This window comes from Mycobacterium scrofulaceum (assembly GCF_001667885.1).
Classification (GTDB): Bacteria; Actinomycetota; Actinomycetes; order Mycobacteriales; family Mycobacteriaceae; genus Mycobacterium; species Mycobacterium scrofulaceum_C.
In genome coordinates, this window is sequence record NZ_LZJW01000147.1 from 1 (window position 1) to 115343 (window position 115343).

Sequence of the window (115343 nt, forward strand, 5' to 3'; positions counted from 1 at the left end):
CCGGCGACGCAGACGATCAGCACCACCAGCGCGGTGTGCGGCGGTGCTGCCAGCGCGGCCTCCCCGGTCGGGCTGGCCCCCGCGCCGCCCCCGGTTGCGCAGGTTCCCCCGGTCGCGCAGGTTCCGGCTGCCGCGCCCGTCGCGCAGGTTCCGGCAACCGCGCCCGTCGCGCAGGCGCCGGCTACTCCGCCGTTCGGGCAGGCGCCCGCCGTGGCTCCGCTGCGGCAGACGTCGGCGACCGCTCCGACGGGCCTGCCGGTACAGGCGCCCCTGCCCAGCCGCCAGCCCACGCCAAACCTGTTGGCGCTGGTTCCCGGCCTGCCGCCATTGCCCAATTTCTCGTTTCTGCAGCACTAGGGCGGCGCCGCGGCTGCCGTGGAGCCGACTGAGCGGATCGGCGGCCGGACTCGTATTGTGAGGCCATGCTGATTGCGGGGGTGCTGTGCATGTGCGCGGCGGTGGCTTCGGCCGGGTTCGGAACGTGGTCGCTGGCGCGCGGCCAGGACGTCGATCCGACCGCGTTGGCGCTGCGGTCGATCGCCCCGGCGCAACTGGCGGCGGCGATCATGCTGGCGGCCGGCGGGGTGGTCGCGCTGGCAGCACCGCCGCACACCGCGCTGGTGGTGCTGATCGTCTGCGTCGCCGGCGCCTTCGGAACGCTGGCCGCTGGGTCGTGGCAGAGCGCGCGCTTCGCGCTGCAGCGGCAAGCAGCGGCTCCGGCCTGCACCGGTACTTGCGCCGGCTGCACGCAGTCCTGCCACTGAGCTGGCGCGGGGTAAGCCCCCGGTGTGGGGGAGGGCGCTAATTGCGGCTGAGGTCGATCGGATGGGTCGCCAGCAACGACAGCGGCAGCGGCTGGCGGCGCAGCACCTGCCCCCACAAGTCCGATCTCGCCCCGACAAGAACGTCAGATGGCAACGCCGACAAGACAATCCAGTCGTCCCGTTCGATCTCGCCTTCCAGCTGACCGATCGTCCAACCGGAGTAGCCGGCGAAGATCCGCACCCCCTCCACGACGGGCGCGATCGTGTCGGGGTCGGCATCGAGATCGACCATTACGACCCGGCCGGCGACGTGCCGCAGCCCGGCCACGCCCTGGGGGTCGGCGCCCACCCTCAGCGTCGCCAGGCATAGGGCCGCATCACGCTTCACCGGGCCGCCGATGAACATCGTCTTCGGCTTGGCCGCCAATTTGGTCCACTGCGGCAGCACGTTGTACACCGCCGTTTCGCTGGCGCGATTGAGGACGACCCCCAAGGTTCCGCCGTCGTTGTGCTCGACGATGTAGATGACGCTGCGCCGGAACGTCGGCTCGAAAAGATCGGTGTTGGCAAGCAACAACGTACCCGCGCGTACCCGCTGCGCGGCCGGCGCGACATAGTCCTCTGGATCCTCGGGCGGCGGCACCACACCATCATCGCATCCAGCACTTGCCGCCCGGGGGAATCAAGCGCGGGACGCAAATATTTGTACTGTTGGTAAGTCGGCAAGGGCCGTGACGAGCTTGCTAGCCCCAATCGTGGAAGTCGGTTTTGTGATCCAATCCCGGATGCACTCAAGCGCACCCGTCGAAATCTGGCGGTCGGTGCGCAGTTTGCCGGACTTCTGGCGGCTGCTGCAGGTGCGCATGGCGAGTCAATTCGGTGACGGGCTGTTCCAGGCGGGCCTGGCTGGAGCGTTGTTGTTCAATCCAGACCGCGCCGCCGATCCGATGGCCATCGCGCGGGCGTTCACCGTGCTGTTCCTGCCTTATTCGCTGCTGGGTCCCTTCGCCGGCGCGCTGATGGACCGTTGGGACCGCCGGCTGGTGATCGTCGGCGCCAACGCCGGACGCCTCGTCCTGATCGCCGCAATCGGCACAATCCTGGCGGTCAGAGCCGGCGACCTGCCGCTGCTGCTGGGCGCGCTGTTCGCCAACGGCTTGGCCCGATTCGTCGGCTCCGGGCTGTCGGCGTCATTGCCGCACGTGGTCCCGCGCGAACAGGTCGTGACGATGAATGCCGTGGCCAACGCGTCAGGCGCCATCGCCGCTTTCTTCGGCGCCAACTTCATGCTGCTGCCCCGATTCGTGTTCGGCGCCGGGGACAGGGGCGCCTCGGCGATCATCTTCCTTACCGGTGTCCCCGTGGCGACCGCCTTGCTGCTGACCTTGCGATTCGGCTCCCGCGTGCTGGGCCCGGACGACACCAAGCGGGCAATCCACGGACCGGTTTTCTACGCCGTGATCACTGGCTGGTTGCACGGGGCACGCACGGTAGCGCAGCGGCCCACGGTCGCGGCCACCCTGTCCGGCTTGGCCGCCCACCGCATGGTGATCGGCATCAATTCGCTGTTGGTTCTGCTGCTGGTCCATCACATGCGAGACCCGCAGGCCGGGGGATTGGGCACCGCTCTGGTGTTTTTCGGTGCCGCCGGCCTCGGGGCGTTCCTGGCCAACCTGCTGACGCCGCCGGCGGTTCGGCGCTGGGGTCGTTATGCCACGGTGAACGGTGCGCTCGCGGCCTCGGCGCTCATCGAGGTTGCCGGCGCGGGGTTGCTGCTGCCGGTGATGGCGGTGTGCGGCTTCTTCCTCGGCGTGACCGGACAGATGGTCAAGCTGTGCGCCGACTCTGCGATGCAGATGGACGTCGATGACGCCCTGCGCGGACACGTCTTCGCGGTGCAGGATGCGCTGTTCTGGGTCGCGTTCATCGCCTCCATCACGGTGGCGGCGGCGCTGATTCCCGTCGACGGGCACGCACCCGCCTTCGCCCTCTTCGGCTCCGGGCTCTACGTGGCAGGCCTGGCCATGCATAGTTTCCTCGGCCGGCGCGCCGATCAGGCGAATAATCGTTCCCCGGCCGGGGCGACCGACGAGCGGAGGCAATGATGGCGGGTCCCGAATCGATCGTGGCTGACCTTCGTGCCGAGAGCGACGACCTTGACGCCTTGGTCGCGCCGCTGCCGGCCGAACGCTGGGCCGACCCGACGCCGGCGGCGGGCTGGTCCATCGCCCACCAGATCGGCCATCTGTTGTGGACGGACCGGGTCGCGCTGACGTCGGTCACCGACGAGGCCGGGTTCGCCGAAGCGCTCAAGGCCGCGGCAGCCGACCCGGCCGGCTTCGTCGACGCGGGTGCCGAGGAATTGGCCCTTATCCCGCCGGCCGAACTGCTCGCCGACTGGCGGGCCACCCGCGGCCGGTTGCACGAGCAGCTCCTGATGGTGCCCGCCGGGCGCAAACTTCCCTGGTTCGGGCCGCCGATGAGTGCGGCCTCGATGGCTACCGCGCGGCTGATGGAGACGTGGGCGCACGGGCTGGACGTTGCCGATGCGTTCGGGGTCAAACGGCCCGCCACCGACCGGCTGCGGTCGATTGCTCACCTGGGAGTGCGCACCCGCGACTACGCCTTCTCCGTCAACAACCTGCCAGCCCCGGCCGAGCCGTTCCTGGTCGAGCTGCGCGGACCCGGCGGCGACACCTGGACCTGGGGACCGTCTGACGCGACGCAGCGGGTCACCGGTTCTGCCGAAGATTTCTGCTACTTGGTCACGCAGCGCCGCCCGCTCGGCGCCCTCGACATCACCGCGGACGGTCCCGACGCGCAGCGTTGGCTGGAGATCGCACAAGCCTTCGCGGGTCCGCCCGGCGCCGGTCGATGAGCGCGCGGGCGCGCGAAGAGAGCCGGCGCCCATCCCACCCACGCGCCGGTCGATGAGCGCGCGGGCGCGCGACGAGAGCCGGCGCCCGTCCGACCCAAGCGCCGGTCGATGAGCGCGCGGGTGCGATTTAGTGCAGCGGGCCGCCGTAACTCGCGCGGTTCTCGGCCTCGGCCTCTTCGCGCAGCGCCGAGATCGCGAGATTCAGCCGGTCGGCGAGCTCCCCGTGGGCGTATCCGGTCATCACGCCGGGGTGCAGAGTCAGCTTGAGCAGCCGGCCGTCAGCATTGGCCACCGCGTAGATATCACCGAGATCGACGCTGTACGTGACGGCCTCGGCCTGCGCAACGAGGGCTTCCCACTTGTCGGCCGCCTCACTCAATTCCCGAAGAACTGATTCGACGAGGTCCTTGTCGCTGAGATTCGCGCGACCGCCCGAATCCGACACGATCACAGTATGTCGACCCCTCCAACCAGCGTCAATTCAAAACTGCGAGGTCGCCGAGGCACGTCAACGGGCGGTGTTATGCGCCCGGTTGCTGGGCGGCGAGCTTCTGATACCAGGCGAGGTGATAGTTCGCCGAAACCGAGTCTCCGCTCGCGATGCCTTCCGTTGCTGCCATCAACAGACACTTGAGCAACAGGGCGGGGTTCACGGCCGGGTATTGAATCATCAGCTGGTAGCGCGCCGTATCGAGGTGCACCCGCAGCACGTCGACCTCCTGATCGATGATGACCGCCTCCGCGGCAGCGGCGTCCGCCAGCCTTTGCACGATGCGGGGGAGTCCGTCGAACCGGCGCGTGGTCTGGCTCAGCACATTGCGCAAGTCCTCGATGGCGGGCAGTTCGCGCGCTTCCAACGACGATCTCGTGGTGCTGAAGTCCGCCGAGCGGCGCAGCGAATCACCGGGAGCGTAGGTCACCACGCGCGCGGCGTCGCCGACCAACGCGGAGACCCGGCCGGTGCGACGTTCGGGCTCCAATAGCCGCACACCCGCCGGAAGGTTGATCCCCGCCGGTATCCAGCCATGGGCCAAATCGGTTACCAACACCGTCGTGCCGTCCGGTAGGTCGCCCACCGCCCAATTCAGCCGCGGCTCCTGGCGGACCACGAACTCGAGGAGGCGATTCAGCCTGTCGATATCGAAACCCGTTGCAGTAGAGCTTTTTTCGGGAACCCGGCCGGGAGCCGCCTGCGTGGGCCGGGGTTCATCGTGCGCGACCACGGGCTCCTCTTCGACCGCGTGGTGGCGACCACTGTCCGCCACCTCCTCGCCGACCGGTTCGGGTTCGGTGATCGCGGGAATGACCTGCGTCTCCTCGATCGAGGCCGCCGCAGCGGCGGGTTCCGGCTCCCGGGCCGGCAATACCTCGTCCGGCGCCCGTCCCGGTCCTTCCACCTCCACGTGGTGTCGACCGTCGGCTGCGGGCTCCCATTCCGCCGCCGACGTGGCTGCGGCGGGCTGGTCCAGGACGGGCTCGCTGAACGCGGGAATGACCTGCGTCTCCTCCGTCGAGCCGGGCGCTGCTTCGTCCTCAAAACGCTGGCTGCCCGGCTCGTCGAGGGATGGTAGGGGCTCCCAGTCTGCCGCGGGCGTGCGCTCGACCGGCTGATCGACGACCGGCTCGACTTCGGTGATCGCGGGAATGATCTGCGTCTCCTCGATCGCAGTCACCGCGGCGTCGGTGACCGGGGCCCACTCCGGCTCACCCTGGTCCGTTGCCGGCTCCTGGGCCTCCACCAGCTGGCGCCCGTCGGCACTGTCGGGCGGCGATTCGACGACGTGTTCCACCCCAGCCAGGCTCGGGATGACCTGCGTCTCCTCCGTATCCGGCGCTTCTGGGGCGGCGGTGACCTCCGCAGCAACCTCCGGTGCGGGCGTTTCATAGTGCGGTCCGTCGGGGTGCGGCACCGTGGGAGCGGGCTTGTGGACCCGCCAGCGCGGCGTACGCGTCGTCCTGGTGGGCGCTTCGGAGGGTCTGGCGCCGCTGAACGCAGGAATGATCCGGGTCTGCTCCATGTCCGCTGACGGCGGTTGGGCGGGCTGCCTGCGGGGAGATCCGGCGCTCACGCCGCTCTTCGCGGCATGCAGCTGGCGCATCGTCGACTCGACTCGCCGCACGGCGCGGCCCCGCGCTTCGTCAATGACGCGAGCTTCTTCCGCCTGGCGGGGCAGATCAGCCAAGCCGGCGCGCTTGATGATCTTGAGCTGCTCGTTCGCGCCATCGGCGATACGTTGCAGGTCGGCTTTGAGATACTCTGCGACCGAGGCATTTTCGGCGGTAATCGTCGACAGCTCCGCAGGCCAAAGCCCACCGATCACCCACGGGGTGCAATCGATGGGAGAGCTGAAAGCCGGCATCGCCAGTGATTCCCGGGTAGCTCTCCGGAGGCGCTGACGCGCTGTCATCCGACCGAAGATCGCCACCGGTTAAGCGTACCGGTGTCTGACGAATCGCTTATTCGGTGAGTGAATTGTGCAGGTGTGACGGCCTGGGTAGCGTGAGGACATGGCTGAATCTGCGCTGCAGCAGCAACTCGATGAAGTGCGTGCCTTGCTCGCCCGCGCACGAGAGTTGTTCGGCCCCAACCCCGTAGAGCCGCCCACCGATATCGCTCCAGATCCCGAGGCGGCCAAGACGTGGCTGCTGTAGGGCCTCTGAGTCCGCTAGATCGCCCTGTTGCGGCGACGCAGCTTGTGTGCCAGTAGCTTCTCGATCGCCGCGTCGAGGTCTCGCGGGGTCGGAACCTCGGCTGACGGCGTGTGTCCGGCCGCCACGATTTCGTCGCGGATCTCCAGCAACGCCTTGAGGCACGAGACGTCGGCGGTCAGCAGAATGCCCCGTGCCAGCGTCTCGGCGTCGGTCTCCATCGCCTCTTCGCTCAGCGCAACGCTGTGCATGTAGCCGCCGCGGCAGGAGCGGACGAGGATGTGCCCACTCGGATGAACGGTGTCAAAAGCGGGATTCGCGTCCGTCATCGACCGCGGTCAGCGATGCCGCCGAAGTTGCGGGCCGCATCGTGCTCGTGCTGTTCCCACATCGTCGCCGATGCCGTCAGTTTGTCCGCCAGCTCGGCGTGGTCCGCGGCTTGTTGCTCGTAACACTGGCGCCTGAGCTCGAGCAGTTCCCGTCCGGCGTCACGCAGTTCACCGAAGATCGGCCCGAGCGAATCCAGGCTCTCCTGGATCGCCTCGTGCGACGAAGGAACCGTCCGCAGGTAGTCCGAGGTCTCCTGGTGGCGTGCAGCGGCTTGACGCAAGTGCGCGGGCACCACGTGGATCGAATCAGCCATCCGCTGCCTCCTGTTCACGGCCGCCGGCCAGACCGGCGAGATCATTATTGTCAGGTGGCCGACGAGGTCGCCGGCCGCGTAGGTGTCGGTGTATCGGGTCTCGTCGGCGGGGTCACGGCTGCGGCCGGTGCCGGCGGATGCTCCCAGCCTAGAAAGCTTGGCCCGGTCACGGTGGCGATGTCTTGAATTTGGCCATCGAGAAGGGCCTTGCCCGGACCGAGGGCGAGCGCGTGGCGGTCGACGAAGATCCCGATGTCCGCCGGGCTCACCTGCGCCGGCTCGATCGGGCTGGTGACGGCGGAGCCGGGCGGCGGGATCGTTATTCCCTGCTGTTGGAACGCATCTGGGATCGCCGCTCCGCTCACTGCGGCTTTGATCGCCGCCGCGAATTGGGGGTTGGCGGCCGTCACCGTCTCGCCGTCGGGCAGGCTCACCGTGGTGGGACCGGCCGGCGCCGACGCGTCCTCGGGTGCGGCCGCATCCCGACCGTCATCTTCGTCTTCGTCGCCCGGCTGATCCGACTTGGGATCCGTGTTCGGATCCGGCTGCTCGGCGGAGTCCAGCACGTCCTCGTCATCGAGGCCTCCCGGCCCCGGATCGGTCCTGTCCTCGCCGCCGATGCCGGGAAGTGGCAACCCGCTCGGTGTCGAGCCGAAACTCGGTAGCCCCGGAGAGAAGCTGGGCATCGTCGGCAGCGCAGGAGCCATGGGCGAAGCCGGAGCGGTCGCAGCCTCCGACGCGCCCATACCCGATAGGTCATCGGTCGGCAGACCGGGGTCGTCGGCCAGCAACGAATCCAGCAGCGGATCCCAATCCGAGTCCTCGGACGGCACTGCCGTTTCCGCGTCGGTGCCAACCGCGCGGGCCGAGGTGCGCTCGTCGGGACTCTTGGATGCGTCGTACAGTGACGTCCATGCGGCCATGAGTGCCGACTTCGACGTGTCGTCGAGGCGCGCGTTGAGGACCACGGTGCGAATGTCCCGGAGCTTGCCGATCAGGAAGCGCTGAAAGTCGCGGGCTCCGGCCGGGGTGTCGAGGTCCGACCGCGTTCGGACCGCCGCTTCGGTGTCTTGCTGCAACCTGGTCAGCGCCTGGCTGCCTTCGACCGCATTGAGATGGGCGTTCAGGATGGCCGTGATCACTTGCATGTCCAGCTGAGAGCTCGCCGAATTCTGGTGGGCGAGGGCAGCTTCGGCGTGAGCGATGGCTTCCGCCGCCTCGCCCCGTTCTCGATCCGGTGGAGCCGCGAGTTGTTGACGGATCTTGCCCGCGATCGCCTGGAGTTGCTCGGGGCGTGTCGTCGGGGTGATCACGGCAGCCAGCTCGCTGGGCGACAGGCCCGCCTGCCACGCGTTCGGATCACCGGTGCGGTCTCGGACGTCTTTCACCGCGGCAAGAAGCTCCTCGTGCGCCGACATCGGCTAGGCGACCGCCGTCGCAGCCGCGCCGATTCCGTGCGGGATGCGTTGCGATCTCTCCATGCTCGACGACCGTACCCAGGCGTGTCGTCCTCGACAATTCACCCTGCCGCGGGGTTGTGGATGGCATAGCGAGCGCTCCTTGCTAACCGCTGTCAGCGGTGTACTGGTCCCGAAGTGATTCCAGCACAGCCTTTTTCGCTCGGCTGAGTTCGCGGGCATCCTCGACGACGGAGGTGATCTCGCGTTGTTTGGCCAGCAGGAAACGCTGGAACTCGCGAGCGCCCATGGGTGTATCGACTGCGAGGTTCGCCTGGTGCACGGTGGCGTGGTCGAGTTGCTCGGCGATGGCATCCAGTCGTCGGGCGCCTTCGCGCATCGCGGCATGCGCGCTCGAGAGCACGTCCGCCAGCACCCGGTCGGCGTCGGCTACCGTGCCGTGCCGGCCGGCGAGCGCCGACTGCCGCGCCTGTATAGCGGCCACCGAAGGTCCGCCTTGTTCCGTCATCGGCTCACCCTGTTCGTCATAGCGGTCGGCGAATAGCGACGTTGGGACCAAGCGGGCTGATCCGCACCGAGGCACCCGAGTAGGGTGCTTCGACTACCAGATTGTTGCCGATGGCCAGCTGTACGTGTCCGGCGTGCGGGAAGACGAGGTCACCCGGCCGGACCTGCGAGCGAGGCACCGGGATCCCGTCGTTGATCTGTTGATAAGTGGTGCGGTCCAAGTGAATTCCCGCCTGTGCATAGCTCCACTGGACCAGCCCCGAGCAATCGAACTGGTCGGGCCCCGTGGCGCCCCACACATAAGGACGACCCAGGCGCGACAGCGCGGCGCGCACCGCGATGGCGGCCCGGCCGGTCAAACCCGCTCCGCCGGCGCGGCGGCGCCACAGTTGGTAGCGCACGGCCCGCATTTCGGCGAGGCGTCGGCGGGCCCGAAGTCGGGCCGATACGACGTGGGCGTGCTGCGCGCGTAATCGCGCCGCACGGCGACGCATCGCTTCGCGCTGGGCCATCGGGGTCGCCGGAATAGAGGCGGGCTCGGCGCGGGCCGCGTCGAGGACGTTTCCGGTCAGCTCGCGAGCCTGGACACGGTCCCGGTCGGCGCCGGCGATCACGCCCGCCACGGCGGCGTCCGTGGCCGCGGCTGCCGCGAGCCGTTGCCGACTGTGCTCCGCGGCGAGCCGGTAACCACCGCGCGCCAACCCTTCGCTCGGCCCGGCCGCGCGCCGCAACACGTTGCGGTAGTGCGCGGTGCCCGCATCGAGCGACGGCTGCTGCATGGCGCCGGCGAACATGTCATGAGCGCGGCTCAACAACTCGATTTCGCTTTGGTTCACTGCGCCCCCTGCCCGTGTTCGCCCGACTCGACGGCGTCGACGAAGGCGCGCACGCGGGGGAGCGCCCCCGGTGGGATAACCCCCCGGTTACGGATGTCCCACATCTCGTCGACGTCGACACCGACCAGCGTGGCGATGATGGCCTCGGGCAACGCCGACTGCGCGCACGCCCTGTCGAACCGGGCGCTCAGACTGGTCGGCATCCGCTTCAGCAGGGCGGTCCGCGTCGCCTCGAGGGCTTGCAGGTGCTCCATCAGCCGGCCCGTGGAGTCCGCGCCCGCATTGACCGCGACCCGCCAGGAGCCGGCGGCCAGCATCTCTGCCTTCACGCACTGAGCGATCACAGACAGAATATACGTCTCATATTCGTTTGATGTTGTCGCCGGGAGACGATCGATGACCGATTTGAGCGCTTCGAGCTGAGCTTCGGCATATCCTTCCAGCACTTCTGTGTCGCTGTGACGGTCCACGACGACGGGTCCACTGCGCCGGGCGGGGACGGCAGAGGGGGGCTGGGCGGCCATCAACCGGGCCAGTTCCGCCTCGGGATCGGCCGCCACCAGCAGCCGAGAATAGGTGCCCGGCGGCAAGCCGAGCCCGTTCTCGACCTTCTGAACTGTACTTTTGTGCGGTTTGCGGGCGCCACGTTCCAGGAAGCTGAGGCCCATGATGCTGACACCCGTCGCTGCGGCGAGGTCGGCTAGGGACCAGTCACGTGACTCTCGCAACGCACGGATAGCCGCGCCGGCCGATTCACGGCTCACCGCACGCTCCGGCCATAGGCCGGATACTACACAGCGGGCACCGTATCGCTATGTATATACGTTGTTGTCTCGTTTCTCTTGCGTGAGCGCCCCTTATCTGTATACGCTTTTGTCTACGTTTCACGCTCGACAAGGAGACCGACATGGGACACCCCTGCGCTGCCAACCCGGAACTGTGGTTCGGCTATCCCGACGACGATGGTGGCGACGGCGCGGCGAAGGCCCGCGCGTACGAGCGGTCGGCCGTCGAGGCGCGCATCCAGTGCCTGCGCCGCTGCCCGTTGGCGCAGCAGCGCCGGTGCGCCCAACACGCCATCGCGCACCGCGAGGAGTACGGCGTCTGGGCCGGGGTCAAACTCCCCGGGGGCCAGTACCGCAAGCGCGAACAGTTGGCCCAGGCCCACGATGTCCTGCGGCGCATCGCGTCCGGAGAGATCAACTCCCGACAGCTGCCGGAGAACGCGGCTCTGCTCGCCAATCACGAGCACGAGTCGGTTGCGGTGGCCGCGGTGGTGCTGCATCTGCACATCGCCAAGGTGGGGCCTCGCTCGGCCGCCTGAAGTTCCGTCCTGCTCAGGCGCCGTTTGCTGGCGTGGCCAACGGGGTAGAGCTTCGGCACGACCGAGTCCGTCGACCCGAAGGCGGGATCCATGACGTTCGACCTGACCCCGACGGCAGCGCAGCACGACCTGGCCCGGCGGGCTCACGAGTTCGCCGAAGAAGTAATCCGACCCGTGGCGCTCCACTACGACCAACGGCAAGAGTTTCCGTGGCCGGTGTTGGAAGAGGCAGCGCAGCGCGGCTTCTACAGCCCGCTGTTCTACCGCGATCTGATCGGAGACCCGACCGGTCTGTCGTTGCCGATGTTCATGGAGGAACTGTTCTGGGGCTGCGCCGGGATCGGGCTGGCGATCGTGATGCCGGCGTTGGCGCTTTCGGCAATCGGGCAGGCGGCATCCCCGGAACAAATGCTGGAGTGGGCGCCCGAATGCTTCGGAACCCCAGGCGATCTCAAGCTCGCGGCGCTGGCGATCTCGGAGCCCGAGGGCGGCAGCGATGTGCGGAATCTGCGCACCCGCGCGCGCCGCGACGGTGACGACTGGATCATCGACGGACACAAGATGTGGATCGGCAACGGCGGAATCGCCGACGTCCACGTGGTCAACGCCGTCGTCGACGAGGAGCTCGGCCATCGCGGTCAGGCGCTGTTCGTGGTGCCCGGTGGCACGCCCGGGCTCAAGCTGGTTCGCAAGCTGGACAAACTGGGCTGCCGTGCGTCCCACACCGCCGAGTTGCTGTTCGAGGGCGTCCGCGTCCCCGGCGCCAATCTCCTTGGCGGAGAAGAGAAGTTGGAGCACAAACTCGCCAAGGCTCGCGAGGTCGTGGCGGGCGGCAAGCGGTCGGGCTCGGCCACTCTCGGCACCTTCGAACAGACCCGGCCGATGGTCGCCGCGCAGGCCATCGGCATCGCGCGCGCCGCGCTGGAATACGCGACGGCGTACGCCACCGAGCGCGAGGCATTCGGCGCGCCGATCATCGACAACCAGGGCATCGCCTTTCCGCTGGCGGAGCTGGCCACCCAGATCGATGCGGCGCGGTTGCTGACCTGGCGGGCGTCGTGGATGGCGGCCAACAACGTGCCCTTCGAACGCGGGGAAGGGTCGATGTCGAAAATGGCCGCCAGTGAGGTGGCCGTCAAGGCCACCGAACGCGCGATTCAGACCATGGGTGGCTGGGGCTACATCACCGATCACCCGGTGGAGAAGTGGTACCGGGATGCCAAGCTGTACACCATCTTTGAGGGCACCAGCGAGATCCAGCGGATGGTCATCGCCAATGCGCTGGGAGCCACCGTCGGCACGCCGCCTCTGCACGTGGTGCTTGAACCGTCCGGCGGACCGTTGAACCGCGTCTTCGGTCGAGGCACCCCGCTGCGCTCGCGAGCCGCCGACACCGCGTTGTCGATGCAGGACCGGGTGCCCGAGCCGGTCATGCGGCTGGCCATGCGGGTGCTCCGACCCCCACGTAAGTAACGGACGTGGGTACGGTCGGGGTGGACGATGAGCAATCTTGAGCCGGCGCCGATCGAAGTCGCCTGCGCTGCTGCACCGAGCGCGGGCACCGAGGTGCTGCGTCCCCGCGAGGTTCCGTTGGGCGGGCCCCGGGCGATGCGCGTACGACGCACGCTGCCACAACGCCAGCGCTCGCTGATCGGCGCCTGGTGCTTCATCGACCATTACGGTCCGGCCTCCGCGCGCATGGACGTCCCCCCGCATCCGCACACCGGACTACAAACCGTCAGCTGGTTGTTCAGTGGGGAAGTGGAGCACAACGACAGCGCCGGCGTGCACGCGGCCGTTCGCCCCGGCGAGTTGAATCTCATGACCGCCGGCGCCGGGATCTGCCACTCTGAGGTGTCGGTTCGATCGGGGGCGGCGTTGCACGGTGTCCAGCTCTGGGTGGCGCTGCCCGGTTCGGATCGCGACACCGGTCGCGCCTTCGCCCACTACGCGCCTGCACCGACCTCTTTGCCCGGCGCGACGGTGCGGGTATTCCTCGGAGAACTGGCCGGCAGCCGGTCCCCGGTGCATACCTTCACGCCGTTGCTGGGCGCCCAGGTCGATCTCGACGCCCTGACTCGCCTGGATCTCGATATCGATCCGGCCTTCGAGCACGGTGTGCTCTGCGATTCGGGTGCGGTCCGGGTCGAGGAAGCCGCTCTGACCGTCGCCGAGTTGGCGTACCTGAGGCCCGGCCGCTCGTCGTTGCGACTGCACAACGACGGGGACCGGCCCGCGCGGGTATTGCTGCTCGGCGGGACGCCGTTCACCGAAGAACTGGTCATGTGGTGGAACTTCGTGGGACGAAGCCACGACGACATCGTGGCTTACCGCCAACTCTGGGAGGCCGGCGACGACCGCTTCGGTGCCGTCCACGGCTACCGGGGTTCGCTTACCCGACTGCCCGCCCCGCCGTTGCCGACCACTCGGCTGCGGCCTCGACCGATACCGCAAGGAAAGGAAGGCAACAATGGCCACCGATAAGACCGGGGCAGAGACGACCGTGAACCTCGAGGAGGGCCGGTACACCATCGCCGTGGAAGGCAAACAAGTCGGCCTCGCCGACTTCGCCGATCGCGGCGACCAGCGCGTCTTCTACCACACCGAAATCGACCCGGCGTACGGCGGACGGGGGCTGGCGACGATCCTCGTCGAGGAGGCGCTGAATGAGGCGCGCGGCGAAGGCAAGCGCATCGTCCCGGTGTGCTCGATGATCGGCACCGTGCTCAAGAAGCACCCCGAATTCGATGACATCACCGATGCCGTGACGCCAGACATTCTGCGGTGGGTGCAGTCGTAGCGGTCACCGCGACGCAATGGCGTGGCAGCTCGGCGAATAGCGGTGCAGTCTCGTTTCTGGTCGCGGTCCGCTCGTCAGCCCTCGCCGGACATCGCTTAAGTAAGCCCTTGCTCCTCGCGCCAGCTTGACCAATACTTTTCCGAATCTGCACGGCGCAGCGCGCACAGCTCGTCACATGTGGCTTTCAGTGTCGAAGCGCCCGAGAGAAGCCTTTCGACGGCGCCGAGGTTTTCACGCACCCAGATTGCTTCATCCGGGGCAGGCAAATAGTGAATCAGTCGATCGTTGTCAATATATTGTTTGATCAGCGAAGGCCAGAACCAGTTTTCTGGTTGCGTTAGCTTGGACGGCGCGACCAAGATTTCTATTTGGCCCCGATCGTAGATCAGCGCAAATGTTAATGCGGGTCCAACTAACGTCAAAGAGGCACTCGGTGCGTCCTTCGCGACGTGTGAATCAGCGATCCGGTATTGCGGGTTTAAGTACAGGAAATCGAAGTACTTCAGAAAAAATTCGAAAAGGGCCTTCATCGACGACGCCGCAATCTGATGTCTCGAGTCAACAGGCTCGACACGTTAAGCACGTTACCGAGAACGGCCTAGAGGTCGTCCGGTTTCGGCCAGCCCCACTTCTTCGATGAATTGGACCTGCGTAGCGAGACCAACTCATCAGCTGTGCGGTCAGCGGTGGGCCGATCGGCGAAAAGCTGCTCTACGCGTTTCAAATTTACTGACAGCCAACTGGCTTGATCGGCGGGTGATGCGGCGCCAGTATCGTCGCCGCCCTCAAGGTACTGACGAATCAGGGAAGCCGCGAACCAATTGTCGCCGCCTCCCAGCAATGTGGGCACTGCCGCGAAGTATATCTGTCCACGATCGTTCACGACATCCCACCTGAGCAGCTCGCCGGAAAAGGAAATCGACGCATCGATGTCGGCGAGGCCCCGGGTGGTCGAATCCGTGATCCTATACTCAGGGTTGAGGTACAAGAATCCTGCGTATTGCAGAATGAACTCTAGCAGCGCTTTCATCACGGGCCTCCGGCCTTGGGGGGTACCAGGGTTGAACCGTCGATCGCTTCGTATCCGTGAGCACGTAGATAACTCAGCTCCGCAGCAGTGTAAGTATCGTCGAGAACCTGATCGATTGGCACTGATAGTTTAATCGTATCTCGATTCGCAATTGCAATATCGAGTACATGCTGGTTGGCGGCAAGTCGTTCAACGGGCGTGGCCGCGTTCCATGCATCCCCGATATCGAAGTAGCTGGCGCCACGTTGTTGCGCGAGCTCAATGTAGGAGGGGCCGCCCAACGGATTCTTATACGGCCCAAGGACCGTCTCGCCGCTTCCCGTCAAGTGCTGTTCAGACAGCGCTCGCAACTCCGGCGTCATGTAGTCAAGGGGGTTGTGCAGGGTGAATTCCGGATGGGCTGGATCGATCACCACGGGTGGTGGGTCGTGCGGTGCCACCGGCACATGCGGTTCCGCCGGAGGCCCGGCATCGGGCGGAAGCTCACCTCCGCCACCACCGCCGGGGTGCGTCGGAGCGTGCTCCACGACCGGCGCGGGACCGGAGTGGGTGCCCGGCACCGGTTCTCCGCTCACGCCGGTAGTTGAAGAACCCTGCGAGGTCAGGTCCGCGCTAGCACTTGCCGCGCGCTCCTCCGCACCGGTCAATGCGCGAGGAAAGACATTTTCGCCGGTCACGCCCTCAATCGCTTCGCGAGTGAAAAGTGTCTTGAGTCCCTGCCAGGCCACCTGACCGCCCGCCTTCAGCACATAGCCGCCGCCGACCGCAGTGGAGATAGCACTCCACAACGGCTCAGGGGTGGCTTCCACCTTCCCGGGATCGAGCGTGCGCATGCCGGTCAACTTGCCACCGCTGAAGGCGTAGGACGTGCCCATGGCCTGATCGAAGAATTCGCCCGCGCCGTCCTTGAGCTGGCCGTAGACCTGCACGGGCTGGCCATCCACGGTGTGGGTGAATATAAAACGCCCGTCGGGACCGACCGTTATGGATGCGGGTTCGACGTCCTTGTAGTCAGGGATCTTGCCCAGGTCGTCGAGCGCGTGAGCGAGGTCCGATTTCAGCTTCGGCAGCTTCGCGTTGGCGGCCTCGCCCTCAGGCGACCCCGGGCCGTGGGTATAGAGATCGGCCATTGCCTTGTTCAAGGCATCCTGCGCGGCACGCACCTTACCCATTTGATCGATCACCGCTTGGTCGGTGATCCGGCGGAGGTCGGCCAGCGCCTGTAGCTGGAGCTCGGTGGGCTTTGGCGAACCGTCGGCATCGACATCGCGGAGGGCAGCGGGATCGTATCCGTCGGTTCGCAAGTTGCCCAGCGCATTGTGTAAGCCGTCGGAGTAGCCGTTACGTATCCAATGAATTTGCGCCAGTGCGGCTTTGGTGTCATCGATGGCGTCCCGCTCACAATTACGGATGAGGACATCGAGGGTGTGCTTGTCCTCCGCGCTGAGGTGGCCGTTCTGCTCCATTTCGACGGCTTGGCCGATCAGTCCGTCGAGCGTTTGCAACTGCGCCTCGAGCGCCGCGATCTCCGCCTCTGAGGCCTTCTGCGCCTCAGCCAGGGAAGCTGCGATGTTTTCCAGGTCTACTCCGATCTTGGGCAACTGCAGCGACTGAACACCCAGCGACTTGGTCACCCGCTGCACTTCGACGGAGTCATTGATCGGATGGCCGCCATCCCGGCGGTTCCACGCCGCGTTGAAGCGGTTGCGGGCCTGCTCGAAGGCATGCTGGGCCTCAGAAGTGCATCGGCCGGCGCAGTGGAACACCTCCGCCAGCGAAGAGATCTGACCTGGGCTCCCGGCTTGCAGGCTTTTGTTGATCGCCCACGGATCACCACCGGCCTCGGCGATGAGCGCCGCGATGCTTATGTATCGGAGCTGCATCGCATCACCCGTAGCTGCGCAGCTCCACGCGCCGCGACGATCATTGCCACCCCTCCTGAGCTGGCAATTACGCTACTAATGCGCTCGCAGACGTCAATTCACCGCAGCGACGAGGCGTCCCCTGATGCTGCGACGGGGGCAATCTATGGAAAACACGAAGGTCACGGACTCCTCGAGCCCGTGACCTCAGCGCCGGCGGTTCGGTGAACCGCTCAAAATGTGGGCGAAGGGGGACTTGAACCCCCACGTCCCGAAGGACACTGGCACCTGAAGCCAGCGCGTCTGCCATTCCGCCACTCGCCCGGAAAAACAACCGATGGACCATACCACTCTAATGGCCGCGTTCCCCAACCCGCCTGGTCGGGCCCGGAAGCCTTCGGACACTGGGGGACAACGCGTCTGAGCAGGGCCGACGAAGTTCTCAGAGTTTCGACGGTGCCGCACCGTCGCGCTGTCCCGATAACATGCTGGGGTGAGGGACACTGGCCGAATCGTTTGCCGCGCGCCAGCGGCATGCCGCGGCAAGTGCACGCGAACGGCAGAGCATGAATAGCCAACGGGGGTTGGCCGCGCGGATCGAGCGCAAGCTCGAGGCCACAGTCGACAATGCCTTCGCCCGAGTCTTCGGCGGATCGATCGTCCCGCAGGAGGTGGAAGCGCTCCTGCGCCGCGAAGCCCGCGACGGAGTCCAGAAACTTCACGGCGATCGTCTTTTGGCCCCCAACGAATACATCATTACCCTCGGTAGGCACGACTTCGAGAAGGTGGGCGCCGACCCTGATCTCACGTCGGGCGCTTTCGCGAGGTACTTGGTCGACTACATCCGAGAACAGGGGTGGCAAACGTATGGTGATGTGGTCGTCCGGTTCGAGCAGTCGTCGGATTTGCGAACTGGGCAGTACCGCGCCCGTGGTGCTGTCAATCCCGATGTGCAGCCCCGCCCGACGGTCCACGATCCCGTCCCGCCACAATCAAATAGTGCGTTCGGCGCAGAACGAGGAGTAGCACCAATGACTGACGATTCGAGCTACCGCCCTTCGGGGCCTGGGCGGCCTGGCGACGAGTACTACGACGAGCGCTACGCGCGCCCGCAAGACGACGCGCGCGCCGGCGAACAGCCGCAGGGCGGGCCAGACCCGCGCGCCGGTTACCCGCCAGAGCAGGGCGGCTATCCGCCCCAACAGGGCTACCCGCCGCCGCGCCACCCCGAGCAGGGCGGCTATCCGGAGCAAGGCGGTTATCAAGGCCAGGGCGGTTACCCCGACCAGCGCGGCTACCAAGCCCCCGGCGGCTACCCCGACCAGCGCGGCTACCAAGATCAGGGCGGTTACCCCGACCAGCGCGGCTACCAAGCCCCCGGCGGCTACCCCGACCAGGGCCAGGGCGGCCCGCCGCCGCAGTACGAGCAGCGCCCTCCCGCGCCCGCCGGATACGGCGGCCAGGGCTACGACCAGGGCTACCGTCAGGGCGGCGGCTACGCCCCGCCGCCCGGTGGAGGCCAGCAGGGCTACGGGGGTTACGGCGATTACGGCCGCGGGCCCGCCCGCCAAGACGAGGGTTACGCTCCGCCCGAGCAACGGCCGGCCTACCCGGAGCAGGGCGCCGGATACGAGCAGGGCGGCGGCTACGAGCAGGCCGGATACGAGCAGGGCTACCAGCAGGGCGGCGGCTACGGCCGGCAGGAATACGGGGGCGACTACACGCAGTACGCCGAGAACGTGCCGGGCGGGGGATATCCCGGTCAGGCCGCGGGATACCCCGAGACCGCCCACCGCGACTACGACTATGGCCAACAAGCCGAGTATGCCCAGCCGAGCGAGTACGGCCAGCCCGCTGACTACGGGCAGCCCGCGGACTACGGGCAGGCGGCCGGCGGCTACGGCGGTTACGGCGCGGGCGGTTATGGCGCCGGCGGAACGACGGTCACCCTGCAGCTCGACGACGGCAGTGGCCGCACGTACCAGCTGCGTGAGGGCTCCAACATCGTCGGCCGCGGACAAGACGCTCAGTTCCGGTTGCCCGACACGGGGGTCTCACGACGTCACCTCGAGATCCGCTGGGACGGGCAGGTCGCACTGCTGTCGGACCTGAACTCGACCAACGGCACCACCGTCAACAACGCACCTGTGCAGGAGTGGCAGTTGGCCGACGGTGACGTGATCCGCCTGGGCCACTCGGAGATCATCGTCCGGATCCACTAAACGCGCTGGGCTCAACGCTGCCGTGCTTCGCCCCGCGTCGACCGCCGTCCAAGTATCGTGACGTTGCCGATGTGCTCGGAGTCACGGGCGCCAGGGGGGACGCTGGAGTGTGGGGCCAGGACGGAAAGGACGCCAGATGCAGGGACTCGTACTGCAGCTGACGCGCGCCGGATTTTTAATGTTGCTATGGGTATTCATCTGGTCCGTGCTGCGGATTTTGCGGACCGATATCTACGCGCCCACGGGTGCCGTCATGGTGCGCCGCGGCTTGGCGTTACGCAGCACCCTATTGCCCTCGCGGCAGCGCCGACACGCCGCGCGCTACCTGGTGGTCACCGAGGGCGCGTTGGCGGGGGCGCGCATCACACTCAGCGGGCAGCCGGTGTTGATCGGAAGGGCTGACGACTCGACGCTGGTCCTGACCGACGACTACGCCTCGACGCGGCATGCGCGCCTATCTCAGCGCGGTTCGGAATGGTACGTCGAGGATCTAGGATCGACCAACGGCACTTACCTTGACAGGGCGAAGGTGACGACTGCGGTACGAGTTCCGATAGGGACGCCGATTCGGATCGGCAAAACGGCGATCGAGTTGCGCCCGTGACGCTGGTCCTGCGATATGCCGCGCGCAGCGACCGCGGCCTGGTGCGCTCCAACAACGAAGACTCCGTGTACGCCGGTGCGCGGCTGCTCGCCCTTGCCGACGGCATGGGTGGCCACGCCGCCGGCGAGGTGGCCTCCCAGTTGGTGATCGCCGCACTGGCCCATCTCGACGACGACGAGCCCGGCGGCGACCTGTTGGCCAAGCTCGACGCCGCGGTGCGCTCCGGCAATGCTGCCATCGCGGCGCAGGTGGAGGCCGAGCCCGAGCTCGAGGGAATGGGCACCACGCTCACCGCAATCCTGTTCGCGGGCGACCGCATTGGTTTGGTCCACATCGGCGACTCGCGTGGCTATCTGCTGCGCGACGGTGAGCTGACGCAGATCACCAAGGACGACACGTTCGTCCAGACGCTGGTGGACGAAGGCCGGATCACCCGGGAAGAGGCACACAGCCACCCGCAGCGGTCGCTGATCATGCGCGCGCTGACCGGTCACGAGGTGGAACCCACGTTGACCATGCGCGAGGCGCGCGCGGGTGACCGTTACCTGCTCTGCTCCGATGGACTCAGCGACCCGGTCAGCGACGAGACCATCCTCGAGGCGCTGCAGATCCCTGACGTCGCCGAGGCCGCCTACCGCCTCATCGAGCTGGCGCTGCGCGGCGGCGGCCCGGACAACGTGACCGTGGTGGTTGCCGACGTCGTCGACTACGACTACGGCCAGACCCAGCCGATCCTGGCCGGTGCGGTCTCCGGGGACGACGACCAGATGACGTTGCCCAACACCTCGGCGGGCCGCGCCTCGGCGATCAGACCGCGCGAAGAGGCGGCCAAACGCGTTGCGCCGCAACCGGAAACGCCGAGCCGGCCGCGGTGGCCCCGGCGGCGGATGTTCTTCGTGGTGACGCTGGCGGTGCTCTTCGTCCTCTCCGGCCTGGCCATCGGATGGTGGGTCATTCAGCGCAACTATTACGTCACCGAGTACGACGGCAGGGTTTCGATCGTCCGCGGGATCCAGGGATCCTTGTTGGGCGTGCCGCTGCAACAGCCCTACTTGGTCGGCTGTCTGACCGCCCGCAACGAACTCTCCCTGATCAGCTACGGGCAATCCGATCACTCGAACTGTCAGCTGATGACGCTGCGTGACCTGCGCCGGCCGGGACAGGTCCAGGTCCAGACGGGGCTGCCCGGCGGCAGCCTGGATCAGGCTGAGTCACAGCTGCGACAATTGCTCGCCGAATACCTATTGCCCACCTGCCCGTCGCCGCGCGCCACGTCGCCGCCGGGGCAACCGGCCCCCGGGAGCGGCACCCCCGAATCAAGTGTCGCGACATCGCCAGCACCGACCACGCCACCAACCACCGCCCCTCCCGGCTCCAGCACCCCAGCCCCCAGCAGTGCCACAGGCGGCCCCGCGCCCTCGTCGCCGGCGGGCCCCACGACCACATCGCAGACGGTCACCGCGCTTCCAGCGCCTCCACTTCAACCGGGCATTGACTGCCGGACGGTGGCATGACGACGCAACTCCAGCCGCCCGTCGCGGTCACGCCTCCGCTGCCCACCCGTCGCAACGCCGAGCTGCTGCTGCTGTGCTTCGCCGCAGCGATCACCGTCGCCGCGTTGTTGATCGTCGAGGCAAACCAGGACCGTGTGTTGCGCTGGAACGTCATCAGCTACGGGCTGATATTCCTCCTCGTGTTCGGGTCGGCGCACCTTGCCATCCGGCGGTTCGCTCCTTATACCGATCCGCTGCTGTTGCCAATTGTGGCGCTGCTCAACGGACTTGGGCTGGTGATGATCCATCGGCTCGACCTGGTGAACAATCAGCTCAGCGGGCGTCATCATCCCAGCGCTACCCAGCAGATGATGTGGACCCTGGTCGGGGTGGTCACGTTCGCGCTCGTGGTCACCTTTTTGAAGGACCACCGGCAGCTCGCGCGGTACGGCTACATCTGCGGAATCACCGGCCTGGTGTTGTTGGTGATTCCCGCACTGCTGCCCGCGTCGCTGTCCGAACAGAATGGCGCAAAGATCTGGATTCGCTTCCCCGGCTTCTCAATTCAGCCCGCCGAATTCTCCAAGATCCTGCTGCTCATCTTCTTCTCCGCCGTGTTGATCGCCAAGCGGGGCCTATTCACCAGCGTCGGTAAGCATTTCATGGGCCTGACCCTGCCGCGACCACGCGACCTCGCGCCGCTGTTGGCCGCCTGGGTGATCTCGGTGGGCGTGATGGCCTTCGAGAAGGACCTCGGCACCTCACTGCTGCTTTACGCGTCGTTTCTGGTGGTGGTTTACCTTGCGACACAGCGATTCAGCTGGGTGGTGATCGGCCTCGTCCTGTTCGCGGTCGGCAGCGTCATCGCGTATTTCGTCTTCGCGCACGTCCGGGTCCGCGTGCAGATGTGGTGGGACCCGTTCTCCGATCCCGACGGCAGTGGCTACCAAATCGTGCAGTCGCTGTTCAGTTTTGCCACCGGCGGCATCTTCGGCACCGGGCTCGGCAACGGCCAACCCGATACCGTGCCGGCCGCGTCAACCGACTTCATCATCGCCGCGTTCGGTGAGGAGCTCGGCCTCGTCGGGCTCGCCAGCATCCTGATGCTCTATACCATCGTCATCGTCCGCGGCATGCGCACCGCCATCGCCACACGCGACAGCTTCGGCAAGCTGCTGGCCGCGGGATTGGCCTCGACCTTGGCCATCCAATTGTTCATCGTCGTCGGCGGTGTGACACAGCTGATTCCGCTGACCGGCCTGACCACACCGTGGATGTCCTACGGCGGATCGTCGCTGCTGGCGAACTACGTGCTGCTGGCCATCCTCGCCCGGATCTCGAACAGCGCCCGGCACCCGCTGCGGGGCCGTGAACGCAAGGATTCGCCGATCGCGGCCGCCAACACCGAGGTGATCGAGAAGGTATGAACACCTCTCTGCGCCGCATCTCGATCGCTGTCATGGCGTTGATCGTGCTGCTCCTGCTCAACGCGACGATGACGCAGGTGTTCGCCGCCGACTCGCTGCGCGCCGACCCGCGCAATCAACGCGTGCTGCTCGACGAGTACTCGCGTCAACGCGGCCAAATCGTCGCCGGCGGCCAACTGCTGGCCTATTCCGCGGCCACCGACAGCCGCTTCCGTTTCCTGCGCGTGTACCCCAACCCGTCGGTGTACGCGCCGGTCACCGGCTTCTACTCCCTGCGCTATTCGAGCACCGGCTTGGAGCGCGCCGAGGACCCGCTGCTCAACGGGTCCGACGAGCGGCTGTTCGGCCGCCGCCTGGCCGACTTCTTCACCGGACGCGATCCCCGCGGCGGGAACGTGGACACGACGATCCGGCCGCGCGTGCAGCAGGCCGGCTGGGACGCGATGCAGCAGGGCTGTGGCGGCCCGCCGTGCAAGGGCGCCGTCGTCGCCCTCGAGCCGTCCACGGGCAAGATCCTGGCGATGGTGTCGTCGCCGTCCTATGACCCCAATCTGCTGTCGTCGCATGATCCCGAGGTGCAGGCGCAGGCATGGCAGCGGCTTCGCGACGACCCCGACAATCCGATGACCAACCGCGCCATCTCGGAGACCTACCCGCCCGGGTCCACGTTCAAGGTGGTGACTACCGCAGCGGCACTGCAGGCCGGCGCGACCGACGCCGAGCAGTTGACCGCGGCGCCCTCGATCGCGCTACCCGACAGCACCGCGACGTTGGAGAACTACGGCGGCCAGCCTTGCGGCAGCGAGGCCACGGTGTCGCTGAAGCAGGCGTTCGCCCTGTCGTGCAACACCGCGTTCGTCCAGCTCGGTATGCATACCGGCGCCGACGCCTTGCGCAGCATGGCGCGCGCGTTCGGCCTGGACACCACCCCGAGCGTCATCCCGCTGCAGGTCGCCGAGTCAACCATCGGGATCATCCCGGACGCCGCCGCCCTGGGCATGTCCAGCATCGGCCAGAAGGACGTCGCGCTGACCCCGCTGCAGAACGCCGAGATCGCCGCGACCATCGCGAACGGCGGGGTACAGATGCAGCCCTACCTGATCGACAGCCTCAAGGGCCCAGATCTGGCCAACATCAGCACCACCGTTCCCTATCAGCAGCGCCGCGCGGTGTCGCCCCAGGTCGCCGCTAAGCTAACAGAGCTGATGGTCGGCGCCGAGAAGGTCGCACAGCAGAAAGGGGCCATTCCCGGCGTGCAGATCGCATCGAAGACTGGTACCGCAGAGCATGGCACCGATCCGCGTCATACGCCGCCGCACGCGTGGTACATCGCCTTCGCGCCCGCGCAGACGCCGAGAGTCGCCGTGGCAGTGTTGGTGGAGAATGGCGGCGACCGCCTGTCCGCGACGGGAGGTGCACTCGCCGCGCCCATCGGACGGGCTGTGATCCAAGCCGCGCTACAGGGAGGACCATGAGCCCGCGAGTTGGTGTGACGCTGTCTGGCAGATACCGCCTGCAGCGCCTGATCGCCACCGGCGGCATGGGCCAAGTGTGGGAGGCGGTGGACAGCCGGCTCGGCCGGCGGGTCGCGGTCAAGGTGCTCAAGCAGGAGTTCTCCCAGGATCCGGAGTTCATCGAGCGGTTCCGCGCCGAGGCGCGCACCACCGCGATGCTCAACCATCCCGGCATCGCCCAGGTCCACGACTACGGCGAAAGCCAACTGGATGGCGAGGGGCGCACCGCCTACCTGGTGATGGAGCTGGTCAACGGCGAGCCGCTGAACTCGGTGCTCAAGCGCACGGGCCGGCTGTCGTTGCGGCACGCGCTGGACATGCTCGAGCAGACTGGGCGCGCGCTGCAGGTGGCACACGCGGCGGGCCTGGTGCACCGCGACGTCAAGCCCGGCAACATCCTGATCACGCCGACGGGCCAGGTGAAGATCACCGACTTCGGCATCGCCAAGGCCGTCGACGCCGCGCCCGTCACGCAGACGGGGATGGTGATGGGCACCGCCCAATACATCGCCCCCGAGCAGGCACTGGGCCATGACGCGACCCCCGCCAGCGACGTGTATTCCCTCGGAGTCGTCGGCTACGAGGTCGTGTCGGGCAAGCGGCCGTTCACCGGTGACGGTGCGCTGACGGTGGCGATGAAACACATCAAGGAACCCCCGCCGCCGCTGCCCGCGGAGTTGCCGCCCAACGTGCGGGAACTGATCGAGATCACGCTGGTCAAGAACCCGGCGATGCGTTACCGCAGCGGCGGCCCGTTCGCGGATGCCGTGGCGGCGGTGCGGGCCGGACGGCGTCCGCCGCGACCCAGCCAATCCCCGCCGCCCGGACGGGCGTCGCCGGCGGCCATTCCGTCGAGCCCGACGACCAGGGCCGCAGCGGTGTCCAGCACCCGCGCCGCGGCGCCGCGCCGATCCCGGCCCGCCACCGGCGGCCATCGGCCACCCCCGGCCCGGCGCACCTTTTCGTCGGGCCAGCGGGCGTTGTTGTGGGCCGCCGGAGTGCTCGGGGCGCTGGCGATCATCATTGCGGTGCTCATCGTCATCAATTCCCGTGCCGATACCCAGCAGCAGCCGCCTCCACCGACGGTCACCGACACCGGGAGTCCGCCGGCGCCGCCGCCGACCAACACCCCGAGCGGTTCCGCGTCCGGCCCGTCGCTGCGGCTGAATTGGACGGATCGACCGACGATAGGGAATTCTGGACTGCAACGAGGGCCGGCCGAGCACGGGTGGGGTGAACCACTGACGCCCAGCGCGTCACCGGCCCGACACGAGATATCACGATGACCACCCCTCAGCACCTCTCTGACCGCTATGAACTGGGCGAAATCCTCGGCTTCGGGGGCATGTCCGAGGTTCACCTGGCCCGCGACGTCCGGTTACACCGCGATGTAGCGGTCAAAGTGCTGCGCGCCGACCTGGCCCGCGATCCCAGTTTTTATCTCCGGTTCCGTCGCGAGGCCCAGAACGCCGCCGCGCTCAACCACCCGTCCATCGTCGCGGTGTACGACACCGGCGAGGCGGAGACCCCGACGGGTCCGCTGCCCTACATCGTCATGGAGTACGTCGACGGCGTCACCCTGCGCGACATCGTGCACACCGACGGCCCGCTGCCCCCGCGCCGCGCGATCGAGATCATCGCCGACGCCTGCCAGGCGCTGAACTTCAGCCACCAGAACGGCATCATCCACCGCGACGTCAAGCCGGCCAACATCATGATCAGCAACACCAACGCGGTCAAGGTGATGGACTTCGGCATCGCGCGGGCGATCGCCGACAGCGGCAACAGCGTCACCCAGACCGCCGCCGTGATCGGGACGGCCCAGTACCTCTCGCCCGAGCAGGCCCGCGGCGACACCGTGGACGCCCGGTCCGACGTCTATTCGCTGGGCTGTGTGCTCTACGAAATCCTCACGGGCGAACCGCCTTTCACCGGGGACTCGCCCGTCGCGGTCGCCTACCAGCACGTGCGGGAGGACCCGATTCCGCCGTCGCAGCGGCACGAGGGCATCTCCGCCGACCTCGACGCGGTCGTGCTCAAGGCGTTGGCCAAGAACCCGGACAACCGCTACCAGACCGCGGCCGAGATGCGCGCCGACCTGGTGCGGGTGCACAACGGCGAACCCCCCGAGGCGCCCAAGGTGCTCACCGACGCCGACCGCAGCGGCCTGATCGCCTCCGGCGCAAACCAGCCCGGACCGCGCACCGATCCGCTGCCCCGGCAACCCCTTCGTCGCATCGACGACGGCGACGGCGGTGGGGTCGGCCGGTGGATCGTCGCGGTCGCCGCACTCGCGGTGCTGACGATCGTCGTCGTCATCGCCTTCAACACCTTCGGCGGCACCACCCGCGATGTCCAGGTGCCCGACATGCGTGGCCAAGTGTCCGCCGATGCGATTGCGGCGCTGCAGAATCGCGGCTTCAAGACGCGTACCCTGCAAAAGCCCGACTCGACGATCCCGCCCGACCACGTCATCAGCACCGATCCCGGCGCGAACGCATCGGTGAGCGCGGGCGATGAGATCACGATCAACGTGTCGACGGGTCCCGAGCAGCGCGAAGTGCCCGACGTCTCCTCGCTGAGTTACTCCGACGCGGTCAGCAAGCTCAAGGCCGCGGGATTCAGCAAATTCAAGCAGGCCAACTCGCCGTCGAGTCCCGAGTTGCTGGGCAAGGTGATCGGCACCAACCCGCCTGCCAACCAGACGTCCGCGATCACCAACGTGATCACGGTGATCGTCGGCTCCGGGCCCGAGACCAAGCAGGTGCCCGACGTCGCCGGCCAGACCGTCGACGTCGCGCAGAAGAACCTCACGGTCTACGGCTTCACCAAGGTCACCCAGGCGCAGGTGGACAGCACCCGCCCCGCGGGGGAGGTGATCGGTACGAATCCGCCTAAGGGCCAGACGGTTCCGGTGGATTCGGTGATCGAGTTGCAGGTATCCAAGGGCAACCAGTTCGTGATGCCCGACCTGAGCGGGATGTTCTGGACCGACGCCGAGCCGCGGTTACGGGCGCTGGGCTGGACGGGCGTGCTGGACAAGGGCGCCGACGTGGACGCGGGTGGCTCCCAGTCGCACCGGGTGGTGTATCAGAATCCGCCGGCCGGCACCGGCTGCAACCGGGACGGGATCATCACGCTGAAGTTCGGCCAGTAGCCGCCGGATCGGCCGGCAGGTACGGCTGCACCGCCGCCCGGACCTCGTTCTCGAGCCGGCGCACCAGCGTGTCATTGCGGGCCCATCCGCAGTAGGCCAGCCAGTTCGCGAGCATTCGATGTCCACCCTCGGTCAGGATCGACTCGGGATGGAACTGGACGCCGTGAATCGGCAACTCCCGGTGCCGCACGCCCATGATGACGCCGCCGCGGGTGCGGGCCGTTACCTCGAGCACCGGGGGAAGCGACTCTGGAAGGATGGTCAGCGAGTGGTAGCGGGTCGCCGTGAAGGGATCCGGAAGCCCTTGCAGCACACCGGCATTCGTGTGAAAGACGCTGCTGGTCTTGCCGTGCAGCAGCTCGGGGGCGCGGTCCACGGTCGCGCCGAAGGCGACCCCGATGGCTTGATGACCGAGGCAGACTCCGAGTAGCGGGGTGCGCTCGGCGGCGCACGCGCTCACCAGTCCGATGGACGCACCCGCGCGTTCCGGGGTGCCCGGGCCGGGGCTGAGCAGCACACCGTCGAATCGCTGAGCGATGGCGGGCTCGTCGGAGAGTCTGGCGTCGTCGTTGCGCCACACCTCGGCCTCGACGCCCAGCTGGCCCATGTATTGCACCAGGTTGAACACGAAGCTGTCGTAGTTGTCGACGACCAGGATCCGCACCGTGCCAGGTTACCGTCCGGCGGAAATCAGTAGCCGATGGTTCCCATCGGCTGCGCGAAATGCAGCCGATCCGGCTCGGTGTGGCCGACGATCTGCACGTCCGGCTTGACCTCTTCGCGGTAGCCGAGCCCGAATCGGACCACGTATTGGCGGTACAGGGTGACCAGGGGAGCGGCGGCCAGGGCGGCCTGCATGGCGGCCGCGTTGCCGATCGCGGTGATTGTGTAGGGCGGGCTGTAGGTCCGGCCGTTGAGCAGGAGCGTGTTGCCGACGCAGCGGGGCACCGAGGTGGCGATGATGCGCTGGTCCTGCATCTGAATCGCCTCCGCGCCGGCGCTCCACAACGCGTTGAGCACCGCCTCGATGTCCTGCTGGTGCACCACCAGGTCGTCGGGCGAGGCATCCCGCGGGAAACGGCCGTTGGCGTCGCGGGGCGCATCCTCCAGAGTCACGGTCAACCCCGGGCCATGCACCGGGTTCATGCCGGCGTCGGCGGCCAGTTCGGCGGAGCGTCGCAGCATCGCCGCCAAGGCCAGGTCCGAGGAGCGTCCGTGCGCGGCGTCGATCTTGCCGGATAGCTCGTCGCGTTGGGCGTTGAGATGATTGACCGATGCCTGGGCCTCTCGGACCAGGTCGACCAGCCGGGGCGCGTCACTGCGGCGGATCTCGGCGCCGCCGGACACCCCGTGCGTGGCGGCGAGGAGCAATCCCGCCAGCAAGCACACCAGCGGGACGCCGAAGCGCCAGGGTGACCGGCCCTCGTCGCTCATCTGCTCTCCAATTTCCTGGTCGGCGGCCCAGGTGAGTTAGTCTCGTAGCCAAGCTGTGCGTGCAGCTGCGGTCGTTATCGTTGCACCCCGTCCCGCTCACCGTCTTGTTGAGGTAATCATGCCCAAGTCCAAGGTCCGCAAGAAGAATGACTTCACGGTCAGCGCGGTCAGCCGCACGCCGGTCAAGGTGAAGGTCGGACCGTCGAGCGTGTGGTTCGTCGCCCTGTTCGTTGGTCTCATGTTGATCGGACTGATCTGGCTGATGGTGTTCCAGCTGGCGGCCGTCGGGAGCCAGGCACCGACCGCGCTGAACTGGATGGCGCAACTGGGGCCGTGGAACTACGCCATCGCGTTCGCTTTCATGATCACCGGCTTGTTGCTGACGATGCGCTGGCACTGAGCGAGCCTGGCAGCGGAATGAATTTATTTTCTGGTTGTCCCGTTACTGCGCCAGCAACATCGCAACCACCCAATCACACGCGTGTGATTTATCCCCACTGTTGATAGCGTCTGTGGATAACTCCATAGGCCGTGGTGGGAGGCCTTGAGTAGCGCATGCAGCAAACACAATGGGAGCCTCGCCTCGCGGGAATCGCTGGTTGTGGAGCCGCGGGCGTTCTGATGGCTATCGCCTCTGTGACCGTGGTCACAGACGTGCCGGGGCGCATTCTGACCGGGATTGCCGCGGCGGGTCTGCTCTTGTTTGCGGGCGCGACGTGGCGGGCGCGGCCCAAGCTGGCAATTACCGCAGACGGCTTGGCGCTCCGAGGATGGTTCCGGACGCAGTTATTACGGCCGACCGACATCAAGATCATCCGGATCACCGAGTTCCGCCGCTACGCACGCAAGGTGCGGCTGCTCGAGGTCGAAACGGCAGACGACGGCCTGGTGCTGTTCTCTCGGTGGGACCTCGGGACGGATCCGTTGGAGGTGCTCGACGCGCTGACGACCGCCGGCTACGCCGGCCGAAGCCCGCGTTGACCGGTCGAGGGAGCGGCCCGGTTTAGGAGATAGTGATCGACTCGATCACGACCGGCTCGGTGGGCCGGTCGTTGCTGTCAGTGGACGTCGTCGCGATCGCCTCGACCACGCGCTGCGACTCCGGGTCCGTCACTTCACCGAAGATGGTGTGCCGGCGGTTCAGGTGCGGAGTCTTGCCGACCGTGATGAAGAACTGCGAGCCGTTGGTGCCCGGGCCGGCGTTCGCCATGGCCAGCAGGTACGGCTTGTCGAATTGCAGTTCGGGGTGGAACTCGTCGGCGAACTTGTAGCCCGGGCCGCCGCGACCGGTTCCGGTCGGGTCGCCACCTTGGATCATGAAGCCCTGGATCACCCGGTGGAAGACCGCGCCATCGTAGAACGGACCGGAAGACCCGCCCGATGCGTTCTGGGTCGAGTACTCCTTGGTGCCCTGCGCCAGGCCAACGAAGTTGGCGACGGTCTTGGGCGCGTGGTTTCCGAACAGAGCGACTTTGATGTCGCCGCGGTTGGTGTGGAGCGTGGCGGTAGCGGTCTGAAAGGGGCTGTTGGTCACGGCATGAGAGTCTGCCACTCCGCGTGGAGATGCCCGCACCCGGTGTCACCCCGAGCCGAGCGGCGAACGAAAAGGCGGCGCGCGCACAACAGTTCCGCTGGTGTCCCTATGCTGGCAGTCTGTTCAGCACGCACAGAAAGGCGACAGATGAGGGCGAAGGCGGAATCCCGGCTGTCCCCGCGGGAGCGACTGGCTCGCGGGCTGACCTACTCGACGGTGGGCCCGGTGGACGTGGCGCGGGGAGTCGTCGGCCTGGGTGCCCAGTCGGCGCAGTCGACCGCGTCGCAGATTCGCCGCAAGTATCAAGAGGGGCGTCTGGCCAAGGAACTCGCCGCTGCCCAAGAGACCCTTGCGCAGGAACTGGCGGCCGCCCAGGAGGTTGTTTCGAACCTGCCTCAGGCGCTGCAGGACGCGCGGCGCGCGCAGCGCCGCACCAAACGTCCGCTGGTGTTCGCGGGGGCGGCCGTCGTGGTCCTCGCCGGCGGCGCCGTCGCGTTCAGCCTTGTCCGGCGCTCGGTGCGGGCGAAGCCTCAGGAGCCGCAGTCGCGGCCGCCCAGTGTCGACGTTCAGCCACGCCCCTGACGAACGACCGGCGCCTACCGCATCGCCTCGGCCCAGTCGGTGTGTCCTTCGAAGCCAAGCGTTTTCGCCATGTCGCGGTAGCGATCTCTGATTCGCGAGTAGGCCTTCCCCTCGCCTCGCGCCCGCGCCAGAAGGGCGCGCATCCGGTGCAGCCAAATTTCACGTATCGCCAGGCCCTGATCAGCCGGCGCGTTCGCCAACCGCTCGATTGCGGCCTCGGCATCGGCGATGTCACGGTCGCTTCCCCGGTCGAGCAACGTCTCCACCAGCACCCCAGTCGTCAGAATGCCCCAGGACAGCAGCTGGCCGCCCTGGGCGAGGTGGTCGACAGCGGCAGACATCAGCGGTATCGCTTGGTCATGCTCCCCACGGCGCGCCGCCTGACGCGCTACGTACACATCGATCATCGGCAGATCGCACAGGAAGTGACCCCCGCGCAGGAACACCTCGCGGACCTCCGCCAGAAGCTTCTGCCCGCGATCACGATCCGCTTCCGTGGTGCGGTGCAGCAGGGCAAGCCCCAAGGTCAGCCATGCGACACCCAACTGGAGGTTGTCCCCGGATCGTTCGGCGATCGCCAGTGCATCCTCGATTTCGCAAATCACGGAATCGTCCGGCCGCAACGCGCCGGCCGGTATCGCGGCGGTGTACACGTAGCTGGCGACGGTGACGTAGGACAGCGAGTCGGCGCCGTGCGCCACGGCCAAGCCGCGCTGCTGATCATCTTGCCAGCCGGGAAGGCCCAGAGCGTATCGGGCGGTCGCCCGCTGCGCGAAGGCAAGCGCCAGGGGAGACCCGAACAGGAAATTGCCTTTCGCGGGGTCGCCATCGGCCAGGTCGATGACCCGCTGTGACAGGCGAAGCATCTCGGTCCACTCGCCGCTTGCCATCTTGGCGCGGATCGGCGTGAAAGACAGCCCTACCGTCAGGGTCGGGTCCCCGATGGACTCGATGAGGGCGATGGCTTCGGAAGCCAGCCTCGACGCCTCGCGCACCCTGTCCTGGAAGGCGTGGTCCACCACCAGCCCCGCCATCGCGATGGCCAGCGACGCCTTGTCGCCGGCGGCGCTACACAACTTGCGCAACTCGTCGAAGCGGTCACCGACGTTGTTCACGTGCAGCCGCCAGGCGATCCCGCACAACATGGTGCGAGGAGCAATGCACATGGCCGCCAGATCCGGCTCATCGGCAGTCAATGCGTCGGCGATCCTGGTGGCACTTTCCCAACTCAGCCGCGCCGCGGCGATGTCACGGTAAGTCGCCCACTTGGCCGCGCGCATGTGCCAGCCGTACGCATCGTGCAAGTCGCCCGCGGCCTCGAGATGCTCGGCGATCAACGCGGCGTTCTGGTCGGCCGATTCCGGCTCGCGGGACTCGATAGCGCCGGCGAGGCGCCGATGCATCTCGGCGCGATCGGATTTCAGTTGTGACTCGTAGGCGACAGCGCGGATCAGCGGGTGGCGGAAGGCGAACTCGGCGCCGGGGGTGAAACGAACCTGGTCGATCAGTTCGGCGCTCACGAGGGCGTCGAGCGCAGGGGCATTTCCCACCGCGGCGAGCAACTCGGGCGTGAACCGTGAGCCGATCACCGCGGCGGCGTTCAGTGTCTGCTTGGCTTCCGGATCCAAACGGTCGATACGGGCGGCGATCGTGGCCTGCAGGCTGGCCGGAACGGTGACGTCGGCGGGGTCTGTGGCGCAGGTGAAGCCGCCGCGGTCGCCCTTGAGTACCCCCCGCTCGGCGAGCTCGCGCACGATCTCTTGTGCGAAAAACGGGTTCCCGCCGGCCCGTTCGGCAACCAACGCTTTGATCCCGGCCACCGAAGGATCGGTGCCCAACAACTCGCCTAGCAGCGCCGCGGTTTCCGAATCACTCAGCGCCGTGAGCGAAATTGCCTGAGAGCCAATAACATTGGCGAGCGCACCGCGGTATTCGGGGCGGTACGTGATCAACACCATCGAAGGTGTTTGGGGGATCACGGTCAGTAGCTCGGAGAGCAATGACTCGCTGACCTCATCGATCCAATGCGCATCCTCGATGACGTAGAGGACCGGTTGCGTGCGGTTCAGCGATAGCGAATTGATCAACGCGGTCAGCCGTCGTCGCCGTGCGTCGGGATGAATCGTTGGGGGCGGCGTCTCGGGGTCTCGAATGCCCATCAGGTCATAGAGCAGCAGCACGTCCTCGTCGGCGGCTTCGGGGACGCTCTCGCGCACCTGTGCGCGGGCCGCCTCGTCGTCGAGCTCGGTGATTCGTGCGATTTCGCGGAGCAGCCGTGCCGCCACGACAAAGGGGACGTCGCTGGTATGCGACTCACAGAACACCGACGACACTTCGACGCCGCGGTCCCGTGCCATGGCGATAGCCTCGTCAGCGAGCCGCGTCTTGCCGATACCTGGCGGCCCTGCGACGCAGACGACGCATCCGCGTCCGCTCATGGACCGGTCGAGAAGGCCTGAGACAGTCGAGACTTCGAGCTCTCGCCCCACCAAGGCGCCTTGCAGGGACCGGCTTCGTTGCGGGCCGCCGGTCAGGCTGAGCAGTCGACGGGCCAGCACCGGGGCGTTGCTGCCCTTGACATGCACCTCCTCGACGTCAGCCAAAACTGCGGCTTCCTGAACGAGCCGTGCGGTGGATTCGCTCAGCATCACCCCGCCCGGCGGCGCGACGGATTCCATCCGTTGTGCCATTCCGACTTGCTCGCCGATTGCGGTGTAGCGGAACGGCCCCGAACCGATCTCACCCGCGATCACCTGGCCCGAGTTCAGACCGACCCGCAACTGCAGATCCACACCGTCGCGGTGGCGGACATCCTCGGCAAGCCGCTTGATCTCCTCCTGAACCCCCAACGCCGTCAGGCAGGCACGAACCGCGTGGTCCTCCATCGCTACGGGCGCGCCGAAGACAGCCATGATCCCGTCGCCGGTGAACTTGTCCACGGTGCCGCCGTAGCGGTGCACCACGTCGGTGCAGCGGTCGAACAGTTCGGCCATGATTTCACGAAGCCGCTCCGCGCCGACGGCCGCGGCGATGTCCATGGAATGCACGACGTCGGCGAACAGCACCGACACCTGCTTGTACTCCGCGTGGGCGGTGGGCTGGGCAACCGGTGAGCCACATTCGTGACAAAACCGAGCATTCTCGAGGAACTCGGTGCCGCACGCCTGGCACGCCGCTACGGCAGTCATCCGACCTCCGCCAATCCCGGCCCCCCGCGTTAGCTGTGGTGATCAAAGAATAGGCCGTTTGGCACGGGGCGAGGCAGTGTTGGCTTCACTCTGGGCGACGCCGGCATGAAGTCTCGAGACGAGTTGAATCAATTCTTGGCGAAGCAGAACAACCGGTACGAAGCCTCGCCGTTCTCCAGGCGACGGTAAATCAATGAACCGCGGCCCCCTGCATAGTCTTCGGCGATGCCACGGAGAAATGGGATGTTGGGCAGACGCCGAGTGATCTGGTCGAACAACCGATTTTGCTCCAGCCCACGCATGACCTCAGCGTTGATCGGCGTCTCAGAGATCCGCCGCATGGAGATGCCGGCCAGGTCGGATTCCCACGTGGCGATTTCGTCTGCATAGCGGATATCCGCGTACAAGAAATGCCCTCCCGGCCGCAGAACACGTTCCACTTCGGCGAAGAACCGGCGAACGTTGCGGTAGTTGATCGCGGCTTCGACGTTGATCACGGCATCGAAGGACGCCGCGGGGAAGGGCAGGCTTTCGGCGTTGCCCTGCACGAACTTCAGTCCCGGCAGGCTATGCCTCTTTCGGCAGAACTCTATTCCGACCGTATTGAGATCCAACCCCGTGTAAGAGGCGGGGCGCAGAGTGCGCATCAGATACGAGGCGCCGCCACCATGGCCACAACTGACTTCCAGCACGTCCTTGCCGGTCAGATCCACCTGGGTCGCCGTGCGGTGATAGAGCTGGATGGGAAACCGATCCGGCTCATCGGCCGCTGCCAGCGGCAGGGCAAGCGGCGGTTCCTCCTCGTATCCGTAGTTGAGGAAAACAACGTCGTCCCTCGTGAGGAGGCGGCTGAGAATCCGGTAGCCATACTTGAAGCGCAAATCCAATAGCGTCACCAAGATTGGCATGTTATTCAGCCGGCTGATGATGTCTTCTATGGGCGTACGCTGCAGCCGCCCGCCGTCTCCGGCACAATACCGGCGCCGCGATAATGGCCCGGGTAGCCTGACGCCCATGCTTAAGTGTCCCATTCCGACACTGCTGCGCGAACGCGCCAGTCTGCAGCCCAATCGGACGGCGTTCACGTTTATGGATTACGAGCGGGATCGCAACGGTATCGCCGAAAGCGTGACATGGTCGCAGCTGTACCGAAGAGTGCTCAGCCTCGCACCTGAGTTGCGCGTTCACGGAACCCCGGGCGACCGTGCCGTGATACTCGCGCCTCAGGGATTGGACTACATCGCCGCGTTCCTCGCCGCATTACAGGCCGGGCTCATTGCGGTTCCACTCGGTGGGGCCAGCGACGAACGTGTCGGTGCGGTACTGGAAGACACCGCACCCTCCGTGGTTCTCACGACGTCGTCTGCCGCAGACGATGTCGCGCGGTACGTCGAGTCGGGGGCCGGAGACTCTGTTCCGTCGATCGTCGCCGTTGATGCGCCGGCCGAGAAGCCGACGAACGCGCGGCGCGCGCGGGTCGACGACTCCATCGACACGGTCTATCTGCAATACACGTCCGGGTCGACGCGCACCCCGGTCGGAGTGATGGTCTCCGACAAGAACATCCTGGCCAATTTCGAGCAGATCAACGCGGCGTTCTTCGGCGACCACGGCGGCGTTGCCCCGCCGGACACCACGGTGGTCTCCTGGCTGCCCTTCTACCACGACATGGGTCTGCATCTCGGGATCATCTTTCCGGTGCTGACGGGTTTCCACACCGTGCTCACGACTCCGGTCGCGTTCCTGCAGCGGCCGGCTCGGTGGATGCAGCTGCTGGCCAGCAACAGTCACGTACTTTCGGCAGGACCCAATTTCGCCTTCGAGCTGGCCGCGAGGAAGACATGGGACGACGACCTGGCCGGACTCGACCTCGGAAACGTGCTGAGCATCCTCAACGGCAGCGAGCGAGTCCAGCCCGCGACGTTGCGGCGGTTCAGCGAGCGGTTCGCCCCGTTCAACCTTCGGGACCGGGTATTGCGGCCCTCATATGGAATGGCCGAGGCAACGTTGTACGTCGCGACCCGCGAAGCGGGCCAATCACCGCGAGTCGTGCATTTTGACTCCGAAGAACTGACCGCGGGCTGCGCGAAGCGATGTGCGAGCGGGGGCGGTACCGCACTGGTCAGTTATGGAGCACCGCGCTCACCCCTGGTGCGCATCGTCAATCCGGCGACAAGTGTCGAATGTCCGGCGGGAACGACCGGTGAAATCTGGGTGCATGGGCACAACGTCGCTTCGGGTTACTGGCAGAAACCACAGGAGTCTGAAAACACTTTCCGCGCAACGCTTGTCGACCCGACGGCCGGCACGCCCGACGGGCCTTGGCTGCGGACCGGGGATATGGGGTTCCTCGCCGACGGCGAACTGTTCATCATCGGCCGTATCAAGGATCTGTTGATCGTCTACGGGCGCAACCACTCGCCCGACGACCTTGAGGCGACGATCCAAACCATCGCGCCGGGACGGTGCGCCGCAATCTCGGTTCCCGACGAGGGCGCCGAAAAACTGGTCGCGATCATCGAGTTCAAGAACCGCAGCGACTCCAGCGAAGACGCTTTTGATGTCGTCAAACGCAAAGTCACTTCTGCGATATCCACCGTGCACGGACTGAGTGTGGCCGATCTGGTGGTGGTAGCTCCCGGTTCGATCCCGATCACCACCAGCGGCAAAGTCCGAAGAGCGGCCTGTGTCGAGCGCTACCGACAGAATCAGTTCGCCCGGTTGGATGCTTAGCGCCGGCTTCCGGCTGCGTCAGGTCGACTGAGCACTCACCAGAGGTCACGGGGTCGCGATGAAACTTTCGGAACTGCTGCGGACCGAGGCAGACGGTGCGGCGGATTCGATACGTTACCGGCTGGGCGGCAACGCTTTCCGATTCCTGTGCGAGACCCACCTGGAGCTTCCGCCGAATCCTCCACCCGGCCACCGTACGCTTGTGTTGTTCGCCCACTTCGATCCCCAGGGCATCGTCGATCCATACGTCGCCTATTACCTGAAGGCGTTGCGGGAGCAGGACGCGACCATCGTCTTCGTGTCCGGCTCGCCCACTCTCACACCGGAGTCGGTGGCCTCCATCTGTTCTCTTTGCGCCGGCATCTACACCCGCCGCACACTTTCCTACGACTTCGGCTCGTGGCACCTCGCGTGGTGCATTCTCACGCGCCGCGGGTGGTCGCTCGATCAGTTCGACCGGTTTCTGGTCGCCAACGACAGCGTGTACGGCCCGCTCTTTCCCCTCGAAAACATGTGGGACGAGTTTCAGGGCGCCGACATGTATGGCGCGGTCGAGAACACCCAGATGATTCCCCACCTCCAATCTTTCTTCCTGGCTTGGGATCTCAATCCGCTCACCCGCCCGTTTCTGGAGGATTTCTGGAACGGCTTCCGCTACGTGGTTCACAAGGGGGCGGTCATCTGGCGGTACGAGGTCGGCGTGTCCACGCGTGCCCGTAAGGCGGGGCTCGTCCTTCACCCGTTCGTCTCCGCTGACGCCATCGAATTCACCTATGGCCGCTCATCAGCCCGTCCGTGGGCCGGTAGACGCTCCGGCCGTAATAACGGCACGCTGCACTTCTGGGATGGACTGATCAAGGACTTCCGCTTTCCCTTTCTCAAGACGAACCTGGCGCGCTACGACATGCCGTGGCACGCGTCCATGGCGGACCTGCGCGATGTCATCGAGCGACACACGAACTATCCCTTCCAGCTCATCCAATCGAACGTGGACCGGCTCGGCCGCAGAGCGCCATCCCTGGTTAGCGGCTATGCCCGGCCGATGACCGGGTGGACTCGGGCCGGGCGCACCGGGACCTCCGCCTGAGCGGGATTCGAAACGAAACGAGCGGCTCAGAGGCTGCTGATACCCGCGGCCAACAGCATGAATCCGGCGAGGGCGGGCGCGGCGATCAGAAGCCGACGACGGTGAATGGCGAACCACCTTTGCAGCTGGACCATCGCCAGCTGCGTCTGGGCCGGCGCGAGAAGATAACTGAAGAGGGGCACCTCGACGAGGGCGAGCACCACGACGGTGAATATCACGACTGCGCTGAGTTGAGCGCCGATGGCCGCTTTCGAGGAGACGATGATGACGAGGACCACGAGATAGTCAGCCAGTGGCATGGTCGTCACCAGTCCGATCCCAAACGCCACCCACGGATTTCCGCCTTGCAACGCGTGACGGACGCGGGCCATGATCCGGGCGGCCGCGGTCGGTCGGGGCGGTTGCGGGGCGAGAGACGGCGGGGCGCCGCGGTACGCCCATACCCCCGTCGCGATCACCAACGCAAGCACGCCGATCGCGATCTGAAAGTAGGCGCCCGTGAAGCGCATGACCGTGGTTCGCGCATGTTCCATGACCATCGGTGGCGAATCCCGCAGGAGGACAAAGGCGGCGACGCCCGGCACTAGGCCCGCTGTCAGTCCGCCCCCCCAGTAGGCAAGAAGGTTGTGCCGGGGCCGTGGGCGTGACATCAAGATTCCGCCGATGACCAGGCGGGTCGGGTCGAGCGAGAGCCAGAGCGCGATCGGCAGCACGGTTCCCCACATCATTCGACACGCTCCCCGCAGGCGGCAGCCTCCAAGAGATCGGCTGCCGCAGCGACGCTTTCGGCAGGCCCGGTCATGCGGCCGGCGAATTCACGGGCCCGGGCGGCGTATCGCGGCGCAAGGACTTCGCGGAGATTCCCGACGAGCGATTCGACGGTGGTGCTCACCAGGCGCTGCGCGCGGCCCACTCGCATCCGGGTGACCTGCGCCGCCCACAGCGGTTGCTCGGCCACGTCCCAGAGGATCACCATGGGAATTCCTGCCCGCAGACCGGCGGCCGTGGTGCCCCCGCCGCCGTGGTGAACGATGGCGCGGCAAAGTGGCAGGGTGGCGGTGTAATTCAGCGAGCCCACCAGGCGTATTTGGTCGGACCGCCACGCGCATCGTGGGCTGTGATCGCCGGAATAGATCAAGGCCCGTTGGCCCAGGTCCGCGCACGCCGCGGCGATCATGGCGATCGTGTCGGCGGGCGACCGGACCGGTGTGCTGCCGAACCCGAAGTAGATGGGGGGCGGTCCGGCGGTGGCCCAGACAGCCACCTCACCGTCTTCATGCGTCGGTAAATCCATCGTCAGCGCGCCGACGAACGGTCGCCGGCCGTTCCATTCGTTCGCCAGGCCCGGAAAACACGCCTCGTCGTAGGCCTGGATTTCGAGTGCTCCGCGTTGCGCCATCCGTTGCGCCGCGGGGGCCGCTGCCCGCGGTAGGCCGAGCTGACGGCGCTGCGCGTCATCGACCTCCTTGGTGATACGCCAGTAGAGCCACCACGCCGTCCTCAATGCAGAGCGGACCAGGCGAGGCGGCGATGGGATCGACGGAAGAGCCAGCTGGCCATTGACGCAGATCGGCATGTGGTGGAGTGCTGCCACCGGAATGTCGTAGTACTCCGCCACATTGGCGACGACCCAGTGGTACGTCTGGCCGGTCACCAACAGGTCGGCCCCGTCCGCCGCCGATGTCAGCGTGGTGTTCATCTGCTCCCAGCCCTCGATGAAGAGATCCTTACCCGCGCGGACGAAGTTGATCGGGTTTTGCGGCTTGAAGGCGTGGTGATGAAAATCCGCGAGCGCTCTGACTTGCTCCCGCGAATCCGGCCCATACCCGACCGCGGCCAGCCCGGCCGACTCCACGAAGCCAACCAGGTTGGGCGGTGCCGCCATGCACACTTCGTGTCCCCGCCGCATCAACTCGAGGCCGACAGCGGCGCAGGGCTCGACATCGCCGCGAGTTCCGTGGGCCGCCAAGACAACTTTCATCGCCGGCCCGTCAGTCGTCGTCCGCGTAGGCAAGATCCGTGACTTCGGTCCTTGCCGCACTCGGACCGCGGCCCTCCAAGACGCGCTTGAATACTCCTGTCAGCGCACTCAGAAATCGGGTCACGGAGTCCCTGGCCACCGGGTTGTTCGGGAAATTCACCCAGATCGAGACTTCATCGAAGAGACGGATCACCGAGATGTACAGATGCGCCGGATCCCTTGGATCGCAGTAGATTTTGACGTTTGCGTTCTTCATGTGGGAAGCGACGGTGGCCGAAAAGGGCGGCAGCCCGGCGTCCATGTAGTTGACCATGGTGCAATTCGGCCCCCACTGCTTGAGCCAGGGCGCCAACTTCAGTACGTCGTTGAACGAGACATTCGCGAGATCCAGATTCGAATCGAAGGACGCCTGCGCGGCGCGCGCCGTCGCGGCAAAAGATGCCGGTTCCACGGGCACGGTGAACGGGACTACGCCGGTGAACCAGCCCATGGTCGAGAACTCCGCCAGTGTCCTGCGTTTGTCGATCGGCGCGAGCCCGTAATACGTTGTCGCTCCAGTTAACTCGTATTGCGCGAGCGCCACACAGGCGAACAAGCCACCGCTGATGCGCGCGGTCGCGCGGATGCAGAGCGACTCGAACGCGGCGGTCTGTTCCTGGTCCATCAGCCGCTGGACCGCCAGGTCACCGCCGGAAGGCACGGACAAGTCGCCCAGCGGCAGCGGAAAGTCCGGCAGTGTTCCGCCGTTTTGTTCGGCGAATTCGATCCACTTCCGCACCTGGGGAGAAGACGCCGTCAGCGTGGCCAGGTGTTGCTTCTCTCGCATGCAGAAATCATCGTGACTGGCCGTGGGCGGCGACGCACCGAGCGCGCCCCCGGTAATCAGGACGCGGTAGTTCATCAAGATTTCCGTGTACAACCCCGAGATGATTGTCGGGTCGCAGTGCACGTGGTCGACGATCGCGAAGAACGTGAAGTGGTCCGCGCGCTGGATGATGCCGAACCTGAAGCAATCCCATTGCAGCGGGTCGGGGGTGGACAGCACGAACTGACGCCACTCGGTCGGAGTCATCGTGTCCCGCCGGACCGGAACGAACTCGATAGCAGCGGGATCATCGATGGTGTGCCGCACAATGCATTCCGCGTCTTCGAACGCGAACCAACTGTGATAGGTCTTGTGTCGGCGCAGGTGTGCATTGATGACGTAGCTCATGGCACGGACGTCGCACCGGCCGGGTTCGTCGCCGCACCCGATGACCAGCCGGGCATAGTCGAGTCCGCGTGCCGCGTAGCGGGAAAACCCGCGCAGGTGGGCTTCCTGCATGGCGCTCAGCGGCACAGCGCTTATCGGAGCACGACGGGCTTTCTCGAGGGAGGCCGGTGATGCTTCCCAAGACACGATTCTGCCCCGCTCCGGCACCCAGTCGTTAACCGTTCCCACGAACAGCCCACGCGCTGGCCCCGCACCTATGAACACCCTTCCCCCTTCCGCCCGCTTGCGCCGCAATCGGCAGTGGCCGAGAGGGTTTCACACAGCAGCCCGGCCAGACCGCGAATGGTGGTGATGTCGTTAGTGGTAACGCGCACCCCTGTTTCCGCCTCGATGCGGGTGCGCAGCTCGAGGTTGCCCATCGAGTCGAGGCCATATTCGGAGAGCGGGTGATCCGGGTCGATGGTGCGCCGCAGAATCAGGCTGACCGCGTCGGAGACCATGCGGCGCAGCCGGGCGTGCCAGTCCTCCCGCGGCAGCGCCTCCAACTCGCTCAGCAATTCGCTTCCCTGCGACGAATTTTGGCCCCTGGCGCGGAACAGTTCGGCAAACCTGCTGCGTTGTGCGTAGGCGGCGAACCACGGGGTGCCGGTCAGCTTTGCATACCCGGCGTACGGGCGGTCGTGGCGCAGTAGTGCCTGAAACGCGTAGGCGCCCTCCTCGGCGGTGAAAGCCGTGTCACGCCAGTGCGCGATCGCGGTGCCTTCGCCGTCCTGACCGAGAGCCACGTCTTCGCCGGTCGCGGACCTGATTTCGGCGGCGCGGCCGACCTCGGCCCATAACGCCCACCCGATCGCGGTGGCGGGAAGGCCGCGGGTTCGGCGCCACCGCGCGAACCCGTCCAGCCAGCTGTTCGCGGCGGCGTACGCCGATTGCCCGGGCGAGCCCACCAGACCTACCGCCGAGGAGAACAAGCAGAACCAGTCCAGGGGGAGCGCTGCCGTCGCCCGGTGCAAGTTCCACGCCCCGAACACTTTCGGGGCCCAGTTGCGGTCGACGAGCTCTTCGCTCGTGGTGGCGAGCATCGCGTTTTCGAATACCGCGGCGGCGTGCAGCACCCCCCGCAAGGGCAGGCCGGTGGCAGTCGCCGCCGCCACCAAGCGCCTCGCCGTGTCGGCTTCGGCGATGTCGCCGCATTGCACCTCGATCTCGGTGCCCATCGCCCGGATGAGTTCGATCGTCTCCACCGCCTTGGCATTGGGCCGGGACCGGGAGCTCAGCACGATGCGGCCACAGCCGGCCCCGGCCATCTTTTCGGCAAGGAAGAGCCCGATGCCGCCCAGGCCCCCGGTGATGATGTAGGAGCTGTCGTTGCGGAAAGCCGGGCTCTGATCCGGCGGCACGACGACGTGGGTGCGGCCGGTCTGGGGCACATCGAGCACGACCCGGCCCGTATGCCCCTCCCCGCTCGCACGGAGCGCCGCCGCGGCGTCCCCGAGCGCGTAGTGAGTGATGTCCGGCAACGGCAACTCACCCTGTGCGACAAGTCGATACACCGCGCTGAGCAGCCCGCCCACCCGGTTCGGGTGGCTCTGCGAAAGCAGCGTCAGGTCGACGTAGTGGAACGTGAGGTTGCGATGGAATGGCAAGGTGTCCAATCGGGTGTTCGCATAGCCATCGCCCTTACCGATTTCCACAAATCGCCCACCGGCGGCCAGCACCTCGAGGCCGGCGCGTTGGGCCGCCCCCGACAGCGAGTTGAGCACGATGTCGACACCATATCCGCCGGTGTCGCGGCGGATCTGCTCCGCGAACTCGATGCGGCGCGAGTCATAGACATGCTGGACCCCCTTGTCGCGCAACAGCTCACGGCGCTGCTCGCTGCCGGCCGTGGCGAAGACCTCAGCTCCGACGGCACGGGCGATCGCGATCGCCGCCTGCCCCACGCTGCCCGCTGCGGAATGGATCAAGACGCGGTCACCGGCGGCGATCCTGGCCTGATCATGTAAGGCGTACCGGGCGACCGCATGCGGGGTAGTCACCGCAGCCGCCTGGTCATCGGTCAGATGCGGTGGCAGGGTCACGGCAAGCCGGGCGTCACAAGTGACAAACGTTGCCCAGCAACCGGTTGCAGAGAATCCGCCGACAAGATCGCCCACCCGATGGGTCGACACCTCGGGGCCGACCGCGGTCACGACGCCGGCGAAGTCCGCGCCCAACGGCGGTGCACCCCGTTCGCCACCAGAGGGCTGGCCGGCGACGACCAGGACGTCGGAGAAGTTGACGCCGGATGCGGTGACCGCGACCTCGATCTCGCCCGGCCCCGGCGGGATTCGTTGAAACGCAGCCAGTTCCAGCGCTTCCGGATCGCCGGGCGTGCGGATCTGCATGCGCATCCCGTCGTGGGGGTGATGCGAGACGGCGGTTCGGCGGTCCTCGGGCCGCAGCGGCCCGGGCGTCACACGCGCGGTATGCCACCCACCGTTCCGCCAAGCCGTCTCGTCCTCATCCGACGGCCCCAGCAGTTGCCCGGCCAGTCGCTCCGCGTCCGTGTTCTCGTCCATGTCGATCTGGGTGGCGCGCAGGTGTGGATATTCGGTGCTGATGGCTCGCACCAGTCCACGGATGCCGGCCTGCTCCAGGTTGTTCACGTCCCCCGGCGCGACGGTCTGGGCGTTGCGCGTCACGACGTAAAGACGGGGCGGCTCTTCGTCGATCTCGGTGATCCGCCGGGCGATTCGCACCAGATGACGCACATAGTCCCCGCCCCGGCGGGCGCACTCCTCGTCGGGATTGCCGTTCTGCGGGCCGGTGAGGATCACCACCCGGCCGACGCGGCGAGCACCAAGATGCGCGCTGAGCGATTCGGAGTTGGAACGATGCTCGCAGTGCTGCGGCCAGGTCATGGCGATGCAGTCGGCTCCCAAAGACTTCAACGCATCGGCCAGGCTGGTCGCCATCACGTCCGCGGTGGTGGAAGTGCTTATCAGCAAGCACGATTCCGGGGCGACGTGCTCCACGTCGGGCAGCGTTCGCTGTGTCCACTCGACGCTCAGCAGTCGCTCGTTCAGCACGCGATCACGGTGGGCGCCCTCGCCGGCCCCGGTGCTGACTTGCAGTCCGCTCACAGCCAGCAGCACAGTCCCGTGTTCGTCAAGCACCTCGAGGTCGGCCTCCAGCCCGGCCCCGTCGGCCGTGGACACCTGTGTGTAGCAGTAGCGCGCGCCGCGGGTCGGGGCGTAGAGCCGGATACCGCGTACACGAAGCGGCAACAGCAGACCGGCGCCACCCGCCGCGCGGGCCGCGGGGTGCGCCGCAACCGATTGAAAGCAGGCATCAAGTAACGCGGGGTGTACGCCGAAGGCGCGGTGTTGCGAGCGGATGGCGCCGGGAAGCGCGACCTCCGCCAGCACCGTCCCGGCGCTCTCGTCCGCGCGGTGCGCCGCGACCAATCCGGCGAAGGCCGCGCCGTATTGCAAACCGTGGTCGTCGAACTGCTGCCGCAACTCGGCCCCGTCCAACCGGCAGGAGTGGGTCGCGAGCAGGGCCGCGATGTCGTATGCGGCTGGACGGTCCTCGGGTCCTCCCGCCCGCAGCACCGCGGTCGCCCGCCGGATCGGCTTGTTCTCCTGGAAGCTCTGCACCACGAAACCGGCGACGCCCGGGGCGTTCATCGACGCGTCCGCGCAGACCGGAGTCTCGTCGTCCAAGAGCAGGGTCGCCTCGAAAGTGATGTCGCGGACCTCGGACTTTTCCCCGAAGATCGTGCGGGCCGCGGCCAACGCCATCTCGCAGTACGCCGCCCCGGGGAGAACGGCCACGTGGTGTATGCGGTGGTCGCCCAGCCACGCCTGCGCCGCGGTCCCAACCTCGCCCTGCCACACGTGGCGCTCGGGTTCCTCGGGCAATCGCACGTGCGGCCCCATCAGTGGGTGCACCGGCACGGTCCAGGCGCCGCGTGCCCGCACATCGTGACCGCCGCGGTTCAGCAGCAATGGGCGGTGATTCCATGACGGGAGCGGAACGTCCACCAGGTGACCCTCGGGGGAGAGGACCGAGAAGTCGACGGCGGCGCCGGCATTGTGCAGATCCGCAAGGAAGCCGCGCAGTCCGTGCACAAGTTTCTGCTCACGGCGCATGGCGGCGAGGGCGGCGAGCGGCATGTCGAGGCTGCCTGCGGTCTGCTCGACCGCATGGGTGAGCAGCGGGTGGGGGGCCAACTCCGCGAACACCCGGTAACCGTCCTCCAATGCCGCCTGCACCGCGGCGGCGAAACGCACCATGTGGCGCAGGTTGTCCGACCAGTACCAGGCGTCACACACCGGCTGCTCGCGCGGGTCGAAAGCGGTCGCCGAGTAGAAGTGCAGGTCAGGTGTCCTGGGGTTGAGCTCTGCAAGTACGTCGGACAGCTCGTCGAGGATCGGATCGACCTGGGGGGAGTGCGAGGCCACGTCGACGGCGATCTCGCGTGCGGGCACGTCGCGCTGCTCCCACGCCAGGACCAGATCTCGCACGGTCTGCGCGGCGCCGCCGATCACCGTGGACTGCGGGGAGGCCACCACTGCCAGCCCAACGTCGTCGATGCCGCGAGCCATGAGTTCCAGAAGCACCTGCTCGGGCGGCAGTTCCACCGACGCCATCGCACCGGAGCCGGCGATTGTCGCCATCAGCCGCGAGCGGCGGCAGATCACGCGGACGCCGTCTTCCAGCACCAACGCTCCGGCGACAACCGCGGCCGCGACCTCGCCCATCGAGTGGCCGATCACGGCGCCGGGCCGCGCCCCGTAGGCCCTCATCGTGGCCGCCAGCGCCACCTGCATCGTGAACAGCGCGGGCTGGATCCGATCGATCCCGGTAACCGTCTCGGGCGCCGAAATCGCCTGAGTGACAGAGAATCCCGCCTCTCGGGCAATCAGCGGTTCCACCGTTGCGACCGTCGCGGCGAAGACCGGTTCGGTCGCAAGCAACTCTGCGCCCATCGACGCCCACTGCGAGCCCTGGCCGGAGAACAGCCAAACCGGTCCCCGGTCGTCCTGCCCGACCGCCGGCTGATGCGGGAACTCGTCGGCGGCGACACCGCGCAAACCCTCGATCAGCTCGTCGAGGGTGCCGGCGATGACCGCCGTGCGCACCGTCCGATGCACCCTGCGCCGCGCGAGCGTGTACGCCACGTCCGATGCCGCAAGCTCCGGCGCGTGTTCGGCGACCCAGTCCGCGAGCCGCGCGGCGGTTCGCCGCAACCCGTCGGGCGATGTGGCGGACAGCGGAAAAATCAGCGGCCCGTCGATCACGCGGGTGGTCCGGGCGCCTCCCGGTGCGACCGTCGGCGGAGCCTGCTCGACGATGGCGTGCACATTGGTACCCGAGAAGCCGTACGACGACACCGCCGCTCGGCGCGGCCCGTGCCGACCGTTGCTCGGCCACGGGGTATTTGCCTGCGGCACAAAGAGATTGGTCTTGATCGCGGCCATTTCGTCAGGCAAACGCGTGAAGTGCAGGTTGCGGGGGATCACGCCGTGCTGCAGCGCCAGGACGGCCTTCATCAGCCCCAGGGCTCCGGCTGCCGACTGGGTGTGCCCGAAGTTCGTCTTGACCGACGCGAGTGCGCACGGCCCGTCGACGCCGTACACCTCCGCCAAGCCGGCGTATTCGACGGGATCACCCACCGGGGTGCCGGGGCCGTGGGCTTCCACCATGCCGACGGTGCCGGCGTCCACGCCCGCCGCCGCCAAGGCCGCCCGATAAGCCTCGACCTGGGCTGTCCGCGATGGTGTCACGATATTCGCCGTGTGACCATCCTGGTTGGCGGCCGTGCCGCGCAGCACCGCCAAGATTCTGTCGCCGGCGCGCACCGCGTCGGGCAACCGCTTGAGCAACAGCACGACGCAACCCTCACCGGCCACGAATCCGTCGGCGGCGACGTCGAAAGCCCGGCAGCGTCCCGTTGCGGACAACATCCCGATGGCAGAGCCCGAGCAGGATTTGCGGGGTTCGAACGAGACCGAGGCACCACCCGCCAATGCGATGTCGCTTTCGCCGTCGTGCAAGCTGCGACACGCCAAATGCACCGCCGCAAGCCCGGACGAGCAGGCGGTGTCCACCGTTATCGCCGGACCGCGCAGCCCCATCGTGTAGGCAACGCGTCCGGAGCCCATCGCGAAGCTGTTGCCCATGTAGCCGTACGGGCCTTCCAGGGCGTTGGCCTCGGCGTGCACGAATTGGTAGTCGTCGTGCATCAGTCCCATGAAGACGCCGGTGCGGGAGCCGGCCAGCGTCGTTCGGGTCAGGCCGCCGTGCTCCATGGCCTCCCACGAGGTTTCCAGCAGCAGTCGGTGCTGCGGGTCCATCGCGGTCGCCTCGTTGTCGGTGATGCCGAAGAACTCGGGGTCGAAGCCGGCCACGTCATCCAGGAAGGCGCCCCATTTGCAGACGGACCGGCCGGGCACACCCGGTTGGGGATCGTAGAACTCGTCGGTGTCCCATCGGTCGGGTGGAATTTCGGTGACATGGTCGTCGCCACGCAGCAAGGAGTCCCACAACTGTTCTGGAGATTCGATGCCCCCGGGCAGGCGGCACGCCATGCCGATGATGGCGACGGGAGTGACTACCGGGGGCGTCGACACAGCCCGCCCCGCGCGCGCACCCTTGATGTTGGCCCCAACAAAGCCGTTTCCTCCTCACAGCAAAGGCGGAGTCGCGCTGTCGGCTGCCTTATCGCTGGGTAGCAACCTGTCGGGTTGTCGGGCTGCCTACTGCGGCGTCGATCTTGAGGGTGTGGGGTTTGACGGGGGTTTCTCGCAGGTCAACTGCCTTGCGGGGGCTGCGACTTCTTCGGCACGCGATCAGTGCTTACACATTAGCGGGATCGCTATCGATCCGGGGCGCGAAACTCGCGCCAAATTCAGCTGGGCCGCGAGTTACGTCAGAGGTCGGCCGGCCCTGGAAACGGACGGCCCGCGCCGCCGTTGATCTGTGGAGCCTAGGGGAATCGAACCCCTGACACCCGCCTTGCAAAGGCGGTGCTCTACCAACTGAGCTAAGGCCCCTCGACGTGACTGGGTGGCTGACCCGTGGTGTCGTCCACCGCCACGTGCCAGACTTCGACCCCGCGCCGGGACCACGCCACCGCCGCCACCACAGCGATCAGTGTGATTGGCAGGGCAAGTCTTACGCAACGTCTTGATGGGCACATGGTTGTGGGCCTAGGAGGACTCGAACCTCCGACCTCTTCGTTATCAGCGAAGCGCTCTAACCGCCTGAGCTATAGGCCCGTACACGCGTACGGCCGAGCGACGAGATTACCGCAATTGCCGCCCCACCCCCAAAAACGCTAGTCGCGGTCGGCCAACGTGACCTCGATGCCGCCGATCAGATCCGTGGTCAGGTTGTAGACGAACGCGGCGATGGTGGCCATCGCCGTCAGCAACACGATGTTGACCAGGCCGATCAGCACCGCACCGCCGAAGATGGTGCCGCTGGAGACCAGCTCGCCGCTGCTGCCGCTGGTGTTGTTCAGCAGGTCGCCGACGTTGCTGTTCAGCTTCGACCACACGCCCATGCCACCCAGGACCAGGTACAGGAACGCCACGGCGATCATCCAGACGAAGAACAACGCGACCGAGAGCAACAGCGAGACCTTCAGCGTGCTCCAGGGATCGATCCGGCGGATCTGCATGCTGGCGCGCACGGGCCCGCGCGGGCGCCGGGACACCTGGGTGCGGCTCTCGCGGGTGTCCCGGCCCTCGCGGGTGTCCCGGTTCTCCGCGCCCGACGACCGGCCGGGCCCCGAGAGGCTCGACGACTCCGGTGCGCGGTCGGCCGGCGTCTTGCGCTGGGGGCCCCGCGGTATCGGGCCGGACAGGTCGGGCAGCTCGCTGGCGTAGGCCTCGGCCGGCGGACCGTCGCCACGCCCCTGCGGGGCGTCGGTGTCGTGCGGCGGGTTCTTGCCCTGCGCGGGTGCGCCGGGGGCCGCGGTTCCGGAGATGAACCGGTTGAGCCGCGCCTCGACACCGCCGGGCGGGCCGGACGGGCGCGCCTCGGTGGGGGGTTCGGTCTGCCGCTGCGGCGCCTGCGGGGGCCGGGCGCCGCCACGCTGCCACGGCGGTGAATCGGCGTCCGGAGCGCGGCCGGCCGGTGCGGGTGGCGTCGCGCGGTGGGCGCCGGCGCGCTCGGCCGAGCCATCCCCATTAAGGCCGTCGCCTTGTTTGGGGGCGCCCGGCTCGTTCGGTGAGGTCACCCCGACTCCTTAGCTCTCCTGCCACGACCGCAGGGGCGTCGCATTTTGTCTGGTCGGGCCGAGTCTAATTGCCCGGCCGTTCGCCGGACCGCCCGGATTGTCACCGACTAGCCGTCCGCGTCCGCGGCGCCCTCCGCTTCCTCGACGACTTCGTCCGCGTTTTCCTCGGCGTTGCGCGCGATGGCCAGCAGCGTGTTGTCGTCGCCCAGGTTCATCAGGCGCACACCCTTGGTCTGTCGTCCCGCCTTGCGGACCTGGCGCGCGGCGGTGCGGATTACCCCGCCTCCGGAGGTGATGGCGTAGAGCTCGCTGTCGTCATCGACGATCAGAGCGCCCACCAGCTTGCCGCGCCGCCGGTCGAACATCACCGTCAGCACGCCCTTGCCGCCGCGGCCCTGCACCGGGTACTCCTCGATCGCGGTGCGCTTGGCGTAGCCGCCGGACGTCGCCACCAACAGGTACGTGCCCTCGCGAACCACGTTGAGCGACAACAGGTAATCATCGGTATTGAATCGCATGCCCTGCACGCCGGAGGTGGCGCGTCCCATCGGCCGCAGCGCCTCGTCGGTCGCCGAGAACCGGATGGACTGGCCGTTGGCCGACACCAGCAGCAGGTCGTCCTCCGACGAGCACAGCACCGCGCCGACCAACTCGTCGTTGTCGCGCAGGTTGATCGCCACGATCCCACCGGACCGGTTGGAGTCGAAGTCGGTCAGCTTGGTCTTCTTCACCAGGCCGTTGCGGGTGGCCAGCACCAGGTACGGCGCGTCCTCGTAGCCACGGATCTGAATGACCTGGGCGATGCGCTCCTCGGGCTGGAAGGCCAGCAGGTTGGCCACGTGCTGGCCGCGCGCTGTCCGGGACGCCTCGGGCAGTTCGTAGGCCTTGGCGCGATAGACCCGGCCCTGCGTGGTGAAGAACAGGATCCAGTCGTGCGTCGAGCTGACGAAGAAGTGCTTGACGATGTCGTCCTGCTTCAGGCCGGCGCCTTGCACGCCCTTGCCGCCGCGCTTCTGGCTCCGGTACAGGTCGGTCTTGGTGCGCTTGGCGTACCCGGTCTCGGTGATGGTGACGACGACGTCCTCGCGGGCGATCAGGTCCTCGTCGCTGACCTCGCCGTCGGCCGCGACAATCCGGGTGCGGCGGTCGTCGCCGTGCTTGTCGACGATCTCGGCGAGCTCGTCGCGCACGATGCCGCGCTGCCGCTCGGGCTTGGCCAGAATGTCTTCCAGGTCGGCGATTTCGGCCTCGATTTTCGCCAGGTCGTCGATGATGCGCTGACGCTCCAGGGCCGCCAGGCGACGCAACTGCATGTCGAGGATCGCTTGCGCCTGGATCTCGTCGATGTCGAGCAGCTCGATCAGTCCGGCCCGGGCGATGTCGACGGTCTCGGACGCCCGGATCAACGCGATGACCTCGTCCAGCGCGTCGAGCGCCTTGACCAGACCGCGCAGGATGTGGGCGCGTTCGTTCGCCTTGCGCAGCCGGTAGGTGGTGCGCCGCACGATGACGTCGAGTTGGTGCGCGACGTAGTGGCGGATCATCTGGTCGAGCCGCAGGGTGCGCGGCACGCCGTCGACGATGGCCAACATGTTGGCGCCGAAGCTGGTCTGCAGCTGGGTGTGCTTGTAGAGGTTGTTCAGCACCACCTTCGCCACCGCGTCGCGCTTGATCTCGACGACGATCCGCACGCCGACCCGGTCACTGCCCTGGTCCTCGACGTTGGAGATGCCGGCCAGCCGGCCGTCGCGCACCTGCTCGGCGATCGAGGTGATGAAGTTGTCGTGGTTGACCTGATACGGCAGCTCGGTGATCACCAAAGACGTTCGGCCCCTGGCCTCTTCGACCTCGACCACACCCCGCATGCGGATCGACCCACGGCCGGTCTTATAAGCGTCGGCGATGCCTTGGCTGCCGACGATCAGGCCCGCGGTGGGGAAGTCGGGACCCTTGACGCGCTCCATGACGGCGGCCAGGGTGGCCTCCTCGTCGGCCTCGTGGTTCTCCAGGCACCAGAACACGGCCTCGGCCAGCTCGCGCAGGTTGTGCGGCGGGATGTTGGTCGCCATACCGACCGCGATGCCGCCGGAGCCGTTGGCCAGCAGGTTGGGGAACCGGCTGGGCAGCACGGTCGGTTCCTGCACCCGGCCGTCGTAGTTAGGGATGAAATCGACTGTCTCCTCGTCGATTTCACGCAGCATCTCCATCGCCAGGGGAGTGAGCCGCGCCTCGGTGTTGTGGCTGACGAAGCCGTTGGTCAGAAACGCGTGGTCTTCGGTCTCGACACGCAGGCTATAGACAGCCCGTCGGCCGGCCTCCGTCACGGAGGCTACGCGCGCGTAGTAGAACCGACCGTCGGTGAGCTCCGTTGCGATAGCCCGCACGTCGGGATCAGCGATGTGACCGAGGATTTCAGCACTGCGCGTTCGCCAGCGCTGCATACGGTCCAGATTGTGGCGGTCCAGCCAGTCGCGGTCGGTCCATCGGCCACCCGCATACTTGCGGATGAATGCGCCCAGGCCCGGAACGTGGTCGGTGTCCAGGCCAGCGCATACCGGCATCGCAGCGAGAATGCGGGTCAGCTCGGCTTGCTTAGCGCCACCGAAACCGACTTGCGATGCAAACATTTCTGCTTGAGCGCGGTTTGTGATGACGACTTTGTGCTCACCGACCGCGTGCCGGTACCGGCGTGATACGACGCCGAATTCCAGCAGCATCTGCTGCACATCAGCCGCCAGAACCTCACTACGGGTCGAGTACGAGATCTGGATCGTGTTGCGCGGCAGAGCGGAACACGATCCGTCGCCCTCGAAAAGGGCTTGCAAGAAGGCTCGCTTGACCGCGGCAGGGGATTGCCATAGCCAATCCGGCACGGACTTGTCGGCCGACCGCTGCCCGGAAAGGTCACCCAGCCGCGTCTTCCTGAGTTCCGTCAGGTTCTGGATGTCGAGTTCGTGCAGCAACGACCCCGAAGCGATGGTCCGCGAAGACACATAACGACGACCGCCGACAACCGCGTCGTACGCGCCGACAACCATGTCGAAGTAGTCGCGATTAAGGTTGTTGAATCCTGCCCGCGTCTCGGAGACGAAGCCCTCGCTGATGAACGCGCCCAATAACAGCGCTTCCATCACGTCGTGCCACTCGGCCGGTCCCAGCTCCACCGGCGGAGTGCGCTGTAGGACGACGTGGTCGTCCGGACGGATTTCGTCGATCAACTTCCACAGCAGCGTCGGCACGCCGGCGACGTCGACCAGGCACAGCAAGGGATGGTTCGCCGTGCCGGTGACTTCGTAACCTTCCGCCGTCCGCACCTTATACGTCTGGTGCTCGCCAGAATGGAACAGGCGGTCGGCGACAACGGGATTGCCGTGGCGGTCGAGAACCTTGAGTTCGACCTCGTTGTCTGAGTTGGGCGACGCGTCCGGAACGACATCACCTATGCGCACCGATTGCCCAAATGGCAAGCGCACCAGGGTATCTGCGGACACGCAATACCGCATGGCCGCCGGCGGGTCGTTGCCCGGCGAACCGAAGTTGCCCTGGCCATCGACCAGTGGGTACCGCAGCGACCATGGCTGCGCCATGCGCACCAGGGTGTCGTAGATCGAGGCATCGCCGTGCGGGTGGTAGTTCCCCATCGTCTCGGCGACCGACCGCGCCGACTTGGCGTGGCTGCGATCCGGGCGGAATCCCGAGTCGTACATCGCATAGAGCACGCGGCGGTGGACGGGCTTGAGGCCGTCGCGCACCTCGGGCAGCGCGCGCCCGACGATCACGCTCATCGCGTAGTCGATGTAGCTGCGCTGCATCTCCTGCTGGATGTCAACCGGCTCGATGCGGTCGCCGGCCTCGTCGCCGGGCGGCAGCGTGGTGTCAGTCATCTATTCCCCTTTGTGGGTTGGCGTGCCTGACTGAAACGTCAGACATCCAGGAAGCGAACGTCTTTGGCGTTGCGGGTGATGAAGCTGCGGCGGGCGTCGACGTCTTCGCCCATCAGAATCGAGAACAACTCGTCGGCGGCCTCGGCGTCGTCGAGGGTGACCTGGCGCAGCACCCGCACCGACGGGTCCATCGTGGTCTCCCACAACTCTTTCGCGTCCATCTCACCCAGCCCCTTGTAGCGCTGGATGCCGTCCTCTTTGTTGATCTTCTTGCCGGCTTTGAGCCCGGCTTCGAGCAGGCCGTCGCGTTCGCGGTCGGAGTAGGCGAACTCCGGTTCGGTGCGCTGCCACTTGAGCTTGTACAGCGGCGGCTGCGCCAGGAACACGTGTCCGTTCTCGATGAGCGGTCGCATGAAGCGGAACAGCAAGGTCAACAGCAGCGTCGAGATGTGCTGGCCGTCCACGTCGGCGTCGGCCATCAGCACGATCTTGTGGTAGCGCAGCTTGCTGATGTCGAACTCGTCGTGAATGCCGGTGCCCAGCGCGGTGATGATCGCCTGGACTTCGGTGTTCTTCAGCACGCGGTCGATGCGGGCCTTTTCGACGTTGATGATCTTGCCGCGCAACGGCAGGATCGCCTGGAACATCGAGTCGCGACCGCTCTTCGCCGAGCCGCCCGCCGAATCGCCCTCCACCACGTAGAGTTCCGATTTCCGCGGGTCGGTGGAGCGGCAGTCGGCCAGCTTGCCGGGCAGTCCGCCGAGGTCGGTGGCGCTCTTGCGCCGCACCAGCTCGCGCGCCTTGCGGGCGGCGATCCGCGCCTGCGCCGACGAAACCGCCTTGTTCACTACGGTTTTCGCCTCAGATGGGTTCGCCTCGAACCAGTGCGTCAACTGTTCGTTGCACACCCGCTGCACGAACGACTTGACCTCGGTGTTGCCCAGTTTGGTCTTGGTCTGGCCCTCGAACTGGGGCTCGGCGACCTTCACCGAGATGACCGCGGCCAGCCCTTCCCGAATGTCGTCGCCGGTGAGGTTGGCGTCCTTCTCCTTGAGCAACTTCTTGTCTTTGGCGTACTTGTTCACCACCGAGGTCAGCGCGCTGCGGAAGCCCTCTTCGTGGGTGCCGCCCTCATGCGTGTTGATGGTGTTGGCGAAGGTGTGCACCGACTCCGAATAGCCGCCGTTCCATTGCATGGCGATTTCGACCTCGTGACCGGTGCCTTTTCCGTCGAAGTCGATGACACTCTGCTGGATCGGGCTCTTGGTGCGGTTGATGTGCTTGACGAAGTCGACCAGGCCGCCGGGGTAGTGGAACGTCCGATGCTTGACCTTGTGCGGCGCGGCGTTTTCCGCCGCCTTCTCCTCGGCGGACTTGGGCGCCTCGGCGGTGTCGCTGACCACCTCGTCGACGACTTCGTCCTGCTCCACGCGCTCGTCGGTGAGGTTGATGGTGAGGCCCTTGTTCAGGAACGCCATCTCCTGCAGACGCCGCGCCACGGTCTCGAAGTCGTACTGGGTGGTTTCGAAGATCTCGGGATCGGCCCAGAACCTGATCGTGGTTCCGGTCTTCTTGGTGGCCTCGCCCTGTTTGAGCGTGCCGGGCACGGCGCGGTCGTAATACTGAAACCACTCGTGTCCGTCCCGTTTGATGGTGACTTCCAACCGGGTGGACAGCGCGTTGACCACCGATACACCGACGCCGTGCAACCCACCGCTGACCGTGTAGCCACTGTTTTCGCCGCCGAACTTGCCGCCGGCGTGCAGCTGGGTCATCACCACGTCGACGGTGGGGGCGCCGGTCGCGTGCATGGCCACCGGGATACCGCGCCCGTCGTCGGCGACCTCCACGCTGCCGTCGTCAAGGAGCCGCACATCGACCCTGGTGGCGTAACCGGCCATCGCCTCGTCCACCGAGTTGTCGACCACCTCCCAGATGAGGTGGTGCAGCCCGCGTTCGCCGGTGGACCCGATGTACATGCCGGGGCGTTTGCGGACGGCCTCCAGGCCCTCGAGCACGGTGATCGCTGACGCGCCGTATTCGTCTTGCGCCTTCTTCTTCTGGGCAGCCACGGTCGGAATGCTCTCCTTGGGGTTTCATGCGGGCGGTTCCAGTCACCGCATCAGTCGCATGCAGCCAGTCTACCGTGATGACCCGCCCGCACCGATTCTCTGGGCGCGTTTCTACCCAGCTAACTGCGCCGTGCGGGCGATTTTTCTATTCCCGCCGCGTCCCGACGTGCATCAAGGCACTTCACGTCGTCCTGGCGGCTTTGAGCGGCCTGTTGACGAAACCGGATCTGGGGATGGTTCGCGCCGCTAACCGTAGGTGTCGCGCGGGCCTCGTCCCGCGATGTGGCGCGGCCCCTTGCGCCACGACGGCGCGGCCGGCCCGGTGATTTTCAGCGACGTCACCACCCCGTTGCCGACGGCCGCGGCGATCTTGGCCAACAGTTGCGACTGGATCATCCGCAACTGCGTGGCCCAGGCGGTGGATTCAGCTGCCACGCTGAGCACCCCGTCGCTCAGCGTGGTCGGCGTCGCGTGGTCGGCGATCTGCTGGCCCACCACGGATGCCCAGTTCCCGAGCACGGTGCCTTCGGCGACCTGCGCCGACCAGCCGCGCTTCTTCGCCAAGTCACGCGCGAGCCTGCCCAGGGGTTGGGGATCGCGTGCGTCAGGTCCGGGCCCCGACCAGCTTCGGCGCTGGCCGGCCACGCGGCGAGTCGCCGGCGGAGTCGCGCGGCCCCGTCCGGCATCTTTTCCTTGTGCGCGGGCCGCGGCGCGTGCTTCCTCGAGGGTGCGCCTGACCAAGTCGATGCCGCGCAGCAGGGCCGGGTCGGCGGCCGGCGAATCCTGGTCGCCGTCGCGGCCCGTCATGACCGCACCACCGAGACCCGACCGAGGTCGTCGGCGCGTAATTCGATCGGTATCTGCCTGGCGGCCCAGCCCGCGGGAATGTCCTCCACCACCGCGGCGGTGACCAATACCTGTTCCGCCGCTTCCGCCACCGTCGCCAGGGCCCGGCGACGGGCCGCGTCCAGTTCGGCGAACACGTCATCGAGCAACAGCACGGGCTCGCTGCCATCGTCGCGCAGCAACTCATACGAGGCCAACCGCAACGCCACCGCGAACGACCATGATTCCCCATGACTGGCAAAGCCTTTGGCGGGTTGGTCACCGAGCCAGAGCTCGAGGTCGTCGCGGTGCGGGCCCACCAGACACATGCCGCGCTCCAACTCCGCGTCCCGACGCTCGGCAAGCGCGGCCAGCAATGCGGCTTCGAGGAAATCACGATCACCGCCCGCCGCGTGTGCGCCAAGGCTGGTCCGGTAGGCGATCGACGCGGGGCGCGATGCCGGCGCGAGCAGTTGATACGCCTTCTCCACCTCCGGTGCCAACTGGTTCACCAGGTCGATCCGCGCGGCCATCAACTCGGCGCCGTGCTCCGCCAACCGGCTGTCCCACACATCGAGGGTGTCCAAGGCGCCGCGGTCACCCCGGTGCCGTACTCCGCCGGCGGACTTCAACAACGCCGTGCGCTGGCGCAGAACCTTCTCGTAATCCGCCCGCACCGCGGCCACCGCCGGCCGCCGGACCGTCGCCAACTCATCGAGGTAGCGCCGGCGGTCCGAAGGATCGCCACGCACCAAGGCCAGGTCTTCGGGAGCAAAAAGCACGGCGCGCAAAACCCCGATAACCTCCCGCGTGCTGCGCACCGGGGACCGATTCAACCGGGCCTTATTGGCGCGTCCCGCCGCGATTTCCAGGTCAATCGCGCACTCCCGGCCCTCATTGACCACAATCGTCGACACCACCGCGCGGTCGGCGCCGGCCCTGATCAACGGCGTATCAGTGCCCACCCGATGGGAGCCCAACGTAGTCGAAAACCACAGCGCCTCAACAAGATTCGTTTTCCCGAACCCGTTGGAACCGACAAACACCGTCCGGCCCGGCTCCAATTCAAGGTCGGCGTGCGCCCAGGACCGGAAATCACGCAGTCCCAAATGCCGGACGTACACCTATCCGGGCAACCGAACTGGCATCAGCAGGTAGACGTAATCCGTCGGCAGTGCCGCGAAGGGGCCGTTTCCGCTGGGTGAACTGTCGTCACCCGAGGCCGGACGCAGCAACGCCGGCTTCCCGGGCGTGGTGAAACCGAATGACACCCGTTCCGAATGAACAGCGGCCAACCCGTCGGTCAGGTAGGTCGGGTTGAACGCGATCGTCAACGGCTCGCCCACGAAGTCGACCGCGAGATCCTCTTCGGCGCGCCCGACGTCGTCAGCCCCCGCGGACAACCGCAGCGACCCCTCGGAGAACTCCATCCGCACCTGAGCACCGCGATCGGCGACCAACGCCACCAGCTTGATCGCCTCCGTCAGCTCGGCGACGTTGATGGTCGCCACCGCCGTGTGCTCGGCGGGCAACAGTTGACGGAACTTCGGGAACTCCGCATCCAGCAGCCGCGTCGTACTCCGCTTCCCGTTGCCGCTGATGCCAAGCAGCCCGTCTTTGCCGACGCCGCCGCCCGCACCCAACGACAACCGAACCTCCGAACCGTCGGCACCCGCCCGGGCCGCCTCGGCCAACGTCTTCGCCGGCACCAACACCGCAGCTTCGATGTCCGGCGACGACGCCGACCAGGTCAGCTCGCGCACCGCCAGGCGGAACCGGTCGGTGGCGGCCAAAACGACCGTATTGCCCGAAATCTCGACGCGAATGCCCGTCAACATCGGCAACGTGTCGTCCCGACCGGCAGCGATGGCGACCTGGCTGATGGCCTCAGCGAAAAGATCCGCGGGCAACGTCCCGGTCTCCTCCGGCAGGCCCGGCAGCGTCGGGTAATCCTCGACCGCCATGGTCGGCAACGAAAATCTCGCACTTCCGCAGTTCAAGGCGACGCGGTTGCCGTCGACGTAGAAGTCGACCGGCTTGTTCGGCAATGCCCGGGTGATGTCCGACAACAACCTTCCGGACACCAAAACGCTTCCAGGAGAAGCGATTTCGGCTGCAACTTGCGCTTCGGCGGAGACTTCGTAATCGAATCCGGAGATCGTCAGGCCCTCATCGGACCCGGATAGCAACACTCCCGAGAGCACCGGCACCGCCGGCCGGGTGGGCAGGTTCTTCGCCACCCACGACACCGCGTCGGCGAAGGACTCCCGCACCAAACGAAACTTCAAGTCGCTGAGGCCAGCTCTTGTCGTCGCCGCGTCCATAGCGTCCCTTCACCTACCGAGAGTTTCAAAAGTCCAGTAGCTAGCCGTGTCCGCTAGCACGGGGCTCCGCCGCGAACTCCATGACACGTCTTGTCACAACGATCGCAACGGCAGTCGAAGAACAACCGTAGATCGTCCGGGGCCATCTTGAAAGCTAATCGAGAACCCCGACAAGCCCGGTTACCGGCGGATCCGCGCGGGGTGTTCGGCCGAGCCTCCCCAACGCTGTATTTCAAAGAAGAAACGACGAAGAGATCTCAGTACTAGTAATAAGGCCTGTGCATTCTGGGGACAGCCACGGTTCGGCGCAGCTAGGGCGGGGATGGGGCTGTGGATGACGGGGTGCACAACTGTGAGTCCGGTGTTGGGTCATTGGGGAGCAAGGGCGGTTGTGCACGCGCGACCGCGTAGTACACGGATGTTTGATTGCGTTGTGCACACTCCTGCGCACAACCTCGTGGTGTGGCGGGTGTGACAGACGTGCGAGAAGTTTTTTGGAAAAAATGTGCCGTCGGGTGCTCAGGGGAGCCCGCAGTCAGCGCTTGGAGCGCTGGCGGATGCGGGTGGTGAGCTCTTTGACGTGATCGAAGACCTCACGCCGCTCGGCCATTTCGGACAAGATCTTGCGCTGGGCGTACATGACCGTGGTGTGATCGCGGCCGAATGCCTGCCCGATCTTGGGCAGCGACAGGTCGGTGAGCTCGCGGCATAGATACATCGCGATCTGGCGTGACTGGGCGAGTGCCCGCGTCTTGCCGGGCCCGCGTAGTTCCTCCACCGTGGTGTCGAAGTACTCAGCCGTGGCGGCCATGATCGTCGCGGCACTGATCTGCATCGTGCTGGCGTCGGCGATGAGGTCGCGCAGCACGATTTCGGCCAGCGCCTTGTCGATCGGGGTTTTGTTCAGAGAGGCGAACGCGGTGACCCGGATCAACGCGCCTTCGAGTTCGCGGATGTTGCGTTCGATGCTGCTGGCGATGAGTTCGAGAACGTCGTCGGGTACCGCGAGCCGCTCCATCTGTGCCTTCTTGCGAAGGATCGCGATGCGGGTCTCGAGTTCGGGCGGCTGGACGTCGGTGATCAAGCCCCATTCGAACCGGGTCCGCAGGCGGTCCTCGAGCGTGGCGAGCTGCTTGGGCGGCCGATCCGAAGAGATGACGATCTGCTTGTTCGCGTTGTGCAGCGTGTTGAAGGTGTGGAAGAACTCCTCCTGAATACCTTCCTTGCCCTCGATGAACTGGATGTCGTCCACCAGCAGCACGTCGACATCGCGGTAACTGCGCTTGAAGGCGACCTTGCGGTCGTCGCGAAGCGAGTTGATGAAGTCGTTGGTGAATTCCTCGGTGGACACGTATTTCACCCGCATCCCCGGGAACAGTCGCTGCGCGTAGTTGCCCGCGGCATGCAACAGGTGGGTCTTGCCCAGACCGGATTCACCCCAGATGAACAACGGGTTGTACGCGCGGGCGGGCGCTTCGGCGATCGCCAGGGCCGCCGCGTGCGCGAAACGATTGGATGCCCCGATGACGAACGTGTCGAAGGTGTAGCGACGGTTCAAACTCGTGCCGCCGGCGACCGCCGGGTCGGTGGGGTGCGGGCGTTCGGTGAAGTAGTTCGGCCAGCTCTGCTGCGCGCTGTCGGTGACTTCGCCGTTCTCGTCGGCCTCATCGATGTCGATGGCGTCGTCGTCCGGGAGCGGTGCTTCGGGTTGGCCAAACGGTTCCGCTTGCGGGATCAGCGTCTCGTCGGTGTCGTCGTCGGGCGGCGCGATACGCACCCCGAGCTGAATCTGTTGACCGAGGCGACGGCTGAGGGCATCGGTGATCGGGGCGCGAAGGTGACGTTCGATTTCGTTCTGCACGAAACTGCTCGGCACGGACAACAGCGCGAACCCCTCCACGATGGTCAACGGCTGGACCAAATTCAGCCAGGCCCGCTGTTGAGGGGTGAGGGGAGTGATCAGCGTGGTGCGGTTGGCGGCCACGCCGTCCGGGGTCGATTCTCCGTTGAGCTCCGAAACGACCGCGTTCCACACGGTGGTGAAACTTGAACCGGGGTCATCGGTCAACGACGCATCCCCCTGGTTCTCGAGCATCCCGGGTCGAAGTACAACCGCGCTGGGTGACGAAGCAACTGTCCACATAGTTATACACAGGTGTGGACAGGATGAGCGTATGCAAGCCACAACCGACCGGCGACGGCTCGCGATCTCCGTGCTGGAAGAAAACCGATGAAGGCTGTCTAGACAGCTAGTCGATCCACCATCCTCGCTTCGTTGTCGAGCGCCGTTGCAGTCTAAAACGACACTGGCAGAAGCTAACAGTTTTCCGTGCGGCTGCCAACCGTTCTGCTGCATTCCAATCGGGTTGTTTAGGGTTCGTTGGGCCTGGTTCGACTCGCAACCGGTGCGGAACCGGGTGTGGGCCGGGCGCCGCGGCACCGTTTTCCGCCGGCGATCGAGCGGGTTCGTTGGGGCAGGCCAGGTTTGACCAGGCGAAGCCTGGTCAGTACCCTCAAACAGTCGCCCGAAAGTCGGCGATGCGGCTGCGACCCAGGTCTGCCTGGGGACCGCGCCGGCCAGCAGCAAGATTACCTCCGACCGACCCGCAGACGAACCCGAGCGAGACGTCTGGCCGGCCGGCTGGAAATGCGAGACACAACGAGGAGAACGTCGTGGCCAAGGGCAAGCGGACCTTCCAGCCGAACAACCGGCGCCGAGCCCGCGTGCATGGCTTCCGGTTGCGCATGCGCACCCGCGCCGGACGCTCGATTGTGTCGAGCCGGCGCCGTAAGGGGCGCCGCGCGCTATCTGCCTGATCGCAACGTCGGGTTTTTCGGCGGTGCTTCCGGCACGCAACCGCATGAGGCGGTCATCGGAATTCGACGCGACGGTGAAGCGCGGGATTCGTGCGGCGCAACCTGACGTCGTGGTCCATCTGCGCCGCCGAGCCGACGGTGAGGCGGCCGGCGCTCCGCACGTCGGCTTGATCGTCGGCAAGTCCGTGGGCTCGGCGGTCGACCGCCACCGGGTATCGCGCCGGCTGCGGCACGTCGCGCGGTCCGTCTTGGGGGAGCTCGACGATTCCGACCAGATGGTCATCCGCGCGTTGCCCGGCAGCCGGACCGCCTCGTCGGCTCGGTTGGCAGAAGAGTTGCGCCGCGGTGTGCGGCGGGCGCTCGAGGCGGCGGGACGGGACCGGTGACTGCGGCGGCGCCGGCGCGGTCCGTCATTCACGCGGCGGGGAGCGCGGCCGCCCGGGGCCTGATCCGGTTGATCCAGCTGTATCGGCACATGGTTTCGCCATTGCGGCCGGCAACGTGTCGCTTCGTGCCGACGTGCAGCCAGTATGCGGTCGATGCCTTGACCGAGTACGGCTTGGTGCGGGGGAGTTGGTTGGCTGTGCTGAGGCTCGCCAAGTGCGGACCATGGCATCGGGGCGGATGGGATCCGATACCCGACCGCCCGGGATGCGAGAACTTCGAAGACGTCAGCGCCGCGGCGGCATGCCCGGCGGCGCGAGGGGAGAGTGGAACTCTTGTTTGATTTCTTTAGCCTCGACTTCGTCTACTACCCGGTGTCGTGGATCATGTGGGTCTGGTACAAGCTCTTCGCCGCGATGTTGGGACCGTCGAGCTTCTTCGCGTGGGCGCTGTCGGTCATGTTCCTGGTGTTCACCCTGCGCGCGCTGCTCTACAAACCGTTCGTGCGGCAGATCCGTACCACGCGGCAGATGCAGGAACTGCAACCGCAGATCAAGGCGCTGCAGAAGAAGTACGGCAAGGACCGCCAGCGCATGGCGCTGGAGATGCAGAAGCTGCAGCGCGAGCACGGCTTCAACCCCATCCTTGGCTGCCTGCCGATGCTCGCCCAGATCCCGGTCTTCATCGGGCTGTATCACGTGTTGCGGTCGTTCAACCGGACGACCGGCGGTTTCGGCCAGCCGCACCTGTCGGTAGCGCAGAACCGGATGACCGGAAACTACGTGTTCACGCCGACGGACGTCGGACACTTCTTGGACGCGAATTTGTTCGGCGCCCCGATCGGCGCGTTCATGACGCAGCGGACCGGGTTGGACGCGTTCACGGTCTTCAGCCGGCCGGCCGTGATCGCGGTCGGAGCGCCGGTGATGATCCTGGCCGGCATCGCGACGTACTTCAACAGCCGGGCGTCGGTCGCGCGGCAAAGTCCTGAGGCTGCGGCCAATCCACAGACCGCGATGATGAACAAGCTTGCGTTGTACGTCTTTCCGCTAGGCGTGGTTGTCGGCGGTCCGTTCCTGCCGCTCGCGATCATCTTGTACTGGTTCGCGAACAACATCTGGACCTTTGGTCAGCAGCACTACGTGTTCGGCATGATCGAGAAAGAGGACGAGGCCAAGAAGCAAGAAGCGCTGGAGCGCCGAGCGGCCAATGCGCCGGCGCCGGGAGCGAAACCCAAGCGAAGCCCGAAGGCGGGGCAGCCGGCGGGCAATGGGTCGCCGGCCGCGGGGGACGGGGCGGTGGACTCCGATGGAGCCGAAGGCGAGGACGCGTCGCCGAAGCCACCGGCGGGCAAGCCGACTCCAGGTGGACAAAACGGGGGCACGGCCAACCGCACGCCGCGGCCGGGCGCGCGACCCAAGAAACGCAAACGCTGACAAGGGAGACAGGGCCATGGCGGGCCGCTCGGGTGGGTGACCGCAATTGGCAGGACCCGTGGATGAGGGAGAGAACGACATGACAGACGCAGACACCACCACCGAGCCCGACGCCGACACCGAGCTCGACGCACAGTCGGAGAACGGGGTCGAGGCGGGCGCGGACGAGATCGACGACCTGGAGGACCGGTTGGTCGCCGAGGGCGAGATCGCCGGCGACTACCTGGAAGAGTTGCTCGACTTGTTGGACTTCGACGGCGACATCGATCTGGACGTCGAGGGCAACCGCGCGGTGGTGAGCATCGACGGCAGCGACGACTTGAACAAGTTGGTGGGCCGCGGCGGCGAGGTGCTCGATGCGCTGCAGGAGCTGACCCGGTTGGCCGTGCACCAGAAGACCGGTGTCCGTAGTCGGCTGATGCTGGACATCGCGAGTTGGCGCCGGCGCCGCCGGGAGGAACTGGCCGCGCTGGGCGACAAGGTGGCGCGCCGGGTGCTCGAATCCGGCGAGCGCGAGGAGCTGTCCCCGATGACGCCGTTCGAACGCAAGATCGTTCACGACGCCGTCGCGGCGGTGCCCGGCGTGCACAGCGAGAGCGAGGGCGTGGAGCCCGCGCGCCGCGTCGTCGTCTTGCACGACTAGCGAGTTACAGGCGTGTAGTTCCGCCGCTGTGCACCGTGGCGCGTCAGGCAAAGCAGAGGATGTTTCACGTGAAACATGTCGGCCCCGTCGAACCCCCGGTGGACCACCCCGACCCCCCGCAGCCCGGCGCCGCGCCGGAGGCGGCCGAGACGATCTTCGGCCCGCGCCTCGATCTCGCCCGCCGGTACGCCCAGCTGCTTGCCGGCCCGGGAGTGGAGCGTGGGCTCCTGGGTCCGCGCGAAGTCGACCGCATCTGGGACCGGCATCTCTTGAACAGCGCCGCCCTCGCGGAGCTCCTGGCGGAGGGGGAGCGGGTCATCGACATCGGCAGCGGCGCGGGGTTGCCGGGCATCCCGCTCGCCCTCGTGCGGCCGGACGTCGAGATGGTTCTCCTGGAGCCGCTGTTGCGGCGGAGTGAATTTCTCACCGAGGTCGTCGACCAACTAGGGTTGGCCGTCGAAGTGGTCCGCGGCCGTGCCGAGGAACTGTGGGTACGCCACCGGTTCGGGGAAAGGGATGCGGCGGTGTCACGAGCGGTTGCGTCGTTGGACAAGTTGGCGAAGTGGAGCATGCCGTTGCTGCGGCCCGGGGGCCGGATGCTCGCGATCAAAGGCGAGCGCGGCCGCGAGGAAGTTGAACAGTACCGGCGTGTGATGGCAGCATCGGGCGCCGTTGATGCCAGGGTGGTGACATGTGGCGCGACCTATTTGCGTCCCCCCGCAACCGTAGTTTTAGCGCGACGCGGAGAGCGGCCGCGGCGGCAGTCGGTACGGAGCGGGAAGGCGGGGAACCGATGAGCACTCCGGGAGATTCGCCGGCGGCCGCGGGGCCACATCCGAGCGCCGCGCACGTTCAGGCACCCACCGCGCAAGACGCTCCAGCGCCCCTCGTTCCCGGCGCCATCGACGACCCGACCGCCAATGTTTCACGTGAAACACCGGACGAATTCGATACCCCGATCGGCGCGGCCGCCGAGCGCGCCATGCGCGTTCTGCACACCACCTACCCACCGCTGCGCCGCCCGAGCCACCGTCGAATCCTCACCGTCGCCAACCAGAAGGGCGGCGTCGGCAAGACCACCACCGCAGTCAACCTCGCCGCCGCGCTCGCCCTGCAGGGACTCAAGACGTTGGTCATCGACCTCGACCCGCAGGGCAACGCCAGCACGGCGCTCGGCATCACCGACCGGCAGTCCGGGACGCCCTCGTCGTACGAGGTGCTCATCGGCGAGGTCCCCGTCAAGGACGCGCTGCGGCGCAGCCCCCACAACGACCGGCTGTTCTGCGTCCCGGCCACCATCGACTTGGCCGGCGCCGAAATCGAATTGGTCAGCATGGTGGCGCGCGAGAACCGGTTGCGGACCGCCCTGGCCGACCTCGACGACCTCGACTTCGACTACGTCTTCGTCGACTGCCCGCCGTCCCTGGGACTGCTCACGATCAATGCGCTCGTCGCCGCGCCAGAGGTGATGATCCCGATCCAGTGCGAGTACTACGCGCTGGAGGGGGTGTCCCAGCTGATGCGCAACATCGAGATGGTCAAGGCCCACCTCAACCCGCAACTCAACGTCAGCACCGTCGTCCTCACGATGTACGACGGCCGGACCAAGCTGGCCGACCAGGTCGCCGAGGAGGTACGCCGCTACTTCGGGGCCAAGGTACTGCGCACGGTGATCCCGCGCAGCGTGAAAGTCTCGGAGGCGCCGGGCTACAGCATGACGATCATCGATTACGACCCCGGATCGCGCGGGGCGATGAGCTACCTCGACGCGAGCCGCGAACTCGCCGAACGTGATTGACCACCATCCGTGAAGGGACGACCATGACGCAGCCGTTACGCAAGAAGGGCGGCCTCGGCCGCGGCCTCGCTTCGCTGATCCCGACCGGTCCCGCCGAGGGCGATTCGGGTCCCGCGACCCTGGGTCCGCGGATGGGCGATGCGGCGGCGGACGTGTTGATCGGGGGACCGGGTCCGGACCTGGCCCCGGCCGGCGCGGTGTATCGCGAGATCGCGCCGTCCGACATCGAGCCCAACCCGCGCCAGCCGCGGCAGGTGTTCGACGACGAGGCACTCTCGGAGCTGGTGCATTCCATCCGCGAGTTCGGTCTGCTGCAGCCGATCGTTGTGCGCGCCGTGCCCGGCGCGAAGACGGGTCCCCGCTATCAGATCGTGATGGGGGAGCGGCGCTGGCGGGCGGCCCAAGAGGCGGGGCTCGCCACCATTCCCACCATCGTGCGCGAGACCGGCGACGACAACCTGCTCCGCGACGCCCTACTGGAGAACATTCACCGGGTGCAGTTGAACCCCTTGGAAGAGGCGGCGGCCTACCAACAGCTGCTGGACGAATTCGGCGTCACCCACGACGAACTTGCCTCGCGGATCGGTCGCTCGCGGCCCCTGATCACCAACATGATCCGGCTGCTCAAGCTGCCGATTCCGGTGCAACGGCGGGTGGCGGCGGGCGTCCTGTCGGCCGGCCACGCCCGCGCCCTGTTGTCGCTGGAAGCCGGGCCCGAGGCCCAAGAGGAACTGGCCAGCCGGATCGTCGCGGAGGGACTGTCCGTGCGGGCGACCGAGGAGGCCGTGACGCTGGCGAATCGGGCCGGCGCGACCACCCCGGCGCCGCAGCGGCGCAAGCCGATCCAGATGCCCGGTTTGCAGGAGGTGGCCGAGCGGTTGTCGAACGCCTTCGATACGCGGGTCACGGTCAGCCTGGGCAAGCGCAAGGGGAAGATCGTCGTGGAGTTCGGGTCCGTCGACGATCTGCAGCGGATTATCGACATGATGACCCCAGCGAAGGCCTGACCCGCCATACGCTGTAATTACGTCACTGTGACACCGGAGCGGCCACGAATTGGCAACGAGCGGCTTCCGGCACGCGGCATTACGAAAGCGCATGCGTTTCAAGGATTTTCGGTAACGAATCGGTTGGGACGCTAACGCCCCGAGCGTGCCCGCGCCGTGACCGGCGCCTCGACGCCAAAGCTGGCCCGATTGCGACATACTCTCCTATCCTGGAGGGGTTGCCGGTGCAATTGGCTGCAGTACCGCACAGGAGCCAGGAGGCTAGTGTCCGCTCGAATCACACCGTTGCGCCTCGAGGCCTTCGAGCAGCTTCCCAAGCATGCGCGCCGCTGCGTGTACTGGGAGGTCGACCCGGCGACCCTCGGTAACCAGGACCACCTCGCCGATCCCGAATTCGAGAAAGAAGCGTGGCTGTCGATGGTCATGCTGGAGTGGGGCTCGTGCGGGCAGGTCGCGACGGCGGCCACCGATGACAGGAGCCAGAGCGAACCACCGTGCCTGGGCTATGTCTTCTACGCGCCGCCGCGGGCGGTGCCGCGCGCCCAGCGATTTCCCACCGCGCCGGTGTCGGCGGACGCGGTGCTCCTGACGTCGATGGGTATCGAGCCCGGGCAGGCCACCGACGACCTGCCACACGGGCTTCTCGCCCGGGTGATCGACGAACTGGTCCGTCGCGGCGTGCGGGCGCTCGAAGCCTTCGGGCGCACACCGGCGGCTTCGGAGTTGCAGGACCCGCTGGCGGCGAGCCCGGACGTGCGGCCGGTGTTGGAGGCCGTCGGTGATTGCTCGGTGGACCACTGCGTGCTGGACGCCGACTTCTTGCAGGACGCGGGTTTCGTTGTGGTGGCGCCGCACCCGTACTTTCCGCGGCTGCGTCTCGAGCTGGACAAAGGCCTCGGATGGAAGGCCGAAGTCGAGGCCGCCCTGGAGCGGCTACTGGAAAACGCCCAGTTGCAAGAGCCGGTCGGAGCGGGGACCGCGGCCGGAAATACGTTGCGCGGCGCCGAGATCGGCTAGGAGCCGCCGAGCCGGCTGGCCCGCTCCACCGACAGTTCGTGAGCCAGCAGTTCGGCGAAGGTGAAAGTGCCGGTGGGCCGGTCGTTCTTGCCCAGCAGGTAGAGCCGCTTGACCGCGGCGAGAATCCCTTCCGCGATGGCGTCGCGGGTTTGGGTGGAGATGAGCATCGCGCGGTCCTGCGGGTTGGTGATGTAGCCGACGTCGACCTGCACGGTGGGCATTCGAGTCAAGCGCAACAGATCCCACGTCCGGCCGTGTGTTCGGCAATCGCGTAACCCGGTGCGGGCCACCACTTCTCGTTGGATGAAGTCCGCGAGGTTGCGCCCGATCGTGGAGACCGAGCCGTGTGAGTTTCCGAAATGAAAGGAAGCGACGCCGTTGGCCGCCGGGCTGGGCTGGTTCTCGCAGCGCAAGCTGATCATCAGGTCGGCCCCCACGTTGTTGGCCGTGGCGGCGCGTTCGGCGTCGGACGGGCTGCGGTTGACCGGTCGCGACAGGAACGTTTCCATGCCGATGGCGGTCATTCGCCCCTCGAGCCGGCTCGCCAAGTCCCACAGCACATCTGCTTCGCTGACCGGACCCGACGGGCCCTGCATCAGCTCCCCGAGGTCGGTGCCGCCGCGGCCCGGATCGATGATGATCCGCTTGCCCGAGAGCTTCGGCCCCGAGCGGCGGACCAGCTCCTCCTCGCGAATCGCGTGAGGGGAGCCGCCCGTGACGCGAGAGCTCAGAAAGTACAAGGAGCGCAACGTTTCTGGACCACAGATGCCATCGGCGGCCAGCCCGTACTCGCGCTGGTACGACATCAGGGCATTGTGGGTCTGCAACCCGAAGTGCCCGTCGACCAGGCCGGTGTAGAAACCGAGGTCCTGGAGCCGGGCCTGCAGCGTGGCGACGTCGTCACCGTAGAGCGGGGCACCGAATTGGTGATACAGCGTGCGCGCGCCCAGCCGGTACGACGCCTCCTTCAACGCGCGGTAGGTGGCCTCGCCGACGATGCCGTCGACCAGCAGGCCGCGGTGCTGTTGGAAGGCCCGCACCGCCTGGTCCAATTCGGCGTCGAAAAGCTCGGGGGGTACCAGCCGCCCGGTGGCGAGTTCTTCCTCCGGGGTGTCCAGCAGCCCTAGCGTTGCCAGCGTGGCCCGGATTTCGGTCACAGCTGCGCTGCGGTCACCACAGCGCAGCGCATCGCCGTATTCACGGCGCGGACTCGACATACCAAAGGCCCTCCGGGACACACTGACAGGCTCACATCTGGGCAACAGCTAACAGCAATTGTCGCAGATGCTTCGCCTAATCGGGAAAACCCCAGGCTGAACGCGGGGCGTGGTGCGGCGTCTTAATTCAACGATCAGCTCAGGTTGGGAACCGCGTCCGAGAGCTCACGCAGCAGCGCCGCCTTGCCCTTGGCGCCGACGATCCGCTTCACCGGCTGCCCGTCCTTGAACAGGATCATGGTCGGAATCGAGACGACCTGGAAGTCGCGAGCGGTTACCGGATTGGCGTCGACGTCCAGCTTGGCGATGGTGAGCTGCTCGGCCCGCTCACTCGCGATCTCCTCGAGAACCGGCGCGACCATCTTGCACGGGCCACACCAGGTGGCCCAAAAGTCAACCAACACAGGCTTATTGCTGGACAACACCTCGGTGGAGAACGATGCGTCAGAGACTTCGATTGTGGCCCCGGCTTTTTCGGCGTTGGTCATTGAGGTGCTCCAATCATCTTGGTACTGCCAGGAAATTCGGTTGCGTCGCTTTGGGCTGCCGAGCTTGATTCGACGTGGTCGGCCAGCCAGCGTTCGGCGTCGATGGCCGCCGCGCAGCCACTGCCGGCGGCGGTGACAGCCTGGCGGTAGGTGCGGTCCACCAAGTCACCCGCGGCGAACACCCCGTCGATCGACGTTGCAGTAGTGTGGCCCTTGACCAGAACGTAACCGTCGGGGTCGGTGTCGAGCACATCGCGGACCAACTCCGAGCGTGGGTCGTGACCGATCGCGACGAACACACCCGTGACCGGCAAAGTGGATTCCTCCCCAGTCACCGTGTCGCGCAACCGCAAACCTGTCACCGTCTGGTCGCCCTCGACAGCGAGCACCGCCTTGTTGGTCAAGATGGTGATCTTGTCGTTCTCCCGGGCACGGTCGAGCATGATGCGTGACGCGCGGAACTCGTCGCGGCGGTGCACCAGGGTGACGCTGCGCGCGAACCGGGTCAAGAAGGTCGCTTCTTCCATCGCCGAGTCGCCACCGCCGACGACCGCGATGTCTTGGTCTTTGAAGAAGAACCCATCACAGGTCGCACACGAGCTCACGCCGCGGCCCAACAGCTCCTGCTCACCGGGCACCCCCAGATACCGAGCCGCCGCGCCCATGGCCAAGATGACCGCCCGCGCGTGGAAGGTCTCGCCTTCGGCGGTGGTCACCGACTTGACCGGCCCGTCCAGCGATACCGCTTCGACGTCTTCCATTCGCAGATCGGCGCCGAACCGCAGCGCCTGTTCGCGCATCTGGTCCATCAGCTCCGGGCCCGTGATGCCGTCGCGGAAACCGGGGAAATTCTCCACCTCGGTGGTGGTCATCAACGCGCCACCAAACGACGTTCCCTCGAACACCAGAGGGGCCAGCTGCGCCCGCGCCGTATACAACGCCGCGGTGTATCCAGCGGGACCAGAACCGATGATGATCACGTCGTGCACAGTGTCGGCGGTCATAGAACCCTTTCAAGAAATCGTCCCTGGATACCTACAAACGCCAGCGTAGGCACCGCTGTTCCCGGGCGTCGGCCAACCCATCGCACCACATTAGGGGCGCGGGACCTGCGTGCTGGCCAACAGGCCGGTATCGGCGGCGCTGCAGTTCAGGGCGACCGCGTAAACCGCCAGGCTGCGCGGAGTGTCGCCCGGCACCACCAGCACGACGCCCGGGCGCGCGTTGACCTCGACCGGCCGGGCGCCCAGCACCTGCGTGGACGCCGGATAGCCGAGGCCGGTCAGGCAGGAGGCGCGCCGCGCCGGGTCGCCCAGTGGGCCGTAGTCCGGGGCGTGGGCAAGCAGACCGAGGATCTCGTCCTGCGACAACGGGATGGCCATGGGCGGCGTCGACACCGTGATGTGCTCGGCGGTCACCCCGGTGCTGGGGGCGGGCTCGGGCGCGTTGATCAGCGCCGCGGTGCCCACGCCGACCGCCGCGAGCAGAGCACCGACGCCGGCCACCCCGGCCACCACCCGCGCCGGCCTAACCCGTGGCCGCGCGGAATGCGCGACGGGCTGGCCGCTCCCCGCCGATTCCAGCGCCGCCGAGATCCGGGCGGTCACCTCGGGCGGGACGTCGGGCGCCGGCTCGGCACCCAGCGTCGCGACGTCGCTGCGGGCCCGGTTGAGGGCGCGCAGGATCTTCTCGGCTTCCGGATTGTCGCGAACCCGTTGGCGCACGCGGGCCGCGGATTCGTCATCGAGCAGGCCGGCCTGCAGGTCGGCGAGAAGCTCAACCGTCAGGGGCGGCTCGTCGCCTTGGTCGTCGGCTTCACCCATCCGCCCCAGTGTCCGTCATGGGTTGCTTGACGGCCATCGGTGGGGCGGGGTCGGCAGCGGCGTTCAGGTAGCCGAGCAGTTCCGCCAGACGAAGGCGAGCCCGGGCGCATCGGCTCTTGACGGTGCCCTCGGCGACGCCCAGCAGCGCGGCGGTGTCGGCCACCGAGTAGCCCTGCATGTCGACCGCCACCACCGCGGCCCGCTGCTCGACGGGCAGCCGCATCAAGGCGCGCTGCACCATGATGGCGGTCTCGACCTGGGCGGTCCGGTCAGCCACCGCGTAGACATCCTCCAGCGGGACGGTCGGGTGGGCCTTGATGCGCCGCAGCCGGTCCAGGCACGCGTTGACGACGATGCGATGCAGCCAGCTGCCGACGGCGGCGTCATGCCGGAACGCGCCGGCGCCGCGATGCGCCGAGAGCATGGCGTCCTGCAGCGCGTCCTCGGCGTCCTCGGCGGTGCGGGTGGTGAGCCGGGCGAGCCGGTGCAGCTGTCGTTGGTGGCGCAGGAACAACTCACCGAAGGCGTGGCGGTCGCCGGCGACATGCGCTGCCAGCAGCTCGGCATCACTGCGTTCGCGCTGGATGTCTCCCCGGGAGCCCACGGCCGGACAGTAACCAATCGGCCGTGGGGCGGCACTTCACCACGGGACGGATCTGTGGGCGCTCAGGAAGCGGCCTGGATCGTGATCTCCGAAAAGCCGGCCTGGCTCTTGCCGTTGGTGGTTCCCAGCGTGGAGATCCACACCAGCAGATTCGAGGTCGGCGAACCGGCCCGCACCGGAATGACGTTGTGGCCGGGCTTGAGCGTGAACGCCGGCGCCAGCACCGTGGTGTCGTTCAGGGAGGCCGGCGACGCCGTGGCCGACGACCGGATCTCGACCTTGGTGCCGCTGCTGGGGGTGTCGATGCTGACCTGGCCGATCACCGTCGCGCTCGGCAGCTGCAGCATCAGCCCTTCGCCCTGCTTGAAGCTGGGGAACGGGACGGCGTCGGTGTAGACCTCGGTGGCCCAGGCGGTCGTGGGGTCGCCGTCGATCGCCTGCCCGGCCGTGCTCGCGTTGTCGGCGTCGCCGTCGGGGGAGTAGACCGACGCCTTGGTCGGCTTGACGACGCTGCCGGCGGCCGCGGAACTGGGGGCCGACGACGAGGAAGACGACGACGGGCCGTTCAACCCCAGCTCGTCCTTGTTCAGACCGCCACCGACGTTGCCGAAGATCTTGCTCACCACCGACGCCAAGACCAGTAGGGCCACGATGATGACGGCAAGGCCGGCGCCCATGCCGATCAGCAGGTTACGGCGCCTGCGCGCGAAGGCCGCTTCGTCCGGGCCCGCGGTTTCGCGGGCGGTGGCCGGCGCGGGCGAATCGTCGATCGGACCCAGCACCTCGGTCCGGTCGGCCACCGCGGTCGCCTGCTGGAGCAAGTTCAAAAGCGTTGAGGCGCTACGTATCCCGCCGTCCTCCTGAACCGCCCGCACGGCGACGGCCGAAATCTGGAAGGGAATGCCGCGGTCGATGATCATCGGTTCGACGGGCTGGCCCGCCGAATCGCGTTCGGCCGGCGCGAGGCCGCTACGCACGCTGGACTCCGTGAGCGGCCACCGATTGACCAGCAGGGCGTAGAGCGCGGCGCCGATGCCGCGGATGTCGGCCTGCGGGTTGGCGTCCGGCATGGTGGCCGGATACGCGAGGACGACGTCACCCTCGATGCTGACGCGGACCCGGCTCGGGTGGTCGATCGACAATGCGACGCCGGCCCGGTGGGCCGCGTCGGCGGCCGCGGCCAGCGATTGCATGGCCCGGACGGCGCCGACGGGGGACGGCGCGGTGTCGGCCACTTCCTGCAGGGACCCGCCGCGCACCCATTCGGAGACCACCAAGCCGCCGTGGCCGGTGTGGACCACGTCGAGCACCCGCGCGATGCCGGGTTTGTCGATCCGGCTCAGGCGCAGCGTGCGGGACAGGATCTCCTGCAGCACGTCGTCGGGCAACGCCCCGTCGGGGTCGACGAACGTCAACGCCACCTGCCGGTCCAGCGCGGTGTCGAGCGCCTGCCAGAACTGCAGGGGCGGCGCGCCGCCGTGGAAGACCAGCAGCCGGTAGCGGCCGCCGGCGATCCGGGCGCCGGGGACCAGGTGGACGTCGTCGCCGGCCGGGTCCCCGCCGCGGTCCCGGGGCGGGTCGAACGGGGCAGCGCCGCGCCGCGATTCGGGCGGCAGGTCCCCATTGGACGGGCGCGCCGGTGATTCCGGCGCGCGCTCGGCGGGGATGTCGGGCTGGAAGTCGTCGGCAACCGGTCGTGGCAGCTCGGCACCCGACGCGGCACTCTCGATAGGGCGGTCGGTCACCTCCGGTCCTTTCGCTATCCGGGCTTGGGCTGCCCGCTCCGGAGGTCTGCGCCGGATCGGCTCCTGGACCGCATTTACCCCAGGCGGGGACGAATTCCTCTGCTCAGGGTACGTGACCGGGGCCCGCCGAGACGATTGGTCCTTTGTCACCGGTTTGCGGGGCACCGCCGCACGGCCGAGGCGGCGGCGGACGACGTCCAGCGCGGCCTGCGCCTCGGGGACGCGGGCGCCGAGCATGACCCCCGCCATGATCGGCAACATGATCACCCCCAGGATCAGCAGCCGCAACAAAGACCCCGCCGCGCCGCCGTGTGCGGTCAGCGCGTCCAGCCCCAACAGCCGGTCGGCCACATGGGCCACCAGACCGGCCAGCATCGAGGCGGTGATCGTGACCAGGATGGTGCGCAGCTCGCCTTTGCCGATCAACTGGCCGCCCGCCGGCAGCAGGGTGTGGCGCAACAGGATGTAGCCGATGATCGCGCCGGCCAGGAACCCAATGCCGTTGGCCAGCCCCAGATAACCGGCGACCAGCTTCGGGTCATCGGTGAGGTGGGGCGCCAGCACGGATCCGACGATCTTGACGGCCGTGATGACGAGGATGATGACGATCGGCGTCCAGGGCTGCTCGCGCGCGTAGAAGACCCGCAGCTGTAGCAGCACCAGCCCGTAGGGGATCAGCGTGAACGCCGACAGCGCGATCGCGGCGCCCAGGTAGCCGGCGTCGACCCCGCCGAAGTGGCCGTAGGCGAACAGCGCGCTGCCGATCGCGGGCCCGCCGACGGTCATGACCGCGACGATCGGGATCAGCGTGATCAGCGTCAGGCGGGTGGCCAGCGAAAGGTCCGCCAGCACGGCCCGGGTGTCGTCCGCGGCGGCGTTGCGGCTCAGCCGCGGCATCACCACCGTCAGCACGGTGACACCGATCATGCCGAACGGCAGCATCAGGACCAGCCAGGTGTAGTTGTAGATCGCGGGGCCCGACGCCGCCGCCGTGCTGGCGATCTGGTTGCCGACCACCAGGCCGAGCTGGCTGATCAGCACGTAGAGCACCATCGCCGCGGCCATGGTGCCGAACCGCTTGAGGCGCTCGTCGATTCCCCACAGCGGACGCAGGTCGACGCGCTGCCGGCGCAGCGCCACCAGCAGCACCGCCGTCTGCGCGAACACGCCCAGCGTGGTGCCGATGCCGAGGACCAGCAGCTTGGTGTTGCCCATCCGCACGGGGTCGACCGAGAGCTCACCGGGGACGGCCGCATACACCGCCAAGGTCGCGAGTGCGACGACGTTGTTGACGACTGGCGCCCATGCCGTCGGCCCGAACACGTTGCGGGTGTTCAAGATCGCCATGAACACCGACGTGAGGCCGTAGGCCAGCACCTGGGGAAGCAGCAGGTAGGCAAACGCGGTCGTCAGCGGCTCGTTGACCTGCGGAACCCGGCCCAGCATCAACCGGACCAGCAGCGGCGCCGCGAGCACCGACAACGCCGTCGCCAACACCAACAGCGCGGTCGTCAGGGTGACCAGGCGACGCACGAAGGCCGCGCCGCCGTCGGGGTCGCTCTGCTCGGCGCGGGCCAGCACCGGAACGAAGATGGCGGTGAAGGTCGCCTCGAGGACCAGCGCGGCGACCAGGTTCGGCAGCTGGTTGGCCACCGAGAACGCACTGGACAGCGCGGCGCCCAGGATCGCCGCCAGGAGCACGACCCGGGCGAAGCCGGTGAGCCGGCTGACCAGCGTGGCGAGGGCCATCGCCCACGACCGCGACACCAGGGCGGCGTCGGAGAGTTCGGGGCGTCGGCGGTCGATCCCCGCGGGGACGGGCGGCAGGGGACCCGTGGGCGGCGAGCCCGGGTTGCGGGGTCGCCGCGGCGGCTCGGGCAGGCGGTGCGGTTGCGGTGGGGCCTGCCGGTGGGCGGGCTTCATACTCGGTGCTCTTGTTCGACCCGGTCGTCGGCCGCGTCGTCCACCCCCGCGGATCGCGCGCCGGGCGGGTCGGGCCGGTCCAGGTCGGCGCGGTCGGGCTGGCCCCGAAAGCGGTGCCACAGGCGACGGCCGGCCAGCAACACCAGCACGGCCGCGGCCGTCAGGGTGATCGCGAACAGCACCTTGCCGTAGGCGTTGGAATGCACCGACATGCGCACCGGCTCGCCCAGCCGCAGGCCGTCCGGGGTTCGCAGCGACACGTCGATCGCGACCCGTTGGGTGAAGTTCACTTCGATCGGCACCCGCAGCGGCAGGTATCCCGGCGGCAGCTCGATCTGGCCGACGTCGGTGACCGTCATGCCCGGCGGGGCGTCGACCTGTAACCGCACCCGGATGGGAACGGCGAGGCCGTTGTGCAGCGCGAGCGGCAGCGGGCTGTGTTCGGTGGCCAGGGTGTAGGAGCCGCCCGGGTTGACGATCGTGACCGCGCCGAACAGGTCGTTGATCGTCTTGCCGACGACGGCCAGGCGCTGCTGGGCCATTCCGTTGCGGGTGTCAGGGGGCTCGGATTCGCTGAGCGCGCGCAGCATGTCTTCGCGCAGCGGCGCGGTGTACTGGATGCCGGTCAGTCCGGTGCGTTCGTCGGTGCTCAGCGCGGCCGTCAGACCCCACACCCGGCCGACCTGCCCGGCCACCAGGGCGGTGACGTCGTCGCCGAATCGGCCGCGCGCGGAGGTGTAGGCGCCGACCTGTTCGGACGGCTCGGTGCGGGCCGCGGCCTCGGAAATCACCGCCGGCAGCGACCGCGGGATCGCCAGCCCGGACCGGATGGTGGTGGTCAGCGCGGTCAGGATGACGTGAGCGTCGTCGGCCTGCAGGTTCCACGTCGCCGGCGGGACCAGGACCTGCGTGCGGGGCGCGTCGTCGTGCTGCAAGGCGTGCCAGAACATGGACCCGAGCGCGTCCTGTCGGCGCGCGGTCACCGAGTCGTGCGCGAGCCGGACGTTCAGCGAGGAATCCAGATAGGTGGGGACGGACGGCGAGCTGCCCGCCCCGGCCAGCGCGGCACCCACCGCCGGGTCGAACGGGGCAAGCACGACTTGCGGGGACAGCCGCTGCGGCGCGGTGTCCACGGTGATGTCGGAGGACGCTTGCCCGTCCGGCGCGGACAGTTCGGCCGCGGCTATGGCGACCGTGCTTTCGTTGCCGCCGAGCAGGTTGACCGCGCGGCTGGTCAACGGTCCGTCGGGCAGCAGCGTGGCCCCGTGCACGGACGCCACGTCCAGGATGCGGTCGACGATGCTGTTGACGCCGGTGGTCGCGGTGGCGCTCAGCCCGCGGTCGTTGACGCGCTGCAGGGCGTCCAGGTCGGCTTGCGCATACGGCAGCGGCGCCACGCAGGTGCGGTGTGCCAGCGCGCGGAGCCGGTTGAGCCACTCGGCGGCCGCGGCCTGCCCGGCGCCCGCGTGGGTGGGGGTGCCGGGGAGCTGCGCGGGCCCGTCGGGTGAATCGGACACCACGTAGCCGGCGGTCATCGCGTTGACGGTGACGAGCAGGTCCGGGTCGACGGCCAGACATAGCGCTCGGCCCACCGCGCCGTCGGGGTCAACGTCGTGGCTGGTCGCCACCTCGGCCGCCGACAGCAAGATGTCCAGCCTGCCGCCGCTCGCCAAGGAGGTCGCGAGGTCGTCATCGACGAGGCGGACGGGGATGGTGCCGCCGGGCACGCCGGGGGCCAGCCGGGGCCGGTCGGCCAGCGGCCACAGCATGGTCAGCCACACGGGCTTGGAGGTGTCGGGTGCGACGGCGGAGCCCGGATCGCCGCCCTGGTCGGGCGGCACGCCGACGACGGGCAGCAGGAAGCGCGCGTTGTCCAGCCGCGCGGGGGCGCCGTAATCCGGTGTGCCGTTCACGTTGACCAAGACCGGGTAGATGCCCGGCTTATCGATGCCCAGCGATTGCTTGGCGGGCGAGCGCAACGGAGCCGACAGGGTGAAGCCGACTTGCTGCCCGCGCTGCAATTCGGGAGAGACCGTGAGGAAGTCGGCGGCCGGTTGGTATTGGTCGGTGTCGCCGTCCAGGGAGGTCCTCAACGCCGCGGACGCGGTGACGGGCCCGGCGTGTTCGAGCCGGACCATGACGTCCCGGACGGGGCGGTCGCCGATGTTGGTCACCATGCCGGTGACGGTGACGACGGGTTGGCTGGACGTCGTGACCACGTCCGGCGTGACTTGGTCGATGCGAACCCGGACGAACGGCGTGACGCCGGGTTCACCGGCGGCCGCGCGCGGCACGGCGGGCCAGGTGAGCACCGCGAATCCGGCCACGATGCCGATGACTGCCGCGAGGCGCAACAAGCAGAGGCGGGATGCCGTCACGGCCCTGGCCCGTGGCCGTTCTTCCGGCTGGTGGCCGGCTTGTCGGCATGCCGGGTGCGGGAGTGCGTTTGCGGGCGGCGCCGCGGAGAGGTGGCTGGCAGCGGCGGCAGGGCGGCGGGACCGTCGGTCTGCAACTTGTCGATCAGCTCGTCGGCGACCCGGGCGAGCCGCCGTTCGTCGGCGTAAGCCAGCTTCGACGGCAGCTCGTGCACCGGCACCCAGGCCACCTCGGCGACCTCGAGGTCCTCGTCGGACAGCTCTCCGCCGGAGAAGCGCAGTAAGTAGTGGTGCACCGTCTTGTGCACCCGGCGGCCGTCGGTGACGAACCAGTAGTCGATCCGGCCCAGGGCGGCCAGCACGCTGCCGCGGATGCCGGTCTCCTCGGCCACCTCTCTTATCGCGGTCTGCTCGGCGGTCTCACCCATTTCGATGTGGCCCTTGGGCAATGACCACAGCATCCGCCCGCGCCGATCGACGCGGCCGATCAGGGCTGCCACCTGAGAGTCTCGCGGCCCGTCGAGGCCGTCGACGACCAGCCCGCCGGCGGATGTTTCGTGCACGGTCCGCAGCCGATCCGGCCCGCGTCGCGGCGAACGGGATCGGCGCGACTTCGTCGCCGTCGAGTCGGTGGGCGCTTGGCCGTTCGTCTGGTTCTCGGTCGAACTCGCAGTGCCACGACCGCGCCGCCGCCCCCGGCGCCGACGTGGCTTGCCCTGTTCGCCGTCCGACACCCAAGCGATAGTAGCTGGCACGGCATTGTCTCCCTGGACATACTCGCCGCAGGCCGGGTGTGCGATGGGTCAGGGGCGAATGCGTCTGGTCAGATCGGGCCGATCGCGTGGGCCGCGACAAAAGCGGGGATGAAGACCAGCAGGGAGAGCGGCCCGGACAGGCTGCCGATCATCATCCCGCGGCCGATCTGGCCGAGTCCGCCCGATGCCCGCGCGACGAGGGCGCCGATGCCGACGTACCCCAGCGTGGCCGGCAGGACGATAACCACCAAGGGCCACATCGGCAGAACGAACAGCCAGGTGACGAAATCCACCACGAAGACGTGCAGGAGGGCTACTGCGAATGTCAGCGGGCCGTACCGGTTGTCTGTCATCGACGGCCCTTCAGCGCAGGACCAGAAAAGCGAAGATGGTTCCGCCCGCGAGCACGACCGCCGAGCAGCTCAAGGTGCTGATGCCCAGACCGCGACTGCGCGGCGATGGCGACCTCAGCAGCGCGGCGCCGAACAGCAGCGAGACGATCGTCGTCACGACGGTGGCGGTGAGCATCCATTCGCGCTCGCCGGTGTACGCGTTGTGCGTGTAGAACGGCCACTTGCCCAGCAACCACATGGCGACCAGCAACATCGCCAGGATCACTTGCACGACGAAGGGCGCCGACCACGTCGCCGTGCGCCAGGCGCGGGTATCGAAGAAGTTCACTCGGACAGGCCCTGGCTTATGCATCGGAGATGCACCACCCGATCACCCCGCTGTCCACCTTCCCGTCGCGCGTAACGCTACTGCCGGCCGCCGGGAGGTCAATTCACCGCCCATTGCGCGACGCCTATGCCGGCGACGGGTGCGAGGCTCCTCACACGGGTTCTTCGGTTCCGGCCGACTACGCTGATCGAACGTGTCCGAAGCCGATGTCGAGCTGCTTGCCGCCGCCGCGGTTGCCCTGAATCAACACGCGCCCATGCTGCGCGAGCTGGGGTCGGCATTCGAGTCCGCGGGGCACGAGTTGTACCTCGTGGGCGGTTCGGTACGAGATGCGCTGCTGGGCAGGCTGAGTCCCGACTTGGACTTCACCACCGACGCGCGCCCCGAGCAGGTTCAGCAGATCTTGCGGCGCTGGGCCGACAGCATCTGGGACACCGGCATCGAATTCGGCACGGTCGGCGTCGGCAAGGGTGACCACCGCTTGGAGATCACCACGTTCCGCGCGGACGCCTACGACCGGGTCTCGCGTAAGCCCGAGGTGCAATTCGGTGAGCGCCTCGACGACGATCTGGTGCGCCGCGACTTCACGGTCAACGCGATGGCCGTGCGTATCACTGCCGGGGGGCCGGGTGAATTCCTGGATCCGCTCGGTGGTTTGGCTGCGCTGCGCGAGCGGGTGCTCGACACCCCGGCCGCCCCCTCGGAGTCCTTCGGCGACGACCCGCTCAGGATGCTGCGCGCCGCGCGGTTCGTCTCTCAGCTCGGCTTCGCCGTCGCCCCGCGCGTGCGCGAGGCGATCGAAGAGATGGCCCCCGAGCTGGGCCGGATCAGCGCCGAGCGGATAGCCGCCGAGCTGGACAAGCTGCTGCTCGGTGACGACCCGGTGTCCGGCATCGACCTGCTGGTGCAAACCGGCATGGGTGAGGTGGTGCTGCCCGAGGTCGGCCGCATGCAGATGGCCATCGACGAACACCACCAGCACAAGGACGTCTACCAGCATTCGCTCACGGTGCTGCGGCAGGCCATCGCGCTGGAGGACGACGGCCCGGATCTGGTGCTGCGCTGGGCCGCGTTGCTGCACGACATCGGCAAGCCCGCGACCAGGCGGCACGAGCCCAACGGCGGCGTGAGTTTTCACCACCACGAGGTGGTCGGCGCCAAGATGGCCCGAAAGCGGTTGCGCGCGTTGAAGTATTCCAAGCAGATGGTCGACGACGTCTCGCAGCTGGTGTATCTGCATCTGCGGTTCCATGGCTACGGCGAGGGCAAGTGGACCGATTCCGCGGTGCGCCGTTACGTCACCGACGCCGGGCCGCTGCTGCCCCGGCTGCACAAGCTGGTGCGGGCCGACTGCACGACTCGCAACAAGCGCCGGGCCGCCCGGCTGCAGGCCAGCTATGACCGGCTGGAGGCACGGATCGCCGAGCTGGCCGCGCAGGAGGATCTGGCGCGGGTGCGGCCCGACCTCGACGGCAACCAGATCATGGAGTTGCTCGACATTCCCGCGGGCCCGCAGGTCGGTGAGGCGTGGCGCTTCCTGAAGGAGCTGCGGTTGGAGCGCGGACCGTTGACGACCGAGGAGGCGACCGCGGAGCTGCTGAGCTGGTGGCGCGGGCGGGGGAACCCGGAGCGGTGATCGCGCGTCGGATCGTGCATGGATTACTGCATGGCCGGCGACGACGGCACGGCTTCTATGTGGCAGCGCGACCTCGATCTCGACCTTGATGGCGACGGCCGGCTCGACGCGTTCGGGCTGGACTTCGATGGCGATGGGCTGCGCGACGACGCCTTCGCGGATCTCGACGGGGACGGCATCGCCGATCACGCGGTGCTCGATCTCGACAACGACGGCACGCCCGAGGCGTACTTCACCGATGACGGATCGGGGACGTGGGGGGTCGCCACCGAACAGGGCCGACAACTGCGCTGGTTCGGCCTCGACGGTGTCGAGCACACAGGCGGCCCGCTGGTCGACTTCGACGGGCACGGGCACGCCGATGACCGGCTATTCGATAGCGACGCCGACGGGCTGGCCGATCGCGCGCTGTGCGCCGATGAGGGCGGGGTCACCGAATACGTCGACACCGACGGGGACGGCAAGTGGAACGTGCGGCTGACCGACAGCGATGGCGACGGCTTGGCTGACGGCGCGAGCGCCTTGTAGCGGCTCGGCGGCCCAACGTGAATTGACCGCTGCCCGCGGCGTATTTAGCCTGGTCAGTAGCGGCGTGACTAGGCCATGCGCCTATCGTTGCGGTCGATCAGAAAGGGGTGGCAATGTTCGTCGACACAGACCTGTTGCACTCCGGGGGCAACGAATCGCACCGCGCCGGCGGGCATGCGCAAGAGGGAGCCGACCAGCTCGCGCGAGGACCGCTGGGTTCGGGCATGTTCGGTGACTTCGCCGCCGCGGACGCATTCCACGCGGCCGTCACTGCGGCGCACACGCAGCACGTGCAGAATCTGCAGGGCCACAAGCGGACGCTGACCGATGTCGGATCGAAGGCGCACTCTGCGGCCAAAGGGTTCACCAGCATGGACGAAAACAATGCTGGCGACATGGAAGCGGTGCGACCGGGGGTTGGGGGCTCGGCGTCGACAATCTAAAGGCGCCGACGGAAGAGACGGCGCCTCGACCCATTCGCGCTGTGCGGCGCGAATGATGACGAATCGTCTGATGTAGTCACTTCCGCGCGATGTTCAGGCCGCCATGCTGCCCTCCGGCAATACCTGCTTGCTCAACGGCGAGATCGAAGCTAAGTCATAGCGACCCTCGGTGATTTCCTGCGTTGTGAGCGGCTGTCGACTGACGAGTCGCGGCCCCAGCCTCCGTAAAGGACTCGACGTCTGATTCGTATCAACGATGCTGATAGGTCGTAGAGCTGCAATGCGTGTGGATAATTCAAGAGAATGGATCGCAAGGTACTGGGATGGGAGGAGGGCTGCGTGGGAGATCCGCCTCCAAGCTTCGGCGGGGTAGCGCCTACCGGGCCGCCACCGGGGCATTGGCAGCCCAACTATCAAACCCGACCCGTACGGCGCCCACGCACGTGGCCATCGCTGGCTCTGGCATCGGTTGCGGTCGTGCTGGGCGCTGTTGCGCTAGTTGTGTCATCCGCAGAGTCGACGAATCACTCCACACCAGAACCGGCGACCACCTCGGCGGCACCCACGTACACAGCCGCCGAGACGTCCGCAGCGCACAAGAAGCTTTGCGACGTGTACAACTTGGCCGCACGAGCAGTCCAGATAGAAACAAACGGTGCAAGCCCGGAGCGGGCGGGCATTGCTACGGTCAACGGCGCCGTATTGCTGGGGCAAGCGTTGGATGCTTCTCCCGCGACCTCGCCAAGTGATCGCGCCGCCGCTGTTGCCCTAGCGGAGGCGTATAGCAACGCCGCTGCTGTGGCGAGCTTTGGGGATTCAGCTCAGTGGCAGTCGACAATCGCCGACGTCAATGCCAAGGATGCGGGCATGAAGAGGGTGTGTGGAGGGGGCTGACTTGCAATTAGAGAGCGCAGATCACGTTGTGAACTGTCGCGATGACATCTTCCTGGTCCCGCCCCCCGCGATGTCGTCAGGCCAGCCAACATGAGCCTGCGGTCGACTACGAGATTTACCTTAACGCCCGCCGGGTAGACGCAGTGACGCGCAGCCCGAAAGGATCGAACATGCAACGAAGGCGCGACTCGCGGTGAATTGCTGCCGCTCCTCCGCTTGCTTCAGTATGGGAGTTGAAGGAGTTCGTGGGCGGGTCGGGGTCTGGGCGGCAGTGACCTGAAGGACGGTGCATGTGGAGAACCAATCTTGGTGACAGGCCTTCGGGCTGGCGGCCCACCCAGCCGGGGGAACTGCTGCGGATATCACGCGATGCTTAGTAACGCAATTTCGAAAGATGCTGCTATGAAACAGGTTTGCGGTGGCGGTTGACCTTCCGCCTGGCAAGTGGACAGCGGCGTTGATCGGACCTTGGTGGCCGATGCCGTCAACGACCCTGCGTGGCGCCGCTCAGCATTGGAGCCAAGCATGCACGGAGCAACTGTTGTTTTCGGAGGGCCTCCGAAGTCAGTGGATGACGATCGCGGCGAGTAATCAGGGCCACACAGCCGACGACCTCATATCCAGGTACCAGCAAGGCGAGAAGCTTCATCTCGATCTCGCCGAGAAGTACCAGGCCAAATCGGCGGCCTTCAACTCAAGCGCTGACGCAATCGACTATCTCCGAAGCAGATTGACTGACATAGCGAATATGGGAAATCGCGAGATCGATCAAATTCTAGCTTCGAAAAAGCCACTACCCGAGCAGGTCGCGGAGATACAGGCTGTTCAGTTGCGTTGCAACGGCGATGCCGCGAACGCAAGCATGAATGCGGGCGACAAACTCATGACGGCGACTCAAAAAATTCTTGACGCCGAGGGCGTTGGTGGTGATGCCCGAACCTGGGCTCGTGAAAACGGTTTCAACATCGGCGACGTGCGCCCACCCCAGCAGATCGGTGAATCCGACGTGAGCGGATTGACGCATTCCGCTTTCGGCGGAAGCCAAGGGCCTGGTGGATCGATGTCGGGAGGGGGTGGGTCCTCGGCTGCTGCCACACCGGCCGGTTTCGGCGGCACGCAGGGACCGAGCACATCTTTGCATGGTGCGGGCGCTGGGCCTTCACCACAGCCCGCCGCTTTCGGTGGTACGCAGGGATCTATCGGGTCATTGCCAGGTGGACAACAAGCCCTCACATCGCCAGGGGTCCACGTCCCCGGCGGTGGTGGATCGCTCTCGCCCGGGATGGCAGGCGCACCCGCCAGCCCCATGAGCATGTCGCCCGCCGGCTTGGGCCAGACTGGCTCACCCAACTTGGCGCAGTCGTTCGCATCCGGGATGGCGACGGGACAACCGGCCGGCGCTGGCGCTCAAGGGATTTCGTCCGGCGCGGTGAATGCATTGGAATCGGGATCGGGTACACCGCCGCAAGCCGGTCCGCCGGCAGGGACGCCGCCTGTGGCACCGACTTCACCCAGCGCTGGGGTATTCATCCCCACAGGCACGCCGGCCGACGCGCCTCCGCCTGCCGCTCCAGCAGCGCCTACAACGGGAGGAACTGCGCCGGTAGCGCCGGTAATCACCGGGGGTTCATGGTCGGGACCGTCCGCGCCGGTAGCTGGTGGCCCGAGCATCCCTGCGGGTCCGCTGCCCGCGTACGGCTCCGACCTGCGACCGCCGGTCACGGCGCCTCCCGCGATGCCTTCTTCCCCGGCGGGGCCCGTTTCGGGCGCGCCAGTTGCCCCTTCGGCGGCATCGTCCCCGTCGGCGGGTGGACCGCTGGTCTCTCCGGTTGAACGCGGAGCAGCCGGAACCGCGGCCGGGCAGGCGGGCGCGAATTCGTCAAGCATGCTGGGCGCATCTGCAATGTCAGCGGCAACCGGTGCTACGGCGGGTGCGGTGTCCAGCAGGGCGGCCGAGCAGCAGCGGTTGCAACGGCTCGTCGATGCGGTAGCCCGCCAAGAGCCGCGAATTTCGTGGGCGGCCGGCCTGCGCGACGACGGCGCCACCAGCCTGCTTGTCACCGACCTCGCCGGCGGATGGATACCTCCGCACGTCAAACTGCCGGCCCACGTAACCCTGCTCGAACCAGCTCTACGTCGTCACGATGCCAACGTCGTCGACTTACTAGGAGCCGTGGTGGTCGCCGCCGCTCACGAGCACAACACCTACGTCGCCGAATCAGACCCTGAGGCACCCACGCTGAGCGGTGATCGACCAGCCCGCTCGGCCGCGCCCAAGGTTGACGAACTTGGGCCAGCCCTCGTGGAAGCTGTGCGCCGGCGCGATGGTCTGCCGCGAATTGCGCAAGCTATCGCGGCGCCGGCGGTACGGAATACCGGCGTGCTTGACAACGAGACCGAGCTTTTGCGCAGGTGCATCGCCGACATTCAAGAATCGGTCCTCACGGCGTATCCAGATCATGATGCGGCTGCTGTCCAGGATTGGATGTTGCTGGCGGCCATCGAAGCCCTGATCGATGGACATCAGTATCTGGCGAACTACCACATGGCATGGTTCGACGTAACCAGCCATCTGACCAGCACCTAAAAGGACGTGAGCACGCGGCGCCCGAATCCAGGGTGAATACCGTTTCTCGACGGCTATGCCAAACTGAGTAAATAAGCAACTGCGTGTGCGAGAGCGCACTCGAAGTGATCGCCGGTTTGCGAGCGGGGTGGAGGTGAAGGCATGTCCGGAGGCGATGGCACCATCAAGAGCTCCCCGTGGATCTTGGGCGGCCTATCCGGTGCGCCGGAAGCACCGACGCCGATGCCCTTCCCTGTTTCCGTGGGCGGAACCAGTCCGACCGACGGGCAACGAGGAGCACTTGAAGCCGCCGCTAACGGCGGTGTCGCGAAAGACGCCGCAGATGCCGCAGCCGCCGACGCCGACCGCCGAGCTCACGCGGCCGACGCGGCCGCGAAATTCCCCGCCAACGAAGCTGAATCACAGCAGCAGATGCAAAACGTCGGCCAGCAAGCCCCGCAGATGATGCAACAGATGCTGCAGAGCATCACGGGCGCGCTCGGCGGTGCGGTCGGCGGCATCATGGGCCCGCTGACGCAGCTACCGCAACAGGCGATGCAGGCCGGCCAAAGTGCGATCCAGCCGCTGATGAGCGCGGTTCAGGGCGCCCACGGTGCCGGCCTCGCCGACGAGTCGCATCTGGTCGACAGTGTCGGCCCGGGCTCGGGTGCCGGCGGCGGTGCCGGTTTGGGCGGTGGGGGCGGCGGTCTCGGTGGCGGCGGCGGCACAACCCCGGCCAGCTCGCTGGGTCCGCCTCCGGTGCCAACGTCCTCCCCGCCGACGACTCCAGCCGGGGCGGCCAAGGCCGTAGCGGCGCCCCCAGTCAGCGGCGGGCCGACCATGTCGGGGCAGAGCGGCATGGGCGGCATGGGCATGATGCCACCCGGCGCGATGGGCGCGGGCGGCGAAGGCGGCAACAAAGAGAAGCCACCTGAAAAGCGCATATCGGCCCCGGGCGTCCCCAACGGCCAGCCGGTCAAGGGCCGCCTGACCATGCCGCCGAGCGCTCCGGGTCCCAAGCCGGGCGAGGAAAAGCCCACCGTGGTCACCAACCGGCCCAACCGGCGAATCGTGATCATGCCCGCCGACGACGAGCCGAAGGAATAGCTCAGCTGCAGCGCCACTCCCATGCCACTCGGAGGTGAGTGGTTGGGTCATCCGGTCGGCAGTAGGGTCGCTACGTAATCAAGCGAGTTCGGGTCACTCGTTATTGACACCGCAACCGCGAATTCGTGCATGCTATTGACACGGGTTTTTCGCGGCCAGAGGGTGTGGGAGTAGCTGGGGTGTCCAGGACGGATGGGCGCAAAGGGGACCAGGGTGGGGCAGTCGTTGACTGATCCGCTGGCGGTGCAGGCGTTGACGGCGCTGTCTCGCGGCCACGGCTTGTTCGCGCACGAGCTTATCGCCGCTCCGGTCCGAACCGCCCAGGAACGTCCCGAAGTCAGCACCGAGGGTCTTCCCGCCGCCGCAGCGACGAAGTCCACGAACGCGTTGACCGAACTGCGCCGGACCACTGACACCGACCGAGCGCTCGCGCACATCATGGCGGCAGCGCGCGCCGACCATGCGCAGGCAAGGACGGTGACGCGACGGGTCCTGGACGACGCGATGGCCGACACGACATCGGCAGCCGACACCCCGCTGGCGCGCCGCGAGGCGATGGCCCGGATGGCGGCCAGGCTGCGCGCTCAGCACCGGCACGTCGCCACAGTACGAATAAGGGCTCGGCTCCTGGCGCTGCGGATAAGGCGGCTGCGCTACCGACAAAGGCGGACAGCGATGCGAGGCGAACAGGGCATCGGGCGGGCGGCGGTCGCTGCGGCGATCCGCAAAGCCTTGGATATCAAGGGCATTCACGACCCGGCGGCGCGCGCCCGCTGGGAGCGCGGCATGGATCTGGTGGCTCGCCGCGAATCCAACTACAACGCCGGGGCGGTCAACGACTGGGATTCGAACGCGGCACGTGGCACGCCGAGCAAGGGCGCCTGGCAGTTCATCGCGCCAACCTTCGCGGCCTATCACGAGCCGGGAACGTCGCGGGACATCCACAATCTCCTGGCGCAGGCGTGCGCGTTCATCAACTATGCGATGGGCCGCTATGGGGTCTCCGCCGATGCGTCGAATTTGGCCGATCGGATTCAGCAGGCCGATCCTCGCCGAGCACCCAAGGGGTACTGAGCATGCCGCTGAGTTTGTCGAACCGCGACCAGAATTCCGGTCATCTCTTCTACAACCGACGCTTGCGAGCGGCGACCACCCGGTTCTCGGTGCGCATGAAGCACGACGACCGCAAGCAGACCGCCGCGTTGATGTTGTCGATCCTGTTGGTGGCCATCGCCTCCGGGTGGATGCTGCTGCTGAACGTGCTGAAACCTACTGGCGCCGTTGGTGAATCGGCGATCATCGGTGACCGCGACTCCGGCGCGATCTACGCCCGCATCGACGGCCGGCTATACCCGGCCCTGAACCTGACATCCGCCAGGTTGGCCACCGGCACGGCGAATCCTCCGACGTGGGTCAAGCGCAGCGAGATCGCGAAGTATCCGACCGGCCCGCTCATCGGCATCCCCGGGGCCCCGGCGGCGATGCCGGTGAACCGCGGCGCGATCTCGGCGTGGGCCGTGTGCGACACGGCGGGCCGCCCGCGCAGCGGGGAGAAGCCGGTCGTCACGTCCATCGCCGGCACGCTCAACGGCGGCGACCGCGCGGCACCCCTGGCCGAGGACGCCGGCGTGCTCGCGACCTTCGAGGGCAACACGTATGTGATCTGGGGCGGCAAACGCTCGCAGGTCGACCCGGCCAGCAGAGCGATCACTCTGAGCCTGGGCCTGGACCCCGGAGTGACGTCGCCGGTGGAGGTTTCGCGCGCCCTGTACGACGGTCTGCCCGCAACCGAGCCGCTACGCGTCCCTGACGTTCCTCAGGCGGGCACGCCGTCGACCTGGGTTTCCGGTTCCCAGGTGGGTGCGGTGCTGCAGGCCCAAACCGCCGGTGGCGGTAAGCAGTTCTACGTGCTGTTGCCCGATGGGGTGCAAAAGATCACCAGCTTCGTCGCCGACCTGCTGCGCAGCGCGAACTCCTACGGGTCGACGGCGCCCCGCGTGGTGACCCCCGACGTGCTGGTCAACATCCCCCAGGTGAACTCCCTGCCGGTTGACTATTACCCGACCAAGCGTCTGAATTTCGTTGATACCGCGGCGAATCCGACCACCTGCGTTGGTTGGGAGAAGGGGTCGACGGATCCGCAGGCCCGCGTCGTCATCTACAACGGGCGGGGGCTTCCGGTCTTCTCCTACCTCGACGACCGGATCGTGCACCTGGTGCGCGACGACCGCGACCCGGCGTCGGTGGTCGCCAACCAGGTGCTGGTGTTGCCGGGCGCGGCGAACTTCGTCACCTCGACCAGCGGGGTGATCACGTCGGATTCCCGCGAATCACTGTTCTGGGTGTCCGACAACGGTGTGCGGTTCGGCATCGCCGCCAACGACGACACGATGCGCGCACTCGGGCTCGATCCAACGTCTGCGGTGCAGGCGCCGTGGCCGTTGCTGCGCACTTTCGCTGCGGGCCCGGCCTTGTCGCGGGAGGCCGCGCTCGTGGCTCGCGACACCGTGCCGGCGCTGGGCAAGGCGGCTGTCGTGACGACATCGGCGAAGGTGGGAGGTTAGGCGATGTCCAAGAAGGCGTTCCCCATCAACCGGGTCAAGATCGAACCGCCGAAACCCGTTCGGGTGGCACCCAATGCGCCGATCGCCCTGCCCGAGCGCGAGCCGCGCAACATCTGGGTGATGATCGGGGTGCCGGCACTCATCGTCGCGCTTATCGGCACCATCGTGATGCTCTACGTCTCCGGGGTGCGAAGCCTGTCCACCGGGTTCTTCCCGCTGATGGGCATCGGCGCGTTCAGCATGCTGGCGTTCTCAGGGCGCTTCGGGCGGGCGCGCAAGATCACCTGGGGCGAAATGGAAAAGGGTCGCCGCCGCTACCTGCGGGACCTGGACAGCAACCGCGACGAGATCCAGACCGCGGTCTGCGCGCAACGCGAATGGCAGAACGCAGTGCACTCGGACCCCCGCGGGCTGGGCGCGATCATCGGCGGCCCGCGGATGTGGGAACGCGGTCGTGGCGATGCGGACTTCCTCGAGGTGCGGCTTGGCACCGGCGTACAGCACGCGCCCGACTCGGTGTTGTCGGTGACCTGGCCCGACATCGCCTCCGACGAGGAGCTCGAACCCGTCACCGGACAGGCGCTGCGCGATTTCATCTTGGAACAGCGGAAGATTCGCGACATCGCCAAGGTGGTCAACCTGCGATCGGCGCCGGGCTTCAGCTTCGTCGGTGAGGACCTGGACCGGCTGCGCTCGCTGCTGCGTTCGGTGCTGTGCTCGCTGGCGGTGTTCCACAACCCGCGCGACCTGAAGTTGATGGTGGTCACCCGCAGTCCCGAGGCGTGGTCATGGATGGTGTGGCTGCCGCACAACCTGCACGACGAGTTGTTCGACGCCTGCGGCTGGCGGCGGCTGGTGTTCGCCACACCGGAGGAGCTGGAGGAGACCCTCGGCGCCGAGCTGCACATGAAAGGCAAGCGCGGCGCCTGGACGCCGCTGGCGGCGGCCAGCCCGACCGCGATGGGCTCAGCGCTGGAAAGCGGTTCCGCCACCGTGGATCTGGGACCGCACCTGGTGATCGTGGACGACAACACCGGCAGCCCCGACGCGTGGGAGAGCGTGGTCGGCCAGGTGGGCAAGGCGGGAATCACGCTGCTGCGCATCGCATCCCGGGTGGGTACCGGAGTGGGATTCGCGCAGGACCAGGTCTTCGAGATGACCGAGCGGCACGGCCCAAGCGCGAACGGCGAAGCCAAATTCGGCCGCAACGGCTTCGACGCCGACGGCGAAGACGGACGTCCGGCGCCCCTGCTGCGGGTGCGTGACAAATTTTTCGCCCACGCCGACCAGCTGTCGATTCACCGCGCCTATCGGTATGCGCGCGCGATGGCGCGGTGGTCGCCGACGAGCCGCAGCGAGATCGACGATTCAGCCGGCGGCGCCGCCGAGTTGCTGCGCGGGCTGGGCATCGTCGATCCCCGCGAGCTGGACGTGGACCGGCTATGGGCCGAGCGGCGCGGCCGCGGCGACGAACGGTGGTGTGAGATTCCGGTCGGCGCGAAACCCACCGGCGAGTTGCAGAACATCATCATTCGCGCGAAAGACTTCGGCGGCTTCGGGTTTCACTCCGTCGTCATCGGCACCAGTGGGTCGGGTAAGTCGGAGTTCTTCCTCTCGTTGGTCTACGGCATCGCGCTGACGCACTCCCCGGAGACCTTCAACGTCATCTTCGTCGACATGAAGTTCGAATCGGCCGCGCAGGACATTCTGGGCATCCCCCATGTGGTGGCCGCCCTGTCGAACCTCGGCAAGGACGAGCGGCATTTGGCCGAACGCATGCGCCGCGTCATCGACGGCGAGATCAAGCAGCGCTATGAGTTGTTCACCTCGGTGGGTGCCCGCGACGCCAACGACTATGAGGAGATCCGGCTCGCCGGGCGCGACCTCCCGCCGGTGCCGGTCCTGCTGGTCATCGTCGACGAGTACCTGGAACTCTTTGCCAACCACGAGAAGTGGATCAACCTGATCATTCACATCGGGCAGGAGGGCCGCGGCGCCAACGTGTTCTTCATGTTGGGCGGGCAGCGCCTGGACCTGTCGTCGCTGCAGAAAGTCAAGTCCAACATCGCGTTCCGCATCGCGCTGCGGGCCGAGTCCGGCGACGACAGCCGCGAAGTGATCGGGTCGGACGCCGCTTACCACCTGCCGTCGAAAGAAAACGGCTTCGCCCTGCTGAAAGTGGGGCCGCGCGACCTGGAACCGTTCCGGTGCTTCTACCTCTCGGCGCCCTTCGTGGTACCCAAGGCCAAGGAGGTGTCGACCACGGTCGACATGACGCTGACCAAGCCGCGGCTTTACAACTGGCAGTACCAGCCGCTCGATGAGTCGGACGCCGCTGCGTTGGAAGCCGCCGCTGCCGTCGACACCGAGCCCGACGAATTCCTCTACCACGACGACGGTTTCAAGAGGAAGAAGATCGTCGACGTGCTTCGGGAGTCGCTGCACCAGGTTCCGCACCGGTCTCCGCGCCGGCCCTGGCTCGAGCCGCTGGAGGACCCTGAGCCCATCGACACCCTGGTGGCCGCCTACCGCGGCAAGCCGTGGCATGTCGACTACGGCGAGAACCCGGGACTGATGTTCCCGGTCGGCGTGATGGACATCCCCGAGGAGTCCAAGCAGGTGGTCCACGCGGTCGACGCGCTGCGCAGCAACGTCATCGTGGTCGGGGCCAAGCAGCGGGGCAAGACGACGGCCCTGATGACGCTGATGTCCTCGGCCGCAACGATGTACAGCCCGGCGCGTGTGACGTTCTTCTGCATCGGCGGTGCGACCCTGGCGCAGGTGGCCTCGCTGCCGCACGTCACCGACATCGTGTCCCCGAAGGACGCCGAGGGCATCGAGCGGATCCTGAGCAGCATGGACGCCCTGATCGACGCGCGCGAGGACTCGTTCCGCCGGCTGAGAATCGACCTCGACGGCTTCAGGGAGCGCCGGTTCGGGCCCGGCAGCGATGGCCTGGGCGGGACCGATCCCAATGACCCGTTCGGCGACGTCTTCGTGGTGGTCGATGACTACGACGACGTCTACTCGAAGGACACCATCCTGGGGGATCGGATCATCTCCCTGAGCAGCCGCGGTCCCGAGTACGGCGTGCACGTGATGTGCAGCGCGGGTGGCTGGATCCACGGCCAACGACAGAGCCTGTTGCAGAATGCCACGGCCCGAATCCAATTGCGGCTGGCCGACCCGAGCGAAAGCCAGATGGGGCATTCTTCGCTCGAGTCCCGCGACGCCGCGCGGCGTACGCTGAACCGCCCGGGTTTCGGGCTGACCGACAGCTTGCACGAGCTGCGCGTCGGGATCCCGGCGCTCACCGACCCCGCCACCGGCACGCTGGTGAGCATCGTCGACGTCGGCGCGCGGATCGCCGATGTGGCTGGGGTGACGAAACACGCGGTCCTGCAGCGGCTTCCGCAGCGGGTGGAGTTGCGGGCGATTCTGGAGTACTCCGCCGCGCATCCGATCGGCGACGACCTGTCCATCGCTTTCGCGATCGGCGAGCGCCACGAATTGGGCCCGGTGCCGTTGAAGCTGCGGGAAAGCCCGGGCTTGATGATCCTGGGCCGGCAGGGCTGCGGCAAGACCCTGTCGCTGGTGTCGATCGGCGAGGCGATCATGAGCCGGTTCAGCCCGGAGGAAGCCCAGCTGACGCTGATCGACCCGAAGACGGCACCGCACGGTCTGCGCGATTTGAGCGGACCGGGGTACGTGCGCGCGTATGCCTACGACCAAGACGAGATCGACGAGGTGATCACCGCACTCGCGCAACAGGTTCTGCTGCCCCGGCTGCCACCGAAGGGGCTGAGTCAAGAAGAGCTGCGCACGCTCAAACCGTGGGAGGGGCCACGGCATTTCGTGCTGATCGACGATGTGCAGGACCTGCGCCCCGATCAGAGCTACCCGCCCAAACCGCCGGTGGGGGCGGCGTTGTGGAAGCTGATGGAACGCGCCCGACAGATCGGCCTGCACGTGTTCACCACCCGCAACAGCGCGAACTGGGCGACGCTGCAGATGGATCCGTGGATGAGGTTCCAGAACTCGGCGAAGGTGGCGCAGCTGTACATGGACAACGACCCGCAGAACCGGATCAACCGCTCGGTCCGGGCCCAGGCGCTGCCGCCGGGGCGCGGGCTGATGGTGAGCGCCGACGGCGACGTCGAAGGGGTACTGGTCGGGATGCCGGCTACCGCGCAGCAGCAGTAGCGGCCGTAACCGGCACCCGCACAGCGGATTTCGACCCGATGCTGGCCCGGCGGGGTAGCGTGCGCGGCCACCAGAACCAGCGGCCCAGCAGCGCCACGATGGAGGGCACGATGAAGGCCCGCACCACCAGGGTGTCCACCAGCAACCCGACCGCGATGGTGCTGCCGATTTGGGCGATGCTGAGCACGCTGCTGCTGAGCAACGCCAGCATGGTGATCCCGAAGACGATGCCGGCAACGGTGACCACCCCGCCGGTGCCACCGAAGGCCCGGATGATGCCGGTCTTGATACCCGCCGACGATTCGTGCTTGATGCGCAGGGCCAGCAGAAGGTTGTAGTCCGCGCCGACGGCGATCAGCGCGATGAACGCGATCGGGGCGACCGCCCAGTGCAGATCGTGGTGGAGCAGGTGCTGCCAAATCAGCACGCTGGCACCGACTGCCGACGCGTACGAGGTGACGACGGTCCCCACGACGACCAAGCCCGCGACCGGGCTGCGCAGCATCGCCGTGACGATCAAGAAGATGAGGACCAACGCGGCGCCGACAAGCAGTTTGGTGTCACCTGCGACGAAGCGCCGCAGATCGGCGGTCACCGGGCCCACACCGGCAAGGTCGACCTCCACCGGCGCCAGGGTGCCTTCCTTGGTCGCTTCTCTGATGGCAGCGCGGACCAGCTCGGCCCGCTTGGCGCCGTCGCCACCCCACTCCGAGCCATCGCCATAGACCGAAAGGTAAGCGGCGCGGCCATTCCCGGAAAGCAGATGACTCAACGCGGCGGCGTATCGCGGGTCGGTCAGCGCCCGCTGCGGCATGTAGAAGTCCGCCGCCGCGCTGCCCTGAAATTGCGTCGCGATCTCGTTCAGATAATCGGTCAGCTGGCGCATTTGGGGTCCGACGGTGTCAGACAGGCTCAGCAGGTCATGGGTGGCGGAACGCGCCCGCGCCAACGCGTCTTTCATCGATGTGACGCTTTGGGGCAACCCGGCGATCGCGGCTGCGGCCGTGTTCGAGCCGCTGGTCAGTTTCGCGGTGCCCGCATCCAGCCGCGCCGACGTCTCTACCAGGCTGTCGACCGGCTGAAGCACTCGATCCACCGTCGAGCAGATGGGATTGGTCGCGCAGTCGGGGGTCCGACCAACGAAGTCCCGCAACGGGTCGAGGTAACCCGACACATTCGTGACGTTCCGCTGGAGCCCGTCCATACCGGCGCGCATGTCCGCCGCGGCACCGGACATGTCGGCCAATCCCGCGCTGCCACCGCGCAATCCACTCCCGAGGCCGTCCACCGCGAGCTGCGTCTGCGCCAGCGCGCCGTCCAGCTCGGACACCCGCTTCAGGCGCTGGCTCAACGAGTCCACCGTGTCTTCGAACTGACGGCCGAGCACGCCGGCCTGATAGCTCAACGTTGCCTGTTCGGGAACCTTGCCGTCGGGTCGGCTGGCGGACCGCACGGCCCGCACACCCGGTACGGCCATGATGTGGCGCGTGATCCTTTCGATGGCAATCAGGCCGGCCGGGTTGCGCAAGTCGTGGTCGGCCTGGATCACGACGACGTCGGGCAACAGTTCGTTGGCCGCGAAGTGCCGGTCGGCGCCGACGTAGCCGCGGTTGGAGTCGGTGGACGACGGCGTGGCGGCGGGTTCGTTGAAACCGACCCGCATGCCGGCCAGCGGCAACGCCACCAGCAGGGTCAACCCGCCCGCGGTGACGAGGATCGGTCCCGGCCAGCGGGCCACCGCCGTCCCGACGCGGCGCCAGCGCCGAGCCGTCCTCGACGGCCGCGGTTCGAGGTAACCGCGGCGGATCGCCAGGCTCATCAGGGCGGGCGTCAGGGTCAGCGCCGCCACCATGGTTGCCAGAATGCCGATGGCGCAGGGCAACCCGGCGCTGCGGAACGACCCGACCTGCGCGAACACCAGGCACGCCAGGGCCACCGACACCGTCAGCGCCGATCCGATCACCACCGGGGCGATGGAACGGTAGGCCTGCGTCAACGCCTCGGTGGGCGCGACGCCGCCGCGGCGGGCCTCGTGGTAGCGGCCGACGAGAAAGATCGCGTAGTCGGTGCCGGCGCCCAGCGTCATGGCCGCCATCAGCGCGACCGAGAACAGCGACACTTCAACGACATTCGACTGGCCGAGCGCGGCGACGACGGCGCGAGCCAAGGCGAGGGCGAGTCCGACCGAGATCAGCGGAATCGCGGCGGCGACCGGGGATCGGTACACCACCAACAGCAAAAGCAGGATGAGACCGATGGTAGCGGCGGTGATCCCGAGCATCTGTCGATCGATCGCGGAGAATTCGTCGACGATGGTGGCGCCGGGGCCGGTGACATGGACTTCGAGGCCGGCCGGCGGCGAGAGCCGGTGGGCGGTGGCGCGAACCGCGTTCACCGAATCGCGCGCCTGCGCGGTGCCCAGCATTCCGGCCAGCCGGACCATGACGCTGACGGCCCGCCCGTCGGGGCTTTGCGCCCCGGCGGCCGTCGTGGGTTGCGACCATAGGTCCGTCACCGCATAGACGTGCCGCCGATCAGAGCCCAGTGCCGTCGTCATCGCGTCGTAGAACTGCCGGTCGCGCGGCGTCAGCCGCTGATCACGTTCCAGCACAACGTAAACGAAGTTGTTGCTCGGTTCCTGATCGAACAGCTGGGCGGCGCGCGAGGCGGCGACCGCGCTCGGTGCGTCGGTGGGCATGAAGGAGCGGGCATGCGAATCGACCACACGCTCGAGTTGGGGGACGGCCAGGTTGGCGACACCGGCGGCCAGGATCCACAGGCCGACGATCAGGACCGCGTATCGACCGGTGAATCGAGAGATGAGTCCCGGTCGGTCATGCAACGGTCTGCCGATCGCCGCTCGGTCCACCGAAGAGGCCTACCGCCACGTGCTCGCCACGCGTGAGCGACCGTACCCGCAGCGACCTCCGGGAGCCGATCCGCACCAGTGCGTGCAGGCCCGGTTCGGCGGCTTCGAGGTCGGCCCGCACCTGTTCGGCCGCCACGCCCTCGTGTGCGGCCTGGTCCAGCTTGGCCACCAGCATGGTGATCCAGCGCTGCCCCAGCGAAAGCAGCAGGCCCTCCTCGTCACCGAACAGCCGGGGTACCTCGGGTGAGTCGGTGACCAACGCGAGCGCCGCCTCGGGGTCGATCTCGGCGGCTTTGATCACTTCGGCCATGAAGGCCATCCGGTCGTGCAGCTCTGTCCATGTCATGACTGAAACGCTAGGAAACGGCCCGGCGTTGCGCGTCGTGCCGAAGTGCAGTCTTCGCCTCCTACCACGGGCGGAGGCGATTGCCGTCCACGGCATGATGTGCGCAGGTGGCGCGCCCTTCTACGATTGGACGATGTTGCGTGCCGCAACGGGATACCTGCGCGAACAGTTTCGCCGACGAAGTGAGCTGATCCCCGTCGGCATCACCTGGGCGTCGTTCGTAGCCGTCGACGCCACCGAGGTGGCAGGCGGGGTCATCGCAATTCTGCAGCGGCCCACCGCAGACCTGCCCGTCGCGGTGGCCGCGTTCGCGTTGTCGATCTCACCCACGTTGTTGTTCTTCTTCCGCAACATGAAGCTGAGTCCGCTGCTGATGTGGGCGACCTGGTCGACGGCCACGGCCATGCTTCTGTTCGGAACCGCGACGCCCATCCACGCCGATTTCGCTCCGGCGCTGCTGGTGATGATGGTGCTGTCGGTCACGACGCTGAGCTCCGTCACGGGTGGCCTGTTGGCCGCCGCCTCGGCGGCGGCCATGCTGCTCGCCGCGTCCGTGCTGCACCGCCTGGACGCGGTGGTGCTGTACCTGGGTTTCGTCGGCGCGGGCTGGCTGCTGGGCTACATCATGCGGACTCAACGGCTGCTGCTGGCCGAACAGATTGAAGCGCAGAAGCTGTTGGCCGAGCACGCCGCCGCCGATGAGCGGCGTCGCATCGCCCGCGAGGTGCACGACGTGATCGCCCACTCGCTGAGCATCACCCTGCTGCATGTGACCGGTGCGCGCCGGGGACTGCAGCAAGATCGCGACGTCGACGACGCGGTCGAGGCGCTCGAACAGGCCGAGCGTTTGGGCCGGCAGGCGATGGCCGACATCCGCCGCACGGTCGGACTGCTGGACAACTCGCCGACCAAGGCGGCCCTAACGACGCCCGAACCCGGGATGGACGACGTGGGCGTTCTGGTCGCGGACTTCCAGCGGGCCGGCCTGGACGTGACGCTGAGCATCGACGGAGCCACCGAACGGGTCTCGGCGGCGGTCGGTCTGGCGCTGTACCGCATCGCGCAAGAATCGCTGGCGAACATCGCCAAACACGCGCCCGACTCGAAATCGACTCTGACGCTTGCGGTCTCGTCGGCATCGGCGAGGATCACGATCGACAACCGGTTACCGGTGGCGATCGCGGCCCCGCAGTCCGCCGAGGGTCGCGGCTTGCGCGGCATGCGTCAGCGCGTCGAGCTACTGGGCGGGGCCATCGACGCCGGACCGACCCAGGATGGATGGTCGGTGCGGGCCGACATACCACTGCACGAGGGGGACGCCGGCTGGCGCCCGTGGTGGTGCAAGGCGTGATCCCGAACGTCAACGAGGTTCCTGAGATCACCGTCCTGCTGGTCGACGACCAGGACCTGGTGCGCTCGGGGCTGCGCCGGATCTTGCGCCGCAAGGACGGGTTCCTCGTCGCCGCGGAATGCGCCGACGGTGACGAGGTGCCGGCGGCGGTTGCCGCACACCGACCCGACGTGATCGTGATGGATCTGCGCATGCGCCGAGTCGACGGCATCGAGGCGACCCGCCGGCTCGGGGGCACACCGCCGGTCCTGGCGCTGACCACGTTCAACGAGGACGAGTTGCTGTCCGAGGCGTTGCGCGCCGGCGCGGCCGGGTTCGTGCTCAAGGACTCGTCCGCCGAGGAACTGATCCGCGCCGTGCGCGCGGTCGCCAGGGGCGACAGCTACCTGGATCCCGCGGTCACCGCGCGCGTGCTCACCACCTACCGCAAAGCCGCACCCGGCCCGCGGGGCACCACGATCGCCGAGTTGACGACTCGCGAGCTCGACGTGCTGACACTGATCGGCAAGGGCCTTTCCAACGCCGAGATCGCCGACGAGCTCTGTATCTCCGGCGTCACGGTCAAGAGCCATATCGGCCGGATCTTCGGAAAACTCGATCTGCGGGATCGTGCGGCGGCGATCGTATTCGCCTATGACAATGGCATCGTCGTTCCACGCTGAGCGCTACAACGGCGCGCCCTGCTCCGCCAGGTTCAGCATGACGTAGGCCATGCACACGAGGAAGTTCAACACCACCAGGACCAGCCCGGCGAAGATCAGCGAGCGGGTGCCTTGTCGCTTCAGCCGCTTGTACCGCGCGGCTCGGGTTTCACGGTCGAACTGCAGAGCGATGAGCGCGAAATTGACGTCCATCACCTCGTGAGCCGCCAGGGGCGCGCCCGCGAGCATCTGCCGGACACGGTCGGGCGCCGTTCGGACACCGACGCGTTCGAAGTTCTGGCACATTCGCCGCGCGCGTCTTCGCGCGAGTGGTTCATATCGCATCTGCAGCTGATGCGCGAGTTGCCCTCTGTCGTCCCCCCACGGGTTTGACCGGGTCATCACGAAAGGGATTCTAAATCGCATCGGACCGATTACGGCGTGTCTACACGAACTATGTTGAGCTCGGTTGGTCCGCGAGGCCGCCGCTCATTCGCTCGGATTGGGATAAGTCCAGATAGCGTTCCAAGTTGCGGTGCATGTTGATCACGCGCCGCTCCTCGCCGGACAGCACCAGGTGGGTGAAGCCGGGTTGGTGCAGGCCGCGCTGCAGGCCCGCGAGCACCTGGATGTCCTGGGTGAGCACCACGCCGGGCTCAGCCTCGCCGGCGGCCATGCGAACGTCGGTCGGCTTGGCGCGGGGAGAGCCGGGCGGCATTCGGGTCATCAGGAACATGACCAGCTCGCCATGATCGGGGTCGGGACCGGGCCTCGAGCACATGACGGTGAGGTGGTCGGCGTTGGCCAGCAGCGTCAGGTTCGGGAAGACGTTGTACTGGTGCAGCCGGGTGATCCGGTCCGTGTCCGCCCAATCCAGGTTCACCCCACGACCGGCGGCAAACGCCCTGGTGTGCTCGGCGATGAGGTCCTGGACCGTTTGCCCGGGCCGGCGTTCCTCGGCGGGAAAGGGCGTGCCCTCGGCGGCGCCCATCAGCGCGCCTTGGGTGAAAACGTAAGCGTCCCAGACTTCTTCGTCGCTCAACGCTCCCCCGAAACGGGGGCTTGGCACGCCGTAGGGTTGGTCGGATTTGCCGGTGTGGCCCCAAATCCGTTGGGGTGCATGAATGTCGTCGACGCAACGCAGCAACTCGGGGTGCAGCGTCTGAATGTGGTAGGTCTCGCTGTACCCGTCGGCGATCGTCTTCCAGTTGGCCTCGACCTCGATGGTCAGCGTGGCGTAGCAACGAAAGTCGCTCAGCCGGCACCACGCGATGTCGCCCGGTACCGCCTCCAGATACTCGGACAGCGGCACCGCATCGAGGTCGAGATTGACGAAGACCAGTCCCTCCCAGGTGTCCACCGAGACCGGCACCAACGGGAAGTCGGACATTTTCAGCGACCCGAAGCCCTTGCGGTTGGGCACGCGCTTGAGCGTGCCGGCCAGGTCCCAGGTCCACCCGTGATAGCCGCACTTGAGCTCGCGCAGCCCGGAGCCGGAGCCCACACACACCGAATTGCCGCGGTGGCGGCACGCGTTTTGGAAGGCCCGGAGCACGCCGTCGCCGTCGCGAACGATCAACACCCCGTAGGGCCCGCACCGATACTCGAAGTAGTCGCCGGGCTCGGCGACGTGGTCCACCATGCACGCGAGCTGCCAGACCTTCGGCCACATTCGTTCGACTTCGAGGGCGGCGAACTCCGGCGAGTAATACCGCTGGGCGGGCACCAGGGTGGGGCTGTCCGGGGGAGTGCCGATCGCGTCCTCTTGGACATGCGAGCGGGTGCGGGTCGGGTTGCGGGCGGGGGCGTTCATGGGCGCCGCCTAACGCGCTCCCCGCACCAAGCGGCCGGGTCGCGCCCCGGTGTCGACATCGTTGCGCCGGGTTACGGTCCCGCTGACGATCGTGGCGGCGTAACCGCTGGCCCCCTGCAGGATCCGGTTGCCGCCGGCGGGCAGGTCGAAGGCCATGGCCGCCGGGTGCAGTGTCAGGGCGTCGAGGTCGATGACGTTGATGTCGGCCTTCTTGCCCTTCTCGATGGTGCCCCGGTCGGTGAGGCCGAACAGGTGGGCGGTGTCGCGCGCCTGCTTGCGGATGACGTACTCCAGCGACAGCTTTTCACCCCGGCGCCGGTCCCGCGCCCAATGCGTCAGCAGGAACGTGGGATACGAAGCGTCACAGATCATTCCGCAATGGGCTCCACCGTCGGAAAGCCCGAGTACGCCGGCCGGGTGCAGCAGCATCTCCCGGATCGCGTCGCAGTTGCCGTCGGCGTAGTTGAACAGCGGCAGCATCAGCATGGCGGTCGCGTCCCGCTCGAGCATGAGGTCGTAGAGCGTGGACAGCGGGTCCTCGCCGCGGGCTTCGGCGATGGCGGCGACCGTGCGGTCCGGGGTCGGCTCGTAATCGGGCGGATCGCCCAGCGCGTACAGCCGCTTGAGCGAATGTTGCACCAGGGCGAACATCCCGTCGAACAACAGCGTGGGGTCGGCGGGCAGGTCCTCGTCGGCCAGGATGGCCGCCTTCACCGCCGGGTCGGCCAGGCGCTGCGCGAGCTCCTCGCGGCTGCACTCGGCCGCGAGCCGGCGGTAGGTCGGCCGGTGGCTGAAGCCGTGATGACCCTGGAACCCGATCATCATGCCGAACGGGCGCGCCGCGACCTGTGGGTAGAGGCGGGCACCCTCGGCGTGCGCGTCCGCGGAGAGGTCGAGCATCTCGCGCCACAGGTTGGGGTCCGCGTCCACCTGAATCAGCGCGAAGGACACCGGCCGGTCGATCTCACCGCTCAGCCGGCGCATCCAGTCCAGTTCCTTCTTGGGCGCGACGATGTCCTCACCGGCGGATCCTTGCGGCGCCAGCTCGAAAACGGCCTGACCGCCGGCGGCCATGGCCCGGCCGAGCCCGAACAGCTCGTCCTCGGCCGCGAAGGTGCCGGGCACGGGTTCGCCGTCCATGGCGCGGTGCCCCATCGTCCGCGACGTGGAGAATCCCAGCGCGCCCGCCTCGATCGCCTCCCGCACCAGCCGGCCCATCGCCTCGATGTCCTCGGGTGTCGCCGGTTCGTTGCGCGCCCCGCGCTCACCCATCGCGTACGCGCGGATGGCACCGTGGGCGACCTGGCTGCCCACATCGACGGAGAATTTCTGCTTGCCGATCGCGTCGAGGTATTCGGGATAGGTTTCCCAGCCCCAGGTGATGCCCTCGGTGAGCGCGGTGCCGGGAATGTCCTCGACGCCCTCCATCAGCTCGATCAACCACTGCTCGGTGCCGGGACGCACCGGGGCGAAGCCCACACCGCAGTTGCCGGTCACGATCGTGGTGACGCCGTGACCGCTGGACGGCTCGAGCAGGCCGTCCCAGCTCACCTGGCCGTCGTAGTGGGTGTGGATGTCGACGAAGCCGGGCGCCACCACATGCCCTGTCGCGTCGATGGTCTCGGCGGCCTCGCCGCCCAGCGCGGGGTCTCCGTCGCCACGTCGGACGACGTCGACGATCTTGCCGTCCTTGATGCCGATGTCGGCTCGATAGCGCTCCGCGCCGGTGCCGTCGACGACGGTGCCACCAACAATCTTGAGGTCGAACATGAGACTCTCCTTGCCGCCATGGGCCGAAGGCGCGACCAGACCCGCAGCATTACGCTACGGCAAGTAGCGTAACTCGTGTGTCGGTATAGCAACAGGGTCTTGCGAGAATGTTCGACGATGGTCGTCAGCCTTAGGGCCAGATGCTGGCCATCGGGGTGCGTCGCGGCTGCTCCATCTTTGCGATGGTGTTGTCATGCACGTCAGAGAGCGCCGCACCCGGTGAGTCGTCGTCGCCGTCGGACACGGCCGCTCGTCGCCTAGCGGCCGTCGAGCTGTGCGAGCCGCGACGAGTTGCTCGAAGATCACCCGGCCGCCGGGACGATCGGCGACCGCAGGAAAGACAGGCGTCATACCGCAGTGCGTTGGGTGCCGAGTACCCGAAGCAGTTCGAGGGCCTGCGCGGCGCTGCTGCCCGGCTCAGCCGAGTGGACGATGAGTTTCTGACCGACTTCGGGCAGATGGAACATCTCGCAGTCCAACTCGATCTCGCCGACTTCTTGGTGGACGAACACTTTGGTCAGTGAGCGGCGTACGGACACCTCGTGCTCGTCCCACAGTCGGGCGAATTCAGCGCTGCCAGCTTGCAGCCGGCGGACCAGCTCCGCGCCGCGCGGGTCGGCGGGATGGGTTGCTACGGCTGCCCGCAAGTTGGCGACGTGGCCGCGGGCCGTCGCCGCGTGATCGGCTTCCCGAAATGGTTTGTGGCCGAACGGCTCCCCGCAGAAGAAAAGCAAATTCACGTTGCGATCGGCGTCGGTCAACGCGCTGAAGTCAGTGCCCACCAACGCGACGGCGGTGGGGGTCCACGCCAGTATGAACCCGAGGTCGTCGACGACGGTCGCAGGCAGGTCGCTGAGACGGTCCAGCAACCGCAGCACACCGGGTCGTACATGGTCGGAGCTACGGCCCAGTCGCGGCGCCTCCTCCCCGACCAGATGGAACAGGTGGTCCCGCTCGTCGTCGGACAACCGCAGCGCGCGGGCCAGTGCAGCGAGCAATTGGCGGGACGGGCGCGGCCCGCGGGCCTGCTCCAACCGCGTGTAGTAGTCGCACGACATGCCGGCGAGAGCGGCGACCTCCTCACGTCGCAGGCCCGGGGTACGACGACGCCGACCGGCCGGCAGGCCGACCGCCTCGGGCTGCAGTGCGGACCGCCGGCGCCGCAGGAAGTCGGCCAGGTTCGCAGCGTCCATCGCTCCATCCTGGCCTCGATCCTGCGGCTCAGCGAGGGATCGGCGATCCCAGGCTCAGCAGGTCTCTGCCACCGGTGATCAATCGATCGCAAAGTCGTAGCCATGACGACGTTGATCACCGGCGCAACCGGCAAAGTAGGTAGTCGATTCGCCCGGCGGATGCTCGCTGCCGGCGAGCCCGTCCGGCTGCTCGTACGCAGTGAAGACAGCGCGGTCCCACGGGGCGCCGACATCGCCGTCGCCGATCTGCGCGACGAGGCATCCGTCCGCGACTCGCTTCATCGAGTCACCGCAATCGTCCACATCGCCAGCTCCTTTCGGACGTTCTCGTCCGAGGAACTGGCGGAGACGGACGTCGCGGGCTCCGACGGACTGGCCAAAGCAGCGCTCGATGCGGGCATCGCTAGATTCGTCTATACCAGCACCAATCAGGTGTATGACGGCTGCGACTATGGCCGGCCGGCGACCGAGGATGACCCGGTGGGCACCGACCTGCACCTCTATCCTGCCGCCAAGGTCGAGGTCGAGAATCGGCTTCGTGTGCTCCACCGTCAGCGCGGCTTGGACCTGCGGATCGTTCGGCTGCCGTTCGTCTACGGTGACGGCGACCCGCACGTCGCCGACGCCGCCGCGATGCTCGCGGACCGGCCGTTGCACCAACGGCTGCCTACCGCTCACCACGCCGACGTGGGCCAGGCTCTGCTGCGAGCCCTCCGCGCGGAAGGCGTCGGCGGTAGGACCTACAACCTGTCCGATGACGCTCCCATGACCCTCTACGAGATCTACGAACTGCACAGCCTTCGGCTACCCGAGCAGGCGGAAAGCACGGACCAAACGGCTTCACCCTTCGCAGACCCATCGCCATGGCAGCACGCTGTGAGCACGGCCCGGATCCGCCGTGAGCTTGGCTTCCGCCCCCTGTATCCGACAGTTACCAGCGCCGCGGAGGCTGGCGCGCTCTGACCCAATTTCCGCGAAATGTGATGTCCCTGGGGAAAGCGGCGGAATCGAATATGCCGGTTACCGGCAAATCACTACGCATTCTCTAATGTATTGTCTCGCAGCTGGTTTCGGCGATTAGGCAATCAAGGAAGATGGCTACAGAGACATCCGCAGCGCCGCGACGGTCTCCAGATCGTCGAGAGCGGCGACACCCCGCCGCAGCCCTTCCATGGCGATGTCTTCGACTTGCATGCCGCCCATTCCGGCCGTGATCAGGGGGGCCACGTAGGCGTACAGCGCCGCCTGGCGGAACCGCCGCCACAGGTCGTCGCGGTCCAGTTGGGGGCCGCCAGCGGCCGCGAGGGCACGGCGGTAGTCGTCGAGCAGCTCGCGCTGGGTAGCCCGGCGATCCTCGGGGGTGAGGCTGGTGACCAGCGTGTAGGCCAGTTCCCGCGAGGGGTGCCCCCGTCGCACCGCCTGCCAGTCCAGCAGTCCGGCCTTGCCGCCGTGGAAGTACATGTTCCCGGGGTGGGCGTCACCGTGCATGACGGTGTGCGGGGGAGTGTCGATGAGCGCGGCGACGGCACGGTAGTTGTCGGCGATGAATCCGCCGGTTTCGACGGGGATGTCGGTGCGTTCGACCAGACGCTTGATCGAGGCGTGCATCAGTGAGCCGGTCAGCAGGGAGGTGACGTCGCCGGACGGCGTGTAGAGCCAGCCCAGCGGTCCGCGTCCGTCGCGGGGGAGTCGGTCCCAGAAGGTGGCGTGCAGGTCCGCGAGCAGCTCGACGATCAGGCTGGCCTGGTCGGGCGACAGGGGGTGCAAGGTGTCGGGAAACTCGCACGACTCGATGGGGAGGTCTTCCAGCACCACGAGGTAGCGCCCGGTCCAGGAATCGAACGCCGCCCCGTAGGAGTACGGGGCGCCGACGATCTGCGGGGCGAGTTGACGGTAGAAACGCACCTCGGTGTGGCCGAGTCGGCCCAGCTCACCCATCAACCGGGTCGCCGCGGTCTGCGCCGCGAGTTTGACGAACACCGAGTCGGGCACGTCCTTCCCGGTCAGCACCAGCCGTGCCCGCGCGGACGTCCCCGCGTCGCTGCCCAGGACACGGACCGATCGCACGGTGGTCCCCATCACCCTGGACAGCACCGCCGCGTCGATGTCCTGCACCCGGCGGGGCAGCCCGAAGCGGCTACCCACCACCGAGTCGGCGGCCACGCGGCCCATGCCGCGACCGAGGTGGGCGGTCAGGCCGGCAACCGAAAGCGCCTGCGTCAGGGGGTTGTTCATCGACTTCGTTTCTCGGTGCGGACGTGTCACCCGCGCCGCGAGCCGTGGGGACGTCGCGGCACGGGGTCAGACAAAAATACTCGAACGTCCCGACATCAGACAATAGTTAGTTATTGTCTGATCTGTGGTACCAGGGCTCGCACCACGAACTGCTCGACGAACTGGCGTTTGTCGGCCGCCGTGCGGTACCGCCACGAGGGCGCCAGCAGAAACAGCGTCGTGGCGTGCAGCCACTGCACCACCGACCGCGGATCGAGGTCGGCGTGCAGCCGGCCCGCGGCCTTCCACGCATCCAGCAGCGGTTGGTAATGCCGCAACAGCGTCTCCACGATGGGCTCCGACCCCTTCTCGAGGGCCGTCGCCACGGCGGTGCTCTCGGCGGCGAACAGCGCCTCGTTCAGCGGGTCGCCTTCGACCGATTCGACGCGGGCCAACACCATCTCGGGCACCGATCGCACCGGGTCGTCCGGAGCGGCCAGCGAGCGCACCAACTCGCCGAGCGCGTGGTCGACCCGCTTCAGGATCAGGCCCAGTAGGACGTCGTCGCGTCCGGGGAAGTACCGGTACACCGTGGACCGCGACACCCCCGCCTCGTCGGCGACCTCGCCCATCCGGAACTGCGTGTTGCCGCGGTGCACGATGCAGCGGCCGGCGGCGTCCAGAATGCGCCTGCGGGCCTCCTCGTCATCGAGGATCGCGCGATCGTCGCCCCACCGGCGGCTGGGTTCCATGGCGCAGATGTTACGGGATCCGTCGCGCAGAACTACGAATTGCGTTGCGAATCAAGCAGATCGCCCGAGAGGATAACCATGGCGTACTCCGCCGCCGACGAGTCGTTCACGCACCAGCTTCCGACCACGTTCGACGCTGTGCACGACAACGACCCGACCTGGTCTGATCGTTGCTATTTCTTCGCGGCGTCGCCCGACGGCGCCATGTTGTTGGCAAGTGGTTACGGCAACAATCCGAACACCGCCAGCGGATTGGGCTATGTCAAGGTGAGCCTTGCCGACGGCCGGCACTGGGATCTGTTATCGGGGCGACCGGTCGCCGGCGGCGACCGGGCCGACCTGAGTGCGGGGCCGATGCGCTGGACTTGCGTTGAGCCACTGAAGAAGTGGCGACTAGACGTCGAACCCAATGGCTCGGGAATCGAGTGGGAGCTTTATTACGAACCCAGCGCGCCGATGTGGGAGTTGCTGCCCATGAAGGTGACCGGCGACGACGGCCGGGTGCTCGCCGACATGTATCACATGAAGGAACCGGGCCGGTGGAGCGGTTGGGTGTCGATCGACGGCGAGCGGATCAGTGTCGACGGGTTTCACGGCGGTCGCGATCGCACCTTCGGCGTGCGCGTGTCCGACAAGATCGACTTCTGGCTCTGGCTCGACGCGGGCTTCGACGACCATGCGATCGAGGCCTGGGTCATCGAAACAGCGGATGGCGCAGTGCAATACGTCGACGGCGGCATCACGTATGCGGACGGAACACTTTCCAAGCGGTTCGTCAAGATCGAACACGACGTCGAGTTCGACGGCGAGCGCAAGCGGCCCGCCCGCGCGGTGCTGGTCTTCACCGACGAGGACGGCACGGCCCATCGGGTCACCGCCGACTCGCCGCACCAACACGTCAACGCCTATTACGGGCTGCCGATGGCGCACTGCCAGTACGAGGATCTGGGCGACGGCGCGTACTTCATCCATTTCCGTTGGGACAGCGGCAATCCCGACCAGCTCACGGAGACGGAGGGCAAGTCGATGGCGCTCGACCAGCTGATGCGATTCGAACGGGACGGCCACACCGGTTGGGGCATCTTCGAATTGCTGCTCGGCGGGGCAGGCTATCGCCGCTACCCGAACTGGACGGCGATGGACATGTCGGCATTCACCCAGGACAAAACCCCGGTCGAGCGACTGCCGGCCGAAGGGGCTCGGCAGTGACCGCGGGCGCCGCCTTCGAGGACCGCCTAACGGCGTGGCTCCGCACCCAACTGCCCGACTGCGACGACGTCCGCGTCGAGGGCCTCGACCGGGTGAGTTTCGGGCATTCGGCGGAAATGCTGATGCTGACCGTGGTCACCGAGCGCGATGGTCGGCAGGCGCACCGAGACGTGGTGCTGCGGCTGCGGCCCAGGCCGCCCGCGCTGCTGGAGCCCTACGACCTCCCGCGCCAATTCCGCATCCTGCGGGCCCTGCAGGACACCGCGGTCCGGGTGCCACCGGCGCTGTGGCTGGAAGAGACCGGCGAGGTGTTGGGCCGGCCGTTTCTGGTGATGGAACGGGTCGCTGGTGACGTCTACGAGATGCAGGCGCCCGAGGTCGCGGACGCGACGGTGGTGCGGATGTGTCAAAGCCTGGTCGAGCAACTCGCGGCGATCCATTCCGTCGACCTCGCCGCGACCGGCCTTGATGAGCTCGATGACGGCGCCGGCCACCTCGACCGCGAACTCGACCACTGGGCCGCGGAGATGGACCGCGTCAAACGCGGTTCGCTGCCCGCCCTCGAACGGCTCTATCGGGGGCTGCGGGAGAGAAAGCCGGCGCCATGCCCGACGGTCACCCTGGTGCACGGCGACGCCAAACCGGGCAACTTCGCCTTCACCGACGGGGAGGTGAGCGCGGTGTTCGACTGGGAGATGACCACGGTCGGCGATCCCCTGACCGACATCGGCTGGCTCGAGATGCTGTGGGCGCAACCCGTCGGAATCACCAGCCATCCCGCCGCGCTCCCGATCGACGCCCTGCTCGCCCACTACGAGCGGACCAGCGGCATCAACCTGCAGCACCGCGGGTGGTACCGCGCCTTCAACGCATACAAGATGGCCGTCATCTGCCTCATCGGGGCGATGCTCGTCGAGGATGGGCACAGCGACGATCAGAAGTTAGTCCTGGCCGCGTACGGCACCTCGCTGCTGACCAGAGCCGGTCTCGCCGAGCTCGGTATCGACGAACCCCTCGACGAGGGTCCGGTCTTGCCGCGCGAGGACCGCATTCAGGAGGTGCTGTCGCACGCCCCGTAGTTATTGCGGGTCGGGTCGTCCCGTCAGGGCGGTCCACGTCATCGTGACGCGCGTTCCGCGGGGCGTGCGGTCGATGGTCACTTGGTCCGCGAGGACCTCCATCAGCGGGATGCCGCGTCCCCGGAGCTGTTGCTGGTGTGGAGCCGGGACCTTCTGGCGCCATCGACCGCGATCGTCGACGGTCACTGCCAGCGTGTCGGCCCGGCGGTCATAGGCCGCGGTCACGTCGAGCGTTCCGCGGCGCGAGGCCTCGCAATAGGCGAATTCCGCGGCGTTGGCGATGGCTTCGTTCACCGCCAGCAGAACGTCGCTGAACCGGTCGGAACTCAGGGTGAAATGCGTCTCGAGCCAGGCACCGAACTCGGCTCGGGCCCGAGCCGCGCTGCGCGGGTCGGCCGCGAGGCGATTCCGCACGAAGCGGAACCGGTCGTCGGTGCGTGACACGTTATGCGACTGATCAGAGCGCCCCATCGTTTCCAGTTGTGCCCCCATCTCGAGGTTCACCCACCAGCGATGCCGCTCAGCGCGTCGTCGAGCGAGCTGTAGAGCGAGAGCACGCTGTCGATCCCCATCAACTTGATCGGCCTGCTGGTCGCCGACCCGTTGGCGACGACCGCGAATTGGGTGGGCGGCTCGGTCTCTGCCTGCGCCGTCACCAGGACCGTCATTCCGGCGGACGCCAAGAAGTCCACCTTCGACAGGTCGACGATCAGCGCGGCTGGTTTCGTCGCCAGCGCGGTCTGGATCGCCTCGGCCAGATGCGGCGAGCTGAGCATGTCCACCTCGCCGGAGACGGTAAGCACGACCGCCTGTTCTACCTGCTGTTTCCCCACTGAGAAAGCGGTCGGATCAATCGGATCACCGGTTAGTTCGCCCATGGTCTATCACTCACATTCGGTCCCGTGAGGGACCCGTTAGCTCTCATAACAGCCACTGCCAAGCCCGGGGGCTGCTTGTTCAACCCCACGGAAAGCGCTTGCCCGTCGGAGGAGACACACTCCATCGACCTGCGCTGCTAGCCACAGATGCAGCCGCAAGTTCTCAGTAGATGGTATGCCACTTGGCGAACCACGCCCAAAACGAGTGAACGAATAACGCCCCCGCGCCGTCCTGTGAGTGTGTGCGGCGGCCGCGGGAGAAGTTGCGCAGCGGATCGGCGCGTGCGTGAATGGCATGGCCGTGTGGCCTGCACAAACGCAGAAGGGCGGTGGCCGTGGAGTCCGGTGATCACGAAGGCCCGCAGGACGACCCGCCCGACGACGGCAAGCCCGCCCGGTCCCTTGCCGAAGCCCTGACCCGGCGGAGCGCATTGCTGGGTATGGGAGCGGTGGCCGGCATCGCCGCGGTCGACGTCGGTGGGTTCGCCTACGCCGGCGGCTGGTTGCGCCCCGGCGCTCTGACGCCGCCCCGGTTCGCCGACCGCTTCGAGCACGTCTACGGACTGCACGAGGGTTTCCGGCGGAACCACGCGAAGGGGCTCAGCGCCTCCGGAACGTTCACCAGCACCGGGGCGGGGGCGGCGGTCTGCCGGGCCGGGGTCTTCCGACCCGGGAGCGTGCCGGTGATCGGCCGGTTCTCCCTGTCGGGCGGTTTGCCGGATCAGCCGGACATGCCGACCACGGTCCGGGGGTTCGGCCTGCTCTTCCAGGGGCCTGGCGGTGAGCAATGGCGCACCGCGATGATCAACATCCCCGTCTTCCCGGACAGCACTCCGCAGGGGTTCTACGACCGGCTGCTCGCGTCCAAGCCTGTGCCGGAGACGGGTAAGCCGGACCCCGCGAAGATGGCCGCCTTCCTCGACCGCCATCCGGAGACCGTCGCGGCCATGAAGGTCATCAAGGCTGCGCCACCGAGTGCGGGGTTCGCCGACAGCACGTTTTACGGCCTGAACGCGTTTCGATTCACCAACGGCGCCGGAGCGACCGTCCCGGTGCGCTGGGCCGCCGTTCCCCAGGAGGCGGCGCCCGTGCCGGCGGCACAGGCCGCCAAGGACTATCTGTTCGACGACCTCATTCACGTGCTCGCCCAGCGACCGCTGAGTTGGCGGCTCGTGCTCACGATCGGCGAGCCGGGCGATCCGACGCACGACGCCACGAAGCCGTGGCCGTCACCGCGCCGCACCGTCGAGGCCGGGACGATCACCGTCACGGGCGTGCAGACCGAGGCGCCGGGCAACGCCCGCGACATCAACTTCGACCCACTGGTCCTGCCCGACGGCATCACCGCCTCCGACGACCCGCTGCTCGCCGCAAGGTCCGCCGTCTACGCCCGCTCGTTCACCCGTCGCGCCGAGGAACCCAAGCGACCCAGCGAAGTCGACGTGTCCCGGGTGCTGCGGTGACTGCCGGCGCCGCCGCGCCCCGGTTCGCGCTGCCGTCCCGCCTGTTGCACTGGCTGATGGCGCCGATGGTCATCGCGCAACTGCTGATCGGCGTCACGATGGTCGCGGCCCTGAGCTACTACCCGCTGCTGCTGGCCATCCATCGGCCCCTGGGAGTGCTGATCCTGATCTTCGCCGTGGTGCGGCTGGCGAATCGGCTCAGGCACCGGCCCCCACCGTTCCTGTCCACGATGAGCGGCGCGGAGCGTCGGATCGCGACGTGGTCGGAATACCTGCTCTACGCGCTGCTGCTGGTACAGCCACTGACCGGGTGGGCGATGCTCTCGGCGGCCCGGTTTCCCGTCACCCTGGTGGGTCCGCTGCGTCTGCCCGGGATCGCACCGCACAGCATCGACGTCTTCGCGGTGCTCCGCGAGTGCCATGGCGCGTTCGCGTTCCTGCTGTTCGCGACGTTTACCGCCCACATGTGCGCGGTACTCTTCCACACGCTCGTTCTGCGCGACCGGCTCCTTGATCGCATGGCGCTGTGGCGCGTCAGACCAGCCGCCCCGCAACCAGGCCAAGCCGAGCGGTGACGGCCTGCCTTCTGGGCCTTTGACCGTCCGAATATGATCGGCACGATTATTTCAAGGGTGCGGACTGCAGGCGCCGTGACCGTACGGGACCACGAAGGAGTGGAGAACTTCCATGCCAAACGAGAAGCAAGCGGACCGGATGGCGTCGGGGAAGGGCTTCATCGCGGCGCTCGACCAGAGCGGCGGCTCGACGCCCAAGGCGCTGCGCCTCTACGGCATCGAGGACAACGCGTACTCCTCCGAGGAGGAGATGTTCGACCTCATCCACCAGATGCGTTCGCGGATCATCACGTCGCCCGCATTCAACGGTGACCGGGTGCTGGCCGCGATTCTGTTCGAGCAGACCATGGACCGCGACATCGAGGGCAAGCCGTCGACCACCTACCTGTGGGAGACCAAGGGCGTGGTGCCCTTTCTGAAGATCGACAAGGGTCTGGCCGACGCGTCCGATGACGTGCAGCTGATGAAGCCGATCCCGGGATTGGACGAGCTGCTGGAGCGCGCCGTGAGCAAGGGCGTCTTCGGCACCAAGGAGCGGTCGGTGATCGGCGGCGCCAACGCCAAGGGCATCGCCGCCGTGGTCGCCCAACAATTCGAGCTGGCGCATCAGGTGCTCTCGCACGGTCTGGTGCCCATCATCGAACCCGAGGTCACCATCTCGATCTCGGACAAGGCCGAGGCCGAGCGCATCCTGCGCGACGAGATCACCAAGCAACTCGAGAACGTGCCCGAGGGTCAGCGCGTGATGCTCAAGCTGAGCCTGCCCACGGAGGTCAACTTCTACCGCCCCCTGATCGAGCACCCGAAGGTGATGCGGGTCGTCGCCCTCTCCGGCGGCTACTCCCGCGAGGAAGCCAACGAGCTGCTGGCCAAGAACACCGGGCTGATCGCCAGCTTCAGCCGCGCGCTCACCGAGGGCCTGAGCGTCGACCAGTCCGACGAGCAGTTCAACGCCACGCTGGACAAGGCGATCCAATCCATCTACGACGCCTCGGTCGCCGGCTGACCTACCTCCCTGGACATCACAGCTAGTAGCGGTGGCGGGCCAAGCGCGGCGGGCCGTCACCGGCGTCGTGTTCGTCTGACACCGCGGCGGGCACCATCTCGCTCGTCACCAGCCCGTCGTCTCGGGTCAATTCGTCGATCACGCCGAAGGATTCGGCGATGTGGGGCGGGGTGTCCACGAGAATGGTCACCACGGGAACGCGCCGGCGCAGCGAGAGCAGCTTGTCGCCGTGCGGCCGGTGGTCGCCGTGATATCCCCAGATGCCACGCAATACCGTCGCCCCGTCGGGTGCGTCGCGCTGACACAGCTGCTGCACGATCGCGCGGTGAATCGGCACCCCGTCGATCAAGGCCGACTCGGACGTGTAAACGGTCAGCTTCTGGAACAGCGACAGACCGCGTTCGTCGACACCCGGCAGGGCGTGCGGCCGTTCCAGCAGTTCGCCGTCGCGCTTGCACACCCGGACCCGCTCCAGCGTGAACATCGGTTCCCCAAGCAACTCGGCGAGCTCCGGCAGCACCCCCGCGATGCGCTCACCGGATCCGACGGCCACGATCATCATCGGCACGTTGGCGTTGCGACCGAAGAAGCGCGCACGATGCCGCTGCCCGTGGGTGACTCCGTCCACCCCCAGCAGCACCGAGGCCCCTGCGATCCTCCGCCGATGCAGGAGATCGCAGACGGCGACGTACGCCGGGGCGCCGTTGACGCGTTCCTTGCGGCCGACGTAAACGGTCAGCTTGACGGCTTCGCGCAACTCCTCGGGAAGCTCCGGTGGGCCCGGGAAGGCCCCGTCGCCGCGCAACAGCCTGGCCCGCTCAAGGGTGACCAGGCCCCGCTGTTTGACCGCGAGCACCGGGTCGAGCAGAGCGTCGATCTTCGCCCTGGTGTCGACCGCCACGATCGCGACGGGCGGATCCTCGGACAACGTCAGCGACTCGTCCGTTCTCAGGTACCGACCGGTGCCGAACCCGGCGGCACCCCGCAGCACCACACCGCAGGCGATGCGGTGCCGGGCGTAGAGGTCGAGCAGCACATCGGACACGAACCCCGCGTCGGTCCGCCGACGCTCGGCCAGATAAGTGGTGAGCTTGAGGCAGTCCTCGTCCATGGCCGCTCCCGTCGCTTTGCGGCGATCCTACTCGGTTTCAGACGTCAAGCGCCGCAACGGTGTTCGATAAGACCCACTCACCGCAGCTTTTCGGTCGGCACCGCGTACCGGTCCTGGTAGGCACGCACCCGCTCCCGCACCTCGCCGGCCGGCAAGCCGGTGTCCGACCAGGTGTAGCGGCCGCGGCCCCCGTCGCCGGGATGGGCGGCGAGGAAGTCGCGCATCTTCTGCTCGGCGTCGGGGCGCAGCTCGCGGTCGAGCCGTTGGTAGATGTCCTTGATCGTGGTCCACGGGTCGTTGATGAAGTCGCTGTATTGCACGTCGATCACGCGGTCGGCCGGCACCGCGCCGCTGTCCCGCAGGGCCATCTCGCGCTCCAGGCCGACGACGATCTCCTCGTAGGACTGAGCCGCACACTCGGCGATGGTGGATTCGTCGCTGCACATCCGGCGCAGGTGGTGCGTCAGGGCAGCGATCGACGAGATGACGTTGAGCGGGTCGCGGTGCGTCTGGACGATCAATGCGTCGGGGTATTCGGCCAGCAGCGTGTCCAGCTGCCAGAGATGCGCGGGCGACTTCAGCAACCACTGGCCCGGGACCCCGGATTGCAAGTGCTGCAGGAAGATTCGGTGATAGCGGTACGCGCCCGCGTGGTCCGCCTCGTAGAGCAGCCAGCGGTAGTAACTGGGCAGGCGGTACTGCACGGAGAAAATCATGCTGACGAATTCCCCGGCCGTGATGCGCACGCATTCCTGCCCGACGAGGGCGCCCATCGGATGGAAAGCGAGAAATCCCGGCATGATCTGCTCGGACATGTCGATGCTGGCCTGCGCCTGCGCGATCCGCGGATCGTCGTGATAAGACTCCGGCTGCGGAACCGGGCAGGGCTCATCGACCTCCCACGTCAACGGGGCGCGCAGCTCGGGGTCCTGGGCCAGCAGGTCGTAGAGGATCGTGGTTCCGGTGCGGGGCTGTCCGACGATGAAAATCGGCGCGGTGATCGGTTTGGCGGCGACGTCGGGATGTGCTTTGCGCCAAGCGATCACACCGAGGCGATTCTTAAGGGCCCGCATGATGTCGAGGTGCGCGATCTCCACCCCGATGTCCGAGAGCCGCGCGTCGTGGATCAGCCCGTCGGTCAGGCGGTGCAAGCCGGGCCGCCAGCCCTCGGCGCCGAAGTCGTCGCTGCCGGCCTCCTCGCAGGCGGTTGCTATCAGCCGCTCGGGGGCGAATCGATCTTCCAGCGTCATCCCGCCTCCTCGCATCGGCGCACCGACACCTTCACGTCGGGCGGGCTGGGGTTGTCCAGCCAGCGCAGCACGACGAAACCCCGGTGCCTGCCACCGGTGTCGAGCCAGTGGCCCAACCCGAAGTCGTTCGCGGAGATGGCGATCCGCACCCGGCCATCGGGATCGGGTGCCACGCCGCGGTTGGTCACGGAGCTGTGCCGGGCGCGCGGCTCCAGGCACTCGTGCCAGATGCTTTCCAGAGTGACGTTCCAGTACCGGGTCTGGGGCGGGGCGATGTCGAGCACCAGCGCTTCGTCCGGTTGCAGCCGGTAGGTCCCGATCATGTACAGGTTGTCCGGGGTGGTGTCGGCGGCGCCCAGGTTGGCGGCCTCCGCGGTCAGCAACGTGTTGGGCGCATCGAGCAGTTCCGGCTTGATGGTGCGGTGCAGCGTCGTCAGCTTCATCAGTGACCAGGCCATCGCGGTGAGCTGGTCGGCGACCTCGCCGTCGGTCAGCGGGCTCAGCGGCGCGGGGTCCAGCGCCTCGATGCGTAACGTGGCGAGTTGTTCGTGCGCGCGGTCGCCGATGTACTCGCGGACCACCACCGACGAGGCGTCGTCGGGGATCTGCACCCACTGCGCATTCGCGAGGTCGGCGGGTTGGTCGGCCGACAGCACGAGCGTGAATTCGCCTGCGGCCAAGGCCAGGTCGACATCGCTGACATATCCCGCCATGCGCCGCGGCGTGAGCCCGGTCCCGGCCAGGATCTGCAGCCCGAGGTAGGCGCTGGTACCGCGGGAGCCGGTGATCCGGTAGCTCCGGTCACCACGGATCATCGCCAGGTAATAATTGCCGTCCGGATTGGGACCGCCGACCATGCGGTTCTCCGAACACATATCGAAAAAGGTGGGCCGCTCGGCATCGGCCTCCACCGACATCTGCGCGCACAGCGACGAGACGCGGGCGATCATC

Annotated in this window: 97 protein-coding genes, 3 tRNA genes and 1 pseudogene (1 of these 101 running past the window's edge); 46 read left to right on the plus strand and 55 right to left on the minus strand. The window is 67.2% G+C overall.

Features of this window, described 5'->3' with window-relative positions:
* Positions 1–357, plus strand: a pseudogene (locus A5681_RS27520) (hypothetical protein); the annotation flags it as partial.
* 65 nt (positions 358–422) lie between these two features.
* Positions 423–764 carry a hypothetical protein gene (locus A5681_RS20880; RefSeq protein WP_067279679.1) on the plus strand — a complete coding sequence of 114 codons (342 nt, stop codon included), beginning with the start codon at positions 423–425 and terminating at the stop codon, positions 762–764.
* Positions 765–801: 37 nt separating this feature from the next.
* Here A5681_RS20880 and A5681_RS20885 read toward each other — a convergent pair whose 3' ends face one another.
* Positions 802–1410 carry a YqgE/AlgH family protein gene (locus A5681_RS20885; RefSeq protein WP_156670136.1) on the minus strand — a complete coding sequence of 203 codons (609 nt, stop codon included), beginning with the start codon at positions 1408–1410 and terminating at the stop codon, positions 802–804.
* Positions 1411–1549: 139 nt separating this feature from the next.
* Between A5681_RS20885 and A5681_RS20890 the strand changes: the two genes are divergently transcribed.
* Complete coding sequence (locus A5681_RS20890) at positions 1550–2869, plus strand: MFS transporter (RefSeq protein ID WP_067280023.1); 1320 nt, start codon at positions 1550–1552, stop codon at positions 2867–2869.
* Entirely contained in the window at positions 2869–3642 is a 774-nt protein-coding gene (locus A5681_RS20895; protein ID WP_067280021.1) for a TIGR03084 family metal-binding protein, read from the plus strand. The genes A5681_RS20890 and A5681_RS20895 overlap by 1 nt, the downstream gene beginning before the upstream one ends.
* 127 nt (positions 3643–3769) lie before the next feature.
* Here the strand turns inward: A5681_RS20895 and A5681_RS20900 are convergent, their stop codons facing one another.
* Positions 3770–4090 (minus strand): DUF2710 family protein, encoded by a 321-nt coding sequence (locus tag A5681_RS20900; protein WP_419866344.1) that lies wholly within the window; start codon positions 4088–4090, stop codon positions 3770–3772.
* Between the two features lie 73 nt (positions 4091–4163).
* Complete coding sequence (locus A5681_RS20905; RefSeq protein ID WP_231996383.1) at positions 4164–6068, minus strand: DUF5631 domain-containing protein; 1905 nt, start codon at positions 6066–6068, stop codon at positions 4164–4166.
* 82 nt (positions 6069–6150) lie between these two features.
* On the opposite strand from A5681_RS20905, the gene A5681_RS27525 reads away from it, so the two are divergent.
* The gene (locus tag A5681_RS27525) at positions 6151–6294 is read left to right on the plus strand and encodes a hypothetical protein (protein ID WP_167374087.1); all 144 of its coding nucleotides are present in this window, start codon (positions 6151–6153) and stop codon (positions 6292–6294) included.
* 14 nt (positions 6295–6308) lie between these two features.
* On the opposite strand, the gene A5681_RS20910 is transcribed toward A5681_RS27525, so the two are convergent.
* The 6 genes from A5681_RS20910 to A5681_RS20935 all read right to left on the minus strand — a co-directional run bounded on the left by A5681_RS20910 (position 6309) and on the right by A5681_RS20935 (position 10459).
* The gene (locus tag A5681_RS20910) at positions 6309–6620 is read right to left on the minus strand and encodes a DUF2694 family protein (protein WP_067279683.1); all 312 of its coding nucleotides are present in this window, start codon (positions 6618–6620) and stop codon (positions 6309–6311) included.
* On the minus strand, positions 6617–6934 hold the full coding sequence (locus A5681_RS20915; RefSeq protein ID WP_067280029.1) for an ESX-1 secretion-associated protein: 318 nt from the start codon (positions 6932–6934) through the stop codon (positions 6617–6619). Before A5681_RS20915 ends, A5681_RS20910 begins: the two co-directional genes overlap by 4 nt.
* Before the next feature lie 50 nt (positions 6935–6984).
* Positions 6985–8352, minus strand: coding sequence for a DUF4226 domain-containing protein (locus A5681_RS20920; RefSeq protein ID WP_067279685.1), 1368 nt, complete (start codon positions 8350–8352; stop codon positions 6985–6987).
* A 145-nt stretch (positions 8353–8497) separates the two neighbouring features.
* On the minus strand, positions 8498–8860 hold the full coding sequence (locus tag A5681_RS20925; protein ID WP_067279688.1) for a DUF4226 domain-containing protein: 363 nt from the start codon (positions 8858–8860) through the stop codon (positions 8498–8500).
* A gap of 16 nt (positions 8861–8876) precedes the next feature.
* Positions 8877–9695: a C40 family peptidase gene (locus A5681_RS20930; protein WP_067279690.1), complete on the minus strand. Its 819-nt coding sequence runs from the start codon at positions 9693–9695 to the stop codon at positions 8877–8879.
* Positions 9692–10459 (minus strand): helix-turn-helix domain-containing protein, encoded by a 768-nt coding sequence (locus A5681_RS20935; RefSeq protein WP_067279693.1) that lies wholly within the window; start codon positions 10457–10459, stop codon positions 9692–9694. Before A5681_RS20935 ends, A5681_RS20930 begins: the two co-directional genes overlap by 4 nt.
* Positions 10460–10602: 143 nt before the next feature.
* Between A5681_RS20935 and A5681_RS20940 the strand changes: the two genes are divergently transcribed.
* The 4 genes from A5681_RS20940 to A5681_RS20955 all read left to right on the plus strand — a co-directional run bounded on the left by A5681_RS20940 (position 10603) and on the right by A5681_RS20955 (position 13819).
* Positions 10603–11019: a WhiB family transcriptional regulator gene (locus tag A5681_RS20940; protein ID WP_067279695.1), complete on the plus strand. Its 417-nt coding sequence runs from the start codon at positions 10603–10605 to the stop codon at positions 11017–11019.
* A 90-nt stretch (positions 11020–11109) separates the two neighbouring features.
* Entirely contained in the window at positions 11110–12492 is a 1383-nt protein-coding gene (locus tag A5681_RS20945) for an acyl-CoA dehydrogenase family protein (protein WP_067279698.1), read from the plus strand.
* Positions 12493–12519: 27 nt separating this feature from the next.
* Positions 12520–13503 carry a pirin family protein gene (locus A5681_RS20950; RefSeq protein ID WP_067279700.1) on the plus strand — a complete coding sequence of 328 codons (984 nt, stop codon included), beginning with the start codon at positions 12520–12522 and terminating at the stop codon, positions 13501–13503.
* Complete coding sequence (locus A5681_RS20955; protein ID WP_067279704.1) at positions 13490–13819, plus strand: GNAT family N-acetyltransferase; 330 nt, start codon at positions 13490–13492, stop codon at positions 13817–13819. Before A5681_RS20950 ends, A5681_RS20955 begins: the two co-directional genes overlap by 14 nt.
* Positions 13820–13914: 95 nt before the next feature.
* Here the strand turns inward: A5681_RS20955 and A5681_RS27230 are convergent, their stop codons facing one another.
* The 4 genes from A5681_RS27230 to A5681_RS20970 all read right to left on the minus strand — a co-directional run bounded on the left by A5681_RS27230 (position 13915) and on the right by A5681_RS20970 (position 17035).
* The gene (locus A5681_RS27230; protein WP_156738082.1) at positions 13915–14349 is read right to left on the minus strand and encodes a hypothetical protein; all 435 of its coding nucleotides are present in this window, start codon (positions 14347–14349) and stop codon (positions 13915–13917) included.
* Positions 14350–14417: 68 nt separating this feature from the next.
* Positions 14418–14849: a hypothetical protein gene (locus A5681_RS20960; protein ID WP_067279708.1), complete on the minus strand. Its 432-nt coding sequence runs from the start codon at positions 14847–14849 to the stop codon at positions 14418–14420.
* Positions 14849–16732 carry a hypothetical protein gene (locus tag A5681_RS20965; RefSeq protein WP_067279712.1) on the minus strand — a complete coding sequence of 628 codons (1884 nt, stop codon included), beginning with the start codon at positions 16730–16732 and terminating at the stop codon, positions 14849–14851. Before A5681_RS20965 ends, A5681_RS20960 begins: the two co-directional genes overlap by 1 nt.
* A 220-nt stretch (positions 16733–16952) precedes the next feature.
* Positions 16953–17035: transfer RNA gene (locus A5681_RS20970), tRNA-Leu, on the minus strand.
* A gap of 242 nt (positions 17036–17277) precedes the next feature.
* Here A5681_RS20970 and A5681_RS20975 point away from each other — a divergent pair.
* The 7 genes from A5681_RS20975 (at position 17278) to pknB (ending at position 27128) form a co-directional block, all read left to right on the plus strand.
* Positions 17278–18933 (plus strand): DUF3662 and FHA domain-containing protein, encoded by a 1656-nt coding sequence (locus A5681_RS20975; RefSeq protein WP_067279715.1) that lies wholly within the window; start codon positions 17278–17280, stop codon positions 18931–18933.
* A 136-nt stretch (positions 18934–19069) separates the two neighbouring features.
* On the plus strand, positions 19070–19537 hold the full coding sequence (locus A5681_RS20980) for an FHA domain-containing protein FhaB/FipA (protein WP_046183038.1): 468 nt from the start codon (positions 19070–19072) through the stop codon (positions 19535–19537).
* A complete protein-coding gene (locus A5681_RS20985; RefSeq protein ID WP_067279723.1) occupies positions 19534–21051 on the plus strand; it encodes a PP2C family protein-serine/threonine phosphatase in 1518 nt (505 codons plus the stop codon). Before A5681_RS20980 ends, A5681_RS20985 begins: the two co-directional genes overlap by 4 nt.
* Entirely contained in the window at positions 21048–22457 is a 1410-nt protein-coding gene (locus A5681_RS20990; protein WP_067279727.1) for an FtsW/RodA/SpoVE family cell cycle protein, read from the plus strand. The genes A5681_RS20985 and A5681_RS20990 overlap by 4 nt, the downstream gene beginning before the upstream one ends.
* Positions 22454–23932: a D,D-transpeptidase PbpA gene (gene pbpA, locus A5681_RS20995; protein ID WP_067279731.1), complete on the plus strand. Its 1479-nt coding sequence runs from the start codon at positions 22454–22456 to the stop codon at positions 23930–23932. The genes A5681_RS20990 and pbpA overlap by 4 nt, the downstream gene beginning before the upstream one ends.
* Positions 23929–25257 carry a serine/threonine-protein kinase gene (locus A5681_RS21000; protein ID WP_067279734.1) on the plus strand — a complete coding sequence of 443 codons (1329 nt, stop codon included), beginning with the start codon at positions 23929–23931 and terminating at the stop codon, positions 25255–25257. The genes pbpA and A5681_RS21000 overlap by 4 nt, the downstream gene beginning before the upstream one ends.
* Positions 25254–27128, plus strand: a complete 1875-nt coding sequence (gene pknB, locus A5681_RS21005) for a Stk1 family PASTA domain-containing Ser/Thr kinase (protein WP_067279737.1) — start codon at positions 25254–25256, stop codon at positions 27126–27128. The genes A5681_RS21000 and pknB overlap by 4 nt, the downstream gene beginning before the upstream one ends.
* Here pknB and A5681_RS21010 read toward each other — a convergent pair.
* The gene (locus A5681_RS21010) at positions 27106–27792 is read right to left on the minus strand and encodes an aminodeoxychorismate/anthranilate synthase component II (RefSeq protein ID WP_067279741.1); all 687 of its coding nucleotides are present in this window, start codon (positions 27790–27792) and stop codon (positions 27106–27108) included. The genes pknB and A5681_RS21010 overlap by 23 nt on opposite strands.
* Positions 27793–27818: 26 nt before the next feature.
* The gene (locus A5681_RS21015) at positions 27819–28562 is read right to left on the minus strand and encodes a DUF881 domain-containing protein (protein ID WP_067279745.1); all 744 of its coding nucleotides are present in this window, start codon (positions 28560–28562) and stop codon (positions 27819–27821) included.
* 118 nt (positions 28563–28680) lie between these two features.
* Between A5681_RS21015 and crgA the strand changes: the two genes are divergently transcribed.
* Positions 28681–28962, plus strand: a complete 282-nt coding sequence (gene crgA / locus A5681_RS21020; RefSeq protein ID WP_066992724.1) for a cell division protein CrgA — start codon at positions 28681–28683, stop codon at positions 28960–28962.
* A gap of 155 nt (positions 28963–29117) precedes the next feature.
* Positions 29118–29543 carry a PH domain-containing protein gene (locus A5681_RS21025; RefSeq protein WP_067279748.1) on the plus strand — a complete coding sequence of 142 codons (426 nt, stop codon included), beginning with the start codon at positions 29118–29120 and terminating at the stop codon, positions 29541–29543.
* A 22-nt stretch (positions 29544–29565) separates the two neighbouring features.
* Here the strand turns inward: A5681_RS21025 and A5681_RS21030 are convergent, their stop codons facing one another.
* The gene (locus A5681_RS21030; RefSeq protein WP_046183029.1) at positions 29566–30114 is read right to left on the minus strand and encodes a peptidylprolyl isomerase; all 549 of its coding nucleotides are present in this window, start codon (positions 30112–30114) and stop codon (positions 29566–29568) included.
* A gap of 129 nt (positions 30115–30243) precedes the next feature.
* Between A5681_RS21030 and cwsA the strand changes: the two genes are divergently transcribed.
* The gene (gene cwsA / locus A5681_RS21035; RefSeq protein ID WP_067279752.1) at positions 30244–30678 is read left to right on the plus strand and encodes a cell wall synthesis protein CwsA; all 435 of its coding nucleotides are present in this window, start codon (positions 30244–30246) and stop codon (positions 30676–30678) included.
* Positions 30679–30692: 14 nt separating this feature from the next.
* Here cwsA and A5681_RS21040 read toward each other — a convergent pair whose 3' ends face one another.
* A complete protein-coding gene (locus A5681_RS21040) occupies positions 30693–33866 on the minus strand; it encodes an adenylate/guanylate cyclase domain-containing protein (RefSeq protein WP_067279756.1) in 3174 nt (1057 codons plus the stop codon).
* Between the two features lie 128 nt (positions 33867–33994).
* On the minus strand, positions 33995–34774 hold the full coding sequence (locus tag A5681_RS21045) for a phthiotriol/phenolphthiotriol dimycocerosates methyltransferase (RefSeq protein WP_082968467.1): 780 nt from the start codon (positions 34772–34774) through the stop codon (positions 33995–33997).
* A 106-nt stretch (positions 34775–34880) separates the two neighbouring features.
* Here A5681_RS21045 and A5681_RS21050 point away from each other — a divergent pair, with 106 nt between their 5' ends.
* On the plus strand, positions 34881–36599 hold the full coding sequence (locus tag A5681_RS21050; RefSeq protein ID WP_067279759.1) for an AMP-binding protein: 1719 nt from the start codon (positions 34881–34883) through the stop codon (positions 36597–36599).
* 58 nt (positions 36600–36657) lie between these two features.
* Positions 36658–37686: a rhamnan synthesis F family protein gene (locus A5681_RS21055; protein WP_067279762.1), complete on the plus strand. Its 1029-nt coding sequence runs from the start codon at positions 36658–36660 to the stop codon at positions 37684–37686.
* A 26-nt stretch (positions 37687–37712) separates the two neighbouring features.
* Here the strand turns inward: A5681_RS21055 and A5681_RS21060 are convergent, their stop codons facing one another.
* From A5681_RS21060 to dnaA, 13 genes are all read right to left on the minus strand, one after another.
* The gene (locus A5681_RS21060; protein ID WP_197498673.1) at positions 37713–38399 is read right to left on the minus strand and encodes a GAP family protein; all 687 of its coding nucleotides are present in this window, start codon (positions 38397–38399) and stop codon (positions 37713–37715) included.
* Between the two features lie 11 nt (positions 38400–38410).
* The gene (locus A5681_RS21065; protein WP_067279769.1) at positions 38411–39667 is read right to left on the minus strand and encodes a glycosyltransferase; all 1257 of its coding nucleotides are present in this window, start codon (positions 39665–39667) and stop codon (positions 38411–38413) included.
* Between the two features lie 10 nt (positions 39668–39677).
* A complete protein-coding gene (locus tag A5681_RS21070) occupies positions 39678–41108 on the minus strand; it encodes an acyltransferase (RefSeq protein ID WP_231996384.1) in 1431 nt (476 codons plus the stop codon).
* Positions 41109–41134: 26 nt separating this feature from the next.
* Positions 41135–47500, minus strand: a complete 6366-nt coding sequence (pks2, locus tag A5681_RS21075; RefSeq protein ID WP_269454971.1) for a sulfolipid-1 biosynthesis phthioceranic/hydroxyphthioceranic acid synthase — start codon at positions 47498–47500, stop codon at positions 41135–41137.
* Positions 47501–47850: 350 nt separating this feature from the next.
* Positions 47851–47923: transfer RNA gene (locus A5681_RS21080), tRNA-Ala, on the minus strand.
* A 151-nt stretch (positions 47924–48074) separates the two neighbouring features.
* Positions 48075–48148, minus strand: a tRNA-Ile gene (locus A5681_RS21085).
* Positions 48149–48207: 59 nt separating this feature from the next.
* Positions 48208–49113: a DUF3566 domain-containing protein gene (locus A5681_RS21090; RefSeq protein ID WP_067279781.1), complete on the minus strand. Its 906-nt coding sequence runs from the start codon at positions 49111–49113 to the stop codon at positions 48208–48210.
* 107 nt (positions 49114–49220) lie between these two features.
* Positions 49221–52997, minus strand: a complete 3777-nt coding sequence (gene gyrA / locus A5681_RS21095) for an intein-containing DNA gyrase subunit A (protein ID WP_067279784.1) — start codon at positions 52995–52997, stop codon at positions 49221–49223.
* Between the two features lie 38 nt (positions 52998–53035).
* Positions 53036–55069, minus strand: a complete 2034-nt coding sequence (gyrB, locus tag A5681_RS21100) for a DNA topoisomerase (ATP-hydrolyzing) subunit B (protein WP_067279787.1) — start codon at positions 55067–55069, stop codon at positions 53036–53038.
* Between the two features lie 246 nt (positions 55070–55315).
* The gene (locus A5681_RS21105; protein ID WP_067279790.1) at positions 55316–55876 is read right to left on the minus strand and encodes a DUF721 family protein; all 561 of its coding nucleotides are present in this window, start codon (positions 55874–55876) and stop codon (positions 55316–55318) included.
* The gene (gene recF / locus A5681_RS21110; RefSeq protein WP_067279794.1) at positions 55873–57018 is read right to left on the minus strand and encodes a DNA replication/repair protein RecF; all 1146 of its coding nucleotides are present in this window, start codon (positions 57016–57018) and stop codon (positions 55873–55875) included. The genes A5681_RS21105 and recF overlap by 4 nt, the downstream gene beginning before the upstream one ends.
* Complete coding sequence (dnaN, locus tag A5681_RS21115; protein WP_067279797.1) at positions 57019–58218, minus strand: DNA polymerase III subunit beta; 1200 nt, start codon at positions 58216–58218, stop codon at positions 57019–57021. It abuts the gene before it with no gap.
* Positions 58219–58753: 535 nt separating this feature from the next.
* Positions 58754–60286 (minus strand): chromosomal replication initiator protein DnaA, encoded by a 1533-nt coding sequence (gene dnaA, locus A5681_RS21120; RefSeq protein WP_067280033.1) that lies wholly within the window; start codon positions 60284–60286, stop codon positions 58754–58756.
* 605 nt (positions 60287–60891) lie between these two features.
* Here dnaA and rpmH point away from each other — a divergent pair.
* The 9 genes from rpmH (at position 60892) to A5681_RS21160 (ending at position 67320) form a co-directional block, all read left to right on the plus strand.
* Entirely contained in the window at positions 60892–61035 is a 144-nt protein-coding gene (gene rpmH / locus A5681_RS26735; RefSeq protein WP_073880743.1) for a 50S ribosomal protein L34, read from the plus strand.
* Positions 61036–61058: 23 nt separating this feature from the next.
* Complete coding sequence (rnpA, locus tag A5681_RS21125) at positions 61059–61421, plus strand: ribonuclease P protein component (protein ID WP_067279801.1); 363 nt, start codon at positions 61059–61061, stop codon at positions 61419–61421.
* On the plus strand, positions 61418–61762 hold the full coding sequence (gene yidD / locus A5681_RS26740; RefSeq protein ID WP_082968470.1) for a membrane protein insertion efficiency factor YidD: 345 nt from the start codon (positions 61418–61420) through the stop codon (positions 61760–61762). The genes rnpA and yidD overlap by 4 nt, the downstream gene beginning before the upstream one ends.
* The gene (yidC, locus tag A5681_RS21135) at positions 61746–62855 is read left to right on the plus strand and encodes a membrane protein insertase YidC (protein ID WP_082968471.1); all 1110 of its coding nucleotides are present in this window, start codon (positions 61746–61748) and stop codon (positions 62853–62855) included. Before yidD ends, yidC begins: the two co-directional genes overlap by 17 nt.
* A gap of 79 nt (positions 62856–62934) precedes the next feature.
* A complete protein-coding gene (locus A5681_RS21140; RefSeq protein WP_067280038.1) occupies positions 62935–63498 on the plus strand; it encodes a protein jag in 564 nt (187 codons plus the stop codon).
* Between the two features lie 59 nt (positions 63499–63557).
* Positions 63558–64295 carry a 16S rRNA (guanine(527)-N(7))-methyltransferase RsmG gene (rsmG, locus tag A5681_RS21145; protein ID WP_067280040.1) on the plus strand — a complete coding sequence of 246 codons (738 nt, stop codon included), beginning with the start codon at positions 63558–63560 and terminating at the stop codon, positions 64293–64295.
* The gene (locus tag A5681_RS21150; protein WP_082968472.1) at positions 64292–65296 is read left to right on the plus strand and encodes a ParA family protein; all 1005 of its coding nucleotides are present in this window, start codon (positions 64292–64294) and stop codon (positions 65294–65296) included. The genes rsmG and A5681_RS21150 overlap by 4 nt, the downstream gene beginning before the upstream one ends.
* 23 nt (positions 65297–65319) lie before the next feature.
* Positions 65320–66303 (plus strand): ParB/RepB/Spo0J family partition protein, encoded by a 984-nt coding sequence (locus tag A5681_RS21155; RefSeq protein ID WP_067279808.1) that lies wholly within the window; start codon positions 65320–65322, stop codon positions 66301–66303.
* A 264-nt stretch (positions 66304–66567) separates the two neighbouring features.
* Complete coding sequence (locus tag A5681_RS21160; protein WP_067279811.1) at positions 66568–67320, plus strand: acetyltransferase; 753 nt, start codon at positions 66568–66570, stop codon at positions 67318–67320.
* Here A5681_RS21160 and A5681_RS21165 read toward each other — a convergent pair.
* The 10 genes from A5681_RS21165 to A5681_RS21210 form a co-directional block, all read right to left on the minus strand.
* The gene (locus A5681_RS21165) at positions 67317–68537 is read right to left on the minus strand and encodes an N-acetylmuramoyl-L-alanine amidase (RefSeq protein ID WP_067279815.1); all 1221 of its coding nucleotides are present in this window, start codon (positions 68535–68537) and stop codon (positions 67317–67319) included. The two genes, A5681_RS21160 and A5681_RS21165, sit on opposite strands and share 4 nt — an antisense overlap.
* A gap of 134 nt (positions 68538–68671) precedes the next feature.
* Positions 68672–69025, minus strand: coding sequence for a thioredoxin (gene trxA, locus A5681_RS21170; RefSeq protein ID WP_067279818.1), 354 nt, complete (start codon positions 69023–69025; stop codon positions 68672–68674).
* On the minus strand, positions 69022–70029 hold the full coding sequence (gene trxB / locus A5681_RS21175) for a thioredoxin-disulfide reductase (RefSeq protein WP_067279821.1): 1008 nt from the start codon (positions 70027–70029) through the stop codon (positions 69022–69024). Before trxB ends, trxA begins: the two co-directional genes overlap by 4 nt.
* A 90-nt stretch (positions 70030–70119) precedes the next feature.
* The gene (locus A5681_RS21180) at positions 70120–70848 is read right to left on the minus strand and encodes a hypothetical protein (protein WP_067279825.1); all 729 of its coding nucleotides are present in this window, start codon (positions 70846–70848) and stop codon (positions 70120–70122) included.
* Entirely contained in the window at positions 70841–71452 is a 612-nt protein-coding gene (sigM, locus tag A5681_RS21185; RefSeq protein WP_067279828.1) for an RNA polymerase sigma factor SigM, read from the minus strand. Before sigM ends, A5681_RS21180 begins: the two co-directional genes overlap by 8 nt.
* Before the next feature lie 62 nt (positions 71453–71514).
* Positions 71515–75120, minus strand: a complete 3606-nt coding sequence (locus tag A5681_RS21190) for a murein biosynthesis integral membrane protein MurJ (RefSeq protein ID WP_067279831.1) — start codon at positions 75118–75120, stop codon at positions 71515–71517.
* On the minus strand, positions 75117–77498 hold the full coding sequence (locus A5681_RS21195; RefSeq protein ID WP_067279834.1) for a hypothetical protein: 2382 nt from the start codon (positions 77496–77498) through the stop codon (positions 75117–75119). The genes A5681_RS21190 and A5681_RS21195 overlap by 4 nt, the downstream gene beginning before the upstream one ends.
* Positions 77495–78229, minus strand: coding sequence for an NUDIX hydrolase (locus A5681_RS21200; protein WP_067279837.1), 735 nt, complete (start codon positions 78227–78229; stop codon positions 77495–77497). Before A5681_RS21200 ends, A5681_RS21195 begins: the two co-directional genes overlap by 4 nt.
* An 89-nt stretch (positions 78230–78318) precedes the next feature.
* Positions 78319–78546, minus strand: a complete 228-nt coding sequence (locus A5681_RS21205) for a hypothetical protein (protein ID WP_082968476.1) — start codon at positions 78544–78546, stop codon at positions 78319–78321.
* A 67-nt stretch (positions 78547–78613) separates the two neighbouring features.
* A complete protein-coding gene (locus A5681_RS21210) occupies positions 78614–78931 on the minus strand; it encodes a hypothetical protein (RefSeq protein ID WP_231996385.1) in 318 nt (105 codons plus the stop codon).
* 193 nt (positions 78932–79124) lie between these two features.
* Here A5681_RS21210 and A5681_RS21215 point away from each other — a divergent pair, with 193 nt between their 5' ends.
* The 3 genes from A5681_RS21215 to A5681_RS21225 all read left to right on the plus strand — a co-directional run bounded on the left by A5681_RS21215 (position 79125) and on the right by A5681_RS21225 (position 81538).
* Complete coding sequence (locus A5681_RS21215) at positions 79125–80567, plus strand: CCA tRNA nucleotidyltransferase (RefSeq protein ID WP_067279846.1); 1443 nt, start codon at positions 79125–79127, stop codon at positions 80565–80567.
* A gap of 18 nt (positions 80568–80585) precedes the next feature.
* Positions 80586–81095 carry a pullulanase gene (locus A5681_RS21220; protein ID WP_067279850.1) on the plus strand — a complete coding sequence of 170 codons (510 nt, stop codon included), beginning with the start codon at positions 80586–80588 and terminating at the stop codon, positions 81093–81095.
* A 113-nt stretch (positions 81096–81208) separates the two neighbouring features.
* Entirely contained in the window at positions 81209–81538 is a 330-nt protein-coding gene (locus tag A5681_RS21225; protein WP_067279854.1) for a DUF2563 family protein, read from the plus strand.
* Between the two features lie 1687 nt (positions 81539–83225).
* Here A5681_RS21225 and A5681_RS28070 read toward each other — a convergent pair.
* Positions 83226–83477 (minus strand): hypothetical protein, encoded by a 252-nt coding sequence (locus A5681_RS28070; RefSeq protein WP_331710669.1) that lies wholly within the window; start codon positions 83475–83477, stop codon positions 83226–83228.
* 921 nt (positions 83478–84398) lie between these two features.
* On the opposite strand from A5681_RS28070, the gene A5681_RS28075 reads away from it, so the two are divergent.
* The 5 genes from A5681_RS28075 to eccCa all read left to right on the plus strand — a co-directional run bounded on the left by A5681_RS28075 (position 84399) and on the right by eccCa (position 92872).
* Entirely contained in the window at positions 84399–85019 is a 621-nt protein-coding gene (locus tag A5681_RS28075) for a DUF5631 domain-containing protein (RefSeq protein ID WP_331710670.1), read from the plus strand.
* 141 nt (positions 85020–85160) lie between these two features.
* A complete protein-coding gene (locus A5681_RS21240) occupies positions 85161–86105 on the plus strand; it encodes a hypothetical protein (RefSeq protein WP_419866342.1) in 945 nt (314 codons plus the stop codon).
* 192 nt (positions 86106–86297) lie between these two features.
* On the plus strand, positions 86298–87179 hold the full coding sequence (locus A5681_RS21245) for a transglycosylase (protein WP_231996386.1): 882 nt from the start codon (positions 86298–86300) through the stop codon (positions 87177–87179).
* Positions 87180–87181: 2 nt separating this feature from the next.
* Entirely contained in the window at positions 87182–88669 is a 1488-nt protein-coding gene (gene eccB, locus A5681_RS21250; RefSeq protein ID WP_067279863.1) for a type VII secretion protein EccB, read from the plus strand.
* Positions 88670–88672: 3 nt separating this feature from the next.
* Positions 88673–92872 (plus strand): type VII secretion protein EccCa, encoded by a 4200-nt coding sequence (gene eccCa, locus A5681_RS21255; RefSeq protein WP_067279867.1) that lies wholly within the window; start codon positions 88673–88675, stop codon positions 92870–92872.
* Here eccCa and A5681_RS21260 read toward each other — a convergent pair.
* Entirely contained in the window at positions 92853–95714 is a 2862-nt protein-coding gene (locus A5681_RS21260; RefSeq protein WP_067279870.1) for an RND family transporter, read from the minus strand. The two genes, eccCa and A5681_RS21260, sit on opposite strands and share 20 nt — an antisense overlap.
* Positions 95707–96087 carry a hypothetical protein gene (locus A5681_RS21265; protein WP_067279873.1) on the minus strand — a complete coding sequence of 127 codons (381 nt, stop codon included), beginning with the start codon at positions 96085–96087 and terminating at the stop codon, positions 95707–95709. Before A5681_RS21265 ends, A5681_RS21260 begins: the two co-directional genes overlap by 8 nt.
* A gap of 133 nt (positions 96088–96220) precedes the next feature.
* On the opposite strand from A5681_RS21265, the gene A5681_RS21270 reads away from it, so the two are divergent.
* Both A5681_RS21270 and A5681_RS21275 read left to right on the plus strand, forming a co-directional pair.
* Positions 96221–97438: a sensor histidine kinase gene (locus A5681_RS21270; protein WP_067280062.1), complete on the plus strand. Its 1218-nt coding sequence runs from the start codon at positions 96221–96223 to the stop codon at positions 97436–97438.
* A complete protein-coding gene (locus A5681_RS21275) occupies positions 97420–98100 on the plus strand; it encodes a response regulator transcription factor (RefSeq protein WP_197498674.1) in 681 nt (226 codons plus the stop codon). Before A5681_RS21270 ends, A5681_RS21275 begins: the two co-directional genes overlap by 19 nt.
* 3 nt (positions 98101–98103) lie before the next feature.
* On the opposite strand, the gene A5681_RS21280 is transcribed toward A5681_RS21275, so the two are convergent.
* The 4 genes from A5681_RS21280 to A5681_RS21295 all read right to left on the minus strand — a co-directional run bounded on the left by A5681_RS21280 (position 98104) and on the right by A5681_RS21295 (position 102855).
* Positions 98104–98385, minus strand: coding sequence for a hypothetical protein (locus A5681_RS21280; protein WP_156738084.1), 282 nt, complete (start codon positions 98383–98385; stop codon positions 98104–98106).
* Positions 98386–98533: 148 nt separating this feature from the next.
* Complete coding sequence (locus A5681_RS21285) at positions 98534–99892, minus strand: aromatic ring-hydroxylating oxygenase subunit alpha (RefSeq protein ID WP_067279876.1); 1359 nt, start codon at positions 99890–99892, stop codon at positions 98534–98536.
* A gap of 9 nt (positions 99893–99901) precedes the next feature.
* On the minus strand, positions 99902–101662 hold the full coding sequence (locus A5681_RS21290) for an N-acyl-D-amino-acid deacylase family protein (RefSeq protein WP_067279878.1): 1761 nt from the start codon (positions 101660–101662) through the stop codon (positions 99902–99904).
* Positions 101663–102009: 347 nt separating this feature from the next.
* Positions 102010–102855, minus strand: a complete 846-nt coding sequence (locus tag A5681_RS21295; protein WP_067279881.1) for a helix-turn-helix transcriptional regulator — start codon at positions 102853–102855, stop codon at positions 102010–102012.
* 111 nt (positions 102856–102966) lie between these two features.
* On the opposite strand from A5681_RS21295, the gene A5681_RS21300 reads away from it, so the two are divergent.
* The gene (locus tag A5681_RS21300) at positions 102967–103818 is read left to right on the plus strand and encodes an NAD-dependent epimerase/dehydratase family protein (protein WP_197498675.1); all 852 of its coding nucleotides are present in this window, start codon (positions 102967–102969) and stop codon (positions 103816–103818) included.
* Between the two features lie 135 nt (positions 103819–103953).
* On the opposite strand, the gene A5681_RS21305 is transcribed toward A5681_RS21300, so the two are convergent.
* Both A5681_RS21305 and A5681_RS21310 read right to left on the minus strand, forming a co-directional pair.
* On the minus strand, positions 103954–105090 hold the full coding sequence (locus A5681_RS21305) for a phosphotransferase (protein WP_067279886.1): 1137 nt from the start codon (positions 105088–105090) through the stop codon (positions 103954–103956).
* 110 nt (positions 105091–105200) lie between these two features.
* Positions 105201–105821: a TetR/AcrR family transcriptional regulator gene (locus A5681_RS21310; protein ID WP_067279889.1), complete on the minus strand. Its 621-nt coding sequence runs from the start codon at positions 105819–105821 to the stop codon at positions 105201–105203.
* A 78-nt stretch (positions 105822–105899) separates the two neighbouring features.
* On the opposite strand from A5681_RS21310, the gene A5681_RS21315 reads away from it, so the two are divergent.
* The gene (locus A5681_RS21315; RefSeq protein WP_067279892.1) at positions 105900–107030 is read left to right on the plus strand and encodes a DUF7064 domain-containing protein; all 1131 of its coding nucleotides are present in this window, start codon (positions 105900–105902) and stop codon (positions 107028–107030) included.
* Positions 107027–108109, plus strand: coding sequence for a phosphotransferase family protein (locus tag A5681_RS21320; RefSeq protein ID WP_067279895.1), 1083 nt, complete (start codon positions 107027–107029; stop codon positions 108107–108109). Before A5681_RS21315 ends, A5681_RS21320 begins: the two co-directional genes overlap by 4 nt.
* Here the strand turns inward: A5681_RS21320 and A5681_RS21325 are convergent, their stop codons facing one another.
* Positions 108110–108553: an ATP-binding protein gene (locus A5681_RS21325; RefSeq protein WP_082968477.1), complete on the minus strand. Its 444-nt coding sequence runs from the start codon at positions 108551–108553 to the stop codon at positions 108110–108112.
* Positions 108554–108609: 56 nt separating this feature from the next.
* The gene (locus A5681_RS21330) at positions 108610–108987 is read right to left on the minus strand and encodes an STAS domain-containing protein (RefSeq protein WP_067279899.1); all 378 of its coding nucleotides are present in this window, start codon (positions 108985–108987) and stop codon (positions 108610–108612) included.
* A 440-nt stretch (positions 108988–109427) separates the two neighbouring features.
* Here A5681_RS21330 and A5681_RS21335 point away from each other — a divergent pair, with 440 nt between their 5' ends.
* From A5681_RS21335 to A5681_RS21345, 3 genes are all read left to right on the plus strand, one after another.
* Positions 109428–110450, plus strand: coding sequence for a catalase family peroxidase (locus tag A5681_RS21335; RefSeq protein WP_067280074.1), 1023 nt, complete (start codon positions 109428–109430; stop codon positions 110448–110450).
* A complete protein-coding gene (locus tag A5681_RS21340; protein ID WP_067279901.1) occupies positions 110447–111025 on the plus strand; it encodes a cytochrome b in 579 nt (192 codons plus the stop codon). The genes A5681_RS21335 and A5681_RS21340 overlap by 4 nt, the downstream gene beginning before the upstream one ends.
* A 112-nt stretch (positions 111026–111137) precedes the next feature.
* Positions 111138–112031, plus strand: a complete 894-nt coding sequence (locus A5681_RS21345) for a fructose bisphosphate aldolase (RefSeq protein ID WP_067279903.1) — start codon at positions 111138–111140, stop codon at positions 112029–112031.
* Between the two features lie 22 nt (positions 112032–112053).
* Here the strand turns inward: A5681_RS21345 and A5681_RS21350 are convergent, their stop codons facing one another.
* From A5681_RS21350 to A5681_RS21360, 3 genes are all read right to left on the minus strand, one after another.
* On the minus strand, positions 112054–113142 hold the full coding sequence (locus tag A5681_RS21350) for a DUF190 domain-containing protein (RefSeq protein WP_067279907.1): 1089 nt from the start codon (positions 113140–113142) through the stop codon (positions 112054–112056).
* A 77-nt stretch (positions 113143–113219) separates the two neighbouring features.
* Entirely contained in the window at positions 113220–114392 is a 1173-nt protein-coding gene (locus A5681_RS21355; protein WP_067279910.1) for a sulfotransferase family protein, read from the minus strand.
* Positions 114389–115343, minus strand: partial view of a DUF1214 domain-containing protein gene (locus tag A5681_RS21360; protein WP_067279913.1) — the 3' portion only. Its footprint extends 143 nt past the window's final position; 955 of the gene's 1098 nt are visible here — the last part of the coding sequence; its start codon lies beyond the right edge, outside the window; the stop codon is at positions 114389–114391. The genes A5681_RS21355 and A5681_RS21360 overlap by 4 nt, the downstream gene beginning before the upstream one ends.

Bases quoted from the DNA above. Each gene is read 5' to 3' on its own strand.
- A5681_RS21345 (WP_067279903.1), top strand. From the start codon at position 111,138: ATGCCAAACGAGAAGCAAGCGGACCGGATGGCGTCGGGGAAGGGCTTC.
- A5681_RS21245 (WP_231996386.1), top strand. From the start codon at position 86,298: ATGGGCGCAAAGGGGACCAGGGTGGGGCAGTCGTTGACTGATCCGCTG.
- A5681_RS21055 (WP_067279762.1), top strand. From the start codon at position 36,658: ATGAAACTTTCGGAACTGCTGCGGACCGAGGCAGACGGTGCGGCGGAT.
- A5681_RS21265 (WP_067279873.1), bottom strand. From the start codon at position 96,087: ATGACATGGACAGAGCTGCACGACCGGATGGCCTTCATGGCCGAAGTG.
- eccB (WP_067279863.1), top strand. From the start codon at position 87,182: ATGCCGCTGAGTTTGTCGAACCGCGACCAGAATTCCGGTCATCTCTTC.
- A5681_RS21240 (WP_419866342.1), top strand. From the start codon at position 85,161: ATGTCCGGAGGCGATGGCACCATCAAGAGCTCCCCGTGGATCTTGGGC.
- A5681_RS21355 (WP_067279910.1), bottom strand. From the start codon at position 114,392: ATGACGCTGGAAGATCGATTCGCCCCCGAGCGGCTGATAGCAACCGCC.
- trxB (WP_067279821.1), bottom strand. From the start codon at position 70,029: ATGACCGCCGACACTGTGCACGACGTGATCATCATCGGTTCTGGTCCC.
- A5681_RS21155 (WP_067279808.1), top strand. From the start codon at position 65,320: ATGACGCAGCCGTTACGCAAGAAGGGCGGCCTCGGCCGCGGCCTCGCT.
- A5681_RS20975 (WP_067279715.1), top strand. From the start codon at position 17,278: ATGAATAGCCAACGGGGGTTGGCCGCGCGGATCGAGCGCAAGCTCGAG.
- A5681_RS21065 (WP_067279769.1), bottom strand. From the start codon at position 39,667: ATGAAAGTTGTCTTGGCGGCCCACGGAACTCGCGGCGATGTCGAGCCC.
- A5681_RS21040 (WP_067279756.1), bottom strand. From the start codon at position 33,866: ATGACTGCCGTAGCGGCGTGCCAGGCGTGCGGCACCGAGTTCCTCGAG.
- A5681_RS21280 (WP_156738084.1), bottom strand. From the start codon at position 98,385: ATGTGCCAGAACTTCGAACGCGTCGGTGTCCGAACGGCGCCCGACCGT.
- A5681_RS21290 (WP_067279878.1), bottom strand. From the start codon at position 101,662: ATGTTCGACCTCAAGATTGTTGGTGGCACCGTCGTCGACGGCACCGGC.
- A5681_RS21045 (WP_082968467.1), bottom strand. From the start codon at position 34,774: ATGCCAATCTTGGTGACGCTATTGGATTTGCGCTTCAAGTATGGCTAC.
- A5681_RS21305 (WP_067279886.1), bottom strand. From the start codon at position 105,090: ATGAACAACCCCCTGACGCAGGCGCTTTCGGTTGCCGGCCTGACCGCC.
- A5681_RS21335 (WP_067280074.1), top strand. From the start codon at position 109,428: ATGGGAGCGGTGGCCGGCATCGCCGCGGTCGACGTCGGTGGGTTCGCC.
- A5681_RS21220 (WP_067279850.1), top strand. From the start codon at position 80,586: ATGGATTACTGCATGGCCGGCGACGACGGCACGGCTTCTATGTGGCAG.
- rsmG (WP_067280040.1), top strand. From the start codon at position 63,558: ATGTTTCACGTGAAACATGTCGGCCCCGTCGAACCCCCGGTGGACCAC.
- A5681_RS21000 (WP_067279734.1), top strand. From the start codon at position 23,929: ATGAGCCCGCGAGTTGGTGTGACGCTGTCTGGCAGATACCGCCTGCAG.
- cwsA (WP_067279752.1), top strand. From the start codon at position 30,244: ATGAGGGCGAAGGCGGAATCCCGGCTGTCCCCGCGGGAGCGACTGGCT.
- A5681_RS21270 (WP_067280062.1), top strand. From the start codon at position 96,221: ATGTTGCGTGCCGCAACGGGATACCTGCGCGAACAGTTTCGCCGACGA.
- A5681_RS21050 (WP_067279759.1), top strand. From the start codon at position 34,881: ATGCTTAAGTGTCCCATTCCGACACTGCTGCGCGAACGCGCCAGTCTG.
- A5681_RS20955 (WP_067279704.1), top strand. From the start codon at position 13,490: ATGGCCACCGATAAGACCGGGGCAGAGACGACCGTGAACCTCGAGGAG.
- A5681_RS21015 (WP_067279745.1), bottom strand. From the start codon at position 28,562: ATGAGCGACGAGGGCCGGTCACCCTGGCGCTTCGGCGTCCCGCTGGTG.
- A5681_RS20990 (WP_067279727.1), top strand. From the start codon at position 21,048: ATGACGACGCAACTCCAGCCGCCCGTCGCGGTCACGCCTCCGCTGCCC.
- A5681_RS21285 (WP_067279876.1), bottom strand. From the start codon at position 99,892: ATGAACGCCCCCGCCCGCAACCCGACCCGCACCCGCTCGCATGTCCAA.
- A5681_RS20895 (WP_067280021.1), top strand. From the start codon at position 2,869: ATGGCGGGTCCCGAATCGATCGTGGCTGACCTTCGTGCCGAGAGCGAC.
- eccCa (WP_067279867.1), top strand. From the start codon at position 88,673: ATGTCCAAGAAGGCGTTCCCCATCAACCGGGTCAAGATCGAACCGCCG.
- A5681_RS21180 (WP_067279825.1), bottom strand. From the start codon at position 70,848: ATGGGTGAAGCCGACGACCAAGGCGACGAGCCGCCCCTGACGGTTGAG.
- A5681_RS21165 (WP_067279815.1), bottom strand. From the start codon at position 68,537: ATGTCGAGTCCGCGCCGTGAATACGGCGATGCGCTGCGCTGTGGTGAC.
- A5681_RS21295 (WP_067279881.1), bottom strand. From the start codon at position 102,855: ATGGACGCTGCGAACCTGGCCGACTTCCTGCGGCGCCGGCGGTCCGCA.
- A5681_RS20910 (WP_067279683.1), bottom strand. From the start codon at position 6,620: ATGACGGACGCGAATCCCGCTTTTGACACCGTTCATCCGAGTGGGCAC.
- A5681_RS21105 (WP_067279790.1), bottom strand. From the start codon at position 55,876: ATGACGGGCCGCGACGGCGACCAGGATTCGCCGGCCGCCGACCCGGCC.
- A5681_RS20920 (WP_067279685.1), bottom strand. From the start codon at position 8,352: ATGTCGGCGCACGAGGAGCTTCTTGCCGCGGTGAAAGACGTCCGAGAC.
- pknB (WP_067279737.1), top strand. From the start codon at position 25,254: ATGACCACCCCTCAGCACCTCTCTGACCGCTATGAACTGGGCGAAATC.
- A5681_RS20915 (WP_067280029.1), bottom strand. From the start codon at position 6,934: ATGGCTGATTCGATCCACGTGGTGCCCGCGCACTTGCGTCAAGCCGCT.
- A5681_RS27525 (WP_167374087.1), top strand. From the start codon at position 6,151: ATGGCTGAATCTGCGCTGCAGCAGCAACTCGATGAAGTGCGTGCCTTG.
- A5681_RS21315 (WP_067279892.1), top strand. From the start codon at position 105,900: ATGGCGTACTCCGCCGCCGACGAGTCGTTCACGCACCAGCTTCCGACC.
- trxA (WP_067279818.1), bottom strand. From the start codon at position 69,025: ATGACCAACGCCGAAAAAGCCGGGGCCACAATCGAAGTCTCTGACGCA.
- A5681_RS20880 (WP_067279679.1), top strand. From the start codon at position 423: ATGCTGATTGCGGGGGTGCTGTGCATGTGCGCGGCGGTGGCTTCGGCC.
- A5681_RS20940 (WP_067279695.1), top strand. From the start codon at position 10,603: ATGGGACACCCCTGCGCTGCCAACCCGGAACTGTGGTTCGGCTATCCC.
- A5681_RS20945 (WP_067279698.1), top strand. From the start codon at position 11,110: ATGACGTTCGACCTGACCCCGACGGCAGCGCAGCACGACCTGGCCCGG.
- A5681_RS20950 (WP_067279700.1), top strand. From the start codon at position 12,520: ATGAGCAATCTTGAGCCGGCGCCGATCGAAGTCGCCTGCGCTGCTGCA.
- A5681_RS21150 (WP_082968472.1), top strand. From the start codon at position 64,292: ATGAGCACTCCGGGAGATTCGCCGGCGGCCGCGGGGCCACATCCGAGC.
- A5681_RS21330 (WP_067279899.1), bottom strand. From the start codon at position 108,987: ATGGGCGAACTAACCGGTGATCCGATTGATCCGACCGCTTTCTCAGTG.
- A5681_RS20890 (WP_067280023.1), top strand. From the start codon at position 1,550: ATGCACTCAAGCGCACCCGTCGAAATCTGGCGGTCGGTGCGCAGTTTG.
- gyrA (WP_067279784.1), bottom strand. From the start codon at position 52,997: ATGACTGACACCACGCTGCCGCCCGGCGACGAGGCCGGCGACCGCATC.
- A5681_RS27230 (WP_156738082.1), bottom strand. From the start codon at position 14,349: ATGAAGGCCCTTTTCGAATTTTTTCTGAAGTACTTCGATTTCCTGTAC.
- A5681_RS21025 (WP_067279748.1), top strand. From the start codon at position 29,118: ATGCAGCAAACACAATGGGAGCCTCGCCTCGCGGGAATCGCTGGTTGT.
- dnaN (WP_067279797.1), bottom strand. From the start codon at position 58,218: ATGGACGCGGCGACGACAAGAGCTGGCCTCAGCGACTTGAAGTTTCGT.
- A5681_RS20980 (WP_046183038.1), top strand. From the start codon at position 19,070: ATGCAGGGACTCGTACTGCAGCTGACGCGCGCCGGATTTTTAATGTTG.
- crgA (WP_066992724.1), top strand. From the start codon at position 28,681: ATGCCCAAGTCCAAGGTCCGCAAGAAGAATGACTTCACGGTCAGCGCG.
- pbpA (WP_067279731.1), top strand. From the start codon at position 22,454: ATGAACACCTCTCTGCGCCGCATCTCGATCGCTGTCATGGCGTTGATC.
- A5681_RS20965 (WP_067279712.1), bottom strand. From the start codon at position 16,732: ATGCAGCTCCGATACATAAGCATCGCGGCGCTCATCGCCGAGGCCGGT.
- A5681_RS21190 (WP_067279831.1), bottom strand. From the start codon at position 75,120: ATGAAGCCCGCCCACCGGCAGGCCCCACCGCAACCGCACCGCCTGCCC.
- A5681_RS20960 (WP_067279708.1), bottom strand. From the start codon at position 14,849: ATGAAAGCGCTGCTAGAGTTCATTCTGCAATACGCAGGATTCTTGTAC.
- A5681_RS21225 (WP_067279854.1), top strand. From the start codon at position 81,209: ATGTTCGTCGACACAGACCTGTTGCACTCCGGGGGCAACGAATCGCAC.
- A5681_RS21140 (WP_067280038.1), top strand. From the start codon at position 62,935: ATGACAGACGCAGACACCACCACCGAGCCCGACGCCGACACCGAGCTC.
- A5681_RS21310 (WP_067279889.1), bottom strand. From the start codon at position 105,821: ATGGAACCCAGCCGCCGGTGGGGCGACGATCGCGCGATCCTCGATGAC.
- A5681_RS21350 (WP_067279907.1), bottom strand. From the start codon at position 113,142: ATGGACGAGGACTGCCTCAAGCTCACCACTTATCTGGCCGAGCGTCGG.
- A5681_RS20925 (WP_067279688.1), bottom strand. From the start codon at position 8,860: ATGACGGAACAAGGCGGACCTTCGGTGGCCGCTATACAGGCGCGGCAG.